General features: G+C 53.0%; 107 protein-coding genes and 1 other RNA gene (2 of these 108 running past the window's edge). 63 read left to right on the top strand and 45 right to left on the bottom strand.

Translation table 11 applies throughout. The annotated features are described in order from the left end of the window. On the bottom strand, positions 1–882 hold the 5' portion of the coding sequence (locus tag ACTUJZ_RS06170; protein ID WP_463635416.1) for a dipeptidyl-peptidase 3 family protein. The gene continues 819 nt to the left of window position 1, outside the view; only the first 882 of its 1,701 coding nucleotides appear in the window; the start codon lies at positions 880–882; the stop codon falls past the left edge of the window. Between the two features lie 253 nt (positions 883–1,135). Between ACTUJZ_RS06170 and ACTUJZ_RS06175 the strand changes: the two genes are divergently transcribed. Then, positions 1,136–1,972, top strand: a complete 837-nt coding sequence (locus tag ACTUJZ_RS06175) for an HDOD domain-containing protein (RefSeq protein WP_463635417.1) — start codon at positions 1,136–1,138, stop codon at positions 1,970–1,972. Between the two features lie 34 nt (positions 1,973–2,006). Here ACTUJZ_RS06175 and ACTUJZ_RS06180 read toward each other — a convergent pair whose 3' ends face one another. After that, a complete protein-coding gene (locus ACTUJZ_RS06180) occupies positions 2,007–3,170 on the bottom strand; it encodes a benzoate/H(+) symporter BenE family transporter (protein WP_463635418.1) in 1,164 nt (387 codons plus the stop codon). Between the two features lie 112 nt (positions 3,171–3,282). Between ACTUJZ_RS06180 and ACTUJZ_RS06185 the strand changes: the two genes are divergently transcribed. Beyond that, entirely contained in the window at positions 3,283–3,831 is a 549-nt protein-coding gene (locus ACTUJZ_RS06185) for a helix-turn-helix domain-containing protein (protein WP_463635419.1), read from the top strand. A gap of 31 nt (positions 3,832–3,862) precedes the next feature. On the opposite strand, the gene rdgC is transcribed toward ACTUJZ_RS06185, so the two are convergent. Next, a complete protein-coding gene (rdgC, locus tag ACTUJZ_RS06190; protein ID WP_463635420.1) occupies positions 3,863–4,768 on the bottom strand; it encodes a recombination-associated protein RdgC in 906 nt (301 codons plus the stop codon). A 75-nt stretch (positions 4,769–4,843) separates the two neighbouring features. Next, a complete protein-coding gene (locus ACTUJZ_RS06195) occupies positions 4,844–6,580 on the bottom strand; it encodes a sensor histidine kinase (RefSeq protein WP_463635421.1) in 1,737 nt (578 codons plus the stop codon). 198 nt (positions 6,581–6,778) lie between these two features. On the opposite strand from ACTUJZ_RS06195, the gene phoB reads away from it, so the two are divergent. The 11 genes from phoB to ACTUJZ_RS06250 all read left to right on the top strand — a co-directional run bounded on the left by phoB (position 6,779) and on the right by ACTUJZ_RS06250 (position 19,489). After that, complete coding sequence (gene phoB, locus ACTUJZ_RS06200; protein WP_463635422.1) at positions 6,779–7,465, top strand: phosphate regulon transcriptional regulator PhoB; 687 nt, start codon at positions 6,779–6,781, stop codon at positions 7,463–7,465. Positions 7,466–7,544: 79 nt separating this feature from the next. Beyond that, positions 7,545–8,840, top strand: a complete 1,296-nt coding sequence (gene phoR, locus ACTUJZ_RS06205; protein WP_463635423.1) for a phosphate regulon sensor histidine kinase PhoR — start codon at positions 7,545–7,547, stop codon at positions 8,838–8,840. After that, a complete protein-coding gene (locus ACTUJZ_RS06210) occupies positions 8,837–9,814 on the top strand; it encodes a PstS family phosphate ABC transporter substrate-binding protein (protein ID WP_463635424.1) in 978 nt (325 codons plus the stop codon). Before phoR ends, ACTUJZ_RS06210 begins: the two co-directional genes overlap by 4 nt. A gap of 164 nt (positions 9,815–9,978) precedes the next feature. Then, the gene (locus ACTUJZ_RS06215; protein WP_463635425.1) at positions 9,979–11,430 is read left to right on the top strand and encodes a hypothetical protein; all 1,452 of its coding nucleotides are present in this window, start codon (positions 9,979–9,981) and stop codon (positions 11,428–11,430) included. A gap of 100 nt (positions 11,431–11,530) precedes the next feature. After that, on the top strand, positions 11,531–14,284 hold the full coding sequence (locus ACTUJZ_RS06220) for a TonB-dependent receptor domain-containing protein (RefSeq protein ID WP_463635426.1): 2,754 nt from the start codon (positions 11,531–11,533) through the stop codon (positions 14,282–14,284). A 189-nt stretch (positions 14,285–14,473) separates the two neighbouring features. Further along, positions 14,474–15,232: a DUF3450 domain-containing protein gene (locus tag ACTUJZ_RS06225; protein WP_463635427.1), complete on the top strand. Its 759-nt coding sequence runs from the start codon at positions 14,474–14,476 to the stop codon at positions 15,230–15,232. A gap of 13 nt (positions 15,233–15,245) precedes the next feature. Next, positions 15,246–16,610 carry a MotA/TolQ/ExbB proton channel family protein gene (locus ACTUJZ_RS06230; protein WP_463635428.1) on the top strand — a complete coding sequence of 455 codons (1,365 nt, stop codon included), beginning with the start codon at positions 15,246–15,248 and terminating at the stop codon, positions 16,608–16,610. Positions 16,611–16,613: 3 nt separating this feature from the next. Beyond that, entirely contained in the window at positions 16,614–17,141 is a 528-nt protein-coding gene (locus ACTUJZ_RS06235; RefSeq protein ID WP_463635429.1) for a MotA/TolQ/ExbB proton channel family protein, read from the top strand. Positions 17,142–17,164: 23 nt separating this feature from the next. After that, a complete protein-coding gene (locus tag ACTUJZ_RS06240) occupies positions 17,165–17,572 on the top strand; it encodes an ExbD/TolR family protein (RefSeq protein ID WP_463635430.1) in 408 nt (135 codons plus the stop codon). Positions 17,573–17,575: 3 nt separating this feature from the next. Continuing rightward, a complete protein-coding gene (locus ACTUJZ_RS06245) occupies positions 17,576–18,184 on the top strand; it encodes an energy transducer TonB (protein ID WP_463635431.1) in 609 nt (202 codons plus the stop codon). A gap of 6 nt (positions 18,185–18,190) precedes the next feature. Next, positions 18,191–19,489, top strand: a complete 1,299-nt coding sequence (locus ACTUJZ_RS06250) for a tetratricopeptide repeat protein (protein ID WP_463635432.1) — start codon at positions 18,191–18,193, stop codon at positions 19,487–19,489. Positions 19,490–19,831: 342 nt separating this feature from the next. Here ACTUJZ_RS06250 and ACTUJZ_RS06255 read toward each other — a convergent pair whose 3' ends face one another. After that, positions 19,832–20,293 carry a hypothetical protein gene (locus ACTUJZ_RS06255; protein WP_463635433.1) on the bottom strand — a complete coding sequence of 154 codons (462 nt, stop codon included), beginning with the start codon at positions 20,291–20,293 and terminating at the stop codon, positions 19,832–19,834. A 189-nt stretch (positions 20,294–20,482) separates the two neighbouring features. On the opposite strand from ACTUJZ_RS06255, the gene ACTUJZ_RS06260 reads away from it, so the two are divergent. The 4 genes from ACTUJZ_RS06260 to lysC all read left to right on the top strand — a co-directional run bounded on the left by ACTUJZ_RS06260 (position 20,483) and on the right by lysC (position 26,343). Further along, on the top strand, positions 20,483–21,553 hold the full coding sequence (locus tag ACTUJZ_RS06260; protein WP_463635434.1) for a PQQ-dependent sugar dehydrogenase: 1,071 nt from the start codon (positions 20,483–20,485) through the stop codon (positions 21,551–21,553). Positions 21,554–21,734: 181 nt separating this feature from the next. Next, complete coding sequence (acnB, locus tag ACTUJZ_RS06265) at positions 21,735–24,347, top strand: bifunctional aconitate hydratase 2/2-methylisocitrate dehydratase (protein WP_463635435.1); 2,613 nt, start codon at positions 21,735–21,737, stop codon at positions 24,345–24,347. Between the two features lie 156 nt (positions 24,348–24,503). Next, positions 24,504–24,956 (top strand): DUF192 domain-containing protein, encoded by a 453-nt coding sequence (locus tag ACTUJZ_RS06270; RefSeq protein WP_463635436.1) that lies wholly within the window; start codon positions 24,504–24,506, stop codon positions 24,954–24,956. Positions 24,957–24,993: 37 nt separating this feature from the next. Further along, positions 24,994–26,343: a lysine-sensitive aspartokinase 3 gene (gene lysC, locus ACTUJZ_RS06275; RefSeq protein WP_463635437.1), complete on the top strand. Its 1,350-nt coding sequence runs from the start codon at positions 24,994–24,996 to the stop codon at positions 26,341–26,343. A 33-nt stretch (positions 26,344–26,376) separates the two neighbouring features. Here the strand turns inward: lysC and ACTUJZ_RS06280 are convergent, their stop codons facing one another. The 11 genes from ACTUJZ_RS06280 to ACTUJZ_RS06330 all read right to left on the bottom strand — a co-directional run bounded on the left by ACTUJZ_RS06280 (position 26,377) and on the right by ACTUJZ_RS06330 (position 38,583). Then, positions 26,377–26,595 (bottom strand): hypervirulence associated TUDOR domain-containing protein, encoded by a 219-nt coding sequence (locus tag ACTUJZ_RS06280; RefSeq protein WP_463635438.1) that lies wholly within the window; start codon positions 26,593–26,595, stop codon positions 26,377–26,379. Between the two features lie 415 nt (positions 26,596–27,010). After that, entirely contained in the window at positions 27,011–27,223 is a 213-nt protein-coding gene (cspE, locus tag ACTUJZ_RS06285) for a transcription antiterminator/RNA stability regulator CspE (protein WP_463635439.1), read from the bottom strand. 231 nt (positions 27,224–27,454) lie between these two features. Then, positions 27,455–28,402 (bottom strand): transposase, encoded by a 948-nt coding sequence (locus tag ACTUJZ_RS06290; protein WP_463635440.1) that lies wholly within the window; start codon positions 28,400–28,402, stop codon positions 27,455–27,457. A gap of 196 nt (positions 28,403–28,598) precedes the next feature. Next, positions 28,599–30,623 (bottom strand): HAMP domain-containing methyl-accepting chemotaxis protein, encoded by a 2,025-nt coding sequence (locus ACTUJZ_RS06295; RefSeq protein WP_463635441.1) that lies wholly within the window; start codon positions 30,621–30,623, stop codon positions 28,599–28,601. A 578-nt stretch (positions 30,624–31,201) separates the two neighbouring features. Beyond that, the gene (locus ACTUJZ_RS06300) at positions 31,202–32,029 is read right to left on the bottom strand and encodes a symmetrical bis(5'-nucleosyl)-tetraphosphatase (RefSeq protein WP_463635442.1); all 828 of its coding nucleotides are present in this window, start codon (positions 32,027–32,029) and stop codon (positions 31,202–31,204) included. After that, positions 32,029–32,406: a Co2+/Mg2+ efflux protein ApaG gene (gene apaG / locus ACTUJZ_RS06305; protein WP_463635443.1), complete on the bottom strand. Its 378-nt coding sequence runs from the start codon at positions 32,404–32,406 to the stop codon at positions 32,029–32,031. The genes ACTUJZ_RS06300 and apaG overlap by 1 nt, the downstream gene beginning before the upstream one ends. Next, entirely contained in the window at positions 32,403–33,227 is an 825-nt protein-coding gene (gene rsmA, locus ACTUJZ_RS06310; RefSeq protein ID WP_463635444.1) for a 16S rRNA (adenine(1518)-N(6)/adenine(1519)-N(6))-dimethyltransferase RsmA, read from the bottom strand. The genes apaG and rsmA overlap by 4 nt, the downstream gene beginning before the upstream one ends. Further along, the gene (pdxA, locus tag ACTUJZ_RS06315; protein ID WP_463635445.1) at positions 33,224–34,207 is read right to left on the bottom strand and encodes a 4-hydroxythreonine-4-phosphate dehydrogenase PdxA; all 984 of its coding nucleotides are present in this window, start codon (positions 34,205–34,207) and stop codon (positions 33,224–33,226) included. Before pdxA ends, rsmA begins: the two co-directional genes overlap by 4 nt. A 17-nt stretch (positions 34,208–34,224) precedes the next feature. Next, the gene (surA, locus tag ACTUJZ_RS06320; protein ID WP_463635446.1) at positions 34,225–35,502 is read right to left on the bottom strand and encodes a peptidylprolyl isomerase SurA; all 1,278 of its coding nucleotides are present in this window, start codon (positions 35,500–35,502) and stop codon (positions 34,225–34,227) included. Positions 35,503–35,558: 56 nt separating this feature from the next. Next, the gene (locus ACTUJZ_RS06325; protein WP_463635447.1) at positions 35,559–37,799 is read right to left on the bottom strand and encodes an LPS-assembly protein LptD; all 2,241 of its coding nucleotides are present in this window, start codon (positions 37,797–37,799) and stop codon (positions 35,559–35,561) included. Positions 37,800–38,223: 424 nt separating this feature from the next. After that, entirely contained in the window at positions 38,224–38,583 is a 360-nt protein-coding gene (locus ACTUJZ_RS06330) for a hypothetical protein (RefSeq protein ID WP_463635448.1), read from the bottom strand. 20 nt (positions 38,584–38,603) lie between these two features. On the opposite strand from ACTUJZ_RS06330, the gene djlA reads away from it, so the two are divergent. From djlA to mazG, 11 genes are all read left to right on the top strand, one after another. Continuing rightward, the gene (djlA, locus tag ACTUJZ_RS06335) at positions 38,604–39,437 is read left to right on the top strand and encodes a co-chaperone DjlA (RefSeq protein ID WP_463635449.1); all 834 of its coding nucleotides are present in this window, start codon (positions 38,604–38,606) and stop codon (positions 39,435–39,437) included. Further along, positions 39,434–40,345, top strand: coding sequence for a site-specific tyrosine recombinase XerD (gene xerD / locus ACTUJZ_RS06340; RefSeq protein WP_463635450.1), 912 nt, complete (start codon positions 39,434–39,436; stop codon positions 40,343–40,345). Before djlA ends, xerD begins: the two co-directional genes overlap by 4 nt. Positions 40,346–40,441: 96 nt before the next feature. Next, positions 40,442–41,152, top strand: coding sequence for a bifunctional protein-disulfide isomerase/oxidoreductase DsbC (gene dsbC, locus ACTUJZ_RS06345; protein WP_463635451.1), 711 nt, complete (start codon positions 40,442–40,444; stop codon positions 41,150–41,152). A gap of 122 nt (positions 41,153–41,274) precedes the next feature. Next, complete coding sequence (gene recJ, locus ACTUJZ_RS06350) at positions 41,275–43,002, top strand: single-stranded-DNA-specific exonuclease RecJ (RefSeq protein ID WP_463635452.1); 1,728 nt, start codon at positions 41,275–41,277, stop codon at positions 43,000–43,002. Beyond that, a complete protein-coding gene (locus tag ACTUJZ_RS06355; protein WP_463635453.1) occupies positions 42,992–43,267 on the top strand; it encodes a hypothetical protein in 276 nt (91 codons plus the stop codon). Before recJ ends, ACTUJZ_RS06355 begins: the two co-directional genes overlap by 11 nt. A 4-nt stretch (positions 43,268–43,271) precedes the next feature. Further along, positions 43,272–43,979 (top strand): DNA repair protein RecO, encoded by a 708-nt coding sequence (gene recO, locus ACTUJZ_RS06360; RefSeq protein WP_463635454.1) that lies wholly within the window; start codon positions 43,272–43,274, stop codon positions 43,977–43,979. A 58-nt stretch (positions 43,980–44,037) separates the two neighbouring features. Continuing rightward, a complete protein-coding gene (pdxJ, locus tag ACTUJZ_RS06365; protein ID WP_463635455.1) occupies positions 44,038–44,787 on the top strand; it encodes a pyridoxine 5'-phosphate synthase in 750 nt (249 codons plus the stop codon). After that, positions 44,787–45,164 (top strand): holo-ACP synthase, encoded by a 378-nt coding sequence (gene acpS / locus ACTUJZ_RS06370; RefSeq protein WP_463635456.1) that lies wholly within the window; start codon positions 44,787–44,789, stop codon positions 45,162–45,164. Before pdxJ ends, acpS begins: the two co-directional genes overlap by 1 nt. 50 nt (positions 45,165–45,214) lie before the next feature. Next, the gene (rlmD, locus tag ACTUJZ_RS06375; RefSeq protein ID WP_463635457.1) at positions 45,215–46,546 is read left to right on the top strand and encodes a 23S rRNA (uracil(1939)-C(5))-methyltransferase RlmD; all 1,332 of its coding nucleotides are present in this window, start codon (positions 45,215–45,217) and stop codon (positions 46,544–46,546) included. A gap of 23 nt (positions 46,547–46,569) precedes the next feature. Beyond that, positions 46,570–48,744, top strand: a complete 2,175-nt coding sequence (gene relA / locus ACTUJZ_RS06380; RefSeq protein ID WP_463635458.1) for a GTP diphosphokinase — start codon at positions 46,570–46,572, stop codon at positions 48,742–48,744. Beyond that, positions 48,722–49,534 carry a nucleoside triphosphate pyrophosphohydrolase gene (gene mazG / locus ACTUJZ_RS06385; protein ID WP_463635459.1) on the top strand — a complete coding sequence of 271 codons (813 nt, stop codon included), beginning with the start codon at positions 48,722–48,724 and terminating at the stop codon, positions 49,532–49,534. Before relA ends, mazG begins: the two co-directional genes overlap by 23 nt. Here mazG and ACTUJZ_RS06390 read toward each other — a convergent pair. Further along, positions 49,506–50,369, bottom strand: a complete 864-nt coding sequence (locus tag ACTUJZ_RS06390) for a hypothetical protein (RefSeq protein ID WP_463635460.1) — start codon at positions 50,367–50,369, stop codon at positions 49,506–49,508. The two genes, mazG and ACTUJZ_RS06390, sit on opposite strands and share 29 nt — an antisense overlap. 315 nt (positions 50,370–50,684) lie before the next feature. Between ACTUJZ_RS06390 and rplM the strand changes: the two genes are divergently transcribed. The 7 genes from rplM (at position 50,685) to ACTUJZ_RS06425 (ending at position 55,698) form a co-directional block, all read left to right on the top strand. Further along, the gene (rplM, locus tag ACTUJZ_RS06395) at positions 50,685–51,113 is read left to right on the top strand and encodes a 50S ribosomal protein L13 (RefSeq protein ID WP_463635461.1); all 429 of its coding nucleotides are present in this window, start codon (positions 50,685–50,687) and stop codon (positions 51,111–51,113) included. A 12-nt stretch (positions 51,114–51,125) separates the two neighbouring features. Then, a complete protein-coding gene (gene rpsI, locus ACTUJZ_RS06400; protein WP_463635462.1) occupies positions 51,126–51,518 on the top strand; it encodes a 30S ribosomal protein S9 in 393 nt (130 codons plus the stop codon). A 338-nt stretch (positions 51,519–51,856) separates the two neighbouring features. Beyond that, positions 51,857–52,486: a ubiquinol-cytochrome c reductase iron-sulfur subunit gene (gene petA / locus ACTUJZ_RS06405; RefSeq protein ID WP_463635463.1), complete on the top strand. Its 630-nt coding sequence runs from the start codon at positions 51,857–51,859 to the stop codon at positions 52,484–52,486. After that, positions 52,486–53,751 carry a cytochrome b gene (locus ACTUJZ_RS06410; RefSeq protein WP_463635464.1) on the top strand — a complete coding sequence of 422 codons (1,266 nt, stop codon included), beginning with the start codon at positions 52,486–52,488 and terminating at the stop codon, positions 53,749–53,751. The genes petA and ACTUJZ_RS06410 overlap by 1 nt, the downstream gene beginning before the upstream one ends. Further along, entirely contained in the window at positions 53,748–54,485 is a 738-nt protein-coding gene (locus tag ACTUJZ_RS06415) for a cytochrome c1 (RefSeq protein WP_463635465.1), read from the top strand. The genes ACTUJZ_RS06410 and ACTUJZ_RS06415 overlap by 4 nt, the downstream gene beginning before the upstream one ends. Before the next feature lie 110 nt (positions 54,486–54,595). After that, positions 54,596–55,228, top strand: coding sequence for a stringent starvation protein SspA (gene sspA / locus ACTUJZ_RS06420; RefSeq protein ID WP_463635466.1), 633 nt, complete (start codon positions 54,596–54,598; stop codon positions 55,226–55,228). Beyond that, positions 55,225–55,698 (top strand): ClpXP protease specificity-enhancing factor, encoded by a 474-nt coding sequence (locus ACTUJZ_RS06425; protein WP_463635467.1) that lies wholly within the window; start codon positions 55,225–55,227, stop codon positions 55,696–55,698. Before sspA ends, ACTUJZ_RS06425 begins: the two co-directional genes overlap by 4 nt. A gap of 66 nt (positions 55,699–55,764) precedes the next feature. Here ACTUJZ_RS06425 and mgtE read toward each other — a convergent pair whose 3' ends face one another. From mgtE to ACTUJZ_RS06485, 12 genes are all read right to left on the bottom strand, one after another. Then, a complete protein-coding gene (gene mgtE / locus ACTUJZ_RS06430; protein WP_463635468.1) occupies positions 55,765–57,126 on the bottom strand; it encodes a magnesium transporter in 1,362 nt (453 codons plus the stop codon). Between the two features lie 77 nt (positions 57,127–57,203). After that, positions 57,204–57,476: an HPr family phosphocarrier protein gene (locus tag ACTUJZ_RS06435; protein ID WP_463635469.1), complete on the bottom strand. Its 273-nt coding sequence runs from the start codon at positions 57,474–57,476 to the stop codon at positions 57,204–57,206. Beyond that, complete coding sequence (gene rapZ / locus ACTUJZ_RS06440; RefSeq protein ID WP_463635470.1) at positions 57,473–58,321, bottom strand: RNase adapter RapZ; 849 nt, start codon at positions 58,319–58,321, stop codon at positions 57,473–57,475. The genes ACTUJZ_RS06435 and rapZ overlap by 4 nt, the downstream gene beginning before the upstream one ends. Before the next feature lie 39 nt (positions 58,322–58,360). Then, positions 58,361–58,804 carry a PTS IIA-like nitrogen regulatory protein PtsN gene (gene ptsN / locus ACTUJZ_RS06445; protein ID WP_463635471.1) on the bottom strand — a complete coding sequence of 148 codons (444 nt, stop codon included), beginning with the start codon at positions 58,802–58,804 and terminating at the stop codon, positions 58,361–58,363. 8 nt (positions 58,805–58,812) lie between these two features. Beyond that, a complete protein-coding gene (gene hpf, locus ACTUJZ_RS06450; RefSeq protein ID WP_463635472.1) occupies positions 58,813–59,100 on the bottom strand; it encodes a ribosome hibernation promoting factor in 288 nt (95 codons plus the stop codon). 36 nt (positions 59,101–59,136) lie between these two features. Further along, a complete protein-coding gene (locus ACTUJZ_RS06455; protein ID WP_463635473.1) occupies positions 59,137–60,615 on the bottom strand; it encodes an RNA polymerase factor sigma-54 in 1,479 nt (492 codons plus the stop codon). 76 nt (positions 60,616–60,691) lie between these two features. Continuing rightward, positions 60,692–61,417, bottom strand: coding sequence for an LPS export ABC transporter ATP-binding protein (gene lptB, locus ACTUJZ_RS06460; RefSeq protein ID WP_463635474.1), 726 nt, complete (start codon positions 61,415–61,417; stop codon positions 60,692–60,694). Between the two features lie 5 nt (positions 61,418–61,422). Beyond that, entirely contained in the window at positions 61,423–62,004 is a 582-nt protein-coding gene (gene lptA, locus ACTUJZ_RS06465; protein WP_463635475.1) for a lipopolysaccharide transport periplasmic protein LptA, read from the bottom strand. Beyond that, positions 61,973–62,536, bottom strand: a complete 564-nt coding sequence (gene lptC, locus ACTUJZ_RS06470) for an LPS export ABC transporter periplasmic protein LptC (RefSeq protein WP_463635476.1) — start codon at positions 62,534–62,536, stop codon at positions 61,973–61,975. Before lptC ends, lptA begins: the two co-directional genes overlap by 32 nt. Next, the gene (gene kdsC, locus ACTUJZ_RS06475) at positions 62,533–63,087 is read right to left on the bottom strand and encodes a 3-deoxy-manno-octulosonate-8-phosphatase KdsC (protein WP_463635477.1); all 555 of its coding nucleotides are present in this window, start codon (positions 63,085–63,087) and stop codon (positions 62,533–62,535) included. The genes lptC and kdsC overlap by 4 nt, the downstream gene beginning before the upstream one ends. Next, positions 63,087–64,055, bottom strand: coding sequence for a KpsF/GutQ family sugar-phosphate isomerase (locus tag ACTUJZ_RS06480; RefSeq protein WP_463635478.1), 969 nt, complete (start codon positions 64,053–64,055; stop codon positions 63,087–63,089). Before ACTUJZ_RS06480 ends, kdsC begins: the two co-directional genes overlap by 1 nt. Positions 64,056–64,061: 6 nt before the next feature. After that, a complete protein-coding gene (locus ACTUJZ_RS06485) occupies positions 64,062–65,018 on the bottom strand; it encodes a calcium/sodium antiporter (protein WP_463635479.1) in 957 nt (318 codons plus the stop codon). 644 nt (positions 65,019–65,662) lie between these two features. Here ACTUJZ_RS06485 and ACTUJZ_RS06490 point away from each other — a divergent pair. From ACTUJZ_RS06490 to ACTUJZ_RS06525, 8 genes are all read left to right on the top strand, one after another. After that, a complete protein-coding gene (locus tag ACTUJZ_RS06490; RefSeq protein ID WP_463635480.1) occupies positions 65,663–66,463 on the top strand; it encodes an ATP-binding cassette domain-containing protein in 801 nt (266 codons plus the stop codon). Next, positions 66,460–67,236, top strand: coding sequence for a lipid asymmetry maintenance ABC transporter permease subunit MlaE (gene mlaE / locus ACTUJZ_RS06495; protein WP_463635481.1), 777 nt, complete (start codon positions 66,460–66,462; stop codon positions 67,234–67,236). Before ACTUJZ_RS06490 ends, mlaE begins: the two co-directional genes overlap by 4 nt. A gap of 9 nt (positions 67,237–67,245) precedes the next feature. Then, on the top strand, positions 67,246–67,719 hold the full coding sequence (mlaD, locus tag ACTUJZ_RS06500; RefSeq protein WP_463635482.1) for an outer membrane lipid asymmetry maintenance protein MlaD: 474 nt from the start codon (positions 67,246–67,248) through the stop codon (positions 67,717–67,719). Between the two features lie 20 nt (positions 67,720–67,739). Continuing rightward, on the top strand, positions 67,740–68,396 hold the full coding sequence (locus ACTUJZ_RS06505) for an MlaC/ttg2D family ABC transporter substrate-binding protein (RefSeq protein WP_463635483.1): 657 nt from the start codon (positions 67,740–67,742) through the stop codon (positions 68,394–68,396). Then, positions 68,393–68,701, top strand: a complete 309-nt coding sequence (locus ACTUJZ_RS06510; protein WP_463635484.1) for an STAS domain-containing protein — start codon at positions 68,393–68,395, stop codon at positions 68,699–68,701. Before ACTUJZ_RS06505 ends, ACTUJZ_RS06510 begins: the two co-directional genes overlap by 4 nt. Before the next feature lie 33 nt (positions 68,702–68,734). Next, positions 68,735–68,992, top strand: a complete 258-nt coding sequence (locus ACTUJZ_RS06515; protein ID WP_463635485.1) for a BolA family protein — start codon at positions 68,735–68,737, stop codon at positions 68,990–68,992. A 14-nt stretch (positions 68,993–69,006) separates the two neighbouring features. Beyond that, the gene (gene murA, locus ACTUJZ_RS06520; protein ID WP_463635486.1) at positions 69,007–70,272 is read left to right on the top strand and encodes a UDP-N-acetylglucosamine 1-carboxyvinyltransferase; all 1,266 of its coding nucleotides are present in this window, start codon (positions 69,007–69,009) and stop codon (positions 70,270–70,272) included. Between the two features lie 353 nt (positions 70,273–70,625). Then, complete coding sequence (locus ACTUJZ_RS06525; protein WP_463635487.1) at positions 70,626–70,862, top strand: hypothetical protein; 237 nt, start codon at positions 70,626–70,628, stop codon at positions 70,860–70,862. A 25-nt stretch (positions 70,863–70,887) separates the two neighbouring features. Here the strand turns inward: ACTUJZ_RS06525 and ACTUJZ_RS06530 are convergent, their stop codons facing one another. The 3 genes from ACTUJZ_RS06530 to ACTUJZ_RS06540 form a co-directional block, all read right to left on the bottom strand. Continuing rightward, positions 70,888–71,949 (bottom strand): trypsin-like peptidase domain-containing protein, encoded by a 1,062-nt coding sequence (locus ACTUJZ_RS06530; RefSeq protein WP_463635488.1) that lies wholly within the window; start codon positions 71,947–71,949, stop codon positions 70,888–70,890. A 191-nt stretch (positions 71,950–72,140) separates the two neighbouring features. Then, the gene (locus ACTUJZ_RS06535) at positions 72,141–73,508 is read right to left on the bottom strand and encodes a DegQ family serine endoprotease (RefSeq protein WP_463635489.1); all 1,368 of its coding nucleotides are present in this window, start codon (positions 73,506–73,508) and stop codon (positions 72,141–72,143) included. A 75-nt stretch (positions 73,509–73,583) separates the two neighbouring features. After that, positions 73,584–74,030 carry a ZapG family protein gene (locus ACTUJZ_RS06540; protein ID WP_463635490.1) on the bottom strand — a complete coding sequence of 149 codons (447 nt, stop codon included), beginning with the start codon at positions 74,028–74,030 and terminating at the stop codon, positions 73,584–73,586. A 335-nt stretch (positions 74,031–74,365) separates the two neighbouring features. On the opposite strand from ACTUJZ_RS06540, the gene zapE reads away from it, so the two are divergent. Both zapE and ACTUJZ_RS06550 read left to right on the top strand, forming a co-directional pair. Further along, positions 74,366–75,466 carry a cell division protein ZapE gene (gene zapE / locus ACTUJZ_RS06545; protein ID WP_463635491.1) on the top strand — a complete coding sequence of 367 codons (1,101 nt, stop codon included), beginning with the start codon at positions 74,366–74,368 and terminating at the stop codon, positions 75,464–75,466. A 96-nt stretch (positions 75,467–75,562) separates the two neighbouring features. Further along, positions 75,563–76,285: a YebC/PmpR family DNA-binding transcriptional regulator gene (locus ACTUJZ_RS06550; protein ID WP_463635492.1), complete on the top strand. Its 723-nt coding sequence runs from the start codon at positions 75,563–75,565 to the stop codon at positions 76,283–76,285. Positions 76,286–76,341: 56 nt separating this feature from the next. On the opposite strand, the gene ACTUJZ_RS06555 is transcribed toward ACTUJZ_RS06550, so the two are convergent. Next, entirely contained in the window at positions 76,342–76,917 is a 576-nt protein-coding gene (locus ACTUJZ_RS06555) for a hypothetical protein (protein WP_463635493.1), read from the bottom strand. A gap of 487 nt (positions 76,918–77,404) precedes the next feature. Here ACTUJZ_RS06555 and rnpB point away from each other — a divergent pair. Continuing rightward, positions 77,405–77,762, top strand: an RNA gene (gene rnpB, locus ACTUJZ_RS06560) — RNase P RNA component class A. Between the two features lie 42 nt (positions 77,763–77,804). Here rnpB and ACTUJZ_RS06565 read toward each other — a convergent pair. The 5 genes from ACTUJZ_RS06565 to ACTUJZ_RS06585 form a co-directional block, all read right to left on the bottom strand. Next, complete coding sequence (locus tag ACTUJZ_RS06565) at positions 77,805–78,530, bottom strand: SapC family protein (RefSeq protein WP_463635494.1); 726 nt, start codon at positions 78,528–78,530, stop codon at positions 77,805–77,807. Positions 78,531–78,709: 179 nt separating this feature from the next. After that, the gene (locus tag ACTUJZ_RS06570) at positions 78,710–80,068 is read right to left on the bottom strand and encodes an O-antigen ligase family protein (RefSeq protein WP_463635495.1); all 1,359 of its coding nucleotides are present in this window, start codon (positions 80,066–80,068) and stop codon (positions 78,710–78,712) included. After that, positions 80,052–80,792, bottom strand: coding sequence for a hypothetical protein (locus ACTUJZ_RS06575; protein ID WP_463635496.1), 741 nt, complete (start codon positions 80,790–80,792; stop codon positions 80,052–80,054). The genes ACTUJZ_RS06570 and ACTUJZ_RS06575 overlap by 17 nt, the downstream gene beginning before the upstream one ends. Before the next feature lie 141 nt (positions 80,793–80,933). Beyond that, positions 80,934–83,801 carry an ATP-binding protein gene (locus ACTUJZ_RS06580; protein WP_463635497.1) on the bottom strand — a complete coding sequence of 956 codons (2,868 nt, stop codon included), beginning with the start codon at positions 83,799–83,801 and terminating at the stop codon, positions 80,934–80,936. Between the two features lie 3 nt (positions 83,802–83,804). After that, on the bottom strand, positions 83,805–85,001 hold the full coding sequence (locus ACTUJZ_RS06585) for an ABC transporter substrate-binding protein (RefSeq protein WP_463635498.1): 1,197 nt from the start codon (positions 84,999–85,001) through the stop codon (positions 83,805–83,807). 191 nt (positions 85,002–85,192) lie between these two features. Between ACTUJZ_RS06585 and ACTUJZ_RS06590 the strand changes: the two genes are divergently transcribed. After that, positions 85,193–85,687, top strand: a complete 495-nt coding sequence (locus ACTUJZ_RS06590; RefSeq protein WP_463635499.1) for a 3'-5' exonuclease — start codon at positions 85,193–85,195, stop codon at positions 85,685–85,687. A gap of 20 nt (positions 85,688–85,707) precedes the next feature. On the opposite strand, the gene ACTUJZ_RS06595 is transcribed toward ACTUJZ_RS06590, so the two are convergent. Further along, a complete protein-coding gene (locus tag ACTUJZ_RS06595) occupies positions 85,708–86,208 on the bottom strand; it encodes a hypothetical protein (RefSeq protein ID WP_463635500.1) in 501 nt (166 codons plus the stop codon). Positions 86,209–86,466: 258 nt separating this feature from the next. Between ACTUJZ_RS06595 and ACTUJZ_RS06600 the strand changes: the two genes are divergently transcribed. Further along, the gene (locus ACTUJZ_RS06600) at positions 86,467–86,985 is read left to right on the top strand and encodes a CYTH domain-containing protein (RefSeq protein WP_463635501.1); all 519 of its coding nucleotides are present in this window, start codon (positions 86,467–86,469) and stop codon (positions 86,983–86,985) included. On the opposite strand, the gene metK is transcribed toward ACTUJZ_RS06600, so the two are convergent. Next, positions 86,986–88,131 carry a methionine adenosyltransferase gene (gene metK, locus ACTUJZ_RS06605; RefSeq protein WP_463635502.1) on the bottom strand — a complete coding sequence of 382 codons (1,146 nt, stop codon included), beginning with the start codon at positions 88,129–88,131 and terminating at the stop codon, positions 86,986–86,988. A 308-nt stretch (positions 88,132–88,439) separates the two neighbouring features. On the opposite strand from metK, the gene tkt reads away from it, so the two are divergent. The 5 genes from tkt (at position 88,440) to ACTUJZ_RS06630 (ending at position 95,241) form a co-directional block, all read left to right on the top strand. Continuing rightward, the gene (tkt, locus tag ACTUJZ_RS06610; protein ID WP_463635503.1) at positions 88,440–90,434 is read left to right on the top strand and encodes a transketolase; all 1,995 of its coding nucleotides are present in this window, start codon (positions 88,440–88,442) and stop codon (positions 90,432–90,434) included. A gap of 4 nt (positions 90,435–90,438) precedes the next feature. Next, complete coding sequence (gene epd, locus ACTUJZ_RS06615) at positions 90,439–91,458, top strand: erythrose-4-phosphate dehydrogenase (RefSeq protein WP_463635504.1); 1,020 nt, start codon at positions 90,439–90,441, stop codon at positions 91,456–91,458. 53 nt (positions 91,459–91,511) lie between these two features. Beyond that, positions 91,512–92,687, top strand: coding sequence for a phosphoglycerate kinase (locus ACTUJZ_RS06620; RefSeq protein WP_463635505.1), 1,176 nt, complete (start codon positions 91,512–91,514; stop codon positions 92,685–92,687). A 110-nt stretch (positions 92,688–92,797) separates the two neighbouring features. Next, positions 92,798–93,697 carry a fructose bisphosphate aldolase gene (locus ACTUJZ_RS06625; RefSeq protein ID WP_463635506.1) on the top strand — a complete coding sequence of 300 codons (900 nt, stop codon included), beginning with the start codon at positions 92,798–92,800 and terminating at the stop codon, positions 93,695–93,697. Between the two features lie 341 nt (positions 93,698–94,038). Next, entirely contained in the window at positions 94,039–95,241 is a 1,203-nt protein-coding gene (locus ACTUJZ_RS06630; protein ID WP_463635507.1) for a GGDEF domain-containing protein, read from the top strand. Here ACTUJZ_RS06630 and ppx read toward each other — a convergent pair. The 3 genes from ppx to ACTUJZ_RS06645 form a co-directional block, all read right to left on the bottom strand. Next, the gene (gene ppx, locus ACTUJZ_RS06635) at positions 95,202–96,731 is read right to left on the bottom strand and encodes an exopolyphosphatase (RefSeq protein ID WP_463635508.1); all 1,530 of its coding nucleotides are present in this window, start codon (positions 96,729–96,731) and stop codon (positions 95,202–95,204) included. The genes ACTUJZ_RS06630 and ppx overlap by 40 nt on opposite strands. A gap of 8 nt (positions 96,732–96,739) precedes the next feature. Next, on the bottom strand, positions 96,740–98,809 hold the full coding sequence (ppk1, locus tag ACTUJZ_RS06640; protein WP_463635509.1) for a polyphosphate kinase 1: 2,070 nt from the start codon (positions 98,807–98,809) through the stop codon (positions 96,740–96,742). Between the two features lie 115 nt (positions 98,810–98,924). Continuing rightward, positions 98,925–99,431: a glycine cleavage system transcriptional repressor gene (locus ACTUJZ_RS06645; RefSeq protein WP_463635510.1), complete on the bottom strand. Its 507-nt coding sequence runs from the start codon at positions 99,429–99,431 to the stop codon at positions 98,925–98,927. 199 nt (positions 99,432–99,630) lie between these two features. Here ACTUJZ_RS06645 and ACTUJZ_RS06650 point away from each other — a divergent pair, with 199 nt between their 5' ends. From ACTUJZ_RS06650 to ACTUJZ_RS06670, 5 genes are all read left to right on the top strand, one after another. Continuing rightward, positions 99,631–101,742, top strand: coding sequence for an ABC transporter permease subunit (locus tag ACTUJZ_RS06650; RefSeq protein WP_463635511.1), 2,112 nt, complete (start codon positions 99,631–99,633; stop codon positions 101,740–101,742). Continuing rightward, positions 101,735–103,309: a phosphate ABC transporter permease PstA gene (gene pstA, locus ACTUJZ_RS06655; protein WP_463635512.1), complete on the top strand. Its 1,575-nt coding sequence runs from the start codon at positions 101,735–101,737 to the stop codon at positions 103,307–103,309. Before ACTUJZ_RS06650 ends, pstA begins: the two co-directional genes overlap by 8 nt. A gap of 3 nt (positions 103,310–103,312) precedes the next feature. After that, positions 103,313–104,119: a phosphate ABC transporter ATP-binding protein PstB gene (gene pstB / locus ACTUJZ_RS06660; RefSeq protein ID WP_463635513.1), complete on the top strand. Its 807-nt coding sequence runs from the start codon at positions 103,313–103,315 to the stop codon at positions 104,117–104,119. Positions 104,120–104,128: 9 nt separating this feature from the next. Then, positions 104,129–104,842: a phosphate signaling complex protein PhoU gene (gene phoU / locus ACTUJZ_RS06665; RefSeq protein ID WP_463635514.1), complete on the top strand. Its 714-nt coding sequence runs from the start codon at positions 104,129–104,131 to the stop codon at positions 104,840–104,842. A 290-nt stretch (positions 104,843–105,132) separates the two neighbouring features. Beyond that, entirely contained in the window at positions 105,133–106,404 is a 1,272-nt protein-coding gene (locus ACTUJZ_RS06670) for an inorganic phosphate transporter (RefSeq protein ID WP_463635515.1), read from the top strand. Between the two features lie 111 nt (positions 106,405–106,515). On the opposite strand, the gene ACTUJZ_RS06675 is transcribed toward ACTUJZ_RS06670, so the two are convergent. Further along, positions 106,516–107,517 carry a universal stress protein gene (locus ACTUJZ_RS06675; RefSeq protein ID WP_463635516.1) on the bottom strand — a complete coding sequence of 334 codons (1,002 nt, stop codon included), beginning with the start codon at positions 107,515–107,517 and terminating at the stop codon, positions 106,516–106,518. Positions 107,518–107,688: 171 nt separating this feature from the next. Between ACTUJZ_RS06675 and ACTUJZ_RS06680 the strand changes: the two genes are divergently transcribed. Next, positions 107,689–108,597, top strand: coding sequence for a LysR substrate-binding domain-containing protein (locus ACTUJZ_RS06680; RefSeq protein WP_463635517.1), 909 nt, complete (start codon positions 107,689–107,691; stop codon positions 108,595–108,597). Positions 108,598–108,787: 190 nt separating this feature from the next. Here ACTUJZ_RS06680 and ACTUJZ_RS06685 read toward each other — a convergent pair whose 3' ends face one another. Further along, positions 108,788–110,245 (bottom strand): undecaprenyl-phosphate glucose phosphotransferase, encoded by a 1,458-nt coding sequence (locus ACTUJZ_RS06685; protein ID WP_463635518.1) that lies wholly within the window; start codon positions 110,243–110,245, stop codon positions 108,788–108,790. 564 nt (positions 110,246–110,809) lie between these two features. On the opposite strand from ACTUJZ_RS06685, the gene ACTUJZ_RS06690 reads away from it, so the two are divergent. The 4 genes in view from ACTUJZ_RS06690 to ACTUJZ_RS06705 are tightly spaced (at most 42 nt apart) and all read left to right on the top strand, a layout consistent with a single transcriptional unit that may run on beyond the window. Further along, positions 110,810–112,033: an outer membrane beta-barrel protein gene (locus ACTUJZ_RS06690; RefSeq protein ID WP_463635519.1), complete on the top strand. Its 1,224-nt coding sequence runs from the start codon at positions 110,810–110,812 to the stop codon at positions 112,031–112,033. Continuing rightward, on the top strand, positions 112,033–112,578 hold the full coding sequence (locus tag ACTUJZ_RS06695; RefSeq protein ID WP_463635520.1) for a polysaccharide biosynthesis/export family protein: 546 nt from the start codon (positions 112,033–112,035) through the stop codon (positions 112,576–112,578). Before ACTUJZ_RS06690 ends, ACTUJZ_RS06695 begins: the two co-directional genes overlap by 1 nt. A 42-nt stretch (positions 112,579–112,620) precedes the next feature. After that, on the top strand, positions 112,621–114,837 hold the full coding sequence (locus ACTUJZ_RS06700; protein ID WP_463635521.1) for a GumC family protein: 2,217 nt from the start codon (positions 112,621–112,623) through the stop codon (positions 114,835–114,837). A gap of 21 nt (positions 114,838–114,858) precedes the next feature. Next, positions 114,859–115,343, top strand: partial view of a tyrosine-protein phosphatase gene (locus ACTUJZ_RS06705; RefSeq protein ID WP_463635522.1) — the 5' portion only. It continues 244 nt past the right edge of the window; the window shows 485 of its 729 coding nt (coding positions 1–485); its start codon is at positions 114,859–114,861; its stop codon lies beyond the right edge, outside the window.

A 115,343-nucleotide genomic window follows, 5' to 3' on the forward strand; every position in this document is an offset into this window, starting at 1 on the left:
CAGGCCGCGTTGCAGCGCAGGTAAAAACTCGGCGTATTTGGCCAGCTTATCGCTCCACTGTTTGTCTTTTAACAACACATAAGCTTCAAACGCCGCACGATAGCCAAACAGCTGATCTTCATAGGTTTCGATCGGCCCGATGACCAGTTCCACCGCATTGTTTTTCATGTCCATCCAGGCCATGTCGGAGGCCAGGTAGTCATTGCTAACCAGCGCTTCGGCGCGCAGCATCAGATAGTCTTTAAACCCAGGATCAGCGGCCAGGCTGGCCGCCTGTTTAAGTAAATCAGCGGCTTCATTGAGCTGCGCCTTATAGGCTTCATTGTACGGTACTGTGTACAGCTGGCCTTGTTCATTGCGCTTAACCAGAGAGTACAGGCCTTTTTTATCATCAAACTCGGCTTGTTCAAACTCTTCTTTAGTCATGTCGACCGGGTAAAATTGCGCGCCGGGCGGTTTGCTGTCATAGCCGCCTAAAAAAGCCGCGTCGCCATTTAAGCGATCCCAGGGGCCGTAATTAATGCGGGCAAAATGGGCCACCGCTTCATCATCTAATGGCTCCAGCAGCGCATTGGGCTGCGGCCCAAAGGCCTGCTGCCAGAACAATTTGTCCATGATATCAGCAGCATCAATCAGCAAACCGACCATCTTTTGCTGATCGTCGCTTAACTGGCTCAGGTCACTGGTCAGTTTGACCGGCTGGTAGATCGACAACCGGCTACGTTCCACCAACAGCTCCGGGCTGGCTGTCTGGCTGCTGGCCTGACTGTCGGTGGCTGTCTGTTCGTTGGTCGAGGTGGATGGCGCGTCACTGCAGCCAGTGAATAATAGGGTTGCAGAAGCTACCGCTACTGCTAGAGAGGTTAAACCAAACTTTCGCATAATTGCTTTCTTATCTGTTATCGGTGAATCTGTCTGACAGGCGTAACCCAGCCTGCCGCCATGGCGCTAGCATAGCCCGACAGGCAGGCAAACGCTATAGCATCTGATACCCGAGCGTGCACAATGACACGTGTCAGCTGCACGCCGGGCTGGTATAGTGAAAGCTAACTTGCACCAGGCCAGCGCGCCGGCATCAACACACTTTGATTTTTATTATTACAGGGACACCGCCGCACGGCGCGAGAAGGTTTTTATGTCAACGGAAAATGCACTGTTATCCATCCTTAAAGAAAAAGTCGATAATGACACCCTGGTCCTACCCACACTGCCAGCAGTGGCCTTGCAGGTGCGCCGCGCGGCTGACAACCCGGACATCAATCTGGCCGGCATGGCAGAAGTCATCAGTAAAGATCCGTCACTGACCGCACGTATCATCAAAGTTGCCAACAGTGCGTATCTGGGCCGTACAGTAAAAGTGACCTCAGTCAATCAGGCAGTCACACGCATTGGGCTGGATCAGATTAAAAATATCGCCACAGCGCTGGCCATGGAACAATTGTTTGTGTCACAAAACAGCCTGATTGCCGATTATGTCAAGGCTGCCTGGGCCAATACGGTGGAGGTGGTGGCCAATGCCATGGCGGCGCTGCAAACCTATGCCCACGAAAATACCCGCCAGGAAATCAGCATCGAAACCATGTCGCTGGTGGCGCTGGTGCACAACATTGGCGTGCTGCCTATCTTTACTGAGGCCGAGCGTAACGCCCAGGTGTTTGCCAGCGCCACGGTGATTGATGAAGCCGTAGACAAAGTGGCCGGTCCTATTGGGGCCAGTATCATGCGTGAATGGGGCTTTGGTCCGGCGTTTGTCAATGCTGCTGCGCACTGGCGCAATCTGAGTAAAGTACCCAAGGCCTTAGGCTATCTGGATTTTGTCCGGGTCGGGGCTGCGCTGGCCGGACGCATGGAGCCGCATACCGATACGGTATTGGAACGTGCTGTCCAGCGCGGTGCGTTAAGTTCGGTGGACGTAGTGACCAGTGAGGCGTTCCTCGAGCGTCGCGATAGCGCCCGCGAGATATTTGCATAAAAGGCCGGCGCGATAGCGCACGCGAGATTTTCGCTTAAGCCGGTCGGCGCAAATGCTCAGCGCCGACCATTAGCAATCCCAGCATCAACCCCCACACCGGCGCGCCCAAGGCAAACAAACTCATACCCGAGGCGCTGCACACCAGGGTCAGCAACGCAGGTCCGCGATAGCGTTCCTGACGCATGCTGTTAAGCAGCGCGCTTTGCAAGGTCCCTAATAAAGCCAGCCCGGCCAGTAGCTGCACGACCACTGCCGGCATCAGCAAAAACACACTGACCACCAGCCCGGCAAAAATACCCAGAATAATGTAGGCCACCCCGGCAACCACCGAGGCCAGATAGCGCTGTTTGCGGTCGCTGCCGGCATCCTCGCCCATGCACAGGGCGGCGGTGATGGCCGCATAGTTAAAGGCAAAACCGCCCAACGGCCCCAGCCCGGCCTGCAAACCGCCTAAGCCAGTCAGCACCACCTTGTGATTGGGCGCAAACTGATAGGCTTGTAAGATGGCCATGCCAGGCACATTTTGCGACAACATGGTGATCACAAACAGCGGTACCGCCAGGCCGATGGCGGCGCTTAATGAAAAGGTCGGGGTGACCCACACTGGGGTGGCCAGTGCTTGGTCAACACTGATGGCCAGTGCCGGGTTCAGCCACCAGGAACAGGCCGCTGCCAGCAGCAATAACACCAACATCATATAGCGCGGGAAAAACCGCCAGCCCAGAATATAGGTAACTAAAAACACCGCACAGGTCAGTGGAAACGCACTGGCATTGGAAAAAATGGCCAGGCAGATGGGCAGCACGATGCCGGCTAGTAGCGCGGCGGCTATGCTATCGGGAATGCGGGTAATCAGCCCGGTCAGCCGGCGGCTTTGGGCACATACAATCGACAGCCCGCCGGCCAGTACAAAGGCACCGATCACATCGGTCAAGGCATAATCGCCGGCAGCGCCCAACAAAAACGCTGCTCCTGGAGTGGACCAGGCGGTAACCACCGGTAAACGATAAAACAGGGAAAAGCCGATACAGCTCACCCCCATGCCGATGCCCAGGGCAAATAACCAGCTCACTACCATGGGCGGGCTGGCGCCGGCTGCTTTGGCCGCTTCTATCACCAGTACTACCGCACTGCTGTAACCCACCACCACCGCGGTCAAGCCGGCTGATACATGCGAAAGACGAAGCGGGCCGAACATAATAATCTCCTTTGACCGGGGCAGGGGGCATGCTAGGTTGTGCGTTAAAGCGCACGTGCTGGCCAGCCTATCACTGTGCGCTATAGCGTACAACCGGTTTTAAGGAGTGCCTATGGCGTCTGTTCAACAACTTAATCAGCATGTGGCCTACCAGCTACGCAAACGGCGCCAGGCCTTGGGCTGGTCGCTAAGCCGGACTGCCGAGGCTACCGGAGTGTCTAAGGCCATGTTGGGCCAGATTGAACGTCAGGAGTCCAGCCCTACCATTGCCACACTGTGGAAACTGGCCACCGGGCTGGCCTGCTCGTTTTCATCCTTGTTGCAGCCGGCCCGCCAGGCTGAGGCTACCGAGACACTGGCCCCATTGATGGCACAGGATCCCCATATGCAGGTCACCACCTTGTTTGCCTTTAATCCGGCCACCGGTATGGAAGCTTTTGAAATTGTGCTGAGTAACCAGCACACCCAGCAATCAGCAGCGCATGCGCAGGGGGTGTTGGAGCATATTCATGTGCTGTCCGGCGAATTGGGGGTATATGAACAAGGTCAGTGGCGGCAGTTGGCCGCTGGGGAACAAACAGTGCTGGCAGCGGATGCTGAACATGGTTACCGGGATAACACCGGCCACACCCGCTTTATTGATATCATTTGCTACCCCTGACCGGTCAGCCAGGGGCGGCGCCGCCGACTTACTACGAGTCGGCCAGTTCCAGGGTGGAACGGATATAGTCTAAAAACTCACACAACTCTGCCGACATCAGGGCAAACTCGGCATCCAACCGGGCCTGGGCCTGATCTTTGGGAATATCGTCAGTTTCTTCTTTTAATCGATCGGTGAATTTAACCCGCTTGAACGAGCCGTCTTCGGCAATCACCGCGGTCAGACTTTCCCGCCAGGCAAAGCCCAGCTTTTGCACCAGCTTGCCCGAGTCCAGGTGCAGCTGAATTTCTTCTGAATCCAGCGGCTGGTTTTTACACCGGATCACACTTTCCAAATCATCGGTGGATTTGAGCTCGGCTTCTTCGAGCAGCTCAATATCATCCGGTGCACCCTGAGTCAGCCAGTGAGTCAGCTCAGGTTGCAGGCTGCGGCGTGACAATGGCACCACTGGCAGTGACGAAATGGCTTTGCGCACCATGGCTAAAAAGCCTTCAGCTTTGCCATCAGAAGAGCTGTCGATGACCACCAGGTTGTCAGGTAGTGAGATAAAGCCATGGGTAAAGGTGTTTTTAACAAACGCGCGCGGCATCAGGTTAGTAATAATTTCCTGCTTTAAGTCGGCCTGGGCTTTTTTACCCACCGGCGAGCCGGTTTCGGCTTCGATTTTTTCGACCTTTTCAGCCAGCTCGGCGTTAACTACCGTGGCCGGCAAAATGCGCTCTTGTTTTTTGATGGTGATCCAGTAACGTTCCTGCACCTTGTGAAACAGCATTGTGTGCTGGCCGGCTGCTGCCAGCGGGGCAACAAATCCGCTGGTGGCCAGATCCTGGCTGCCACAGGGGCGAAAGGTAAATTCCTGCAGTGCGGCTTGCAAGTCATCATCGTCAAGGGATAAGGGTTGGGTGATCTGATACGCTTTTAAATTTTTAAACCACATGAGCAAAGGCTGTTGTTATCAATTTGGGGCGGCAAGCGTATCAACCCGGGGCATCTGGCGCAATCGCCAATCAGCCTAATGTGTGCCAGGCTGGCACGGGAATGTAATGTGATAGCGCAAGCCCTGGCCAGGCGCGCTGTGCGGCTCGATGCGGCCGTTGAGCGCCTGGGTGACCAGGTTATACACAATGTGAGTGCCCAGCCCGCTACCGCCTTCCCCGCGACGGGTGGTGTAAAAGGCATCAAACAATGACGTTAGCTGTTCTTCGGATAAGCCGCGGCCATCATCTTTAAATTCCATTACAATCTGTTCATCCTGCTGGCGTACGGTCAAAGAGATATGCCCGGCCTGGTCAGGCTCAAACGCGTGGACCAGTGCATTCATTACCAGGTTGGTCACAATCTGGGCAATGACTCCAGGAGCACAACGCACTAGTAGGCCGGCCGGGCATTCGATGGTGACCTGGTGGGCGGTGGGCTTGATGCTCGGCTGCAGTGATTGCAGTACTTCCTGCAGATAGTCTTTGAGCTCAAACTCGCGTACCGCTTCGCTGGTCTGGTCTACCGAAATTTGTTTAAACGAGGCAATCAGGTCGGAGGCGCGCTGTAAATTGGTCATCAGCAGGGTTGAGGTTTGGCGCGCTTCATCAATAAAGCTTTGCATCTGGCTGTTGGTCAGAGATTTATCTTCAAAGCCCTGTTGCAGGCTATCCAGGCGGTCTTCCAAAAAGCTGGCGGCGGTGACACTCACGCCGATGGGGGTATTTACATCATGGGTGATGCCGGCCACCAGACCGCCCAGGGTTGCCATGCGCTCGGATTCTACCAGCTGGTCGCGGGCTTGTTGCAAGGTGGCCATGGAACTGGCCAACTCATCATTACGCTGGCGCAACTCATCCTCAGCATGACGGCGGTGTTCTATCTCCAGGCGCAGTTCACGCTGGTTGGCAATCAGCTCATCTTTTTGCTGCTCCAAATCCAGCATGATTTGCGACAGCGAGGCGGTTTTTTTGGCCACTTCCTGTTCTAACAACAAATTTTGTTCATCGATTTGCTGGTAGCTACGTTCCAACGCACGCTGGGTGCCACGCAGTTTGTTTTGCGAGGCAATCAGATCGTCAATCACCTGGTTATAGGAATACTGCAGCTGACGCAATTCGTTGTCATCTTCCACAAACACTGAGATTTTGGACTCTTTGGGATGATCCGGGTCAAATGCACCCATTTGCTCGGTGATATGGGCCAACGGCTCTGACAGCAAGCGTCGGAATGCGGTCATAAATAAAAAGACCAAAAAGGCGGTTTTGACGATGGCATTGCCAATCAAAAAAAACACTCCCACTTCAATTCGGCTGAAAATAATGTCAAAACTGGAATACAGAGTCACATCGCCGACATGGGAAGTACGCCCGGAAAATTCAAAGATCAGCGGAAAACTGTAGCCAAATACGCCGCCGGGATGGTCCTGCATCAGGCCTGTTTCCACTGGTTTGCGTGGCTGTTCAATGGTTTTGCCCAGGTTGGCAATAAATTCGCCGTTTTCATCGCGGATTTGCACGCCTTCCACACTGGGCAGTTCCATCAGGCCCCGGGCGATCGACATGGCCTGCGGGGTATTTAACTCCCAGATGGCACGGGTGAGGCTGGTGGAGAAGGTGTTCTTGAGAATTTTAAGTTCACTTTCAATATTTTGCTTAGTGCTTAAATATTCAGTGAAGATCTGGCCGAGGGTCACAATCAGGGTCAGCACAAAATACACCGACAACACGCGCGTCAGCAGCTTTTTTGATAAGCCGGTTTTCACGAGGCCCATGTGACGTACGTATCCTTAACAGCATTCCCTAATAGGCCAAGAATATGCACAAATCGATGTTTAAACAAGCGCTATTGCGCTAAGCTTCGTTTTAAGCGTGTTTGTCACATCCCTGACATCTTAATGTCACAGCTTTAATAAAACTGTCACAGATTCACCTAATAATGGCGGCGTTTAATTATGACCAGGAAACCTTTTATGTCCCGTACTGTGTTGTTGGTGGAAGACGAAGCGCCGATCCGCGAAATGCTCAAGTTTGTGCTGGAGCAATCCGGATTCACCACGGTCGAAGCCGAAGATTATGATGTGGCCCAGGAAAAAATCTGTGAACCCTATCCCGATCTCATCCTACTGGACTGGATGCTGCCTGGCGGCAGTGGGGTACAGCTGGCCAAATCGTTAAAACAACACGAATTTACCCGGGATATTCCGGTGATCATGCTGACCGCCCGGGGCGAAGAAGATGACAAGATCCGCGGGTTGGACGCCGGCGCCGATGATTACATCACCAAGCCGTTTTCACCCAAAGAGTTGGTTGCCCGCATCAAAGCGGTTATGCGCCGGGTGACCCCCACCGCCAAAGAAGAGCCGATTGAGTTTAATGGCCTAAAGCTGGAGCCCGTGTCGCATCGGGTTAGCGCCAATGATGAGCCGATCGACATGGGACCGACCGAATACAAATTACTGCATTTTTTGATGACCCACCCGGAGCGGGTGTATTCCCGCGAGCTGCTGCTGGACAATGTGTGGGGCACCAATGTATATGTGGAAGATCGCACGGTGGATGTGCATATCCGCCGCTTGCGCAAGGCCATCTCCGAACATGGTCACGATGCCATGATTCAAACTGTGCGCGGCGCCGGCTACCGCTTTTCAACAAAATAAGATGCATACGCGGGCCCGCCCCCTTACACTGGGCCCGCAAAATGATTTGTGACCCACAGTAAGGCGTGTCTGTTTTATTATGTACTATCCCTTTTCCTGGCTAAAAAGCGTGCTGCGGCTCACCGGCCTGGTCGCCTTATCGGCGCTGATTGGCTGGTGGCTGGATAATGTGTTGCTGTGTATGTTGCTGGGTCTGGGTGCCTTGCTAGGCATCAATTACTGGCAGCTGTACAAGCTTAATCGCTGGTTGTGGCACAGTCGTAAGATGTCGCCACCCACGGTCAAAGGATTGTGGGAGCATATCTATGAAGGGATTTATTATCTGCAGCGGCGCAACCGCAGCAAACGTAAAGAGCTCAGCGAGCTGGTCAAACGCTTTCGCGAAGGCTCTGAAGCATTGCCGGATGCGGCTGTGGTGCTGGACGCCAAAGCCTGTATTATCTGGTGTAACCGGCTGGCGCGGCTGGATTTAGGCTTAAAATGGCCGGCCGATGCCGGCCGTCGGATCGATAATCTGATCCGCCATCCGGCCTTTATTGAATATTTTCATGCCGGCGATTTTGACCATCCCATTGAAGTGCCGGCCCCCACCAATCCCAATAAGGCGTTTGAATACCGCATCATGCCCTATGGCAATGCGCATTTATTGCTGGTGGCGCGGGATGTCACCCGGGTGTCGCAATTAGAAGAAATGCGGAAAGATTTTGTCGCCAATGTGTCTCATGAGCTGCGCACGCCGCTGACCGTGATGCACGGCTATCTGGAATTGCTGTCGGTGGATGAGCAGCGTGACCCGTTTCAGGCTAAGGCGGTGCGCGAGATGACCGCCCAGGCCCAGCGCATGCAAAATCTGATTGAAGATTTGCTGGTGTTGTCGCGCATTGAGGCCAGCGCCGAACGCATCTATGAACATGTGGTGGATACCCGGGCTATGTTTCGTCAGATGGAAAACGAAGCCCACGCGCTCAACAAACAAAAACAGCATACTATCCGCTTTCATATTGACCCGGATCTGCGCGTATACGGGGTGGAAACCGAGTTGCGCAGTGCCTGTTCTAATCTGGTGTTTAATGCAGTGCACTATACACCGGCGCCGGGCAACATTGATGTGTACTGGCAACGCACCGAACACGGCGCGCGCTTTGCGGTGGTGGATAATGGCGACGGCATAGCGCAGTCGCATCTGGCCCGGCTGACCGAGCGCTTTTACCGGGTGGACAAAGCCCGTTCGCGTAAAACCGGCGGCTCCGGCTTAGGCTTATCGATTGTTAAACATGTGCTTAGCCACCACAACTCAAAGCTGGAAATCGACAGCACTGTGGGCCAGGGCAGTACCTTTTGGTTTGTATTGGACGAAGAGTTGATTGCCGAATGATCCAGTGGCGTCGATGTCTCAAATGTCTCCTTTTAGTGCTATCCAGTGGCCTGGCATGGGGGGCACAGGCTGCCACGGATGAGATCCCAGCCTATGAGCGCCAGCCAGGCGTGGCCGGTAAAATCACTTCGGTGGGCTCAGACACTCTGGCCAATCTGATGACCTTCTGGTCCCAGGAGTTCAAAGCACTTTACCCGCAGGTTAAATTTCAGATTCAGGCCACCGGCTCTTCTACTGCGCCGCCGGCGCTGACCGAAGGCACTGCCACCATCGGCCCCATGAGCCGCGAGCTTAAACCCAGTGAAATTCGCGAATTTGTGCGTGAGCACGGCTATCCGCCCACCGTGCTGCGGGTGGCCATGGATGCTATTGCCATTTTTGTGGAACGGCGCAACCCATTGCCGGGGCTGACCCTGGAGCAGGTGGATGCGATCTTCTCGGCGACCCGTTTTTGTGGCGGTGCACAAACCTTGTCGCGCTGGCAGCAACTGGGTGCCCAGGGCGAGCTGGCCAATGCGCCATTACGCCTGTACGGGCGTAATTCGGTCTCCGGTACCTACGGGCTGTTTAAAATGATGGCGTTGTGTGACGGCGATTTTCGTAACACTGTCAATGAGCAGCCCGGCTCGGCCTCGGTGGTATTGTCGGTGGCCACCAGTAAAAATGGCTTAGGCTATGCCGCCTACGGCTACAAAACCGCTGGCGTACGCGCGCTGCCTATCGGCGAAACCGCTCAGACCCTGGTGCCGCTGACCATGGCCAATGTGCGCGATGAAAGTTACCCGTTTGCCCGCTTTTTGTATCTGGTAATCAACAAAGCACCCGGCCAGCCATTGCCAACGCTGGAACGAGAGTTTTTACGTTTTGTGCTTTCTAAAGAAGGCCAACAGCAGGTCCAGCGCGATGGCTATTTCCCGGTGCGTGAAGATGTAATACTACGACAGCGCCGCCTGCTCGACAGTACCCCTCGCTAGGCTACACCCCGCATATCCTCTGCGTTTGAAATTTAATCATCTAAAATGGGTTAAACCCAATATAAAACTTTTGTGACAGAAGTGGGATGTAACAAAAGTGTCATCAAGCTTCGGTAGGCTTCTGGGCGTCTTATTTCATAACAATAGTTCTTTTGGAGATACAAATGGCTATCAAGCAATTTTTCACAGTATCTGCGGTTGCCAGCGCCTTGGTTCTGGCAGGGTGTGGCGGTGATATCAACATCAACGAAGGCGATATTACTAATGAGGGCGGTACTGTAACCACCCCGGATCCTGCTCCTGGTGACGGCAATGACAATGCTGTGGTTGCTGCCGGCCTGGCCACCGATGTTTCGGCCAGCTTTCCTGAGATCACTGATAAGCCAGTGTACCAATTGAACGCCAACATCGAATTTAACGACGATGTTACCTTAAGCTCTGATGCACACTGGGTGCTAAATGGCCGTACCGCAGTGGGCGGAGACAACCAAAACTCTGCCGTGATGACCATCGAAGCCGGTACCACCATCATTGGTCAGGCCGGTGAAGATTTTCTGGTGGTGCGTCGCGGCTCACAAATTATGGCCAACGGTACCGCCGAAGCACCGATTACTATGACCTCTGTACAAGATGCCACCGGCCAGGAAACCGCTATCGGCCAATGGGGCGGACTGGTGATTCTGGGTCGCGCACCAGCTAACTCGTGCGGTGACCAGGTGGGTGAAACTACCGAAGACGAACTGAACAACTGTGGTATCTCGGCTGAAGGTGATGCCGGCCAGTTTGGTGGTAATCAACCAGAGGACAACTCTGGTGTGCTCAACTATGTGGTGGTCAAAAATGCCGGCCGTACGTTGGGTAACGGCGATGAGCTGAATGGTATCAGCTTTGCCGGCGTGGGTTCTGGCACCCAGGTAGATTACATCCAGGTCCACCAAAACTTAGATGACGGTATCGAATTTTTTGGTGGCACCGTCAATGTGAAGCATGTGGTGCTGACCGCCAATGGCGATGACTCGTTTGACTGGTCATTTGGCTGGACAGGTAAAGCGCAGTATGTGCTTATCAAACAGGATGCGGCTGACGGCGACAATGCGTTTGAATCCGACAACAGTGAATTTGACGCCGCCGCGACCCCGCTGACCAACCCAACCGTAGCCAATGTCACCATCATCGGTGCTGACGATGCCAATGGCGTACGTCTGCGTGCCGGTACAGCCGGTACCCTGGCTAACTTTGTTATCACCGGCCCGGACACCTACAATAATTGTTTGCGGGTAAACGGTGCGGAATCTCAGGCCAATGCCGATGCCAGCGACCTCTCGATGGTCAACTCAGTTCTTGCCTGTGCCGACGGCAATAACTTCAGCGATGACGAGGGCACGCCGGGTTTCACCCAAAGCTGGTTTGAAGGCCAGACTGGCAACCAGATAGTGGCACAGGATGGCTTAGGCCTGGCCGCCAATGGCTATCAGCCTGCGGAAGGCTCGGTGTTGCTGGAAGGCGGCGCAGATTTATCTGCTCAGGATAGCTATTTTGAAGCGACCACCTTTATTGGTGCCATGGACGCATCCAATGACTGGACCGCTGGCTGGGTGACTGTGGGCCTTAACTAAGGCTGCGACCTGCTAATAACCATTGATACTTAGGCGCCTTCTGGCGCCTAAGCTGTTACAAGCACAGTATTTCAGTTACAGCTCTCATGGAGTGTTTTACATGACTCATTCAAATCGTTCGTTGCCAGCCAAATCAACACTCTGCTCGGCGATCTCGCTCGCCCTGTTGGCTGGCACCGTGACGTCGTTACCAGTGGTGGCCCAGGACAGCACGCAGGCTGACGACCAGCAGGTAATTGAAGAAGTGGTGGCCACCGGCACCCGCTTAAAAGGCACCGCCGAAGCGGTGATGCAAGAACGTCAGAACCAGGCCTTTGTGGCCGATATTTTAGGTGCCGATCAAATTTCACGGACCGGCGATGGCGATGCCGCCAGCGCCCTGCGCCGGGTGACCGGCCTGACCCTGGTGGACGGCAAGTTTATTTATGTGCGCGGCTTAGGGGAGCGATACTCCAGCACCCAGCTCAACGGCATGGGTGTGCCCAGCCCGGATCCCACCCGCTCGGTGGTGCCGCTGGATTTATTTCCGTCCGACATCATCGAATCACTCAATGTGCAAAAATCCTTTTCACCCAGTATGCCGGCGCACTTTGGTGGCGGCAGTGTGAACATTCGCACCAAATCGATTCCATCTGATTTTGTGTTTAAAGTGTCTGGTGGGGTGGATTACAACACTACCAACTCTACCCAGGGCTTTTTCTACAGTGGCGGTGGCGATGACTGGACCGGTCGCGACGATGGCACCCGGGCCTTATCATCTGTGATCCAGAATAATCTAGATCAGGCGCAGGCCGATGATGGTATCGAAGGCTCCGGCACGTACCCGCTGACGCTGGAGCAGCGCAAAGAAATGCTCGGCTCCATGTTTTGGGACATTGGCCCGGATGCTAAAGATATCGACCCGGCATTTGATTTAGGCGCCACCCTGGGTAACCGTTTTGTCACCGATTACGGCGAGATTGGCTTTTTGTCCAGCATCTCGTATGAAAATGAATGGAATGTGGGGCGCGAGCAATCCGGCACCAACTTAGGTACCGTAGGCTGTTCAGACCTGCCGGACAGCAAAACCAATGGCGGCAAATGTTTTGCGCAATCTTTTGATGGCGTGGAAACCGAACAAAGTGTCAGCTGGAGCGGCATGTTCAATGTTGGCTATGAATACAACAGCAACCACCGCCTGGAACTGACCAATGTGATTTTGCATGACATGAATGATCGCGTGCGCGTACGCGACTTTGTGGATGTGAATGAAACCATCTTTGGTACCCGCGAACTGGCCCGGGTCGACATGCTGTTTGAAGAACGTCGCATGACCTCCAGCCAGATCAAGGGTACGCACAACTTTCCGGAACTCAACTTTTTGTACTTTGACTGGTACGCCGGTACCAGTCGGGCCAATCGGCAGGCACCCGGTGGGCTCTCAGCCACCTACCAGATCAATCTGCAGGACGGTGAGTTTTTATCCCAGCAATTGCAGGATGTATCGGCCACCAATGTGGATCGCCAATATCAAAGTCTGCGCGATGTGTCAGACACCTGGGGCTGGAATGCCGGCTATCCCATTACATTGGATGGCATTGATTTAGAAATTAAAGCCGGCGCGGACTTTTTTGAAAAAGCGCGGAAAGCTGAAAACATCACCATCCAGGTACCACATCGTGCCATTGCCGATGATGCCCTGTTTGGCGATCAGATTGATGAAATTTTCAATCCTGACGCACTGGCCAGTGATGACTTTTATGCCAGCAGCACCGGTGCCGGGATTTTGCAGTCGAACATGGCTAACGGTGACGAATACGCTGCGGGCACCAAGATCGATGCTTATTATCTGATGGCCGATGCCTTTATCGACAACACCTGGCGGGTGTCGGGCGGGGTACGCTATGAGGATTTTCGTCAGATTTCGGTGCCGTTTGAAGCCCATGCCAATAGCTTTTCGGCAGAGTCCGCAGAGCTGGCCGACCTGGCCTTCCAGGAAGATGACTTTTTCCCTTCACTGGCACTGACTTACATCATGGATGACGAGATGCAGTTTCGATTGAACGTGAGTGAGTCGGCGATCCGCCCGGATTTGCGGGATGTCAGCACCACCTTCTTTATCGATCCGCTGACCGAGTTTTTGGTGCGCGGCTCACCGCTGCTGAAAAGCTCCAAGCTGACCAACGTGGATTTTCGTTGGGAATGGTACCGTGAAGGCGGCAACAATTTGTCTGCGGCGCTGTTCTACAAAGACATGGAAAACCCCATCGAGCTGGTGGAGTTGGGCACCGTTGGGGGCGCCGCGCCTAACCTGCTGACCGCCAATGCCCAGTCTGGTGAGCTGTACGGGGTGGAAGTGGAGTTTTTGCAGGATTTAAGCATTGTGGATGAGCGCCTGGTAGACTTTTTTGTTACCGGTAACGTCACGGTGTCAGATTCCAATGTGGTGATTGGCGCTGCCGATGATGGTGTGACCAGCCTGTTTGAAGAGCAATTGCTGGATGCACTGAACGCCACCAGTGCCTCGAACATTGTGACCAACAATGAGCGCCGCCTGGTGGGCCATTCTGAGTGGGTGTTAAACCTGCAGGCCGGTTATGACTCTCCCAATGGCGAACACTCGGCCACGGTCGTGTATAACGCGTTTGGGCCGCGGATCATTGTGCCGGGCACCCGGGGCAACCAGGATGCCGAGGAGCAGACTTTCCACTCGATTGATATCAACTATTCGTACTACCCGGATTTCAACACGCAGATTAAATTCAGCATTAAGAATCTGCTGAACGAAGAAAAGCAAATTACCCAGGAAGGGCTGGATTTGTTACGTGAACAACGGGGTGTCGAATTTGGTTTAAGCTATAGCTACAACTTCTAATCTTTTGATTAGCCAACACATCCTAAGAGCCGCGCCATGCGGCTCTTTTTATTTGTACGAGCGGGCGCCAGAGCCGGCAGGAATGCGTCCAATATGTAATAAAACTGTCACAGAAAACTCCTATCCTACGCGCAGTTTTTATCAGGGTCGGTGTCTGCCGATTTCTTTTCACCAAAAAGGTTTGAATGTATGAAGCTTTTCAACTCCTTGCTACTGGCGAGTGCCATGCTGGCATCATCCGCCATGGCCCAAGACGATGAAGTCTTAAAACCCGTAGTAGACGAAGCTGCCAAGATCAATGAGTCGGCCGCGCAGTCACAGGAAAAAATCAACCAGATTACCAATCAAATCGATAGCAAACTTCAGCAGTTCAAAACACTGAACAAAGAAATCGAAGGGCTGGAAGTGTATAACAGCCAGCTGCGTAAGCAGATCGAAAACCAGCAGCAGGAAATGCAGGATCTGAATGCGTCTATCGACGAGGTGTCTGTTATTGAGCGCCAAATCACGCCCCTGATGATCCGCATGATTGACGGCCTGGAACAATTTATTGCGCTGGACGTACCGTTTCTGGCTGAAGAGCGCGCCAACCGTGTAGCAGACTTAAAAGCGCTGATGGAGCGTGCTGATGTAGCTGCCTCTGAAAAATTCCGCCGCGTGATGGAAGCCTATCAGGTAGAGATGGAATACGGCCGCACCATGGAAGCTTACAATGGCATTCATGAAATTGAAGGCCAGGAGCGTGATGTAGAATTTTTACGCTTAGGCCGCACTGCGCTGATTTATCAAACCCGTGATGCCAGCCGTCAGGGTGTGTGGAACAAACAAACCCGCCAATGGGAAGAGCTGGATAGCAGCTATCGCACCCAAATCACCAAAGGCTTACGCATGGCCAAGAAACAGCTTGCGCCAGATATGTTAATGCTGCCAGTGGCAATCACGGACTAAGAGGTAGATGACCATGTTTAAACAAATGAAAAAATGGGCTGTTGGTCTGGCTGCCGTCAGCTTAAGTGTTTCTGCCCTGGCGCAGGACGATCGTGCACTGGATCTGGATGCACTGCTCAAGCAGTTGGAAGAAGGCCAGTTTGCCCAAAGCCAACAAAATAAACAGCGTGAGCAAGAGTTCATGCAAAAACGTGCGCAGCAGGATGACATCCTGGAACAAGCACGTGAGCGCCGTAATGCGCTGTTGCAACAATCTGAAACCTTAGAAACCCAGTTTGAAGAAAATGAATTTAAACTGGCGGATCTCAATGGTGCGTTGGATAACCGTATGGGCTCACTCAAAGAGCTGTTCGGTGTGCTGCAACAAGTTGCCGGTGACACTAAGAGTAAATTCCAAAACTCAGTGATTTCAGCGCAAATCCCTGGCCGTTCTGAATTTTTAGACAATATGGCGCAGGAGATGGGCAAAAGCTCTAAGCTGGCCTCGATTGAAGAAATTGAGCGTGTCTGGTTTGAGATGCAGCGCGAGATGACTGAGTCTGGCGATGTTGAAAAATTCGAAACCAGCGTAGTGGAAGCCGGCGGCGAAAAGGTCAATAAAGAAGTGGTGCGGATTGGCCCGTTTGCTCTGGTCTCTGACGGTAAGTACTTAGACTACAACGGCACCACCGGCACTGTGGCTGAGCTGGTTCGTCAGCCAGCTGACCGCTATCAGGATTCTGCGGCTGAACTGCAAGCTTCCAGTGGTGAACTGGTGGAATTCGGCTTGGATCCTACCGGTGGCTCTATTCTGGGCTTGTTGGTACAAGCGCCTACGTTGAAAGAGCGTGTTGAGCAAGGCGGTGAAGTAGGTTACATCATCCTGATTGTGGGTGCCATCGGCTTGCTGTTAGCCCTGGAGCGCCTGATTTCACTGACCATCATTCACTCAAAAGTGAAAAAGCAGCTGAAATCGTCAAAAATCAAAACCACCAACCCGCTGGGCCGCATTTTGAAAGTGCGTGACAAGTACCCGGATGCGGATACCGAAGCGCTGGAGCTGCACTTAACCGAAGCCATCCTGGGTGAGGTGCCAAAACTGAGCCGTAACCTGACCATCATCAAGATCATCTCCGTGGTGGCCCCGCTAATGGGTCTGCTGGGAACGGTAACCGGTATGATTAATACCTTCCAGGCAATTACCCTGTTTGGTACCGGTGACCCTAAGCTGATGGCCGGTGGTATATCAACCGCGCTGGTGACCACAGTATTAGGTCTGGTTGTTGCCATCCCTATGACCCTGCTGTACGCCTTGCTCAACACACGTAGCAAAAACATCGTGTACATCCTGCAAGAGCAAGCGTCAGGTGTTATCGCAGAGCGCGCTGAGCGGAGCTAGATCATGACCGAGTTTCTCGAAGCAATTCGCGATTTCACAGAAACAGGTGGCCAGGTTCTCCTGGTCATCGGCCTGCTGATATTCGTTATGTGGCTTTTGATCCTCGAGCGTGCGATGTACATCCTGGTTTGGCATAAGAGCAAGAAAAAACAAGCGATCAAAGAATGGCAAAACCGTGCTGATCGCTCGTCCTGGTACGCTGAACAAATCAGACAAAAAAAGATTTCCAAGCTGTCGATTGAGTTAAACGGCAGCATTCCCATCATCCAGTCGCTGGTGGCCTTGTGCCCGCTGTTAGGGCTACTGGGGACGGTGACCGGAATGATTGAAGTCTTTGATGTAATGGCGATTTCTGGCTCAGGTAATGCGCGTTCGATGGCCTCCGGGGTATCGAAAGCAACGATTCCAACCATGGCCGGCATGGTCGGCGCCTTATCCGGCGTGTTTGCCTCGACCTGGTTGAACCGTAAAGCCAAATCTGAACGCACGCATCTTGAGGATGCAATTATTATCGAACGTAATGCCAGTTAGGGCGTTAAGTTAAGGGTTAAATTATGAAACAGCATTTTCAAAACCTGGTGGACGAAGAAGAAGCCCAAATTGATATGACGCCCATGCTGGACGTGGTCTTTATCATGCTCATCTTTTTCATTGTGACCGCGTCGTTCGTGAAAGAAGCCGGGATTGATGTGAATCGTCCAGAAGCCTCGACGGCAGTGAAAAAAGACCGGGCCAGTGTGCTTATCGCCATCTCCGATAAAGGTGAGATTTGGATCAACAAACGCCGGGTGGATGAGCGCGCGGTGCAGGCCAATATTGAGCGTCTGCATGCTGAAAACCCGCAGGGGACGGTAGTGATCCAGGCTGATAAAAAGGCTACCACCGAGACCCTGATTAAAGTAATGGATGCCTCCCGCGCGGCAGGTGTCTACGATGTATCGATCGCAGCACAAGAGCAATAAGCCATGCCACGATTTATTATCGCATTTTTTGTTTCGCTGGCGATAACGTTAGGCCTGTTCTTTTTGATGCAGTCACTGATCAAAATGGGTGGCAGCGCGCTGACTGAGCCGCCCAAGGGCAGTGTACTGGACTTTGTGCGGGTGAAGCAGGAAGAAACGGTTGAGCAAAAAGAGCGTAAGCCGCGTAAGCCGCCCAAGCCGGAACAGCCACCGCCGCAAATGCAGCCACAGCAGATGGACTCGCCGAGTCCGGATGCCGAAGCCTCCTCCATGGACTTTAGTGCCGAGGTCGGTGACGATGGTGGCCTGGAAGGTGGCCTGGCACTGGACTCCGGCGACGGTGAATATCTGCCGATTGTGAAGGTCTCGCCAGTGTATCCACGCCGTGCGCTACAACGGGGGATTGAAGGATTTGTAATTGTTGAATTTACTGTAAGCAAACAAGGCGCAGTCAAGGATCCGGTGGTGGTGGAAGCCAACCCTGAAGGGATTTTTGAACAGGCAGCCATTGATGCGGCAATGAAGTTCAAATACAAGCCCCGCGTGGTGAATGGCGAAGCAACTGAAGTATCTGGTGTGCAAAACCGGATTACATTCCAGATTGACGGGTAACACGATATGCAAAAATCATTATCCAAGCACCTGATAGCCGCGTTGGCTGTGGTGGGCCTGCTGGGCGGTACAAGTGTGCTGACCAGCCCGGTGGCGCTGGCCCAGCAAAAGGCCAGTGACAAAGAAACCCGCCAGGTGCCCACGCTGCGTTCCAAAGTGTATGAGCAATTGTCTCGGGCCCAGACCGCGGCCGATGAGGGCGACCTGCCTGAAGCGATTGCCATTTTGGATGAAGTGCAGGGCAAAGACTATTCGATGAATAGTTACGAACAAGCCATGATGTACAATTTCTACGGCTTTATCTATTACAACGATGAGCAGTACGAAAAAGCGCTGGAGTCGTTTGCCCAGGTTGTAGAGCAACAGCCCATCCCGGTTAAATTTGAGATGTCGACGCTGTTCTCGCTGGCCCAGTTGCACCTGATGCAGGGCAACTACGATAAGGTGGTGAGCTATCTTGAGCGTTGGGAAAGCCTGAGTGAAGGGGATGCGCCGGCTAAGCACAAGGTGCTCAAAGCCCAGGCCCTGTATCAGGATAAGCAGTACCAACCGGCGGTGGAGTACATCAACCAGGCCATTGCTGAGCATGAAGCCAAAGGCATGATCCCGGATGAAGGCTGGCTGATTTTACAGCGTGCCATTTATTATGAGTTGAAAGAGCCGCAAAAGGTTAAGGATATTCTGATCAAGATGGTGAAGCTGTACAACGAGCCTAAGTACTGGATCCAACTGGCCGGCATGTATGGTGAGCTGGGCGAAGAGCGCAAGCAACTGGCCATCATGGAAACTGCCTATCAGGAAGGCTATGTGCAAAGCGCTGCGGATATCTTCAACTTAGCCCAACTGTATTACTATCATCGCGTGCCTTACAAAGGCGCCAAGCTGATGGAGCAGGCGCTGGAAGAGGGTGTGCTGGAAAAAAATCTGCGTAACTGGAAATTCTTAGGCCAAAGCTGGCAGCTGGCCAAAGAAAATGGCAAAGCGATCCCGGCCCTGACTGAAGCCGCGGCATTGTCAGAAGATGGCGAGCTGGACGCTCAGCTGGCGCAGATTTATTTGAACGATGAACAGTGGAGCGAAGCCATTGCCGCCGCCGATACCGCATTGGAAAAAGGCCAGTTGCGTAACCCAGGCATGCCGCACCTGGTCAAGGGCATGGCGCTGTACAATACCAAGCAATATGCTGCCGCACTGAATCAGCTGGCTGAAGCCGAGAAACATGCGCAAAGCCGTGCCATGGCGCAGCAATGGACCAAGTTTGTGCAAGCGGAAAAAACCAGCCAGGAACAACTGGACGCCTCTTAACCTAGGCTGTCTACCCCAACCCAAAAACGCCGCTCTCGCGGCGTTTTTTATGCCCGCCGCCCGGCGTTGGCACTGGACACCCACCTTTTCTAGTGGACACCCACTGTTGCTACTGGACACCCACATGAAAATAATCAGGCTCGTTCTTGCGAGCTGAAGACATCAGATAACAGCAAGGGGGTTACAAAGAAAACAAACGCAGTATTGGTAAAGACGCAGGCAGATGAAAAGCGCGCGATCAGCTAGATAAGGTCATCCGCTATGAGTGAGAGCACATCCTTGGCGCTGTGCTAAATCCCTAACCCACTTTTAAGACGTGATGGCAGGTGACGACGTCGAGATTCAGGCCGCCGGCGTGCTGGCGTTCCGGGCTGAATAAACCCAGCCAAACACAATCCCACCGATAATGCCGGCACCCACCTGCATGACCACCCCCACCGGTTCACGGGCTCCGGCAATCAGGGTCACCTCCATGATGGGCTGCATGGCCAGTAAGATCAGCAGCATGGTGGCGCCCCCGGCCAGCCCGGCCAGCAAAATAATGTGCGAAAAGCGCCGCGCCAGAATAGTGGTGAAAATGAGACTGATAAACAGCCCCAGTGCAATCGCACTGCCATAGGCTGGCAATAATCCCCAGATATCCTGCAAGGTGGTGGCGATGCGATCCGAGATACTGATCGCAATTTCAATTTCTGTTAGTTCGTGCAGTACCCGCTGAGTATGAAATACGCAGGCCAGGACATAGGTACATAGCCAGGCACCTAAAAACGCCAGGCCAAATTGTTGCAGATAACCGCGCGCCATAACGCCCCAAAACTCGATGAATTTTGGTTAGTCTAAGCGTGGTAGGCCACAGATACCATTGAATTATGTTTAAAGCTTGTTCACACCCGCCAGCAACCCTGCCTCACTGGCCGGATAGCACTGTAATAAAACAGTTGTCGCCACCCCAGCTGCACAGTATGTTGGGAAACCACCAACCATGAGGTGCTTATGCGCATTGTTCTGATCCTATTCATCCTGTTCGCCGGCGGAGCCATAGCAGCCCCTTACCATACCATCCCGGCCTTTTCAGAATCGCTCAACCGGCCATGGGCCCTGACCGCGCTGCCCTCCGGTGGCTGGTTGGTGACCGAACGTGCCGGCACCCTGGTGCATATTACTCAAGCCGGCACCGTCAATCGCTACCCGCTTGATTTGTCTGACCTGTATGATGCCGGGCAGGGCGGTCTGCTAGATGTGGCAGTTGCTGACTCGTTTGGTGCCACCGGGACAATTGTGCTGACCTACGCCGCCGGAACGGCGCAAGCCAATCAGTTGACCGTTGCCACCGCCAGGCTGTCAGAACAGGGGGTGAGCCAGTTGACCCCGATCTTGCAGGTGCAGCCAGCCAAGGCGACCCCGGTGCATTTTGGCGGCCGACTGGTCCAGCTACCTGATAAAACCTGGCTGGTAACCACTGGTGATGGCTTTGATTATCGCGAGCAGGCTCAGGTGCTTACCAGCCGGATGGGCAAAATCCTGCGCTTTCAGCTCAATGGCGAGCCAGTGGCCAACCCACCTTTTGCGCAGGCGCCATTTGTGCACTCACTGGGTCACCGCAATCCACAGGGTCTGGTGGTGGTGGACAATACAGTTTATGCCCATGAGCATGGCCCGGACGGCGGCGATGAAATCAATATCATCCAGCCAGGGCAAAATTATGGCTGGCCGGTGGTGACTAATGGCGACGATTATTCTGGCGCCCGAATCAGCCCATTCCGGGACTACCCGGGTATGCAGGCGCCGTTATATGACTGGACACCCTCGGTGGCACCTTCTGCGATGGTGTATTATCAACACAGTCGCTGGCCGCACCTGCAAAATAAATTGATGATCACCACCCTCAAGCAGCAGGCGATTTTGGCGGTGGATATTGCAGCCAACCCTGTGCAGGCAAAGGAGCTTAAAATCGCCCAACCGCAGCGCTGGCGAGACATTGCGGTAAATGCCGTCGGCCAGCTTTTTTTGCTGCCTGATGGTGAACACGTGCAAATTTTGCAGCTGCAACCACCGGCACAATAGATGTGTAAAATAATGCCAGCGCCAGCTATACACAGGCTGAATGGCCGCCATAAAAGAACGAAAGCGCACAGTCATTCAAATAGCCGCGATAACCCGCTATAATCCCGGGGTTTTATAAGTCACGTCCTGCCGCCAAGACCGAAAACATTGCCCAGGCAGGAATAACCATGAGGAAGAAATCGTGTTAGAAGAGTATCGTAAACACGTAGATGAACGTGCTGCACAAGGTATCCCTCCGAAGGCGCTTACCGCCGAACAGGTCGCCAGCTTAGTTGAACTGCTGAAAAATCCGCCCGCCGGAGAAGAAGAATTTTTGTTGGAGCTGATTTCTGAGCGCGTTCCTCCTGGGGTCGACGAAGCCGCTTATGTAAAAGCCGGCTTTTTGAGTGCCGTGGTCTCCGGTGAAGTGGCCTGCCCACTGATCGATCGTGAAAAAGCGGTAGAGCTGCTGGGCAACATGCACGGCGGTTACAATATCGTTACGCTGATCGACCTGCTGGACGATGAGTCACTGGCACCACTGGCAGCCAAAGAACTGAAACACACGCTGCTGATGTTTGATGCATTCCATGATGTGGAAGAAAAGCACAAAGCCGGTAACAAGTTTGCCACCGAAGTGATTGAGTCCTGGGCCGAAGGTGAGTGGTTCACGTCGCGCAATAAGATGGACGACAAGATGACCTACTCTGTGTTTAAGGTCACTGGCGAAACCAATACCGATGATTTGTCACCTGCGCCTGATGCCTGGTCTCGTCCAGACATTCCGCTGCACGCGCTGGCAGCCTACAAAATGACCCGTGATGGTTTAGAGCCAGAAGAGCACGGCGTTAAAGGCCCAATGAAGCAAATTGAAGCCATCAAAAACCAGGGCCACCCGGTAGCCTTTGTTGGCGATGTAGTAGGGACGGGTTCTTCACGCAAATCGGCCACTAACTCTGTCTTGTGGTTCTTCGGTGAAGACATGCCTGGCGTACCGAACAAGCGTGGCGGCGGTGTCTGTATCGGCAGCAAGGTTGCCCCTATCTTCTTCAATACCATGGAAGATGCCGGTGCACTGGTTTTTGAAGCCGATGTAGAAAAAATGAACATGGGCGATGTGATCGACATCTACCCGTACGAAGGCAAAATCACTAACCATGAAACCGGTGAAGTGCTGGCCGAGTACAGCTACAAATCAAAAGTGATTTTGGATGAAGTGCGTGCCGGTGGCCGTATCAATCTGATCATTGGCCGTGGCCTGACCGATAAAGCCCGTGAAGCATTAGGCTTAGGTCCAACTGACCTGTTCAGAAAGCCAGAGCAGCCGCAGGATACTGGCAAAGGCTATACCCTGGCGCAAAAAATGGTCGGTAAAGCTTGTGGTGTTGAGGGGATCCGCCCTGGCACGTACTGTGAACCTAAGATGACCACCGTGGGCTCGCAGGATACCACCGGCCCGATGACCCGTGACGAGCTTAAAGATTTGGCATGTCTGGGCTTCACTGCCGATCTGACTATGCAGTCTTTCTGTCACACTGCGGCTTATCCAAAGCCTGTGGATATTGAAACCCAGCATACGCTGCCGGACTTCATCATGAACCGTGGCGGTGTGTCACTGCGTCCAGGCGACGGTATCATCCACAGCTGGCTGAACCGTATGTTGTTGCCAGACACCGTGGGTACCGGTGGTGACTCGCACACGCGCTTCCCGCTGGGCATTTCCTTCCCGGCAGGCTCTGGTTTGGTTGCCTTTGCTGCCGCCACCGGTGTAATGCCTCTGGATATGCCAGAATCAATTCTGGTGCGCTTTAAAGGTAAGCGTCAGCCTGGCATCACCCTGCGTGACCTGGTCCACGCCATCCCACTGTACGGTATCAAGCAAGGCCTGCTGACAGTTGAGAAAAAAGGTAAGATTAACCAGTTCTCCGGCCGTATTCTTGAAATCGAAGGCTTAGAAGATCTGACTGTAGAACAGGCGTTTGAATTATCAGATGCTTCGGCAGAACGTTCTGCGGCCGGTTGTACCATCAACCTGTCAGAAGAGTCGATTGCTGAATATCTGCGCTCGAACATCACTATGCTGCGTTGGATGATCAACGAAGGCTACGGTGATCCGCGTACGCTGGAGCGTCGTGCCCAGAAGATGGAAGAGTGGCTGGCCAACCCAGAGCTGATGCGCGCCGATAAAGATGCCGAGTACAAAGAAATCATCGAAATCGATCTGGATGACATCAAAGAGCCTATCGTATGCTGCCCGAATGATCCGGATGATGCCAAAACCTTGTCTGATGTGGCCGGCGACAAAGTGGACGAAGTGTTCATTGGCTCGTGCATGACCAATATTGGTCACTTCCGTGCGGCCGGTAAATTGCTGGACAACTACGGTAAGACACTGCCGACACGTCTGTGGATTTCACCACCGACCAAGATGGACAAAGCGCAGTTGATGGAAGAAGGCTATTACAACATTTACGGCCGGGTAGGTGTACGCACCGAAATGCCAGGCTGTTCACTGTGTATGGGTAACCAGGCACGGGTTGACGCCGGTGCGACAGTATTGTCGACCTCTACCCGTAACTTCCCCAACCGTTTGGGTGATGGCGCCAATGTGTACCTGACGTCTGCTGAATTGGCGGCTGTTGGTGCTATCGTCGGTCGCATTCCGACCGCTGAAGAATACATGGAATACGCCGGTAAGATTGACTCTATGGCAGCCGATGTGTATCGCTACCTGAACTTCGATCGCATGGAAAGCTTCAAAAAAGCCGAGGAAGATGCCAAGGCCAATATCATTCCTACCTTAAGCCTTGCCTAAGCACGGCTAACGGACTGATTACACACTGATAAGGCCGGGCTGTTTTACAGCCCGGCTTTTTTTATGCGTGGCAATTAACATCTCTAGATAAAAAGGCAGGGCAACGGTAGACTGCCTGAACACCCGCCACATGGCTTAAGTGCAACGAGGATAATAATGAAGGCGCAACAACACCGGATATTGCTACTGACATTGAGCTGGCTGCTCGGCCTGCTGGGTCTGGCGGCTACCGCCGCTACGCCCATCGAGTTTGAACAGGCCACGGTGACCGTTAACGACACAGCCTATCAGGTAGAGTATGCGCAAACCTTCGAACAACGAGCCCGCGGACTAATGTTTCGCAAGCAGTTATGTGAGGATTGCGGCATGCTGTTTCGCTTCAGTCCACCTAAACAAGCCAGCATGTGGATGAAAAACACCTTTGTGCCGCTGGATGTGGCCTTTATTACCAAAGACGGCGTGATCACTGATATTAAGCCGCTGGAGCCCCATGACTTAACGTCTGTGGGCGCTTCGCGCCGGGTCACCTATGCGCTGGAGATGAACCAGGGGTGGTTTGCCCAGCATGATATTCAGGTGGGCGACACCGTACACATAGTCCTGCAATAAGTTGCAGGCAAAGTTTTAACTGAAGATGGAGAAGATTGTGACTGATGCATTAACCATCGCCAAGTTTGGCGGAACCAGTGTAGCCAATTATGATGCGATGCAGAATTGCGCGCGGATCGTCGCGGGCAACCCGGCCACCAAAATCGTGGTAGTCAGTGCGTCGGCCGGGGTAACCAATCATTTAGTCAGCCTGGCATTTACCCCTATGACTCAAGAGCAAATTGACGCAGTTTGCGATGCGGTTATTAAGATTGAGATGGCGATTGTTGAGCGCCTGCAACAGGCTGACGTGGTTAAATCCAAGCTGCAGGAGTTGCTGGATGAAATGCGTGAGCTGGCATTTCACACCGAAATCTTGCATCGCGATGACTTAAAAGATCAGTTGCTGTCGATGGGTGAGCGCATGTCTTCGCTGTTATTTAGTGCAGTGCTTGATGAAACCGAGGCAACGGCCCTGAACTTTGATGTGCGCAAGGTGCTGCGCACAGACAGCGAGTTTGGTCAGGCTGCGCCGCAATTACAGACTATTAAAGAACTCAGCGAATTGTTGCTACGCCCGGAGATCGACAATGCGGTGGTGGTAACGCAAGGCTTTGTTGGCGCCGATGAACAAGGGCGTACCACCACCTTAGGGCGTGGTGGCTCAGATTTCACGGCGGCGCTGTTAGCTGAAGCCCTGGATGCCGAAGTCTGCGAAATCTGGACCGATGTGACCGGAGTCTATACCACGGACCCGCGCATTGCGCCTAATGCTCATCCGCTGCCAGAGCTGAGCTTTGAAGAAGCAGCAGAAATGGCCACCTTTGGTGCCAAAGTACTGCATCCGGCGACTATGGAGCCAGCGCTGCGCCAGGACATTAAAGTGTTTGTCGGCTCCAGCAAAGAGCCGGAAAAAGGCGGTACCTGGATCATGCGTGATTGTGAGCATGAGCCTCCTTACCGGGCCATCACGCGGCGTAAAGAGCAGGTGATGGTGACGGTTAAAACCCCGAAAATGATGTACGCCCAGGGCTTTTTGCAACAGGTATTTGCCATCATTGCCAAACATCGCTTGAGTGTGGATCTGGTGACCACCTCAGAGATCTCGGTATCCTTTACTCTGGATAATCCGGCTAATTCGGTAGCCTCGCGTTTAAATCGGGAAACCATTGCCGAGCTGGAAACCATCTGTGATGTCAAAGTGGAAAAAGGCTTTGATTTGGTCACTGTGGTGGGCAATCACATGCAAAGCGCTAAAGGAGTCTCCAGTAAGATCTTTGCCGCAGTGAGCGATTACAACTTGCGGATGATCTGCTTTGGCGCCAACCCGCATAATATGTCGTTTTTGGTAAACGAAACCGACAGTACCGAAGTGGTGCGCGGCCTGCATCAGTCTTTGTTTGAGTAAGACAATGCGGGCAAGCGTAAGCTTGCCCGTCTATCAGGCTTTATTCAGTTCATCATGTAATTTCAGAACTTTGTCGCCATCCTCTTGTTCAATCAAATAAGCCGGCTTGTTATCGTCCGCCTTACGGGTGACCTCTTCGCCTTGCAGGGTTCGGGTGACTTCTTCCCAAAACACCTCTCGCACATATCCCTGACCTTTTCCGTTGCCCCATTCCCACTCTACTTTACTGTTGGTTTGATATGCTTTGCTCATCTTGGCCTCCTTGTTGGCTATTCAAGCTGATTACGGGGTAACCGGTGGGATAGCCCAAAAGCGGCCGCTGCTCAAATTGCCGCCGTGCATTGAAGCTAACCGGCCCAGGTGAGGACAGCCACACATTTCCTGGACAGCCACTCGCAGGCGCAACAAGACAGCCATCGTTAACGTTGGACAGCCACCTATGGACTGCTTGTGCTTATAACCCTTACGAGTGTTACTTGGGGCAATTACTGCGGGTCAACCAAGAGTTGAGGGAGAGGGGCAATACTGCATTTTACCAACTGTGGGTGTCCCGGCTTTGGGAATAAAAGCCAGCTTTGCAGAGAAGCGAATTGAGAGAAGAGGATAGGAAGACACATACAAAAACGCCAGGCAGTGCCTGGCGTAATAAGACCAACAATAAGGTTGGTTAGCTTACAACTACGTTGCTCGCTTGAGGGCCTTTTTGGCCTTGTTCAATAGTGAAAGTCACTGATTGACCTTCTGACAGGGTTTTGAAGCCGTCAGATACGATTGAACGGAAATGAACAAATACGTCTTTGCCACCGTTTTCTTGAGTGATGAAGCCAAAACCTTTGTCTTCGTTAAACCATTTTACGGTGCCGTTTACTGTATCAGACATGTTAGTCGCCTTTTTAAATAAGTGAAAAAATAATTGAGCAATAGATAGAACTTAGCTAATAACGCAGCTATGAATCTAAAACCAACTTAAAAAGGAGAATAAAGAAAACAGTGCAGTAATAGTAAAGTGCTTTAATATCTAAAGCGTGTGTATAGTATAGTTTGTGCGCAGCCGTGTCTAGTAGTATTTTGCATTTATTGTAAATGTAATCTTTTATACAGCGAACCAATGTCAACCGGTCAGAGAAGATGCAGTGTGCGCCCGGCGATGAAGCCGCTTTCGCAACAAGGTGGTACTGACTGAGTTGCCGAATTGTTTTTCAATGGTGCTTGCCTGGTTATTCCATATCGGGTCTAAAGGCGAACTGCAGGGGGGAGCCTGACAAAGAGATGGACTGCGTTTGTGGGTGCCAGCTTGATTCACTGCGACCGTAGTGTCTAGCAACGTAGCGTAGGCCTGCCAGGAAAAGGGCAGTACGGGGCGCTTACCTGTCGATGCGGTACAACTAAATTGGCTCAATACACGCGCGGTATTTGTGCGTCGCAACCGCTGGTAAATGCTGGTGTGTCGGGACGCTTGCAATGTTTTGGCGATACCAGCACGAATAGGGTTTGAGTCAACATACGCCATGCAGGCTGCCAGTGCAGTATGATCAAGCAATGCTTGCGACTTATACCGGCCTTCCCAAAAACGGCCGGTGCACTCATCTTCTTTATTAGCCTGCCGGGCAATGTATTCATTCAGTTCGCGCATAAACCAGCTGATATCTGCCAATCGACGCCGGTAGACGGCAACTGCATGGCGTACGCTTTCTTTGTCTGCCGGGCTCAACCGGTCATGCAACGAAGGGTTGCTGTAGTCGCGTTCACAAGCCGTTCCTTTATGGAGCCGGTGCCAACGTGTGAGCACCTCTTCGTTACTTAAATGCTGCGCCTGGCCGGCATCAATTTGCAGGACCAGGTGGGTGTGATTATGCATCACAGCATACGCACAAATATGGATTGAAAACACTTCACCCAACAGCAGCAGCCGTTCTTCTACCCATTGCCGCCTATGCTCGTAAGAGCGTCCTGTCACAACATCCTTACCGCACAAAAATGCCCGGCGCACACAGCGCGAAACACAGTGATAATAAGGAGTGCGAGATACATCAATCAGGCTGCGTCGTGGTAGGGGCATGTGAGAAACTCCAATTTGCGTAAAACACAAACTATGAGCTATGCGGGCCCGAATAGCTGCTGTACCTAAGGCGAGTTTTTGCGCTACCCGTGGGTGCCTAGTAGACAGATAATGTGTGGCTGTCCACTACCAGCAGTGGCAGGTGAAAAACACAAAAAAGCGGCCCGGAGGCCGCCGTGTACTTATGTGTTGCTGATTAGACTTTAAACTGACGAATAGACTGTTGCAGCTCTTCGGCCAAACGTGCCACTTCGTGGCTAGACTCAGAGGTTTGCTGAGCGCCCACCGTGGTTTCTTCTGCAATACCCACAATGGTTTCCAGTTTTTCGCTGATCTCCAGTGAAACCGTATTTTGCTCGCGGGCCGATTGCTCGATTTGAGAGCTGACATCATGCGCCTGGCGCACGGCTTCTGAGATAATATCCAGCGCCCGGGTGGCTGATTCGGTCTGCTCTACGCACACTGCGGTTTGATCTTTACCCTGATTCATCACATCCACCGCGCGCTCCGCGCCAGCTTGCAGCACTTCGATCATGGCATTAATTTCTTGGGTCGACTCCTGCGTGCGGCTGGCCAGCGTACGAACCTCATCGGCTACCACCGCAAAGCCGCGACCTTGCTCGCCGGCTCGGGCGGCTTCGATCGCCGCGTTTAAAGCCAACAGGTTGGTCTGGTCGGCCACTCCGCGAATCACATCCAAAATGCCGCCGATGCTGGCGCTGTCCTGATGTAATTTATTAATTACTTCTGCCGCTTCTTGTACATCACGAGCAAGCACTTCAATGGTGCGTTTATTTTCCAAAGAGATTTGACGCACTTTTTCGGCTTCACTGTCCGCATGACGAATCTGGCTTAAAGTATCTTCAGCATTTTGCATCACCAATTGTGAGGTGGAATGCATCTCGGTTGTGGCGGTAGCAACCTGAGATATCTGGGATTTTTGATCCTGGATGGAGTGGGTGGTTTGTGCGGTGACAGTAGAGGTCTGTTCAGATGCTGCCGCCAGCTGTTCAGCCCGGTTATTGATACCATTGATCAATGATTTCAGACTGGCGATCAGTTGATTACAATTGCGCGCCAGTTGGCCAAATTCATCCTGGGCAGAGTCATCTAAGCGGTGGGTCAAATCACCTGACGATACTACCTGCAGCAGTTCGTTCACGCGGTTAAGCGGGCGGGTGATTGCGCGTACTGTGAAGTAGCCGATAATTATTGCAATCAGCAGTGAAACCAGCACCACGACAATGACCACCAGGTTGCCGCTGCTGACCTTTTCACTTACCTGGGCATCAATTTGGGCCGAGCGCTCGTTGGTCAACGCCAGCAAACGTTCTAACTCGACCATCGCTTCAGAGATATTGTTATCAGACTGGTTAAGCGCTTGTTCAGCGGCATTACGGTAGGCCAGACGGTCGGTATGCAGTTGCACCACGCCGTCCTGAGCGGTAATCGCATTTAACGCATTGCTCACCATCTCGCTGATTTCTTCTAAACTGCCTGAGGAATCCTGCCCATTGGCCGCATCCATCATGGCTGATAGCTTGGTCGATACATCGTCAACCACCAGGCTTACCTCGTTGCCCAAGGTTTCCGCCCGCACCAGTGTCTGGGTTTTGACATATTCATTAGACACGGTCAGCATCGACAGGAGTGCAGACTCCAATTCACTGCCGATTTTAGCAGCTTCGCTTAATGCCGGATTGGTTTCAACCGCTGGTAAATAGGAAAAATCGAGCAAGTAGGTAGAAGCATCGTCAGCATTGTCTTCAGCATCCATTAAGCGCTCGTCAATGGTATTGCGCATGCTCATATACTGACGATGGCTGGCATACATTTTTTCAACATTGCGGATGTAGGTGGCGTAACTGCTTTTTACCTTATCCAATGATGCTTTAAGCGCCGGGTCGTTCTCGACAATGGGCACCAGGCGTTTGTAAGTTTGCTCAAACAACTGGCGGCTGTCATTGAAACTGGCCTGTTTTTCATTAAGACCCTCCAGGCTTTCTTCAATGTATGACTCAAAGGTCAGCCGGCTCATGTTTAAAAAGGTGGCTTTTAATGTGTTGCTTCCCGACAGGGTCGGAATGGCTACATCGTTGACCTCGTCGGTGGCTGCGCCAATTGAGTTGAGGTTGTATAAAGAAGAAATACTGATCAATACCAGTAATAAACTGATGGTAACAAACCCACCGATTATTCGCATGGCCACCGTGATTTTCATCGAGACTCCTGATGCATACAAGGTTTTGTTAGAATTTTTAGGCTAGTGCTGAATTCTTGTAAATTACACCCACTATTTAACCACAATCTTTGCTGTTTGCGTGTAGAAAGAGTAGTTTTCGCCATTCCCTTGAGGTTATCGACATGGGCAGGGCTAACTTTAAAGAAATCCCTTTGGTGATTAAGATTTAATATCCATCATTAAGTATATTTTCTACACTTGAAGTTTTTGTCGAATGCCTACAAAGCACTACAAATACCCACTTGCATACCACTTCTTTATGAACGTCTTATATTCTTTTATTTGCTAGCTCACACATATTGCCAGTCAGTTGCAGATGCGACAGCAAGCCTCGCAGTCTACTTGGCTGGACAGCCACCGGTTATCCCTTTACTGGACACCCACATTGTTTCATCAGGCAGAGCGTTCGACGTCAGGAGAAAGTGGTAAAGATGAGCCGAAAGATGATGTCTACCAAGAGCTAAATAAGTGGGTGCCCAGTGCGGAGCATAATAGCTGGTCAATACGGGGCTAGGTGGGTGTCCAGTGCGGCCGACCTCTTGCGCAATTGCTAAGAGCTAGGAAGGAAAACTGATGCGTTCGCCGGTATGCAGACGCAGGGCGGTCAGCTTGTTGCCCCACACATAGCCGGTGTCCAGGCCGATAAACTGTGGGTGTCCAGTGCGGCCTTCCAGGGCAGCCCAGTGCCCGAATACCACATGTTGGTCCTTGGGCAGTTGGGGGTTGGATAGTAGATACCAGGGCTTGAGCCTATTGCTGGCACTGGCCGGTGTGCCTTTTTCCTTGAGATTCAGTTTGTAATCGTCAGTAACAAAGCGCATCCGGGTACAGGCATTGATGATAAAGCGCATTCTGGCATCGCCGCTAAGATCGTCGTGCCAGTGTAAAGGCCCGTTGCCATACATGTGGCTTAACACATCCTGATACGCTGGCCCCTGTAACTGGGCGCTGACCTCAGCAGAAAGCTGCAGTAGCTGCTCCGCTCCCCAGCCCGGATACAAGCCAGCATGGACCATCACATGCCGGTCGTCGATACGCATGGCCAGCGGAAACTGCCGCAACCAGCGGGCGATGGCCGGAGCAGCCGGGCTGGCCAGCAGGTTGGCCAGGTTGTCTTTTTTGTTGACGGGTTTAATGCCTTCGATCACTGCCAGTAAATGCAGATCATGGTTACCCAGCACAGCGCTAAAGCGCTCGCCCAGCGACATCAGATAATCCACGGTGGCCAAAGAATCTTCGCCGCGAGCGACAATATCGCCCACACACAGCAACTGGTCCTGCGTTGCATCAAATTCACATTTGTCCAACAGCCCGCGTAGCCCGCTATAACAGCCTTGGATATCGCCCACGATGAGGGTTTGCCGGGCCTGCATGTTTGTCATCATCAATTAATGACGTTGGGCACAGCCAAACGAAATACCTCAATTGGCACTCGGAACATATCACCGGTTTCTGCCTGCATCTGGTAATAGCCTTCCATGGTGCCCACCGGGGTGTCGATGACCGCGCCGCTGGTATATTCGAAATGTTGACCGGGTGCGATGGTGGGCTGTTTACCAACCACACCTTCGCCCTGAACTTCAGACTTTTTGCCACTGCCGTCGGTAATCAGCCAGTAACGGCTGATCAACTGGACCGGCACATCGCTGCCATTTTCGATGGTGATTTGATAGGCAAATGCGTATTTATCATCGTGATTTGCCGGATGCTCTGGCAAATGCCGGGTGGCCACTTTCACTTTAATCAATGTTGAATCGTTCACTCCTGCACAACCTCTTGCTGAGTGATGTAATTGGCAATGGTCGCAAAATCCTGCAGTGACAGAGTTTCCGCCCGCGCTGCCGGGTTCAGGCCCAGCGACTGTAGCGCCGCCTCGCCTATACAGTCCTTTAGACTGTTTCGAATGGTTTTGCGGCGCTGGTTAAATGCCTGCGCGCAGACCCGCTCCAGGGTGTTGACCGAGGTCACCTCCACCGGCGGCTGCGCATGAGGCACCAGACGCACTACGGCAGAGTCTACTTTGGGTGCCGGTTTGAATGCATCAGGCGGCACGGTTAGGACCGGTGTCACCGCGCAATAATACTGCGCCATCACCGACAGCCGGCCATAATTTTTTGAGCCAGGGCCAGCCGCCAGACGATTCACCACTTCTTTTTGCAACATAAAATGCATATCCGCAATGCTTTGTGCATAGTCGAATAAGTGGAACATTAGCGGCGTGGAAATATTATAAGGCAGGTTACCAAACACCCGCAGCGGCTGGTCGGCGTTAGGCAGGCTGGCTTTGACTGTGTCAAAATCCAGGGTCAATGCGTCCTGCTCGATAATATTAAGTTTGCTGCCGTGAAATGGATGATGCCGTAAGCGCTTGGCCAGATCGCGGTCCAATTCCACTACGGTCAGAGCCTCTACCCGTTCGCAGACCGGGTCAGTCAGTGCCCCTAAACCGGGGCCGATTTCAACCAGATTTTCGCCATTTTGGGGATGAATGGCATTCACAATTTGCTCAATGACATAGTCATCATGCAAAAAGTTTTGGCCAAACCGCTTACGTGCAGTATGGCCTAAATGGGTTTTACTCATAGATGATTGTTCGCAAGTTCGATGGCTTTTTCGAGCGCTTTTTTGAAGCTGCCGGCATCTGCCTGACCGGTGCCAGCCAAATCGGTGGCAGTGCCGTGGTCAACAGAGGTACGGATAAATGGCAGCCCAAGCGTGATGTTAACAGCAGCCCCGAAGCCTTTAAATTTTAATACCGGTAAGCCTTGATCATGGTACATGGCCAGTACCACATCTGCGTGCTCCAGATATTTTGGTTGGAAAATTGTATCAGCTGGCAGCGGACCGGTCAGCTTAATTCCTTCGGCGCGCAGTCCTTCAAGCGCTGGAATGATGGTATGCAGCTCTTCTTTTCCAATATGGCCATTCTCGCCGGCATGCGGATTGAGCCCGCACACAAAGATATGCGGCTCGGCAATGCCGAACTTTTGCTGCAAGTCGGCGTGGATGATCCGAATCACCCGGTGCAGGCGCTCTTCGGTGATTGCGCGCGACACATATTCTAATGGAATATGGGTGGTGGCCAGAGCTACATTGAGCCCTTCAGTGGCCAGTAGCATCACCACATCCATGGTATTGGACTGATAAGCAAAATACTCGGTGTGACCGGAAAATGAGACACCGGCTTCATTGATGATGCCTTTATGTACCGGGCCGGTCACCACCGCATCAAACTGCTCGTGCATATTAGCATCACAGGCCTGACGCAGGGTTTCGACCACATACTGGCCATTGCCGCTATCCAGTTGTCCAGCGATGACCGGCACATCGGTATCAATCTGGCGGATGAACAGTTCACCGGGCTGCTGCAGCTCGCCCTGAGCTGACTCAAACGGGCGTAAAGTGAGAGGCAGCCCTAACAGCTTGGCCCGTTCGGTTAGCATAGTGCCATCGGCAAAGACCACCAGTTGCGCGTCCCATTGCTGCTGCGCCAACTGAATAATCAAATCCGGGCCAATGCCCGACGGTTCGCCGGGCGTGATGGCTATTTTCAACATGGTCATAGTCTGGGTGGCCGAAACTACAGCACTTCGATGTATGCGGCATCGCGCATTTCACGAAGCCAGGTTTCTGACTCTTCCTTGAATTTACGGCTGTAGATAAGCTGTTGGGCTTTATCTTCTTTACGTTTTTCGGTGGCATCGTCAAACCGGCGATCCAGTAAATGAATCAGATGCCAGCCATGGGTCGACCGGATTGGCTGGCTGTATTCGCCAGGCTCTAAATTGGCCAGCGCTTTTTGAAATGCCGGCACATACATGGTCGGGTCAGCCCAGCCCAGCTCGCCGCCTCTTAACGCAGAGCCCGGATCTTCCGAATGCTCTTTGGCCAATTCAGCAAAATCGGCTTCGCCGTCAATCACTTGCTGGCGGAATTTCTCCAGGCGTTGTTTGGCTTTTTCTTCGCTCAAAATAATCGATGGCTTGATCAGAATATGGCGAGAATTGACCTCTTCTACCGTGACTTTTTCAATGCCGCGGGTATCTTTGATTTTTAAGATATGAAAGCCGGCGCCACTGCGGATTGGCCCAATCAGGTCGCCTTTTTCATGCTCCTGGACTGCTTCAGCAAATAGGGTAGGCATGGAGTTGATGTTCAGCCAGCCCATGTCACCGCCTTCCAGCGCATTAGAGCCAGAAGATGAGGTGATAGCGATGCGGGCAAAATCCGAACCTTCACGCAGCAAAGACAATACTTTACCAGCGCGCTGGCGGGCTTCTTCCACTGCTTCTTCATCCGGTTCTGAAGGCAGGCCGATCAAGATGTGGCCTAGCTGATATTCTGCCTGTTCAGCGCCTTGCTCGTTCATGACTTTCACCAGCGAGTCCACTTCCTGCTCAGTGATGTAGATCCGACGACGGACATTGGCCCGACGCACTTCACCCACAATCAGCTCCTCGCGGACGCTTTCGCGGTAGTCATCATAACTGATCCCCTGATTGCGCAGTTCCTCACGCAGCTGGTCCACCGAGACGCCCTGATTCTGCGCAATATTGGCCACGGTTTGCTCTAACTGTGGATCGCTGACCTGGATCCCCATCCGCTCAGCGCGCTGCATTTGCAGATTTATAAGGATCAGGCGTTCAATAGCCTGGGTGCGCAACACCCGGTCGGCCGGAAGACTCTGGTCCTCGTCCTGCGCATTGCGCTTCACTTCTTCAATTAGCGCCTGGACTTCGCTTTCCAGGATCACGCCCTGATCAACAATTACCGCCACGCGGTCCAGTGAAACTTGCTGCGCCCAGCTTGTACAGGTAAGCAGGGCAGTAATACACATAGCCCGAATAATGAACTTCATAATTACTCTTTATTGTCGTTAAGAAAGCCGGCATTGCATCATGCCAGCCGGTAAAATTAATTCAAATTGTATGGCTGACGATAACCAAACATACCATCTTCCAGCATTCGGCGGCTGGATTTTGCCGAGCCTAAGCCTTTGAAGATAAATTGCAATCCTACACCAGAATCGTACTCATCGGTTGATTGTAAGCCATCCAGTCCAAACCGGTTGCTTAGCTGGCGTTGGGCTACCAATTGCACCGCCCAGCAGCATGACTGATATTCCAGCCCAAAGTAGGTTTCCACACTGCGGTGGCGCTCCAGGTCGCGATACGACCGGCCTACCCAATGCCACTGTTGGTTGATTGGCCAGCTGGCTGATATGCCAATCTGGTCAATGGTTTCGCCACTCAGCTCGCGCACATAGCGGTGGGTCAGCTGGACCAGGCTATCGTTATCGCGGCGATACTCCAGCGACAAACTGCTACGTTCAACCTCGTCGGTCTGGGTGGTGATTTGAATATCAGAATGTACATACCAGCGTGCGTCGATGCGCCAATCCAGCTCTGCCGCCAGGGCTGAGCGGTCGCGATCATCATTGGGCGACACGATGCGATTATCATCAAGATAGAATATCTGACCCAGGCTAACCGCAAAATGTTCCCGGTTGTCTTCATCCATGATGCGAGTGGTGGCGCCTAGCGTGATCTGATTGTTGTCATTGATGCGATCTAAGCCGATAAATTCGCGGCCACGAAACAGCCCTTCCACGTCGGTGAGCAACGTGGCGGTGTCGTACAGGCCGATATTGCTCTGATCTTCATAACTGGTGTACAGGTACTGAAATTTTGGCTCCAGTGTCATCAGGTCGTTGTCATTAAACCAGCTACCCTGACGTTCAAAATACAAGGTCCCGAAGACCCGGCCCTGGCCAAGCAGCCGGTTAACATTTTCCTCCAGCGGCGTGCCTTCGACATTGTCTTGCCGGTAGGTGGTATTCATGACTTTTGCCTCGGCCGACAACTCGCCCCAGTGGCGCTCAAACGGTAGCAACAACGATGGTGCCACATGAAAACGCATCGCAGTAGGGGCATCGCTGTTGATGGTATCAAAATATGCCAGCTCAGAGTCAAGCTTGAAGGTTAACAGCGACCCCACGGGCTGGTCGATTTTGAGCCGGGCTTCAGGCAGTGCGCGGTAGGCGTCGGGCCGCTCGCCGATAATCTCAAAATCGCGAATGTGCAGATCCAGCGTCAGGTGGTCAGAATAAAAATTCATGCCCACGGTGCGAAATAAGTGGGTGTCAGCGCGGTTATAGTAATCGGTGCCCAGATCCACAATGTAGTTATCATCACTGATGCCATTAACATCAACGCCCACCGTCCAGTGCTTACCTAATACGCCATCGTGCTTGATACGATAAAAATAACGATCCTCTTCATCCTGAGTATCTTTATCAGAGGGCAGGTATTCGATATCCAGCACGCTGTAGCCTTGCTCACTTAAATAGCGAAATTCGGTTTTCAGCTGCACCCCGCGATTCGACATCCACCGCGGCGAAAGAGTCATGTCATAGTTAGGGGCCATGTTCCAGTAAAACGGCTGCTCGTAGTCGAGACCAACATTGGAGGAACTGCCAAATTCGGGAAACAACAAGCCGGTCTGGCGCTGATCACTGACCGGAAATGCAAAATAAGGCAAATAAAACACCGGGACATCACCCACATAAAAGCGGGTGTTTTTGGCCTCGCCCCACAGGGAGTCACGGGAAATCTCAATCTCAGAGGCTTGGATTGACCAGTCCTCGGCGCCGGCCGGGCAGGTAGTAAAACGCACATCGGTCAGGGTCAGCCCCTGCGCGGCAGATAAATCAATGGTATTGGCTGTGCCACGCCCATTGGAGCCATTTAAAAAATACTCGGTATTTTGCATGGCCAGGGTCTCGTTGACCGAGTCGACACTCACCGCATCGCTGCGCACCTGCAGCTGGTCATCCTGGTACACCACATCACCACGTGCATCCAGCTGGCGGCCGTTGTTACGGATCTGCGCTTCGTCAGCGCTGATAATGGCCGAATCAGAGGTGATATCCACCTGACCGGTAAAGTTGGCCTCGCGCTGCGACAAAAATTCGGTTTGTTGCGCTTCGACTTTTACCTCGCCTGTCGCCATCAGCTGCTCGGAGGAAAACTGCACGGGGGACGCAGGGCAAAGCAAGTCTGCAGCCTCAGCTGCAGAATCAGAAGAGGCGGTTGATTGCGCGGCAGCCTGCCAGCTTAGTGAAATCAACATCAATGATGCGCAGGATGTTTTCATGCGGTGACGGATGGCCTGTGTCTAAATGTGTTTGTTTTTGCTCCCCGACGCAAAGCCAGGCAGTAAAAACGCGGTTCAGAAATGCGATGCATTTGAGCCTTCTACGGCAAAACGCAAAGTTAACGGCCAATTCTAAGCACTTATTTTGCAATAACCAACCGCTGAGCATAAAAAACTGCGCAAATTGCCGCGTTAACTATCCACTTGCCCCTGCCGCTATTGCCTGATTAGCAACTGGACACCCACCTCATACACTGGCAGCCACAGGCCGAATGAGCGCGAACAAAAACTGGATACCCACCTTGGATACCCGCCATCAACCTACAGGCACGGTGGGGAGTAAATTTGCTCGGTGGCACACCAGCAAGCAGGCTTTTTTGCGTACTGATGCGTGGAACACAGCGTGACTATCCGTGTAGGTGTCCTATGTAGGGGGTGGGTGTCCAGTGAATGAGGTGGGTGTCCAGTGGATGGAGGTGGGTGTCCAGTGGATGGAGGTGGGTGTCCAGTGAATGAGGTGGGTGTCCAGTGGATGGAGGTGGGTGTCCAGTGGATGGAGGTGGGTGTCCAGTGAATGGTGGTGGGTGTCCAGTGAATGGTGGTGGGTGTCCAGTGAATGGTGGTGGGTGTCCAGTGAATGGAGGTGGGTGTCCAGTGAACGGGATGGGTGTCCAGAGAATGAGATGGGAAGATTTTTGTTGCGTGATGCGGCGGGGGCCTTTATAACCGGCGATAAGATCTCAATATCTACCGTCTTACGGTATAGTGGGTGCGGTGTACGCACGATAACAACGGGAGCAGGGGATGCCGTTTTGGGGCAAATTGCTGGGGCTGATTTTTGGGTTTATGTTTCTCAAGATCCCCGGCGCCATTTTAGGGCTGATTGTTGGGCATTTGTTTGACCGCGCCTACAGCCAGGATTTCAACAAGCTGGGCGGCTTTGGGCGGTTTTTTACCGACCAGTCAGGGCTGCGGCAGCAGGCGATCTTCTTTCACAGTCTGTTTGCTGCGTTAGGGCACCTGGCCAAATCTGATGGCAAGGTGACCGAGCACGAAATCACGCTGGCCAGTGCGCTGATGGACGAAATGCAGCTGCACGGCGAGGCCCGCCGCGAAGCACAAGAGGCATTTCGCGAAGGCAAAGCAGCGGATTACCCGGTGGTGGACACACTGAAAAACTTGTACGAGCACTGCCATGGTCGACGCGATATTCTGCAGGTGTTTTTAGAAATTCTCATTCAGGCTGCGTTTGCCGACGGCAACGTGAGCCAGGCTGAGTACCGGGTGCTGGAAAAAGTGGCGCGGGCGTTGGGCTTTCGGCGCACCGATCTGGACTATTTGTTGTCGGCCTACGATGCCGAACGCCGCTTTCGGGGCCGTGCCGGCGCTGCCGGTGGCCAGCAGCGCAGCGGCTATTCTGACAGCCAATCCCTGGAAGATGCCTATAAAATTTTAGGGGTGAGCGCCCAGGATGATGAAAAAACCATCAAGCGCGCCTATCGCAAGCGCATGGGCGAGCATCATCCGGATAAGCTGGCCGCCAAAGGGCTGCCTAAGCAGGCTTTGGAAATGGCCAAAAATAAAACCCAGGACATCCAGGCGGCTTATGAGCTGATCAAAGAGCGACGCAAATTTTGACCACGCAGCGCCTAAGCGAGGCCAGCCAGCAGCATATTGATGCATTTATCCAGATGCTATGGCTGGAAAAAGGGCTGAGCGAGCATACCCAGCAAAGTTATCGCACCGACCTGACCAAGCTGGCCGGGTTTGCCCAGTCTCAGCAGCTTGCCGATATCAGTGTTCTGGGCACTGAACATATTCAGGATTATCTGTGGCACCGCCACGAAGCCGGATTGTCGACCCGCAGTACCCAGCGGTGCATGAGCGCCATGCGCGCCTTTTACAATTTTTTGATTGCCAGCCATCAACGCCCGGACAACCCGGTGTCCGGCCTGAGTAATCCTAAAGCCGCACAGCATCTGCCTGCTTCATTGAGTGAAGACCAGGTAGACGCCCTGTTACAGGCCCCGGATCCTGACGATCCTATCGAACATCGCGACCGCTGTATGCTTGAAGTGCTGTATGCTACCGGCTTGCGAGTGACCGAACTGATTAGCCTGCAGATGAATCAGGTTAGCCTGGTGCAAGGCGTGGTTCGGGTCACCGGCAAGGGCAACAAAGAGCGTCTGGTGCCGCTGGGCGAAGACGCCATGGACTGGCTTGACAGCTACCTGCGCCGCGCCCGCCCGGCCTTGAGCCAGGCGACCAGCGATGTGGTGTTTTTAAGTAAGCGCGGCCGCCAGATGACCCGCCAGACTTTTTGGCACCGTATCAAGCACTATGCAGTGCGCGCCGGTATTGAGCAGCATTTGTCGCCGCACACATTGCGCCATGCTTTTGCCACCCATTTACTTAATAACGGCGCGGATTTGCGCGTGGTGCAGATGCTGCTGGGGCATAGCGATTTGTCTACCACGCAAATTTACACCCATGTGGCCACCGAGCGCTTGCAAACCCTCATCCATACCCATCATCCGCGTGGCTAGTGCCTGCCTAAGTGCTGCAGCTGTGGTAGGATAATGCGGTGAAAGATGCAGCCAGCCGGTCCGGTCTGTACAGTACACCCCTTAAAAGGAGACATTGTGGTCAAGCCAATTTTACAACTGATAGTTGCCGCCAGCCTGTTGTTCAGCACTCTTGTGAGTGCCGACACCGATGCGCTTAAACAAAAAATAGAAAGCACACTGGGTATGCAGGTCACAGCGATAAAAGCTGCCCCGGTGGCCGGTTTATTACAGGTCACCACCGACAAAGGCCTGTTTTATGTCAGCGAAGATGGCCGCTATTTCATGCAGGCACGCATTTTTGACCTGCAACAGGGCATGAAAAATATCACTGAAACAGCCATGGCCGAGATGCGGTTGGACGGTTTGTCTGATTTTGCCGATGATGCGATTGTGTTTAAAGCCAACAATGAAAAGCACACAATCTCGGTGTTTACCGATATCACCTGTAGTTATTGCCGTAAAATGCACAAAGAAATCGACCAGCTCAATGCTTTAGGCATCACGGTGCGCTATTTTGCCTTCCCGCGTAACGGCTTGTCATCACCCACCTACCAGGACATGGTATCGGTATGGTGTGCCAGTAACCCACAACAGGCACTGACCAGCGCCAAGCAGGGCGATGATGTGGCGCAAAAACAATGCAACAACACAGTGGCCCAGCAGTTTGAGTTTGGCCAGTCAATCGGCGTCAATGGCACGCCCAATATTATTTTAGAAGATGGCACCTTGATTCCCGGCTATCAGCCTGCCGGCGTGCTGGCGCAGATCCTGGACCAGCAAGGCTAAGCGTTTCCAACAAGATTTAGCGTAAATAGCGAAAACCGCCAGTCGGGACAGGTTACCGAATGGACGGTTTTCGCGCTATCATACCCCTCTACTTTTTAAGATTGTCGTAAGGTCATAACACTATGGGATTGCCTATTGCCCGGCGTGAGCTGACGCCCACTCCTTTATGCCACTCATTGCATCCATTATTGGATCGCATTTACCGGGGCCGTCAGGTTACCTCGCTGAACGAGTTGGAAACAGCCGCCGGCGAGCTGGCCCATGTGAGTCAGCTCAAGGGCACTGACACAGCGGCAGCGCTGTTGTGTGAAGCCATCGTGGCCGGTAAGCGGGTGGTGATTGTGGGTGACTTTGATGCCGATGGTGCCACCAGCACCGCGGTCTGCATGCTGGCGCTCAAACAAATGGGGCTGACTAAGGTGAGCTACCTGGTGCCCAACCGGTTTGATTTTGGCTATGGCTTAAGCCCGGAAATTGTAGATGTGGCCTGCGATGAAGGCGCCGAGGTGATTGTCACCGTAGATAATGGCATCGCCTGCTTAGAGGGGGTGGCTCGGGCCAAGGCGCGTGGCCTGACCGTGATTGTTACCGACCACCATTTGCCCGGCCCGACCTTACCCGAGGCCGATGCCATCGTGAACCCTAACCAGCCCGGCTGTGAGTTTATCTCCAAAAATCTGGCCGGAGTGGGTGTGGCATTTTATCTTATGCTAGCCATTCGCGCCCGGTTGCAACAGCAAAACTGGTTTAGCGACCAGGGGCTGAGTACGCCCAACCTGGCCAATCTGCTGGACATAGTCGCGGTAGGCACGGTGGCCGACGTGGTGCCGCTGGATAAAAATAACCGGATCTTGGTGCACCAGGGCTTACAACGGATCCGGGCCGGGCGCTGCCGCCCGGGTATCAAAGCTATTTTAGAGGTGGCCAACCGGCAGCCGGCTGCCATCACCGCCACTGATTTAGGCTTTGTGGTGGGGCCAAGGCTCAATGCTGCCGGCCGTTTAGATGATATGGCGCTGGGGATCGAATGCTTATTGTGTGACGACCCCATGCAGGCTCGGTATATGGCCAGTGAGCTGGATCGTCTGAATCAGCAGCGCCGGGCTATTGAAACCGATATGAAAGCTGAAGCTGAAGCCGCTCTGGCCGCCGTCTCGGTGGACGATAACAGCTTGCCGGCCGGGCTGGTGTTATATAAAGCTGACTTTCACCAGGGCGTGATTGGCATTGTGGCCGGACGCTTAAAAGACAAATACAAACGGCCTACCATCGCCTTTGCCCATCAGGATGAGGACACCATCAAAGGCTCGGCCCGTTCAATCCAGGGCATTCATATTCGCGATGTGCTGGAACATGTTCATACCCAGCATCCTGGTATGATCAGCAAATTTGGCGGGCATGCCATGGCCGCCGGGCTATCGCTGCCGCTGGTTAATCTGGCTGATTTTAAGGCTGCCTTTGATCAGGCGGTAGCCGAGCAGCTGGCGGCAATTGGCCCGCAGCAGCACATTCTTACCGACGGCGAATTGAGTAAAGACGAGTTATCGTTATTGGTGGCTCGCTTACTCAAGCAAGCTGTGCCGTTTGGTCAGGGCTTTGAAGTACCAGTGTTTGACGGGGTGTTTGAGATTGTTAATCAGCGCCTGCTCAAACAGCAGCATCTTAAACTGACCTTACGCTTGAACTCGGGCGAAGAAGTGGATGCCATTGCCTTTAATGTCGACCCGAATGCCTGGCCCAATCACAATACCCGCCAGGTTCAGCTGGTATATCAGCTGGATGTTAACCAGTTTCGCGGAGTTGAGTCGGTGCAGTTACTGGTGCAGGAAATAGCCGCCTATGACCAGTGATGCAGACAAACTGACCGCCCGCCACCCGGCACTGGTGCACAGTGAGGGCCTCAAAGTGGTCTCACATGTACAGCGCGAAGAAGGGGAGTGGGTGCGCCACACCCTGATGCTACAAGATTATGATGTACCGTTTATCTTTCGTCGTCGCGGCCGCTATAAACCGCTGGTGGGGGCGCGGGTCAATCTGACCTATTATCCCCAGCAAGAGGAAATAGCCGGCGTGGTGTTTGAACAGATGAAAGTGGTACGGATCAAGCGAGCCTGACATTATGCGCGCTTCTGTATGGGTGGATGCCTATGTGCTGCACCGCCGGGCCTACCGCGAAACCAGCTATCTGGTGGATTTTTTTACCCTGCAAACCGGCCGGATTTCGGCGGTGGCGCGCGGCAGTCGCCAGGCTAAGTCTGACCGCAAAAGCTTGCTGCAACCCTTCGGCCCGGTACGCCTGCAACTTACCGGTAAATCTGAGCTAAAAACCTTAACCCAGCTGGAAAGTGGCGGCAAACCCTGGCCCCTGGCGGGCAATGCGCTGTTTTGCGGCTTGTATGTCAATGAAATTGTTAATCGCACATTACCGCCGGGACTGGCCAGCGAGGCTTTGTTTGACCGTTACCAGCAGGCGCTGGCGATGCTGGCTACCTCAGAGCCGGCCGATATTGCCTTACGCAGCTTTGAGTTTGCGTTACTTGATGAGATGGGCCAGCTACCCGACTGGTTAACCGATGCCCACACCGGCGCGCCGATTGAGGCGGAGCGCTGGTATGTGTTTGTGCCCGAGCAGGGCGTAGTAAGCGCCGCAGATCCCAGCCAGCCAGGCCGATTGTCAGGCCAGGCGCTGCAGCAAATGTGCGCACAGGACTGGACCCCGGCAGCTCGTCAGACCGCCAAATGGCTGGCACGCCAGGCTCTGGCCCCTCTGTTGGGAAACAAGCCATTAAAAAGTCGTGAATTATTCGCCCGAGGTCTGTGGCAGTAGCATTAATTTGCTACACTAGCGCCATTTATCGTACACCCTGATATTGCTGGATACGCCTATGAATGAGATTCTGCTTGGGGTCAATATTGACCATATTGCCACGCTGCGCAATGCGCGCGGTACCCGCTACCCGGATCCGGTGCATGCTGCGGATATTGCCGAGCGGGCCGGGGCCGACGGCATCACTGTGCATTTACGTGAAGACCGCCGCCATATTATTGATCGTGATGTGTTTTTACTGGCACAAACCATCAATACCCGGCTTAACCTGGAAATGGCGGTGACCGACGAAATGCTGGCTATCGCTGAAAAAGTGCAGCCCGCCTTTTGTTGTCTGGTGCCCGAAAAACGCCAGGAGCTGACCACCGAAGGTGGTCTGGATGTAGCAGGAAATCTTAGCCAGATCAAACAAGCCTGCCAGCGGCTGGCCGATGCCGGCATTCTGGTCAGTTTGTTTATTGATGCCGAACAAGCACAAATCGATGCGGCGCTTGCCTGCGGTGCGCCCTATATCGAAATTCATACCGGTAAGTATGCCGAAGCCAACACCGAGCAGGCCGCGGCCGAAGAACTGGCGCGGCTTAAAAGCGGCATTGAGTATGCGCATCAGGCAGGCCTGAAGGTCAATGCGGGGCATGGCTTGCATTATCATAATGTTAAGCCGGTGGCGGCCTTGTCACAAATCGTGGAGCTTAATATTGGCCACGCCATTATTGCTCGCGCCGCCTTTGATGGCTTGCACACCGCCGTGGCCGACATGCGCCGCCTGATGCAGGAAGCCCGCCTGGGTAGCCAGGTTGCCCGCTAATGGCCATCGTAGGGATGGGCACCGATATTGTGGAAATTGCCCGTATCGAGCAGGCGGTGGCGCGTACAGCGGCGTTTGCCCGGCGCATCTTAAGCCCGCCTGAGCTGATAGTGTATGAAACCCATGCCCAACCGGTGCGTTATCTGGCCAAGCGCTTTGCCGCCAAAGAAGCCGCGGTCAAAGCATTAGGCAGTGGTATCGGCCGGGGCGTGTCCTGGCAGCACATCAGTGTGTTAAATACCCCGCAGGGTGCGCCGGTGCTGACATTTTATGACGGCGCACTGGCACTGTGTGAAGAGCGCGGCGTCACCGGTTGCCATGTGTCATTATCGGACGAAGAACATTACGCGGTAGCCACCGTTATTTTAGAGCAATAACCCCTTGCCGGGGTGTTGTGCCTTACCACCCAGAGTCACCGAGATTACCCATGGTCAGCTTTTACAAACCCGCTAAAAAAACCCGTAAACCCGCGTCCTCAAAACCTGTTTCTGACATTGTTATCGATGAGCTGGATCTACAGGGCCACGGGGTCAGCCGGCAGGCGCGGCCAATCATGTTTGTCGAGGGCGCGTTGCCCGGCGAAACCGTTTCAGCAGTACTGATCTCGCAGCAAAAGCAGGTACACAAAGCGCGTCTGAGCAAGGTGCAGACTGCCAGCAAGTTGCGCCAGGCGCCATTTTGCCCATTGTACGAAAAGTGCGGCGGCTGTCAGCTGCAACATATTGATGCCGATCAGGCCTTAACGCTTCGCCAGCAGGCCATGGACAATTACTGGCAGCATCAATGGGGAGTGACTGAGCTACCCTGGCAAGCACCACTAACCGGGCCCCGTCCTGGATACCGGCGCTCGGCGCGTTTGGCCATTGATGCCAGAGACCCCAAGGCGATACGCATTGGCTTTCGTCAGCAGGGCGCCAAAACCATCGTTGATGTGCCGGCCTGCCCGGTGTTAGTGCCGGCCCTACAAGCCTTGCTGGCCCCGCTGCGCGAGCTTTTACAGGCGCAGTCTGCCAGCCGTCATCTGGGTCATGTTCATTTGCTGGCCGGTGATGAAGTGTGTCAGCTCTCGCTGCATGCCACCCGCGATGTGCCCGACAGTTTTATTCAGGCGCTGCATACGTTTGGCCAGACAGAACAGGTTAATGTGCGGCTGAGCGGCAAGCAGGCCCAGACGGTGTATGAGCAGGGCCCGGTGCTCTGTCAGACCGAGCCAGGCTTAGCGCTACAACCCGACAGTGACGATTTTATTCAGGTTAACGGGCCGGTCAATATTGCCATGATTGCTCAGGCTATCGACTGGCTGGCACCCCAGGCCGATGAGCAAATTGCTGACTGGTTTGCCGGGCTGGGCAATTTTAGTCTTTCGCTGGCGCAGCGCTGTGCGCAGGTTCATGCTGTAGAAGGCGTGGCGGCGATGGTGGCCAAGGGGCAGCGCCATGCCACCGCTCAGGGGATCACCAATATTCACTGGCAGCATCTGGACTTAAGCGATAGCCAGGCAGTGGCGCAGGCCCTGGCCAGCGGGCCGGATAAAATGCTGCTGGACCCGTCCCGCGAAGGCGCTGCCGAGGTGTGCGCACAACTGGCTAAGGTGCCGGTGGCTCAGGTGTTATATGTGTCCTGCAACCCCCATACTTTTACCCGTGATGCCCGCGAGCTATTAAAAGCCGGTTATCAATTGAAAAAAATCGGCCTGATTGAGATGTTCCCCTATACGCGTCACCTCGAGGTTATGGCATTATTCACCCATGCGCCGTAAGCAACTAGCAAAAGTGTAAGAGTATGGTATCCACACGGAAAGTTCACGAACCGGACCGCCCGCCCTTCGAAGCCTGGCTTGACAGCCTGGCCTTATCCACCGACACCTGCCAAAAATTGCGGGCCATTTCCAGTGCCCCGGAGCGCTTGCTGGTAGGCCAGGAGATGGTGGAGATCCTGGCGCAGCTCAATATGGATGATGTGACGTTGCAAACCGCGCTGATCTTACCCTACTGTGAGCAGCACCAGCTGGATGAAGAACACATCAGTCAGCAGTTTTCACCGGATATTGCGCATCTGGTGACGGGCGTACGGCGCATGGATGCCATCAAGGCGCTGCACGCCCGCCGCTCCGGCCTCAAGCAGGTGCCCGACGAGCAGCATATCGACAGTATCCGGCGCATGCTGCTGGCCATGGTGGAAGATGTGCGGGCGGTGGTGATCAAGATGGCCGAGCGCATCTGTGCGCTGCAGCAGGTCAAAAAAGCCGATGAGGAAACCCGCGTCATGGTGGCCCGCGAGTGTGCCACCATCTATGCGCCGCTGGCCAATCGGCTGGGCATCGGCCAGCTTAAATGGGAGCTGGAGGATTTGGCCTTTCGTTATCTGCATCCGGTGACCTACAAGCAGATTGCCCGTCAGCTGGATGGCAAGCGCAAAGAGCGCGCCCAGTATATCGATGATATTGTGCAGGAATTGCAGGGGCTGGTGGACGCGCAGCAAATCAAAGCCGAGGTCTACGGGCGGCCCAAGCACATCTATTCCATCTGGAAAAAGATGCACAAAAAGCATCTGACCTTTGAACAGTTATTCGATATTCGGGCGGTGCGCATCATCGCCGAGCGGTTGCAGGATTGTTATGCCGCACTGGGCGTGGTGCATGCCCAGTTCAAACATATTCCCAATGAATTCGACGATTATATTGCCACGCCCAAAGCCAATGGCTACCAGTCTATCCATACGGTGATTGTCGGTCCCGGCGGCAAGGCGGTGGAGATCCAAATCCGCACCCAGCAAATGCATCAGGATGCCGAGCTGGGGGTAGCCGCCCACTGGAAATACAAAGAAGGGGGCAGCGGTAAAGGCTCTGGATCGGAAGATCGCATCAACTGGCTGCGCAAAATTCTGCAATGGCAGGAAGAGGTGGCCGAGTCTGGCGACCTGGTGGAAGAGTTACGCAGCCAGGTGTTTGATGACCGGGTCTATGTGTTTACTCCCAAAGGGGATGTGATTGATTTGCCGCAGGGCGCCACCCCGCTGGATTTTGCCTACTATATTCACTCCAATGTGGGGCACCGCTGTATCGGGGCCAAAGTCAACGGGCGCATTGTGCCGTTCACCTATCAACTGCAAAGTGGTGATCAGGTGGAAGTGCATACCGGCAAAGCGCTTAACCCCAGCCGCGACTGGATGCATCCAGGCTTAGGTTATGTGCATTCATCGCGGGCGCGGGCCACCATCCATTCGTTTTTCAAAAAACAGGATAAAGAAAAAAATCAGCAAGCCGGCAAAGAGCTGCTGGAACGTGAACTACAACGCGCGGGCATTCCGCTTAAAATGGTACAACAGGCACCGGACAAGTTTAATCTGCACCAGGTGGATGATCTGTATGCTGCCATCGGGGCCGGTGATGTGCGGGTGATGTCAGTGGTGCATTATCTGCAACAGCAACTGGCACCGCCGACCCCCGAGCCCGAGATCAGTCCTAAACTCAAAACCCGCAAAGCGCCGGGTGCCAAGGGTAAGAGCGATACGGTGGTGGTCGAAGGAGTGGGCCATCTGATGAGCCAGCTGGCCAATTGCTGTAAACCAGTACCCGGAGATGCCATCATTGGGTATATCACGCAGGGCCGTGGTGTGAGCGTGCACAAAACCAGCTGTGAACAGTGTCAGCACCTAAGCGAAACCCATCCGGAGCGGCTCATTGAAGTTAACTGGGCGGATGCCTTGTCGGTGGGCTTTGAAGCCGAGTTATTGGTGTATTGCAGTGACCGCGATGGCCTGGTGCGCGATGTGACCACCGTGCTGGCCAACGAAAATGTGGCGCTGCTAGGGCTGAACAGCAGCACCGATAAGCCGCGGCGTACAGCCAGTATCGAGATTGCGGTGGAGGTCAGTGAACTGACCATCCTCAACCGGCTGATCACGCGACTTCAGCAGTTAAACGGAGTGGTGGATGTCAAACGCAAAGCCCACTGACCACACAGACAATCTGACCCGCCTGTTACAGATCATGGCCAGATTGCGCGACCCGCTACATGGCTGCGCGTGGGATAAACGCCAGACCATGCAATCGCTAACCCGCTATACCATCGAAGAAGCCTATGAGGTGGCCACCGCCATCGCAGAACAAGAGCCTGCGGCGGTGCGTGATGAGCTGGGCGATTTATTGTTTCAGGTGGTGTTTTATTGCCAGATTGCCCAGGAACGCGGCGAGTTTGATTTTTATGCGGTGGCCGGCACCATTGCCGATAAACTGGAACGGCGTCATCCGCATCTGTTTGCCGATCCGCCGCTGGCTGCTGAAGATCCGCGCGCGCAATGGCAATTTATTAAAGCCCAAGAGCAAGCAGAGCAGCGTGCCGGCAATAGCGTTTTTGATGGGGTCAGCGATGGCCTGCCAGCCCTGCTGTACGCCCAGCATCTGCAGCAGCGCTGCGCCGAGGTAGGCTTTGACTGGCCCGAGGTGGCGCCGGTGCTGGATAAAGTACGCGAAGAAGTGGACGAGATCAGTGCCGAGCTTGACCACATCCGCCCGGATCCAGCGCGGATCAGTGAAGAAATTGGCGATGCGCTGTTTGCGCTGGTCAATCTGGCCCGGCACTGTCAGGTGGATGCCGACACAGCATTGCGCCAGGCCAGTGTTAAATTTCGTCAACGGTTTCAAGGTATCGAGGAATTAGCCGGGCAGCACTTAGGCGAGCTTGAGTTGGATGAGCTGGAAGCTTTATGGCAACAGGTCAAAGCGACGGAAAAGGCAGCGCCTTAAGCGACTGACGAAACTGCTCTGGTTGCTGACTCCAGCGCGGCTCGGCAACGCGGTAGCTCAATCCTGGGTTGGTTAGCAGATGCACCACCCGCGGCTGATTGATCAGTATCATAGCTTGCTGGTGCTCCGGGTAGGCAGCAAACAGGTGCCCCAACTGGCCACTTTCCAATAATCGGTGCAGGCCCAGCTCAAGCCGTTGCTGTAGCTTGGGACGCAGGGGGGAGACAAAAAAGTATTCATAACTGGGGTAGCTAAGCCGGTGATGTTGTTCAATCACCAGGTGGCGGTTGGGCTGCTGCGCCAGATCACGGTGCACCTCAATCACATTGCGCGGGAAATAATCCACCAGCTGGCGGGAGAGCGAGCGATACATGGTGGTGTACCAATCACTCCAGTCTGCACCGGTCACGGTAAAACCATTTTGTCGCATGATGGCGAGATCCGGCCAATCACTGCCCTGAACCGCCGTAAGTTGTTTTAACTGCGCCAGCGTCAAATCAGCTGGAAAAGCTTGCTGGCGGGGCGCCACAATGGCAAATACGCGCTCGCCGCTCAATCCTTGCAATAGGGGAAAGCGCACGGGTAACAAGGTTTGTTCTAGCGTATCGCTGGTCACGGTCCACATCACATCGGCATCGCCGCTGGCGACCACCTGAATCTGGCGGCTTTGAGTCATGGGCACCGGGTGAGGCTGCAGGCGGGCCGGGCCATATTCGGCTTCGGTAATGGCCAGCGCCGAGGCAAGCACGGTTTGTTGATAGCGGCCATAAAACTGGCCGGAAAATGACTGGGTGTATGAGACGGGCTGCGCCTGGCAAAAAACAGCCACAACCATAAGCCAGCCACCTGCCAGCAGTGAGCACCAGAATCGCTGCCTGGCCTGCCAAAATCCGTTGTTGCGCATACTGTCACGCTTGCTAAGTCCGATAAGGCTAAAGGTAGCGCAGATTTTTTGCTTTACAAGCGTAAATTTTTGATTCTTGGGGGTTCGCTTTTTGCCCAAAATCTGTATAATTCGCGCCCTGCCCAGTTACACCCACCTTTGGGAAGGTGGAAGAATCGATTGGCTCGAAGGGGCCGGGAATTGATTTAATGGTGATGCCAACAGTCGTTGGGATCAGTAACGACGATTTTTTTCGGGTGAATTTAAATGAAAACTTTTGTTGCTAAACCAGAAACGGTACAACGTGACTGGTTCGTGGTTGACGCCACAGACAAAACATTAGGCCGTCTGGCTTCTGAAATTGCGCGCCGTCTGCGCGGTAAGCATAAGCCAGAGTACACGCCTCACGTTGACACTGGTGATTACATCATTGTTATCAATGCTGAAAAAGTTGCTGTTACCGGCAACAAAGCAAAAGGCAAGATGTATTATTCTCACACTGGTTACCCAGGTGGTCTGAAAGAAACAAACTTTGAAAAGCTGATTGCTCACAAGCCAGAGATGGTGCTTGAGAAAGCAGTTAAAGGAATGCTGCCAAAAGGTCCTCTGGGCCGCGCAATGTTCCGTAAAATGAAAGTTTATGCTGGTGGCGAACACGCTCACGCAGCTCAGCAACCACAAGTTTTGGACATCTAAGGAGCATTTGATATGGCAGATACTCAATACTACGGCACTGGCCGCCGCAAAAGTTCTACTGCTCGAGTGTTCCTGCGTCCAGGTACAGGTAACATCACGGTAAACAAACGTGCTCTGGATGAGTACTTTGGTCGTGAAACCGAGTGCATGGTTGTTCGTCAGCCGCTTGAACTGGTAGAAATGACTGAAAAGTTTGACGTTTACATCACTGTAGCCGGTGGTGGTTCAAACGGTCAGGCAGGCGCAATCCGCCACGGTCTGACTCGTGCTCTGATGGAGTACGATGAAGCGTTGCGTTCTCCGCTGCGTAAAGCTGGCTTTGTTACTCGTGACGACCGTCGCGTTGAACGTAAGAAAGTTGGTCTGCATAAAGCACGTAAACGTCCTCAGTTCTCAAAGCGTTAATTTTCGCTTTTTTACTGTGGCAAAAAACCCGGCTCCTGCCGGGTTTTTTTATGCCTGACAGTCAGTCGCCAGCCTGGCTCTATCCTACCTGTACCCCTCGCCGCCACCATCTCGCTTTTACTGTTGGTTAAATTTTTACCAGATTGACGCAGGAAGTCCTTGTAAACAGAAAGGCTTTTCCCGTATGATTTTGTACGAAAAATAACATATTATAAAAATATTCTTACAAGTCGGTAACGTTCTGCAGTTGCGTTAAAGACTGGCTGTTGTGGCCTGTATGAGGCGTCAGGAGCATCTGACATCGTAGCCACAACATTCCTAACCTGGAGACAATGTGGATGAGCGATGTACCTGTAGATGCGCAAGAGTCTGGGCCTGAGAAAGGATCGGGCGACTCAACCCGACGTCGTTTTCTGACTGTGGCCACCTCCGTAATTGGTGGGGTTGGGGTCATTGGGGCGGCAGTGCCCTTTATAGCGTCCTGGAATCCTAGTGCCAAAGCCAAAGCAGCCGGGGCCGATGTAGAAGTGGATATCAGTGCCATTGAGCCGGGTCAGCTTATCCGGGTAATGTGGCGCAGCAAACCGGTGTGGATTGTACGCCGGCCACCCGAAGTCATCGAAGCCTTATCGGCGCATGAAAGCCAGCTTAAAGATCCCAACTCAGAAGCCGAGCAGCAGCCGGCCTTTGCGCAAAATTTTTATCGCTCATTAAAAGAAGAATACCTCATCCTGGTGGGGATCTGTACTCACCTGGGTTGCTCACCGCAGTACCTGAAAAATGGCGCCTTTGACAAAATTGTTCAGGGCGTGCCCAATGGCTTTTTCTGCCCCTGCCATGGTTCAAAATTCGATATGGCCGGGCGGGTATTCCAAAGTGTGCCGGCACCTCTGAACCTGGTGGTGCCTCCTTACCAATACATCAATGACACCACCGTGCTCATTGGGTCCACCGAGCAGGAGGCATAATGGGTAAGTTCATGTCCTGGATAGAGGCGCGCATTCCGTTGATGCGGGTGGCCAACATGCACGCCATCCAATATCCCGCACCCAAAAATATGAATTTTTGGTATGTTTTTGGTTTTTTGGCCACTATCGTACTGGTCAATCAAATCATCACCGGCATATGGCTGACCATGAATTATGTGCCCACCGCAGAAGGCGCGTTTGCCTCGGTGGAATACATCATGCGCGAAGTCGACTACGGCTGGGTCATTCGCTATATGCACAGTACCGGCGCTTCTGCGTTCTTCATTGTGGTGTATTTGCATATGTTCCGGGCCATGATCTATGGCTCATACCAAAAACCCCGCGAACTGTTGTGGGTCTTTGGAATGTTTATCTATCTGTCACTGATGGCCGAAGCCTTTATGGGCTATGTGCTGCCATGGGGTCAGATGTCCTACTGGGGCGCTCAGGTAATTGTGTCACTGTTTAGCGCTATTCCGGTTATTGGCCCGGATCTGGTGATTTGGCTTCAGGGGGATTATGTGATCTCCGGGGCGACCCTGAACCGCTTTTTTGCATTACATGTGATAGCACTGCCACTGGTGATTGTCATCTTAGTGTTTTTGCACATTGTGGCGTTGCATGAAGTGGGCTCGAACAACCCTGATGGTGTGGCCATCAAGCACAAAAAAGGCTCATTGAGTGAGAGTGAAAAGACGCCGTATAAAATCCATGAGTATTACACCAGTAAATACGATATTGCCGATGATGTAGTGCCGTTTTTCCCCCACATTGTGCTTAAGGATCTGGTGGCATTTTGTGTATTCCTGGCGTTGTTCTGCTACATCATGTTTTTTACCCCCGAAGTAGGCGGTAAATTTTTGGAGCATCCAAACTTTGAAATCGCTAACCCGTTAAAGACGCCTGAACATATCTTCCCGGTGTGGTATTTCACGCCCTTCTACGCCATCTTAAAAGCGGTGCCGGATAAACTGTTTGGGGTACTGGCGATGTTTGGAGCTATTGGCGCGCTGTTTGCCATGCCCTGGATTGACCGCGGCAATGTGAAATCCTGGCGTTATCGCTGCGGCCTGCACAAAGTCAATTTGCTGGTGTTTGCAGCGGTCTTTATTTTCTTGGGGTACCTGGGCGGTACGCCGCAGGAGCCGTGGAAAATCATTGCCTCGCAAATCGCCACTGTGATGTATTTTGGCTTTTTTGTCGCGCTGTTTTTGTACAGCAAAAATGAAAACACCAAGCCTGTGCCTGCGAGGATCCCTAAATGAAGCAATTGATTGCCCTGGTAAGTTTGCTGTGTATGCCGTTGGCCGCGCTGGCGGCCAGCAGCCAGGTGCCGCTGGATGAGGCACCCATTGACCTGACCGACAAAGCCTCATTGCAGCGCGGTGCCAAGATCTTTATGAACTATTGTTCTGGCTGCCACTCCATGCAATATCAGCGCTACGCGCGCACCTTTAACGACTTGCGTATTCCAGAAGAGCTGGGCGAAGAGTATCTGCAATTCACTGGTGATAAGGTCACCGATTACATGCAACGGGCTATGCCTGAAGAAGCCGCCGGCACCTGGTTTGGTGCGCCCCCTCCGGATTTGACTTTGGTGGCACGGGTGCGTGGTACCGACTGGTTGTACACCTACTTGCGGACATTTTATGTCGATGAAAGCCGGCCGTTTGGCGTCAACAATAAGGTATTCCCGGAAGTGGGGATGCCGCATGCCTTGCAGGCCTTGCAAGGCACTCCGCGGGAAACCTATGAAGAGGTGATGGTGGACGGCGAGATGGTAGAACGGTATGTGGGGATCCGCTCGGACGGCGACGGTGAATTATCTGCCGATGAGTACGACCAGGCGGTGGGGGATCTGGTCAACTTTTTGGAATACACCGGTGAGCCCTTCCGGTTACAGTCTGAACAAATTGGCAAATGGGTGCTGGTATTTATTCTGGTGCTGTTTGTATTTGTTTTTCTTCTGAAAAAAGATTACTGGCGAGAAGTACACTAATCGCACGAAATTCTGTATAATGCGTTAGGGGGCTATGGGCCCCCTTTTTCAGCTTAAGGCGCACTGCTTTTTTCCCGGCGGTGTGACAGTCTCTCGACGGAGGAAATTTAATGGCCGTAGCCGCGAATAAACGCTCTATTATGACGTTGTTCTCAGACAGTATTGATATTTATAGTCACCAGGTACGTATTGTGCTGGCCGAAAAAGGCGTGGGTGTAGAAATCAGTTATACCGACCCAAGCAACCTGCCAGAAGACCTGTTAGATCTGAACCCGTACGGCACGGTTCCTACCCTTGTTGACCGCGAACTGGTCCTATACAAGTCGCATATCATCATGGAGTACCTGGACGAGCGCTTCCCGCATCCTCCATTGATGCCGGTTTATCCGGTATCGCGCGGGCAATCTCGTTTGATGATGCACCGTATCGAGCATGACTGGTATTCATTGGCTGCCAAGATTTTCCGTGGCGAAGGTGATGTGGAAGCTGCGCGAAACGAACTGCGCGAAGCCCTGCTGTCGCTGGCCCCGGTGTTCTCAGAAATGCCGTATTTTATGAATGAAGAATTCAGCCTGGTGGATTGCTATCTGGCTCCACTGCTGTGGCGTTTGCCGGCGTTGGGTATTGAATTAAAAGGCGCTGGTGCCAAGGAAATTAACGCGTATATGACCCGCATTTTCTCGCGCGGCTCATTTAAAGCGTCGCTGACGGATCAGGAACGCGAAATTCACAACCCATTATGAGTACTATGACATCTAACCAACCCTATCTGCTGCGTGCCTTTTTTGACTGGATAGTGGATAACCAGATGACGCCATATATTGTGGTGGATGCCACTAATGCTCTGGTGGAGGTGCCGCAAGAATTTGTCAAAGATGGCCAGATAGTGCTGAATGTATCGCCATCAGCCTGTGCCAACTTTACGTTGGACCTGGAGTTTTTAGCCTTTCAGGCCCGTTTTGGCGGCCAGCCCCGGCAGATCCGTATGCCGTGCCAGGCAATCATGGCCATTTATGCCCGTGAAAATGGTGCAGGTACGGTGTTCGCGGTAGACGAAGAGCTTACCGCAGCTAGCAGCGAAGAGCCGGCTACCAGCACGCCTGAGGCGTCTGAGCCAGCTACCCGACCTTCTGGTGACACCAGTGAGGGTGATGCCGACAACGCGCCGGTCCCGCCGAAAAAAGGCAAGCCAAATCTTAAAGTGATCAAGTAGACTAAAAAAGCTTCCCCCCTGGGAAGCTTTTTTTTTGGCTCGCGCCTGGGAAAGGGGAATGCCAGGCTAGGGCATCAGGAACAAGGTGGCGGTGCCTAGAAAGGCAAAGATCCCCACCACATCAGTGATGGTAGTTAAGATCACGCTGCCCGCCAGCGCCGGGTCTATCCGCAGCTTTTTCATAATGATGGGAAGGGTGGCCCCGGCCAGCGCCGCAGCCAGTAAGTTCACCATCATGGCAAAGGCAATAATGGCCCCTAACATCAGGTTTTGCTTCCACAGAGCAATCACAGAAGCAATCAGCACTGCCCAGATCACACCGTTTAAAAAGCCGATAGCCAGCTCCTTACTGATCAGCCAGCGCGAGTTGCTTGGATTCACATGGCCCAGCGCCATCCCGCGGATCACCAGGGTCAGGGTCTGATTACCGGCCACGCCACCCATGCTGGGCACGATGGTGTTCAATATGGCCAGCACGGCCAGTTGACTCAGGGTAGCTTCAAATAAATCACTGACCGCGGCGGCCATCAGTGCAGTGACCAGGTTGACCCCCAGCCACACCGAGCGGCGCTGGGTACTCTGCCACACCGGGGCAAAGGTATCTTCTTCGTCATCCAGACCGGCCATGCTCATCATAGAGTGTTCGGCGTCTTCGCGAATAATATCCACCACATCGTCGATGGTGATCCGGCCCACTAAGCGGTACTTGTCATCCACCACCGGCGCAGAAAGCCAGTTATAGCGCTCAAACAGGCTGGCGACTTCATCATCAGGCATATTCACCGGGATGGCTTCGGCATCATCATCCATCACCTCCGATACGGTGTCTTCCGGGTCGGCGGTGAGCAGACGGGCCACCGGCACCAGTCCGACCAGGTTGTCGGTGCGGTTGACCACATAAAAGGTATCGGTGTTTTCCGGCAGTTCCCCTTTGAGCCTGATATAGCGTAGCACCACATCCACGGTCACATCCGGACGCAGCGTGATGGTGTCGGTGTTCATGATGAAACCGGCGGTTTCCTCACCGTAGGACAATGCCTGCTCGGCGCGCAGCCGATCCTGGGTGTCCATGGATTGCAGAATATCCTGCAACACTTCATCCGGCAGACTGCTTAAAGTCTCGGCCAGATCATCGGTGTCCATTTCTTCCAGCGCGTCCACCACGCTGACCGGCGCCATCTTGGTGATGATGCCGTTACGTACATCTTCGGAGAGTTCTTCTAGGATATCGCCGTGCAAATCGCCGTCAATCAGCTCCCATAGCTCATCACGGGTTTTGGTGGGGCTGGACTCCAGTACCAGAGCCACATCCGATGGTGGCAGCTCGTGCAGCATTTTGCGTACCGCCACAAAGCGCCCGGCCGAAAGCGCTGCGTTTAAGGTACGCAGCTGACTTTGTGCAAATTTTGATTCCAGTGCTTCTGCCACAGTGTGTCGGGTCCGAAATAAAAAGGGTCGCTGAAAGATGCTGTGCGCCAGCTTATGGCCGGCGGCGTGTGCCGAACTTATTCGTCTTCGTTAAACCGTCCGGCAATCAATGATTCAATGGCCTGCATGGCTGCTTCGGCATCCGGGCCATCACTGATCACGGTAACCTGCTCGCCCTGGTGACTTTCCAGCATCATCAGCCCCAGCACACTGTTGGCATCGGCGGTTTTATCGCTTTTGACCAGGGTGATGTGAGCATCAAACTGATTGGCCAAAGACACCAGCTGCGTGGCGGCGCGGGCATGGAGGCCCAGTTTATTAACAATGGTCAGTTGCTTTTCTATTTTCATTGTTTTGCCAGCTCCCGATGCCGGATCTGTACATCCGGATGAATATCACGAAAGGTTTTGGCCAGGGTCTGAGCCACAAACACTGAACGGTGCTGACCACCGGTGCAGCCAATGGCAATGGTGACATAACTGCGATTATTACGTTCTAGGTGAGGCAGCCAGGTGGTGATCAGATTTTGGATTTGCCAGATAAACTTGGTTACCATGGGTTGCGAGCCTAAAAAGACTTCCACCGGGCCGTCCAGGCCAGTCAGATGTTTCAGATCCGGTTCCCAGTGGGGATTAGGTAAAAACCGCGCGTCAAAGACATAGTCGGCATCTTTAGGGATACCATGCTTAAAGCCGAACGATTCAAACACCATTACCAGCCGCGAGCTTTTTTTGCCCAGGATCCGCTCCCGAATCAGTTCGGCCAGTTGGTGGATAGACAGCGAGTCGGTATCAATGTACAAATCAGCGCGTTCGGCAATCGGCGCCAGCAGCTCGCGTTCGGTGTGAATAGCATCGGCCAGCGATTTATTCATCTTAGCCAGCGGGTGCAAGCGGCGGGTTTCACTAAACCGTTTTACCAGGATATCGTCGCTGGCATCGATATACACCACGGTCATGCCCCAGGATTCGGGCAAATAATCGAGGATTTCCACCAGTTCATTGGGATCTTTGGGCAGGTTACGCACATCAATGCTGACCGCGACCTGATCATATTCTTCAGACACCGAATGGGTCAGCGCAGGCAATAAATTGACCGGGATATTATCGACACAGTAATAGCCTAAATCTTCCAGCGCCCGCAGCGCCACCGATTTACCTGAACCAGAACGGCCACTGATGATGATAAGTTTCAACGCGTGTCTCCCTGCCGTATGCAACTAGGATGCTGTGATTTATTGTAGTGCTGTGACTATATCATCACTGGTGGCAGCGCGGCGAATGGCTTTTACGGTTTCTTTATCATTTAGTTTACCGGCCACCATGGCCAGCGTTTGCAGATGTCCTTCGGTTTGTTCTTCAGGAACCAGCAGGGTAAAAAAGATATCCACCGGCTTATTGTCGATGGCATCAAAGTCGATGGCTGGCTCACTGGTTACCACAATGGCGATAACGCGGTCTAAGCCTGGCAGGCGGCCGTGGGGCAGGGCAATACCATTACCGATGCCGGTGCTACCCATGCGCTCACGGTTGAGCAAACTGGAGAGCACAGTACCTTGCTCGATCTCAGGATTGTTCTGGGCAGCGATGTCGCTGATGATCTCCAGAATCCGTTTCTTACTATTGCACTGGACCGCACATTTTGTGCGGTCCAGGCTGACAAGGGTTTGAATATCCATACCAGACATTAGTGTTTTTTCAGTTTTTCCTTATGCTTGATAACCTGGCGGTCGAGCTTATCAATCATACTGTCAATGGCGGCATACATATCCGTATTCTCGGACGATGCAAATACCTCTGCACCGCTTAAATGAACCGTAGCTTCAGCTTTTTGTGTCAATTTTTCAACATTCAAAATGACATGCACATTAGAAATGTGGTCAAAATGGCGTTCCAGCTTACTAAATTTTGAATCGACATAGTTACGCAAAGAATCAGTGATCTCAACATGATGACCAGTAAGGTTTATTTGCATATTTCGTCTTCCTTATTGTGAAGCTCGCCTTTACTGCTAGATAAGGCTCTTGCGTTGGTTAGACGGGGGAATCGATAACGACTCCCGGTATTTTGCAATTGTCCGCCGGGCAACTTTAATGCCTTGCTCGGCCAACAATGTCGCAATTTTGCTGTCGCTTAACGGTTTGCTGGGGGTCTCAGCGGCCACCAGTTTTTTGATTAAAGCACGAATCGCAGTGGAAGAACATTCCCCGCCGGATTCTGTAGCTACATGGCTGGAGAAAAAGTACTTCAGCTCAAAAATACCGCGCGGCGTGTGCATGTATTTTTGCGTGGTAACACGTGAAATGGTGGACTCGTGCATATCGACCATCTCGGCCACATCATTAAGCACCATTGGCTTCATCATTTCCGGGCCGTGCTCAAAAAACGCCATCTGCTGCTGCACAATACAATTGGCCACTTTCAAAAGGGTTTCATTGCGCGATTCTAAGCTTTTGATAAACCACTTGGCTTCCTGCATATGCGAACGAATAAACTGCGAGTCGCTGCTATTACGCGCGCGCCGGCTCATTGCGGCATATTGCTGATTTACACTTAATTTGGGCAGGCTGTCCGGGTTTAGTTCCACATTCCAGCGCCCATTTTTTTTGCTTACTGACACATCGGGAATGACATATTCAGGCTCTTTGGTCACCAGCGCGCTACCCGGGCGTGGATTTAGGGTTTGCAGCAACCGCATGGCTTCACGCAACTGGTCTTCTTTCAAACGGGTCTTGCGCATCAGGGTACGGTAATCTTTGCTGCCTAATAAATCCGAATATTCCTGCAGTAGCATGGTGGCTTCGGCTACCCATGGGGTGTCTGGAGCAAACTGCTTTAATTGCACCAGCAGACATTCCTGCGGCGTACGTGAGCCAGAGCCAATGGGGTCAAACATCTGAATGCGTTTAAGCACACATTCCACCTCATCGGCTTCCACCAGCTCTTCCATGTCTTCATCGTTGACGCTTTGTAGAATGTCGTCAACAGTCACGGTCAGGTAACCCGACTCGTCAATGGAGTCGATGATAGCGGTGGCAATCGCCCGGTCGGTGTCTGAAAAATGGGTCAGACGCATCTGCCACAGCAGGTGGTCCTGAATATTTTCGGTGGTTTCGCCCTGAAACACTTGGTCTTCATCATTACTGGGGCCGGGCGCAGGCGCCGACGAGGCCGAATAGTATTCGTCCCAGGTGCTGTCGATGGGCAACTCATCAGGTAAATCGTTTTTTTCCAGCGCTTCGCCAGAGTCTAAATTGTCTGACGTACTGGCGGTGGCATCGGCCCCGTCACTGTCGCTATCGAGGTTATTCTTTTCGCTGACCTCGTTATCGCCAGACTCATCCACTTCCAGTAACGGATTGGAATCAAGCGCTTCCTGAATTTCCTGTTGCAGATCCAACGTCGACAGTTGCAACAACTTGATAGCCTGCTGCAATTGCGGCGTCATGGTTAACTGTTGACTAAATTTTAGCTGTAAAGATGGTTTCATCTACGTCTTATTTAAAATTCTGGTACGCGTTTACAAAAAAGGTGACAGATGCGGCTAACAACAGTGTTTGCTTAAACTATAGCCTGAATTGTTCACCCAGGTATACATCCCGTACTTTCTGGTTGCTTAATACTTGTTCAGCACTGCCCTGGGCAATTAGCTCACCATGACTAACGATATACGCTTCTTCACAGACATCGAGGGTTTCGCGCACATTATGATCAGTGATCAAAATACCGATACCGCGGTCACGCAAATGCTGAATAATTTTTTTAATGTCGTTTACTGATATAGGGTCAACACCGGCAAAGGGTTCATCCAGTAAGATAAACTGTGGGTCGGCGGCCAGCGCGCGGGCAATCTCTACCCGGCGTCGCTCCCCGCCTGACAAACTCATCCCTGTACTATTACGTATATGGTTGATATTGAATTCATCAAGTAGCGCATCGGCTTCTTCTTCACGTTTGTCGGCCGACAAATCTTTACGGGTTTCCAAAATGGCCATGATATTTTCAAGCACGGTCAGTTTGCGAAAAATCGACGCTTCCTGCGGCAGATACCCAATACCCTTGCGAGCGCGTTCGTGCATCGGCTGGTGAGTCAGCTCATGCTCATCAATGGCAATTTTGCCTTTATCCAGCGGCACCAGACCCACAATCATGTAAAAGGTTGTGGTTTTACCGGCCCCGTTCGGGCCCAGCAGACCAACGATTTGACCGGTCGAGACCGCTAGGCTGACATCGGTCACCACCTGGCGGGATTTATATGCCTTGGCCAGATTGGAGGCTGTCAATGTTGCCATAGTTGTTAGTTACCTTTACTGCGCGATTGTGAGTTGTCTTGTTTGTCCTCAGCAGCCTTTTTTTGCCCATCGCTAAGCTGTTTTACGGCATTGGGACGAAAGATTGTCTTGACCCGGCTTTCTTTATCATCAGAGCTGCTGGTTGCCAGCAATTGCTCTTTAACCATGTCATAGGTGATGGTGTCGCCCTGCACCATACTGGTGTTCTGGCGGATCTGAGCATTGCCTGACATAGAGATAGTGCGCTTATCGACTTCATAACGCAGTTCATTGGCCTGGGCCTGCACCTTGCTGCCATCATCCATGGTTTGCGAATAGGTGGCCGGATTACCGCGGGCAATCATAATTTCACGGCCTTGTCCCTGCTGTGCATTCACCTCGACCTCATCGGCCTGGATGGTCAGCGACCCCTGGGTAATGACCACATTGCCTTTAAACCGCGTGATCTTGTTTTTGCCGTCCATCGACTGCGTGCGGGCGTCCACCGCAATGGGTTTTTGAAAATCGGCGGAGCCGGCATAGGCAGCAGGGCTGCTCAACGCCAGGGCCACTGCACTAGCGGCCAGTAGAGTAAACAGTTTGTACATGGTCAATTAACTCATATTCCTGGGTGCGAAGATCGCCTGTGATGCCATTGCTTTTTACCGTGAATTCAACACCGTGAATTGCCACCGGCTGATTGCTCGACAAGGTTTTATCTTCTAAATTAATCCTAATAAAATCAGTAGTTATACGGCTGACATACTCATTTGGCTGTAAACTTTTTACGATGACATCGGCTTCCAGCTCAATCAAATTATTGTTGTATAGCGTGCCTTCTTTGGCGGTCACCTGCCATGGGCTTTCGCCGCTGTCCATGTAGACGGTGTACTGGGGTTTGCCAAATAGTACAAAGCCCAGCTGGTCATAATGTTCCATGCTGGTGGCAAAAACCCTGTGATTAAGTTTGCCCTGCGCATCATACAAGGTGGTGGTCAGATTTTTGGCTGTGTACGCCGGCTTTAGCGCGTCACTGGTGGCCCCGTCCGGTAACCCTGGCGGTTCGGCCAACCACACCGGCAAATACACCAGCAGCACCAGCGTAAACAGCGCCGCAATGGTTAAGCCTAAACGGCTCATACACTGGCACCGCGGGTATGATGGTCTTCACCTTTTGCCTGTAAGATCACATCACACAATTCGCGTACTGCGCCAAAGCCACCCGGCTTGGTCAGTACCCAGTTGGCTGCAGCGGCCACCCGGGGGTGTGCATCTTTGACCGCCACCTTAGTGTCGGCAAACGAATACATGCCTAAATCCGGCACATCATCACCAATGGCGGCGACCTCTGACGGACTTAAATCCAACTCATCCAGCAGCGCCGACAGGGCACTGGCCTTATCTTCGGCGCCCTGCACTATGTGCTGAACGCCCAGAGCCTGCATGCGCTGACTCACGATATTAGAAGAGCGCCCGGTGATAACAGCAACCTTTGTGCCACTATTTATCAGCGCTTTGACCCCAAAGCCATCGCGGGTATGAAAAGCCTTAAGTTCTTCGCCATCATTGCCCAGATAAATGCGGCCATCAGAAAACACCCCATCCACATCACACACCAGCAATTGCAGGCGGCGCAAGCGATCAAAGGTTTGCTCATCAATCATGCCGTAATGAGTGACTACACGTGACATTATAAAACTCCGGCTTTTAAAAGCATGTGCATGTTAAAGGCGCCCACCGGACGACGCTTGGCATCGACCACCATCAGGGCTGTAATTTTATGTGTTTCCATCAGATTCAGGGCTTCCACCGCTAGTATTGCCGCATCGACAGTTTTGCCGCCCCGGGTCATCACCTGGCTGATTGGCGTTTGATGAATATCGACCCGGGCATCCAGCACCCGGCGTAAATCGCCATCGGTAAAGACTCCGGCCAGGATGCCACTGTCATCAATGATCCCGGTCATGCCCAGGCCTTTGGTGGAAATCTCCAGCAAGGCGGCACTGACCGTGGCGTTTGCGTCAACCAGTGGCAAGGCCTGCCCCTGCAGCATCAAATCTTCGACTTTCAATAATAGCTTACGGCCAAGGCTGCCGCCTGGATGGGATAGGGCAAAATCGTTAGACGTAAAGCCACGGGCATCCAGCAGTGCGATGGCCAGGGCATCGCCGAGCACCAGCGTGGCGGTGGTGCTGGCGGTGGGAGCCAGATTCAGCGGGCAGGCTTCCTGGGCCACCTGAATATTTAATACCACATCGGCATGCTGGCCTAAACTGCTGGCCTGGCTGTTAGTCATGGCGATGACCGGCACCCCCAGGCGCTTAACCACTGGTAGCAGGTTTAATAGTTCACTGGTTTCACCGGAATTTGAAATGGCCAGCAGAACATCGTCTTTACCCAGCATGCCGAGGTCGCCATGGTTAGCCTCTCCCGGGTGCATAAAAAACGCCGGTGTGCCAGTGCTGGCCAGGGTCGCAGCGATTTTGTGGCCAATATGGCCCGACTTGCCCATGCCGCTGACCACCACCTTGCCCTGACAGCCCATTAACAGGCGACAGGCACTGACGAAGTGACTGTCTAAGCGTTCGTGCAATGCCGTGATGGCATCGGTTTCTATGTCAATCACGCGCCGGGCTGACGCTAAAAATGAATCGTGCATACCCTGTTACCCAAATAGCCAATACTGGTAGCCCAAAAAGGCCGCGAGCAGTAAGCTGCCTTCGAGCCGGCCGATTTGTTTTTTGCCGATAATGCTAAAACTAAAGAAAAACAGCATGCCGGTGAGTCCGGCCATCACAAACATATCGCGGTTATACACATCCGGGTCAACCGGACCGGGCGCGATCAGGCCAGGCATACTTAATACCGCTAGCAGGTTGAAAATGTTTGAGCCAATGATATTGCCCAGGGCCAGATCATCTTCACCTTTCATCACCCCGGCAATACTGGCAGCTAACTCTGGCAGGCTGGTTCCCAGCGCAATGATGGTCAGGCCGATGACCAGGTCACTGATGCCAAAGTAGCGAGCGATAAAAACCGCCGAATCGACAATATAATTAGCACTTAAAGGTAACAACACCAGGCCGATGCCGATCCACATCACCGCAGTGCCAGTGTTGACCCCAGAGGGGATCTCATCAGCGGTTTCGGCCATCAGTGGGTCTTCTTTATCCACCTGCAGCGATAACCAGGCCATGCCGGCCAGGACAAAGATAAACAGCCCAAACAAAATCAGGCCTTCAATGTGAGCCAGCTTGCCATTGTACAAAAAGCCCATGGCCAGAAGGGTGATGAGCAGCAAAGCCGGCATTTCGCGTTTTAAGGTGGTGGAAGAGACCACTAACGGTTTGACTAACACAGTGATGGCCAGCACCAGACCAATGTTGGTGATATTTGAACCCAGCGCATTACCCACAGCGGTATCTGGAGAGCCGTTCACTGAGGCAATCAGTGATACCACAATTTCTGGCGCCGATGAGCCCATGGCCACAATGGTCAGGCCGATCATCATCGGCGAGATGCCAATGTTTTTCGCCAGGGCTGAAGCACCGTACACAAAACGATCCGCCGCCCAGCTAAGAATCACCAGTCCGATAATGAATATGAAAACCTGTAACAGCACGCTGAATTCTATGATGATGAGTTTGCAGCGATTGTCGCAGAATCAACAGCTTTTGCCTATGGCTATCGCAACAAATCCCGCTGCCTGGGCTTATCGCCCGGCGCATTTATTTGAGATGGGTGTCCAGTGAGGAAGGTGGGTGTCCAGTGAAGGGGGTGGGTGTCCAGTGAAGGGGGGGGGTGTCCAGTGAAGGAGGTGGGTGTCCAGCGAAGGAGGTGGGTGTCCAGTGAGGAAGGTGGGTGTCCAGTGAGGAAGGTGGGTGTCCAGTGACAGGGCCACAATGTGTGTGGCTCAGGCAACACCGGGGGACAGATATAGTGGCGGTTGGTCGTGCAAATTGATCAATTGGTCGGCAAGGTGAATAGCTGACGGTGGAAGAACGGTCTTAAATCTTCATATGCAGGCACCTGGCCCGACACTTGCTTTGAGCCAGGTAAACCACCGGATGGTTGGTTTGAACAAGAATGCCATTCGGCTTTTTAGAACATAACTTGTAACTAAATCCTTTTGGTCGCGCTGTTGAAATCATCGTACAATGAACCTAATTACACTGGTCAGTAAACTTTGTGGCGACTGGGCAGACAAAGTCGCACCACGCAATCGGGTGGTCGCACCTATACAGTAAGGATTTTTAAAGCGTTGGTATGGATAATTTAGTCGACATAGACAACTTGACCTTTCGCCGTGGCGAGCGGGTTATTTACGACGATATTTCGTTGCATGTGCCCCGGGGTAAAATTACCGCGGTGATGGGGCCCAGCGGGATTGGTAAAACCACTCTGCTGAAATTGATTGGCGGGCAGCTGCAACCAGATGCCGGCGATATCCGTTTTGACGGCGACTCGATTGTGGCCATGAGCCGCAGTGAGTTGTATCAGACCCGGCGGCGCATGAGCATGCTGTTTCAAAGCGGCGCGTTGTTCACGGATATGACAGTGCACGACAATGTGGCGTTTCCGCTCAAGGAACATACCCGGCTGGACAAGGACATCATTGATACCATCGTCAAGCTTAAGTTGCAGGCTGTGGGCCTGCGCGGTGCCAGCCGTATGATGCCCAGCGAGCTCTCTGGCGGCATGGCGCGGCGGGCGGCGCTGGCCCGGGCCATCGCGCTGGACCCGGATTTAATCATGTACGATGAGCCGTTTGCCGGCCAGGACCCCATCTCTATGGGCGTGTTGGTCAAGCTGATCCGAGAGCTGAACGATGCGTTGAATGTGACCAGTATTGTGGTGACCCACGATGTAACCGAGGTCATGACCATCGCCGACCACATTTATATTCTGGCTGATCGAAAGATCATCGGTGAAGGCAGTGCCGAAGAGATCCGCAACAGTGACTCGCCGCTGGTACAGCAGTTTTTAAAAGGTGAGGCAGACGGGCCGGTACCGTTTCATTATCCATCGGATAATCTAGAGTCGGCTTTATTTGGAGACCGCGCATGAATCCGATCCAGGCCTTAGGCGCAAACACCATCGCTCGGATCAGTGCGGCGGGGCGGGCTGCCCTGATGTTGTTTGGTGCATTGTTCGCCATGCCCAAACTGAAAAATATCCCGCTGACCATTAAACAAATTTATGTTGTAGGTGTGCAATCTTTGCTCATCATCATCGTATCTGGGTTATTCATCGGAATGGTAATGGCACTGCAAGGCTATACCATTTTGGTCGACTATGGCGCCGAGGGCAGCCTGGGGCCGATGGTGGCATTGTCACTGCTACGCGAATTGGGGCCGGTGGTCACCGCCTTGCTGTTTGCCGGCCGTGCTGGCTCGGCGCTTACCGCAGAAATTGGTCTGATGAAAGCCACCGAGCAATTGAGCAGCCTGGAAATGATGGCGGTAGATCCGTTGCGCCGGGTGGTGTCACCGCGGTTTTGGGCGGGGGTGATCTCGATGCCTATGCTGGCGGTCATCTTCAGTGCGGTGGGGATCCTGGGCGGCCACCTGGTGGGCGTTGACTGGTTAGGCGTTGATGGCGGTAGTTACTGGTCGTTGATGCAATCGTCGGTGGAATGGGGCTCAGATGTGGGCAATGGGGTGATAAAAAGCCTGGTTTTTGCCCTGGTTGTGACCTGGATTGCCATATTTAAAGGCTATGATTCTATTCCGACCTCGGAAGGGATCAGCAAGGCCACCACGGAAACCGTGGTATTTTCATCTTTAGCAGTACTGGGGCTGGACTTTGTGCTTACCGCCCTGATGTTTGGAATTGAGTAAGGGAACAACATGACAAAACATAAAGCAGAGCTACTGGTTGGCGTATTTGTGGTCCTGACCATTGGCGCGGTCTTGCTGCTGGCATTAAAGGTGGCTAACCAGTCGATGGCGACCAGTGAGGATTCATACACCCTGTATGCCAAGTTTGACAATATCGGTGGCCTCAAAGAGCGCTCGGCAGTCAAAGTGGGCGGGGTCACCGTAGGTCGGGTAGCGTCCATCAGTCTGGATAAAAAAGACTACACACCGGTGGTCGAGCTGAGCATTATGAAAAAATACAGCGAGTTTCCTGAAACCAGTTCGGTTTCAATTTTAACGTCAGGCCTGCTGGGTGAACAGTATGTGGGTTTTCAGCCTGGCTTTTCTTTTGACGGTATCGCCAATTTAGAAGATGGCGATTATTTGCAGGACACCAAGTCGGCGCTGGTTTTGGAAGACCTGATTGGCCAGTTTTTGTTTAATCGTGGTGACAGTGAAGAATAATGTATAGCAGGAGAATTCCCGTGAAAAAATTTATGACCGCCGTAGGCATGACCATGCTGTTGGCAACCAGCGCTGTGCAGGCGCAAGAAGCGAATGACGATAATCCATATGTGATGATCAAAGATGTGGCCATGCAAACCTTTGATCGCATCAAAGATAGCCAGGACGGCATTAAAGACGATCCTGAGAAGATGCGCGTCATCATGGAAGAAGAATTGCTGCCTCACGTGGATTACAAATTTGCCGCTTATAAAGTGTTGGGCAAGCATGCCGCCTCGGTACCGCGCGATAAGCTGGCTGAGTTTGTGAAAGTCTTTCGCGAATACTTGATCACCACCTATGCAGTAGCGATGAGCTACTATGATAACCAGGAAGTAGTATTCGAACCGGCCCAGGAAGTGGGCGACTCCAGCTATGTGGTGGTACGGGCGATTGTTAAGGATCCCAGCCGGCCGGAAATCAAGGTTGCATTTAAAGTGCGTAAAGACTCCAGAACCAATGAGTGGCGCGCCTTTGACATGGTGGCCGAAGGGATCAGCATGCTAGACAGCAAACGCAGCGAGTTTGAAACCATCATTCGTCAGGAAGGCATTGATAAAGTCATTGCGCTGATGCAGGAAAAAATTGCCAATCCGGTGCAGCTCAAAGAAGAGCTCGACCCAGAGAAAACCGCGTGAGTTTGTTTCAGGTCGACGATAACGGGGTGGTCAATATTCATGGCCACCTGGACCGCGATACCCTATCCAAAAACTGGTGGCCCAGCCTGGCCAGCGCAAAGCAACAGCAACTACGCCAGCGTGGTAACTGTGTAATGGATTTAAGTGAAGTTGAGCGGGTCGACAGTGCCGGGTTAGCCTGGTTGATTAACGCCGTACGCGATGGTCGTCAGCAACAGGTGGCGATCACCTTTAAGGCCGTGCCTGAAAAGCTGACCAAGCTGGCTAAAATCAGCGACGCCGCCGGCCTTTTACCTGTACAATAGTGTTTAAGTAATACCAATAGAGCAACAAGATTTATGCAACTAGCTGAAATTGAAGCAATGTTGAAAGAAGCATTGAACCTGGCCGAAGTCCACGTAAAAAGTGATGGCTCACATTTTACCATTATTGCGGTCAGTGATGAGCTGGCCCAGATGAGCCGGGTCAAACGTCAACAGGCCATTTATGGGCCACTGACTGACAAAATCGCCGATGGCAGCATGCATGCTATTTCCATAAAAACCTTCAGCGAAGCAGACTGGCAGCGTGAGCGTCAGTTTCATGTAGCGCAATAATCTGAGCCTGTCTTGTGGATAAACTTGTCATAAAAAAATCACCGGCGCTGCATGGTGATGTGCGCATCTCTGGGGCCAAAAATGCGGCGCTGCCGTTATTGATGACCAGCCTGCTGACCGATCAGCAATGCCGTTACACTAATGTGCCGGCTTTGCGGGATATCAACACTACCACCGCGCTGCTTAAAGAGCTGGGCGTGGCGGTGGTGTGTGAAGGCGATGAAGTACGTCTGACTGCTGCAGACCTGCACAGTGTTACAGCGTCTTATGACCTGGTGAAAACCATGCGGGCTTCGATTCTGGTACTCGGCCCGTTACTGGCCAGGCACGGCAGAGCCAATGTGTCTTTGCCGGGCGGGTGTGCCATTGGAGCGCGGCCGGTCAATTTACATCTGGCGGGCCTGGAGCAAATGGGCGCGCACATTGAAGTGGAAGAAGGCTACATTCGTGCCCATGTAGATGGTCGCTTAAAAGGCGCACGTATCTTTATGGACATGGTCAGTGTCGGCGCCACCGAAAATCTGATGATGGCAGCGGCGCTGGCAGACGGTGAGACGGTGCTGGAAAACGCGGCCCGCGAGCCCGAAATTGTGGATTTGGCTAACTGTCTGAACCAAATGGGCGCGCAGGTTCGCGGCGCCGGCAATGACACCATCCACATCACAGGTGTCCCTGCGCTTAACGGCTGCGACTACCGGGTATTACCGGATCGTATCGAAACCGGCACTTTTTTGGTGGCCGCAGCAGTGACCGGCGGTAAAGTTCGCTGCACTCACGCTGCACCAGAAACCCTGGATGCAGTACTAAATAAACTGCAGCAGGCAGGCGCTAAGATCACCTGTGGTGACGACTGGATTGAACTGGATATGGAAGGGCGCAAACCCAAAGCGGTCCAGGTGAAAACCGCGCCGCACCCGGCATTTCCTACCGATATGCAGGCGCAGTTTGTCACCCTCAACTGCGTAGCCGAAGGTACTGGGGTAGTCACCGAAACCATCTTTGAAAACCGCTTTATGCATGTGCCTGAATTACAGCGTATGGGGGCAGAGATAGCCCTGGAAGCCAACAGTGCAGTGTCGAAAGGCTCATCCAAGTTGCGCGGCGCGCCAGTCATGGCTACCGATTTACGCGCCTCAGCCAGCCTGGTCATTGCCGGCCTGATTGCCGACGGTGAGACCCATGTGACGCGCATTTATCATCTGGACCGTGGCTATGAAGCCATTGAGCAAAAGCTTAGCGGGTTGGGTGGTATTATCAGCCGGGTCAAAGATACTCACTAATGCCCGACTAAATGGTTTTCTTACGTAATTATACAAACGCTGCCTTGGAGCAGCGTTTTTTATGTGTGCTTACATCATGTTAACACGCATGCATAAAATCTAATCAGTTACGCATAGGCTGGCATACGGTGGGTGATGACAAAATACCCGGATCATGGCCGAATCTGACAAAATAATGTCCTTGGGTGATGCATCTTAAATTAAATACAGTATACTCTCGATAATCTTCGCTTTGAGTTGCGGTTTGGTTGTACGCCATGTAGCGGTGTCATGTTTGTGGTTGGCAGGATGCCAACAAAACAGTCTCCCAAAAGCGCAGAGATGATAAGAATAAAAGAGGTGTTAACGTACGTATGCAGGGAAAAGTTGGTTTGAAATACGTTATCTTTCGGCTTCGTCCATACCTAGAGCTCCGCCATTCCATCCCCACCGTGCTGTTCGCGCTGATGGTGATGACAATGTTGTTTATCGGGGAGCCGCCATACGCACTGGCAGACGAAAATCATGACGATGGGCTTAAAACAGCGCATCAGGAGAACAAGCCGTCTCCTCAGCAAAAAAAATCACCCGGCAAAGTCAATAACGGCTGAGCCGGACTTGCGGTGGCAGAGCCGGTTATCCGCCCAGCTCTGCCACCGTCACTTCCATCGACATTACTTTTCCATTACGACTGACCCGCAGCTCCAGCGTTGTGCCTGGTTGAGTTTCTGCGATCATATCCAGCGTTTTGGCTGCACTTTCCAGCTTTACGCCGTTGATGGCTAAAATCACATCATCAGGTTGTAAGCCAGCCTGTGCCGCCGGACTTTGCTTAGCCACTGCGGTCACCGCCACGCCCGGGCCATTGAGAATTTCTTTTCCGATAAAGCCCAGTTGACCCCGCGTCACGCGGCCCTCAGTGATAATTTCATCCATCACTCGTTTGGCCAGTTCATAAGGTACCGCAAAGTTGATACCGTCCACATTGCGCACGCCATTGCGGCCATCTCTGACCTGAAAGTTGGCATTGGTGATCCCCACCAGCAAGCCATTACTGTCGACCAGCGCGCCGCCAGAGTTGCCCTGATTAAGCACCGCATCGGTCTGGATAAAATCCACAAAGTTCGACAACCCGGTACGGCCGGCGCGGCTGACAATGCCATGAGTGACGGTCTGGCCTAAATCAAACGGGTTACCAATCGCCATCACCATATCGCCGACACTGACCGCCGGGTCATCGGTTTGCGGGATCACGTTAAGATTTTCGGCTTTGACTTTGAGTACCGCCAGGTCGGTGTACTGATCGGTACCAACAATTTGGGCTTCGATAACCTGGCCATCCTGCACAGCCACTACAATACTGTCAGCATTTTGCACAACATGGTTACAAGTAAGAATGTAGCCGGACTCAGTCATGATCACCCCAGAGCCCAAACTGGTGCGTTCCCGCGGGCGGCTTCGAAACAAGCCCACATCATTTTCGATGCTGACACTGTAGATGTTGACCACTGCCGGGCCAGCGCGGCTGATGGCTTCTTTATAGCTATTGCGGCCGGCATGGCCGCTGGGCGCAGACAACCAGTCGGGCAGGGTGTAACCGCCACGCAAAGAGGGCACCAACAACAGCATGATAGCCGCAACTACCACACCCAGGATGACAGAGTTAACTAAAAAACGAATCACTGGCCTGCTCGACACCGTGGTTATATGAGTGGCTGCCGATGCGCCAACAGCCGGGCGGCGGCAGGGTATATAGTGCAAGCAAGAATAACATCGTTAAAAAAGATGTCCAAAACAATCTGTCCGCAGCAGTTTGGCTAAGTTCTTGAGCATCAATAAAAAAGGCTGCCGGTGAGGGCAGCCTTATAAATACTTATGGAATGCCAGCGTTACTGGCGGATCACCAGATAGCGGGTCGAGGCACCACGCTTGATGTTAAGTGCAATCACGCCCTGGGCCTGCTCCAACGCATCGCGCAGCTCAGACACCGCCGTGACCCGGGTGCGATTCACACTGACAATCACATCCTCTGGCTGCAGGCCGATGCGCGCGGCCGGGCTGCCACGAGCCAGCTCTACCACTTCAACCCCGGCATTGCCGGCTGCATCTTCTCCGTTGGCCAATTCGGCACCCTCTAGTGCCGGGTGAAGCTGTGCCGCGGTAACTTGGGTGTCACTGGCATCGTCCAGGGTCACCTCGACCTTTTCGGTCTTGCCCTTACGCAAAATAGTCAGTTCAACTTCGGCACCGGCGCCCATACTGGAAATACGCGCTGCCAGTTCCCGGAAGCTGCTTAACTTGCGACCGTTCACCGCAGTGATGATGTCGCCGGCTTGCAAGCCAGCAGCTTCGGCTGCCGACTCTGGCTGCACCTCGCTGACAAACGCACCACGGTTAACCTGCACATTCATGGCGTCAGCCAAAGCAGCATCTACATCCTGACCCAGGATCCCCAGCAGACCGCGGCGGACTTCGCCAAACTCGGCAATCTGATCGACCAGGTTTTTCATCATATTGCTGGGAATGGCAAACCCAATGCCCACATTGCCGCCGTTGGGGCCAAAAATGGCAGTGTTGATGCCCACCAATTCACCGTTTAAGTTAACCAGCGCACCGCCAGAGTTACCGCGGTTAATGGCCGCGTCGGTTTGAATAAAATCTTCGTAGCCGCCAATGTTCAGGCCGGAGCGCCCTAACGCACTAACAATGCCGGAAGTCACTGTTTGTGACAAGCCAAAGGGGTTACCAATGGCCACTACAAAATCACCCACCAAAATGGCATCGGAGTCTGCAATGGGCAGCGCAGTCAGATTTTCCGGGTCGATTTTCAGCAGGGCAATATCGCTTTGCTCATCAGCACCCAGTTTTTTGGCTTTTAACTCACGGCCATCTTTAAGCTTGACGGTAATTTCATCGGCATTGTCCACCACATGGTTGTTGGTGACCACATAGCCTTTGTCGGCATCAATAATCACGCCGGAGCCTAAGCCTCGAAATGGTCGCTCCTGCAGCTGTTCCTGCGGGCCGCCAAAAAAGTAACGGAACATCTCAGGTACTTGCTGCCGGGCGGTCTGAGTGCCTTCAACCGAAATGCTGACTACCGCCGGTGTGGCCTCCTGCAGCATCGGCGCCAGCGATGGCACTTCCTGTTTGCCGTCGCTAAAAAACGGCAACCCGGCCTGCGCCGGCAGGCTCATGGCCGCCGTGCTGGCCAGTAGCCCGGAAATCACAGCAATCTGACGAAAAGATTTATTCATGTTCGCTTACACTCCTCACGATTATTGCGAAACGTCTGTGTTTTCAGACAGACACAAAAAAAGTATGAAAAGTTCCTATTTTTGCTTCTTGTTTGCGGCCGACGGCGCCTCGGTGTCGACAAACAACCCCGAACCTGAGTTGGCAAAGTCCCGGGGCTGGGTGCTGGCCACACTGGTTACCGCGGCTTTTTCGCGGCCTTTCAAATTGTTGCGCAGGTAGGTCGACGCCTGCTCGCCGTAGAATGGCACAGCGCTATTGTCATCCTCGTTGCCATTTTTTAGCAGGGATTCATATTCTTCCAGCTGCATACGCAGTGACTGACACTGGTTCTCCAGGGTATCTACAATCTGGCGGGTCTGGTGGAAATGATGATCGGCTTGCTGCGCCATGATCTCTTTCACATTTTTTTCCGCCTGTTTGGCTGCCTTGCCATTGCTGTCATTGGCATACCGATAGCGGGCTACAAAAAAGCCGATGATCAAACCGACCACTAATAACGCAACAGGAATTAACACTTCCATTTAGTTCTCCGATAAATTCAGCGCCGGTATTCAGCTGCTTACTTTACTTACTACTGTGATTGCACACACCAGGTTCAGGCTGACAGCCCGCGCGCAGGCGACTGATGTGACGGTTAAAATTGACGTTGTGGTGAGCTTTTTCACCACACCATGAATAAGGTATGATTGCAACACTGTCAGCCGCTAAAGCTGGTACGGGTACTCCCACAGGCGAGTAATGCAATCGTACGCAATTCTACCTGTTTTTGGGAACAAAATAAGCGCAAGGCCGGCCTTTTTCAAGCAGGTCGGTGCAGCTAATTATATATTTTAGTTTGGCCGGAGATGTAGTAGTCATGACACCGTGGGAACGTTATCAAGCGGATCTGGAGCAGCCCGATTTTCATCACGATCCGGCGCAGGAAAATGCTGTACGCCAGTTGCAGCGTTTATATGATGACCTGGTCAATCAGGTGCAGGAAAGCCGGTCGCTGGCCACCCGGGTAAAAAGCTGGTTTGGTCAGGCGCCAGCGCCTGAGCCGGTCAAAGGCTTATATTTTTATGGGGGGGTGGGCCGTGGCAAAACCTATCTGGTGGACACCTTTTACGAATGCCTACCGTTTGACAAAAAAATGCGGGTGCATTTTCATCGCTTTATGCATCGGGTGCATGATGAGCTTAAACAGCTGCCTCAGTCTCAGGACCCGCTTAAAATCATTGCCGCCAAACTGGCCAAAGAAACCCGTATCATTTGTTTTGATGAGTTTTTCGTCTCGGATATCACCGATGCCATGATTCTGGGCACGCTGATGCAGGAGCTGTTCGGCCATGGCATTTCACTGGTGGCCACTTCCAATATTGTGCCTGATGAATTGTATAAAAACGGCTTACAACGCGCGCGCTTTTTGCCAGCCATCGCACTTATTAACAAGCATACCGAGGTGGTGAGTGTCGACAGTGGCATTGATTATCGCCTGCGCACCCTTGAACAAGCCGAGATTTATCACTACCCGCTGGATGCTGCGGCCACGGCTAATTTAAATGAATACTTTGTGCAACTGGCACCTGAAAAGGGGACCGAGAATGCGGTGATTGAAATCAATAACCGGCATATTCAAACCTGCTGGAACGCCGATGGCGTGATGATGGTTGAATTTAAGGCTTTGTGTGAAGGGCCGCGCAGCCAAAGCGACTACATTGAAATCAGCCGGTGTTATCATTCGGTGTTGCTTGCCAATGTGCGCCAGATGGGGCAGCACAACGACGATACCGCACGCCGCTTTATTGCCATGGTTGACGAATTTTACGAGCGCCATGTTAAGCTGATTATTTCAGCCGAAGTGGCGCTGGATAAGCTATATACCGAAGGCAAACTAACTTTTGAATTTAGGCGCTGCCTGAGCCGCTTAAAAGAAATGCAGTCGCACGATTACCTGGCAGAACAGCACTTGCCTTAAAGCACTGTATTGCCGCGGTGTTTCTGGGTACACTTCACCGGACAAAATTTAAGACCGGCGCCAGTCAGCGGCGCCCGCATCAACAAGAGAACCACGATGGGAAGAGCATTTGAAGTAAGAAAGGCAGCCATGGCCAAGACCGCCGGCGCCAAAACCAAGGTTTATTCAAAATACGGTAAAGAGATCTATGTGTGCGCCAAAAATGGCGGCACCGATCCGGAGACCAACCTGTCGCTGCGCCGTTTGATGGACAAAGCCAAAAAAGACCAGGTGCCGGCGCATGTTATCGATAAAGCCATCGACAAAGCTGCCGGCGGTGCCGGTGAAAATTATGAACCCGCGCGCTACGAAGGCTTCGGCCCGGGCAATTGTATGGTGATTGTCGACTGTCTGACGGACAACGCCAACCGTACCATTACCGATGTACGCAACTGCTTTACCAAGACCAATGCAAAAATTGGCGGCCCGGGCGCGGTTAGTCATATGTTTGATCATCAGGCAGTATTCCAGTTTGCCGGCGATGACGAAGATGCAGTGCTAGAAGTATTGATGGAAGCGGATGTGGATGTCACTGAAGTGGAAGCCGATGATGGCATGATCACTGTGTATGCGCCGCATACCGAATTTAATAATGTCAAAACCGCACTGGCCGAAGCCTATCCAGAGTTAAGCCTGGAAACCGAAGAAATTACTTTCATCCCCCAGACCGAAACCGATATCAGCGAAGAAGATTTGCCGATGTTTGAAAAGTTCATGGATATGCTTAACGACTGCGACGATGTGCAGGATGTCTATCATAACGCTAATTTGCCGAAATAACGGCCACTGACACAACAATCAAAAAGCCCTCTTGTATGAGGGCTTTTTGATTTATATTACGCGTTTGGCTTCAATCGCCTGTTTATCAGAACGAGTAAGCCTAATGCAAACACTGCCAGTGAAGCAGGCTCAGACACATTTATCAGTCGGGCTTCAAAAGTGGCTTGTGTACTGCCGTCATTGAACACCAGAGTGCCGCCAGATGTTTCGACCGGTATCATATCCCATTGCACAAACAACAGAATGTCTTCAATCGGGCTTAACGTTGAGGCCAGATCATAGTCTGGGATGAAAAAAGTATTAAACAAGTCAGCGCCACTAGCACGAGAAAGCCCGAGTAAATTACCGTTATGAAACACTCGTGTGGGTGTAATAAAGTCAAACAGACCGAAACTGTCAATATGTACGGTGGAATTGTCAGAGGCCAGAGACAGGCAGTTTGCACCACACGATACAATGTTGTCTGTATTGGAGAACTCGGTAAATGTCACTTGCTTGTTTTCGAATGGAATACCATCAAATGTGCCGGACCCAACGCCGTTAAATTCAAACTCGATCAATCCTGCATTTGCCAGGCTGCTAAAAGTTAACGCCAACGCCGCAGCAAAACCCTGAATACCTCTGATTTTCATAAATCTTCCTGAATATTTTTTTCTTATTTAAAATTTTGTTAATAAGGTAAAACGCATGTCTGGAGCGACTTAGCAATAATGAGGCCAGTAATTAACTCCCTTATAATTCAAATCGTTACGATTAATCTAATAAAAAAGTATTAGAGAGTGTAAAATTTTCTGACACAAGAATTTGTGTTTGTTGAAGTTGGAATTTTCTACCTAGCGAGGTTACGACAACCCGCACGGCCTTAACTGAAAAAGTATTGTCACTGGACCAGGCTCATACGAGCCCCGGTGTCCCGTTGAAAGCGGGGATCTCCAAACAACCGTCATTCCGGCGAAAGCCGGAACCTCCCTGGATACCTGACTAAGTCACATACCGCGAGTATGCACGGAGATGGCAGCGTGCGCGGCCATGACAGAAACACCGTCACCTTCGTCGCTATCCCGTACTTTCATCAAACCGCTATCGTAATTGCTTGCCGACTCGGGTAGAATGAGCCGCGGAGTTGGCCAGGCAATCGCCGCTTGTTAGCGTGCTAACAAGGGGAGGAAAGTCCGGGCTCCATAGGGCAGGGTGCCAGATAACGTCTGGGCGGCGCGAGCCGACGACCAGTGCAGCAGAGAGTAAACCGCCTAAGTACAGCAATGTACCGGTAAGGGTGAAAGGGTGCGGTAAGAGCGCACCGCGCAGCTGGCAACAGTTTGTGGCACGGTAAACTCCACCCGGAGCAAGACCAAATAGGATCCCGTTAAGTGCGGCCCGCGCGGGGATCGGGTAGGTTGCTGGAGCCAGTGAGCGATTGCTGGCCTAGAGGAATGATTGCCTACGACAGAACCCGGCTTATCGGCCAACTCCCCCTCTTTTGATTACAGACCCCCTGGCGGGGCCTGGACATCTTCAATTAGTGCTTTTTCTCGCTCAAACGCGCATTTTTACGATTTATCAAATCATAAATGTGGGCGTGAGAAGCCAGCATGGTGTAAGCCGGCGCTAAAAAGCCGCGCTCGTGCAGCATGGCCACCGTTTCGCCATACAGGTTGGCCAGCCGATCTTCATCAATGGTGTAAATGCCTTCGACTTTTTTATGACTGTTGTCCACAAAGCCAATGTCCAGCGAGATAGGGGTAAGCAAATCCAGTTCTACCAACGCTTTGATAAAGGCCCGGGTTTGCTGCTTGCCTTCCAGCAGCAATGCTAACAGCTCCTGTTTATCCGCCATTAGTGTGGTGGGCTGGCCCTTGTCATCAAATAACGGTTCGCCATCTTCATCACTGACCGCGGTGCTGTCAGTGTCGATGCACACCATGTGGTGGTCGCCTTCTTCATCGTGCTGCTGGCCGATATAAAACGGCCGCCGCTGAATATGCGCCGGAATGTACAAGCCTTCCCAGCGCTCGTTGTGCCAGAATAAATTTTCACCTTCTTCAAACCCTAACAGGGCAGAACAAATAAACTGGCCGGTTTCGGCATCTTTGGTAAACACAATGGGGTACTGGATGATTAGGTCACTGAACTCACTGAGCACCACAGGCACAGTGTGTTCTTGGGCACCGGTTTGGGCTACTTTGTCAGGGCGAATCTTTAGCTGGTTATGCTGATGAGGATTAAGCGCAACAAAATGTGACATCACAATCTCCTAGGGTAACCTGACAAATAAAAAAATATTCCGAGTAATCGGCATACATACGCACGTCAGCAGACGATTTGTTCATGCAAAGGTAAAAAAAGTGTAAACGCCGCCGTCAGCGGCCCGCTACACTATCATTGTGATGGGGGTAAAAAAAGGCTAGTGGCAGTGCCGGTGGACTACTCAGTACGACGACGGCCGTGGGGGCTAAGCTGCCAGGCCATGGCCAGTAGCAGAATAAACAGCATGGGTAACACCAGCACACCGATGTTCACATCGAAGCTGGCCTGAATTAAATACGCCAGTGTGGCGGTCTGAATGCCCAGCAGCAGACCATTATGCTGCGGTAGTACCGACACCTTGAAACAGCGGTGTAGCAAAAGCACCAGGGGCACCGCCAACAGAAAAAAGCCGATCAGACCCTGACTGGCCAGGGTTTCCAGATAATCATTGTGGGCACGTTTAGACATTTGCGAATTACCCAGCTCCAGCGGTTTGTACTGATGTTGAACCAGCGGATAGGTGCCGGGCCCGGTGCCCAGCCAGGGCGACTGCATCCAGGCTTCGGTGGCGGTCTGCCGTAGCAGAGTACGACCGTTATCCGCCATTGCCTGGCTACTGAAGCGTTCATAAATGGAGGTCTGGGTAAAGCCGGCCCCGGCCAGAATCAGCAACACCGCCCCGCCGGCCAGCCACTTAGGCTGAACAATCACTGTCCACAGCGAACGCTGGCGAGCCAGCAATAACAAGATGCACAGTCCGGCAGCCAGCAGTAGTGCCAACAATGCCCCCCGAGAACTGGTATTGAGCAAGGTTAACAGCATGATGAGACTGGCTACACTGCCTGCCATCACAGCCCGATTGCGCTGTGGCCGGGCCAGAGCTGCGTCCGCTGTCAGGCCGAGTGCCAGGCACACGCAAATCACCATATACAGAGCATATTGGTTTTTATAGCTAAAGGTGCCGCGGATCCCCTCCTGCCAGCTAAAATCCCATGGCGGAATAGCGGCCACTACTTCATAGTCGCCACCGGTGGCGTAATTAAGCTGAGAATACAGCGCGGTCAGGGTGCCGCCGACCACAATAGCCCAGGCCAGCTGGACCACGCGCTGGCGTGTTTTGCATACCGCCCACACCAGCAATAAGCCAGTCACCAAACCGGCAAATTTAAGCAGCTCCAGCGCACTGGCTTGCCAGCCCACGGTGAGGTGAGCACTGCCGCCAGGCGCTAAGTTCTGCTGCCAAATGGCAGCAGCCGGGTTGAGCCAGGCTACCCAGCTCATGGGCACCGGCATCAAAAACAGAGCGCTATACAGCAGCCAGCCCACCAGCCATATCACCACCGCCCAGGCGCTGCGACTGAGCGATGACAGCGGACGATGAGCCAGCAATAGGCAGCTTAGTACCAGTAACATAGGGCTAACTATAAACAGCTGCTCAAACGGCAACTCGGCGCCATGTAGCCAGGGCACAATCAGCACCATACTGATCAGGGCAAAGCGGCCCAGCGCGCCAAAGGGATCACTGGTAAATATCATTGACCGCCTGCGCTTCTAATATACGTAATCTGGCAGAAGTTTCCCGGTTGGGGGAGCAACAGGTAAACGGCGACACGATTTTGTGGCGGGCCATGGCGGCCAGTAAAATCTCACGGGTAGACGGTTCGCGCAAAGCGCCAGTGATCATGGGGATCGCTTGCTGCTGAACGATTGGTGGCAAGCTATACCAATGCTGCACGACAACTGGGCCGACCCATTCCTGGACCTGCTTTTCGTACGGCGCCATCTGTAACACTGTGCTTAGCGCATCGATCATTTGCTGTTGCGGTCCGGTGTGGGCATAGACCAACACCTGTAAAGCCAGCGGGCCAAAATGACTGGGCCGAGCGCGCTGTGCTGCAAGCAGGGCCTGGTGGGCAGCGTCAAAATAATGCTGGCTGGTGGCATGCTGACCTTGAACAAAATACAGTTTGGCCAGTGTGGTGTGCACTGCTCCGTCATGCGGCAATACCTGTGCGGCGGCTTCAAGCTGCTGCATCGCCTGGGCGAGTTGAGCTGTATCCGGCAGGCGCTGGCCGCTGAACCAGTCATTGACCTGATTGGCCATCCGGTGGGCGGCAAAATAGGCGGTGCCAGCGCGCAGTCCCCACAACCCGCCACACACTGCGGCGATAAGCAGAACAATCCCCACTATCCGGCGGCTACGGCTGTGGATGCGTAGTGTATTTAAGCGGCTGGCAGTGGCAGCAGAAGGCGTTGGCATCAAACAAATCACATCATTTCGTCACAGGTTGTACGGTTGCAGACACTGACCAGACCATGTTGACCGGTGCATCGTAAGCCTGGCCATCTAGAGGAGGTGTTCCGACCATGAGTACTGTATCCTATCTTAGGCGGGGCTACCTTATTCGTTTTGTGCTGCCGCGGAGGCGCAGGGAGCCAGATTGTCCTGGATCACAGCCTCAAGCTGCGGGGCGGAGAAGGGTTTGGCAATATAGTCGGTCATGCCGGCTTCCAGACAGAATTCGCGATCGCCTTTCATGGCATTGGCAGTGAGCGCGATAATCGGAATATGCATATTTCGTTCACCCGCTTCACCAGCCCGGATCCGGCGGGTGGCTTCAAATCCGTCCATTTCCGGCATGTGGCAATCCATGAGGATTATATCAAACGGCGTTTTGATTTGTTGCAGTGCCGCAAGGGCCTGTTTGCCATTCCCGGCCGTCATCACTTTATGCTTGGGCATATTTTCCCGGGCGATAAGCTGATTGATTTCGTTATCCTCCACCAGCAGCACGCGGGCCACCCGCGAGCGCTCGGCATCGGCTTTTGTCACTGTGCTGCTGGGTAACTGATACAGCGCATGCGAGCATTTTTGCAGCTGTAGGGTAAAGATAAACTGGCTACCCACCCCTTTTTCACTTTGCACCGTGATGTCACCTTTGCACAACTGACAAAGTTGGCGGGTGATGGCCAGGCCCAGTCCGGTCCCACCAAACCGGCGCGTGGTGGTGCTGTCTTCCTGGGTAAACACATCAAAAATCGAGGCCAGTTTGTCGTCGGCGATACCTATCCCCGAGTCGCGTACGCTGCCGGTGAGTTTCCAATTGTTTTTATCGCTTTTAAGCGCAAGTGACAGGCGAACCTGCCCATTTTCAGTGAACTTCACCGCATTACTTAACAAGTTGCCCAGAATCTGTCGCAGCCGGACGGGATCGCCCTGGACCTGCTCGATTCCTTGAAAGGTGGTTTGCACCTGCAGGTCGATATGTTTTTGCGCACATAGTGGCTCATACTGCTGCACAATGGTGTCTATGAGCAAGGGCAGATTAAACGAGATGGCTTCGATCTTAAGCTGGCCAGCTTCGATTTTGGAAAAGTCGAGAATGTCATCCACGATATGCTGCAAATTGCGCAGACTTTGTAACGCCAGCGATAAATAATGCTGCTGGCTGTTATCCAGCGCTGTTTTGTCCAGCAGTTTCAGGGTGCCGTCAATGCCGTGTAAGGGGGTGCGTACCTCATGGCTCATACTGGCTAAAAAGCTGGATTTCATACGCGCAGAATCTTCGGCTTTTTGGCGCGCTTCTTCCAGATACTGGCGGGCTTTTTCCTGTTCTGTCACATCCTGGAAAAATGCCACATAGTGAGTCACTGTCTCACCATCGGTAACCGGGTTTAAGATCACCCGGGCATGAAACGTGCGCCCCGTGCGATGATGCAGGCACAGGGTTTGATCAATGGGCTTGCCCTCACTGACCCGTTTTTTAATCAGGCGTAGATTCTCAATCCCACTGGCAATGCCGGTAAGGAGGGTCATGGGTTTGCCCTTGGCATCGGCAAAACTAAAGCCCGAAAGCTTGGTGAAGAAGTCGTTCACATACACGATGGATAGCATACCATCGTGCAATTGACCGATGGCGATGGCCACCGTGGCAGATTCCATAGCATGGGTCATTAGACGGTTGCGGCTTTCCAGCGTGCGCCGGGCGGTTATGTCATTGCCGACTAAAATTTTGCCGATGACTTCGCGCTGCTCGTTAACAAAGGGCAGCTGCATCCATTTTATGGTGACCGGACCCTGTTCAGTATGTTGGTACTGCTGGTCCAGGGTGTCTGTCTGATTGTCTATCTTATCCAGAATCTGATTAAGGGTTTTTTGGGAAAAAGCACAATCACGCGCCAGAGCTTGGTACTGATGGTTGGATAACAATATTCGGTTATGGGTATCCAGCACCACCAACACTTCTTCCAGCGAGTCAATCACATTGGAAAACTGTCGGTTAGACAGTGTGATGGTCATTAAATTGGTCGTGAGCTGATTAAATGCATTGCGAATGTTGCTTAGCTCTTTGGCTTCATCGTGTGGCGCTGCGGCGACATGTGGGTTTTGAAATTGCAAACCACTGGCAATGGAAGTGTACAAATCGGAAAGGGTGGCCGCAGCCAATCGCGCCGAGCGTCGCATGGCATACAAGCTCACCACCAATGCGCCGCCGATGCAGCTCAATAATACCGGCAACAGCCAAAATACCGGTTGGTAAGCTGTGGTCAGCGGTGCCATAGAATGAATGTTTACATTTTGCCAGCTATCGGAGTGAATCACCCAACTGGCAAACCGGCCGGCTACAAAGGCCTGGCCAGGCTGTAGCACCGAGGGTGCTGATGAGTAGAGTACAGTGCCCATTTCATCGGTGACAAAGTGGGTGGCTTCGTCGGTGCGCTGGTAAATCAAATGATCAATGGAAGGACTGTGCACCACTAGAGCGCCCTCCACCGACGTGCCCAAATAAACCGGTACCGCCAGTAACGCACCATGTTCGCCCAGCAAACTGACCGAACGCCCCTGTTCCAGCACACTGCCTTGCCAATAGGTAACCAGTGCCGGGGGCAGGGTGCCCGGCCAGTTTTTATCGATGATGGGGGTGCCAGCAAAATCGTATAAAGCCAGCCCCATATTCTGAGCCCGGCTCAAACGCAGCGTGCGAAAAAATAGCGGCAGATAGGTGTCGCGTTGCTGCAGGTCGATAAAACTGTTGATAATGATATCGTTGGCCGCGATGCTTTCCAGTAGCAACAATGTGTCGTTTAGATTATTTTGCAGGTCATCGCGGACCTGTGCTACCTGAACACGTTGGGTATCAGCCACTTGTTGTTGGGCGAAGTACACCGCCATTGCGCCTAACACCAGGCAAATCGCAAACAAGGCTGCCAGTAACTTGGGCAATAACGTCCGTTGTAATAGTTGCGCCAGCGACAGCTTGTCGGCCATGGGTTACCTCTGAATAGGGATCAAATGCCCGTGTTTATCAAGTTTTGCCATAAAATAATCATCAGCCCACAGGGCATCGTGCCGTGCGTGCGAAAATGCCGGCGCATAGGTTTTAACCGCGCCCTGGTAGGGCGGCAATTGCTCCAGGGCTACCCGCAAGCTGGCTGCCTCAGTGGTGCCGGCCTGTTTAGCAGCTAACGCCAACAAGTGGACCAAATCATACGCATGAGCCAGGCCCACCACCGCCGGTACAGCATGTTTATGCGCAACCGGACCGTATGCCTGCGCGTACGCCTGATACAGGTGCTGGGCGCGGGCGTGGGTCTGATGTAAAAAACTAAATGTCTGGATCACCGAAATGTCCATGCTAGCAAGGATAGACGAGCCCACCAGATTTTTGAAATTTCCACTGCCAATTCCCCAATGCGAAATCACCGGCATGTTGTCACCCATGACTTGGTGCAAAGCGCGGGTGATAGTGGCGCCCTCAGGCGCATTGGCTACCAGAATCACTGCTGTGGCAGCGCTGTCGGCAATGGCCTGGGCATCCTGCAAAAAGGTCGACTGCTGCCAATTGATCCAGGTGATTTTTACAATCTCTATGCCCTGTTGCTGAGCGGCCTGGGTCAGTGAGGTTACGTTGGAGCGGCCCCAACCAGTGCGCTCCAGCGCCAGAGCGATGCGTTGATGGCCCATGGCTTTAGCATGGCGGATGAGTACCTCGGCAGCTTCGCTATCGCGAATCGACACGCGAAACACGTTGTTGGGTTCAAAACCATTATCTACTAATGGGGTGCCGGCCGCCCAGGGGCTCAAGTACAATAAATCGTGCTGGTGCACGGTCCCCAACTCGGCAATGGCCACCGGGGTATGGACTCCGCCCATCACCGCCAGCAGGTTATCCAGTTTGACCAAGGATTGTAGGTTAGCCAGCCCGCGCCCTGGATTGCCACGGTGATCCTTGTGGATCACCTGGAGCGGGCGGCCTAAAATTCCTCCGGCTTGATTAAGTTCGTTGACCGCCAGTTGCACCCCCTGGGCAATGGCGTTGCCACCTTCCACCGCCACCGTGCTGAAATCAGCGTTGATGGCAATGATAAGAGGCGCTTTAGTGGCGGTTTCATTCGCAGCGGCGGGCGATCCTACTGCGAAAAAAGGCAGTAACAAGCTCATTAAAAAGAAAAAAGTGCGAACAGCCATATCGACATCTTACGTTAAAAAAAATTCATCGTGATCACAGCATAGAAGGTCTTGCGTGACATGCAATTAGACAAAGGATGTGATCAAACTAAGCGGAACAGTAAGATATTGCGTAATTAGAGTGTCGGGTGGCAAACATCCAATGTGCAAATGTTGCTAAATCATCTTATTTTACCTTAAGGAGAGACCCTATGCCGGCAGCGCGGCCGCCTACCATTATTGATGTGGAAGCCTCGGGATTTGGTCCTGACAGCTACCCGATTGAAGTGGGGGTGATCCGTGATGATGGTGAGCGCTATTGTTGCCTGATCCGACCACAGCCCAACTGGCAGCATTGGGATGATAGCGCGCAGGCCTTGCATGGGATTAACCGACAGGAATTGTTCACCTACGGCCGGGATGTGACTACGGTGTGCCAGCAGCTAAATAGCTTTATCACCGCTCAAACCGTGTATTGCGATGGCTGGGTGGTGGATTATCCATGGCTTATCAAGCTGTTTGATGCCGCTGCCATGAGCATGAATTTTCGGGTGTCATCGCTGGATTTTTTGCTTAAAGAAGCTCAAATGGATGTGTGGCAGCGGGAAAAAGAGCGGCTGTTGAGCCAGTTTCATGAGCGACGCCACCGGGCCAGCTCGGATGCCGAACTGATCCAGTTAACCTACATGGCGTCGTTGCCCGGCTGATGGGCCGCTAAACATTGTTATCAGAAAAAATACTGCACCCCTATCACTACGCTGCTTAATTCCAGCTCACCCACTTCACGGTATTCATATTCGACCGCCAGGTTTAACGTCTCTGTCTGACCGAGCTCCCAGCCCAGGGCGGCAGCAATACCCGCATTGTCTGGCAAATAAACCCGATTGGGGGTGTGATAATGATGCGTGTTACTGGTTTGCAGCGCCGCAAAGATGCGCTGGGAGTGCGCAGCATCCAGTGCTCGATGGGCCTGTAGCCGAATGGAATCGATGGGGCGCAAATTATCTATTTCATCAATCCACACAGTGTCGCGGGGCAGTTCACGGCTGACATTCACCCGAAATGACCAGCGCGGCAAGCGTAGGCTGTTAAATGACATATCCGTCTGATATTGCGAATTAATGACTTGCGTAACCGACGCTGGCGCAGGAATGTCCAAGGGCGCAGCTGCCCACGCCCAGCTTCCTTGCATGATCCCGATGCTTAATAAAATTACCTTTAATTTCATTGTATTACGTCCATTTTTTTTGGCCCTGGTTTAGCGCCGCAGCGTTCTGCTTATGCCATTTTCTACGGTAATAATTTCAGTGTAGTTTAAAAAACAACCAGCGCGAATTTTGCTGGCAAAAATGCCCATTGCCGACTAGCTTTTTAGATAATGGGGCAATCCCAAATGTGCCTTTGATGCACAAGCTTGCCAGCCCAGATCAGGGTTTGACCGAGCATAACAACTTTCTTCTTTTCATCATCAGGCGGAGACACTCCTATGCCAACACACTGGGCGTTTGAGCGAATATTTTTGATCACTGATGCACCAGTGGACGGGCAGCCGGTGACCTTTATCAAACTGGGGCTGGTGGCTGTGGAGCCAGATAAAACGGTGACAGTGGTGGATGTGGGCGGGCGCTATAGCCTGGAAGTGAGTCAACAACCGCCTGGCTGCAGGCAAAAACATTTGCTGACACCCAGCCTCATCGTGCCATTGGCTGAGCCACAATTTGCGCAAATCTGGCCGCACACATTAGGCCGGCGTATGGCCTTTACCCGAACCACATTGGAGTGCCGCACCGGCCATGCGGTGGTTGAAGATTATGCCGGGAATTTAGCGCCGCTGCGCTTGTTGCGCATGGGCTTTGATACAGAACTGGCCAGCCACCGCTTTACACCGCCGTCGTTTGCCGGAGCAGAAGTGACTGCTAACAAAAGCTTTAGCATGCTGGCCCTAATAAAATATGGCCTGCCTGAACTGACCATGCCGGCCAGCCAGGCAGGATTTGCCGGCTAGTTACAGCGACTGACGCAGCGCGTCGGCTTTATCGGTTTGCTCCCATGGGAACGCATCGCGGCCAAAGTGGCCATAGGCCGCGGTGGGGCGATAAATCGGCCGCTCCAGGTCGAGCATCTTAATCAGACCATACGGGCGCAGATCAAACTGTTCACGCACCAGCGCCACCAAGGTCTTCTCGTCCACCTTTCCTGTACCAAAGGTTTCGATACTGATGGACGTCGGCTCGGCCACACCAATGGCGTAAGAGATCTGGATCTCGCAGCGCTCGGCCAGGCCGGCAGCCACAATATTCTTGGCCACATAGCGGCCGGCATACGCTGCTGAGCGGTCAACCTTAGACGGATCTTTACCCGAAAATGCGCCGCCACCATGACGGGCCATGCCGCCGTAGGTATCAACAATGATTTTGCGCCCGGTCAGGCCGCAATCACCCATCGGGCCGCCAATTACAAATCGGCCGGTGGGATTGATATGAAAGCGGGTAGAGCGAGTCAGCCACTGTTCCGGCAGTACTGGTTTGATGATCTCTTCCATCACGGCTTCACGCACCTGCTCGGTGGTCACGCTGTCGCAATGCTGGGTCGACAATACAACAGCGTCGACGCCGACCGGCTGGTCGTTTTCATAGACAAAGGTAACCTGGCTTTTGGCATCCGGGCGCAAAAAATCCAGCTTACCGGATTTACGTACTTCGGCTTGCTTTTGCACCAGGCGGTGCGCATAGGTAATCGGCGCTGGCATCAGTACATCGGTTTCATTGCTGGCATACCCAAACATCAGGCCCTGGTCCCCGGCACCCTGTTCTTCCGGTGCGGCGCGATCTACACCCTGGTTGATATCCGGTGACTGTTTGCCGATGGCATTTAAAATCGCGCAGGAGTCGGCATCAAAGCCCATGTCAGAATGGGTGTAGCCGATCTCTTTTACCGTTTGACGGGTCAGTTCTTCAATATCCACCCAGGCCGATGTGGTCACTTCGCCGCCTACCAGTACCATGCCGGTTTTGACGAATGTTTCGCATGCCACACGGGCTTTGGGGTCCTGTTCAAGAATGGCATCCAACACCGCATCAGAAATCTGATCAGCGATTTTGTCAGGATGCCCTTCGGAAACGGATTCGGATGTAAATAACTGCGTTGCCATGATGACTCCGTAAGGTTTGTTTGGCCTGATAATGGCGTTAATTGTACTAGAAGAAATATAGAATGCCAGTCTTTACTTCTGGACGTCTAAAAGTCTGTTTGTCAGCTTTGCTTGACAGCTATTGCCGCTTACCGCCACCCACGAATTGGACGCTTTAAGCTGGCTGGGGCCGAAAACCCATTGCAGTAGGCTATCGGTTAGGTAAGAATAGTTTCAATTTTTTCAAATCCCGGGCCATTTCATCGCAGTGAGCCAAACAGTCGTGCTTACGTATGTGCTGGTCCGTTGGAACAAAACCAGGAGACATCATGCCCACTCGTCGAGAACTCGCCAATGCTGTTCGTGCGTTAAGTATGGACGCAGTTCAAAAAGCAAAATCCGGCCATCCGGGCGCCCCTATGGGCATGGCCGATATTGCACAGGTGCTTTGGTGTGATTATTTGTCACACAACCCTACCAACCCAGACTGGGCAAACCGCGATCGCTTTATACTGTCCAATGGGCACGGTTCCATGTTGCTGTATTCGTTGCTGCACCTGACCGGCTACGAGCTACCGATTGAAGAGCTGAAAAATTTCCGTCAATTGCATTCTAAAACCCCGGGTCACCCCGAATATGGCTATGCGCCGGGTGTGGAAACCACCACTGGCCCATTAGGCCAGGGCTTGAGCAATGCCGTAGGCATGGCAATTGCCGAAAAAGTACTGGCAGCGCAGTTCAACCAGCCTGAGCACGACATTGTTGATCACTATACCTACACCTTTTTAGGTGACGGCTGTCTGATGGAAGGGATCTCGCACGAAAGCTGCTCGCTGGCCGGCACCTTAGGCTTAGGCAAGCTGATTGCCTTTTATGATGACAACGGCATCTCCATTGATGGCGAAGTGGAAGGCTGGTTTACCGACGATACTGCTGCGCGCTTTAAATCCTATAACTGGCAGGTCATTGAGCATGTGGACGGCCACGATGCTGACCAGGTGCGTCAGGCCATCGAAAGCGCTCGTGCCAATACCAGTCAGCCAACGTTGATTATCTGTAAGACCATCATCGGGTTTGGCTCGCCGAATAAGCAAGGCTCAGAAAGCTGTCACGGCGCCGCGCTGGGTGAAGATGAAATTGAACTGACCCGTAAAGAGCTGGGTTGGACTGCACCGGCTTTTGAAGTGCCATCAGACATCTACGCTGAGTGGGATGCCAAAGAGCGCGGCCAAAAAGCCGAGCAAGACTGGCACGATGCCTTTGCCCGCTACGAAGAAGCGTACCCGGAACTGGCCGCAGAATTTAAACGCCGCGTTGCCAATGAAGTACCGGCTGATTTTGTCGCCAAAGCTGACGAATACATCGCCAAGCTGCAAGCCAACCCGGAAACTGTGGCGACTCGTAAAGCTTCGCAAGCTGCACTGAATGCCTACGGCCCGTTGTTACCCGAATTGCTGGGCGGCTCGGCTGACCTGGCCGGCTCCAATCTGACTCTATGGGATGACTCCAAAGGGGTGACCAAAGACGATGCCAGCGGCAACTACTTGTTTTATGGCGTGCGTGAATTTGGCATGTCAGCCATGATGAATGGCATCACCTTGCACGGCGGCTTTAAAGCCTACGGTGCCACGTTCCTGATGTTTATGGAATATGCCCGTAATGCGGTACGCATGGCGGCGCTGATGAAAGCGCCGGCAATTTTTGTGTATACCCATGATTCTATTGGCTTAGGCGAAGATGGCCCGACTCACCAGCCGGTGGAACAAATGGTGGCGCTGCGCTCCACCCCGAACCTTGACAACTGGCGTCCGTGTGACCAGGTGGAGTCAGCAGTGGCCTGGAAACAGGCGATTTTGCGCACCGATGGCCCCACCACACTGGTGTTTACCCGTCAGGGTGTACCGCAACAAGAACGCACCGATAAGCAACTGGCACTGGTGGAAAAAGGTGGATATATCCTAAAAGACACCGACGGTACGCCGGATGTGATCCTGATTGCCACCGGCTCGGAAGTGCAGTTGGCCATGGAAGCAGCGCAGCAACTGGCCGACGCCGGCACCCTGGTGCGGGTGGTTTCTATGCCGTCTACCGATGTGTTTGATCGTCAGTCGCCGGACTACCGTGAACAGGTGCTGCCTGCTGCGGTAAGCAAGCGCGTAGCGGTGGAAGCACTGGCCAAAGACAGCTGGTACAAATATGTGGGCTACACCGGTGCGGTTGTAGGCATGGACACCTTTGGTGAGTCTGCGCCAGCGGGAGACTTGTTTAAACACTTCAACATTACCACTGACGCGGTTGTTGAGGCTGCCAGGTCGTTACTGTAAGCCGATGCTGCGAATTGCCATCAACGGCTTTGGCCGAATTGGTCGAAATGTGCTGCGCGCCCTGTATGAAACCGGGCGCAATCAGCACATTCGCGTCGTGGCTATCAATGAGGTGGCCAAACCTGAAGGCATTGCACATTTACTCAAATACGATACCGCCCACGGGCGGTTTCGTTTTGATGTTGCCTTAAAAAATCATCACCTGGAGGTGGCCGGCGATACCATTGCCTTGAGTGCCTGTGACGATATCGGCGGGTTGCCGTGGCAGGAGCTGGCGGTGGATGTGGTGCTTGATTGCACCGGTACCTATAGCGACCGGGCAGCCGGCGAGGCGCATTTAGCGGCCGGTGCTAAAAAGGTACTGTTTTCACAGCCTGGCAGTGGCGATCTGGATGCCACCATCATCTTTGGCAGCAATGAAGATACGCTGCGCCCGCAGCATAAGCTGGTGTCTAACGGCTCCTGCACCACCAACTGCATAGTGCCGGTAATCCAGGTACTGGACAGCCACTTTGGCGTGCAAAGCGGCACTATCACCACCATTCATTCATCCATGCACGATCAGATGGTGATCGATGCTTACCATGATGACTTACGCCGGACCCGTGCAGCCAGTCAGTCCATCATTCCGGTGGATACCCGCCTTGCCCGGGGAATTGAACGCATTTTGCCGCAATTTGCCGGCAAATTTGAAGCCATCGCGGTGCGCGTGCCCACCATCAATGTCACCGCCATGGATTTGAGTGTGACCCTGGCTGAACGGGTCAGCATCAGCGAAGTCAACCAGGCGCTCAAAGCTGCCCGTCAGGGCCGCTTGTCCGGCATTTTAGACTATACCGAAGAGCCACTGGTGTCGGTAGATTTTAATCACGACCCTCATTCATGCATTGTCGATGGCACCCAGACCCGGGTCAGCCATGGCCAGCTGGTCAAAACCCTGGTTTGGTGCGATAACGAATGGGGCTTTGCAAACCGTATGATAGACACCGCCCAGGCGATGTATCATGCCGGCAGTGTAGAGTAAATATATCGGCAGGCCGGCCTGACCGGCTGCCTTCAACTAACAAGGGAGACAATATGGCTATTCCACGTATGCAGGATTGCGATCTGCAAGGTCAACGGGTATTGATCCGTCAGGATCTGAATGTGCCGGTCAAAGACGGCAAAGTCAGCTCTGATGCACGCATTAAAGCGTCGTTACCCACCATTCAAAAAGCGCTGGATGCCGGCGCCGCAGTCATGGTGATGTCTCATCTGGGTCGGCCTACAGAAGGCCAGCCAGAAGCCGAATTTTCGTTACAGCCAGTGGTGGATTATCTTAATGATGCGCTGGATGTGCCGGTGCGTCTGGCCAAAGACTATCTGGACGGGGTGGACGCTAACCCCAATGAGTTGGTAGTGCTGGAAAATGTGCGCTTCAACACTGGCGAAAAAAGCGATGACGAAAGCCTGGCCAAGCGCTACGCCGCGTTGTGCGATGTATTTGTGATGGATGCCTTTGGCACGGCTCACCGCGCCCAGGCCTCCACCCATGGGGTGGCCAAATTTGCACCCAAAGCCTGTGCCGGCCCGCTGCTGGCGGCCGAGCTGGATGCGCTGGGCAAAGCGTTGGATAACCCAAAACGGCCCATGGTGGCCATTGTGGGTGGCTCAAAAGTATCCACCAAGCTTACCGTATTGAAAACCCTGGCCCCTAAAGTTGATCAGTTGATTGTGGGAGGCGGCATTGCCAATACCTTTATCGCGGCCAATGGCCACAATGTCGGTAAGTCGCTGGTGGAAATGGACCTGGTGGAGGAAGCTAAGCGTCTGATGCAGGAGGCCAAAGATAATGGCGGAGAAATTCCGGTCCCTACCGATGTGGTGGTGGGCAAGGCCTTTTCTGAGGACGAGCCGGCACACCTGAAAACAGTGGCAGAAGTGGCCGATGATGATATGATTTTTGATATCGGCCCGGAATCGGCAGATGCATTAAAAGCGGTATTAAAAAATGCCGGTACCATCGTCTGGAACGGGCCGGTGGGCGTATTTGAATTTGATCAGTTTGGCGCCGGCACCAAGGCGATTGCCGAAGCCATTGCAGCCAGTGACGCTTTCTCCATTGCGGGGGGCGGGGACACACTGGCCGCGGTCGATAAATATCAAATCGCTGATAAGATATCTTACATCTCTACCGGTGGCGGGGCTTTCCTGGAATTTCTGGAAGGCAAAACCCTACCGGCTGTGGCAGTACTGGAACAAAAAAATCAATAATATCCAGCTGCAGTAAGAGGTACTCCCGGCGAACAGTGATGCTCGCCGGGCATAATTATAAACCCTACGCCTGCTAGCAATAGCAGAAAAACCAACAAGGAGTGCTGCTCATGGCATCACAAGCCCAACACCAAATGCTGGAAAAAATCAAATCAGCCGACGGCTTTATCGCTGCTCTGGACCAAAGCGGGGGCAGTACGCCCAAAGCGCTGCGTCTGTACGGCATTGAAGAATCGCAATACAGCGGCGATGAAGAAATGTTTGCTCAGGTGCATCAGATGCGTACTCGCATCATTACCAGTGCCCCGTTCAATGGTGAGCGTGTCTTAGGCGCGATTTTATTTGAGAACACCCTGGACCGTGAAATCAAAGGCAAAGCCAGTGCCCGCTATCTGTGGGAAGAAAAACAGGTAGTGCCCTTTTTGAAGGTAGACAAAGGCCTGAACGACGAAAAAAATGGCGTGCAGACCATGAAGCCTATGCCTAACCTGATGGATTTGCTGGAAAAAGCTAACCAACAGGATGTATTTGGAACCAAGATGCGCTCGGTAGTCAAAATGGCTAACCAGGATGGCATCAATGAGGTGGTTTCGCAGCAATTTGAAATTGGCAAGCAAATCATTGCTGCCGGTCTGGTGCCCATCATTGAGCCGGAAGTGGATATCCATAGCCCGCAAAAAGCACAAGCCGAAGAAATGCTCAAAACAGCCATTATGGAGCATCTCGACAAGCTCAATGACGGCGAATATGTGATGCTGAAACTGACGCTGCCCGAACAAGCCAATTTTTATCAGGCGCTGATTGAGCATCCTAAAGTGCTTAAAGTGGTGGCTTTATCCGGTGGTTACAGCCGCGAAGACGCCAATGCCAAGCTGGCGCAAAATAATGGCATGATTGCCAGCTTCTCGCGCGCGCTGACCGAAGGGATCAATGCTCAGCAAAGTGATGAGGACTTCGAGCAGACTTTGGATACAGCCATCGAGTCCATCTATCAGGCCTCGCGCAAATAATGCGAGCCTGACCAAATATCAAAGCGGCCTGGTGGCCGCTTTTTTTTGCCTGACTGTTTTGCCGCCACACAAAAATACAACCACTGTGCTGCTTTTAATACCTAACCCGGGTGCCGCCAGTGCCTGTCAGGGCACAGTGTGACCCGGTCTGTATCATGCAGCCTCCCTGATTTTTAGCTAAATGGGCGGCCACCACACCTGCCACATTGCAACATCGTGCTTGGGTATCTCTGACGATACCATCGACTATTGGCTAACTAGTCGAATTTCCGAGGCTGACTTATGCTTATTAGCAGGGCGTAGGATAACCCTGCAGCACACTCGATAACGGCGGGCACAGAGTGGAAAACCTGACACCGATTATTTTACAAATCGCCATTCTTGGCCTGGTAACACTGGTTGGCAGTGTCTTTACCTACGCTTTGCCGGCCCCGTCGCAACGTCATAAAGCCAGCTCCGGCCTGTATGCCCGCTGGTTTTTGTTTTCCTTATGGCTGGGGTATTTGTTTTTATGTTTATGCTTTTTGGACATTCACTGGCTGCATGCGCTGGGCTATCAACTGAGTATGGTAGGCGCAGCCTATCTGGTGCTCGCTACGGTGCTCAAGCGCCATGGCTGTGCGGTAGGGACGCATCGCAAACGCCTCATCGGAGCGCATCTGGTAGTGGTGGAGATTCTGTCTGTGGCTGGCTGGGCGTTGAACTGGCCCGTACTGATTGCTGATGCCACCCTGGCCATCAGTGTGCTTATCCCGCTGGCGCTGGCAGCCCGGCTCAAATACAAATTAATGGATCGGCGCAACTTAGGTGATCGCTTGTTATTCCGGCTGCTGGTTGGAGTGAGCATCAGTCTGAGTATTGCTATGCCGGTGTATATGCTTGGCATGACGCCGCCAGCGGCCCAGCAGGCTCTATATGCGTTTGGCACCATCGTGGTGTTAGAGCTGCTGTTTATGCTGGGGTTTGTAGTGTCGGTGATCCATTCGCTGGTGATTCGGTTGCGCCGCCAGATCTACAAGGACCCTCTGACCGGCTGCAAAAACCGGCATTATCTGCATGACTATGCCCAGGACATTGTGCAGCGCACCCATCAGCTTAAACAGCCATTGTGTATGCTGGTCTGTGATATCGACCATTTCAAACAGGTCAATGATGCCTATGGTCATCAGATTGGTGACAAAGCGCTACATCATTTTTCCCAGCAACTTTACAGCGGCCTGCGTAAGGAGGATGTGCTGATCCGTATGGGCGGTGAGGAATTTTTGATGTTACTGCCCGGCAGCACACTGGCCCAGGCACACAGCCTAGCCGAGCGGCTGCGTCAGCAAATCGCCCAAAGCGCCTTATGCGCCGATGGCCAGACAGTGTTTTTAACCGCCTCGTTTGGCCTGGTACCGATGCTGCCGCAGGATGAACTAAGTACCTGCATGAAAGCTGCCGATGATGTGTTGTACCGGGCCAAACATCAGGGACGTAACCGGGTGGTCAGTGCTCATCAGGGCCTTCAGCCAATCGACAATTCCATATCGATGGCTTTCCAGTAATCCTGCTCCTGCGCCAGATCGGCCGATAACACAGGGCGCTGGTCAAGCCAGCCCTTGGGAAACGATAAGCGTAACTGGCGTTTGCCGGCGCGGGCGGCAAATTCGGGCAAAAACATTTCCTGCCGTTTGATATTCAGCAGCACACCCAGCCGCAGCAGGCCAATCAGGCAGCGCACACTCTGAGGGTCGTACTGGCTGAAAGCAGGGATCTCTGCATTTTTGATTTTTTTACGATAAAAGCGTACCAGGGTGGCTAGAAGTTGTTGTTGCTCCTCGGTAAAGCCGGGCATGTCGACATTGGACAAAATGTAGCCGGAATGGCGCTGAACCCCACGGGAATTGATTTGCAGACCCACTTCATGCAGGGTGGCTGCCCATCCCAGCATACTGCGAAAATCCTGTTGTTTGAGTTTCCAGGCTTTGGCACAGCGGTCAAATAAAAAGCGGGTGGTGTTTAACACCATATTGGCTTGGGCGATATCCACATCGTAGCGTGTGGCCAGGCTGGCCGCGGTGCGGCTGCGAATATCGGCATGGTGAAGCTCATCTTCCATCTGGTACAGCACCCCTTCACGCAAAGCGGCTAATGAGTATTCCAGTCCGCTGGGCTGTAAGCTTTTAAAGATGCCAATCAGGATGGCCAGTCCGCCGGCCACCACTGCGCGCCGATCTTCACTGATCTCAGCCATATTTAACTGATCCACATGTCCGGCTTCAATAAACTGCTTCATCAGTAATTTTAAGCATTTCAGAGTCACCGGCACGGCATGACCATTGGTGCGATCCCGCTGGGCCAGATTAAACAGGGTTTTCATGGTGCCGGAAGTACCGATACATTGCTGCCAGCCCAAATGCTGAAATTTGTCCTGAATGATTTCCAGCTCCTTCTCAACAGCTGATACCGCCGCTTTAAACGCTTCTTTAGTCAGGGTGCCATCGGCAAAAAAGCGTTCAGTATAGGACACACAGCCCATTTGCAGGCTGGAACAAATCAGTGGGTCAAAACCTTCACCAATCACAAACTCGGTGGAGCCGCCACCAATATCAATCACCAGGCGTCGGCCATCGGTATGGCTGGTGTGGGCCACGCCAGAATAAATCAGGCGGGCTTCTTCCTGGCCGGAGATAATTTCAATCGGGTAGGGCAGGATGGCCCGCGCCCGGCGAATAAAGTCTTTGGCGTTCTGGGCCCGGCGCAGGGTGTGGGTGGCCACAATCCTGACCGAATCCGGGGCAAACCCTCGCAGGCTCTGGGCGATAACCTCTAAAGTTTCCAGGCCGCGTAAAATGGCTTCTTCACTTAAGATGTTATCGGCGGATAACCCCGCGGCCAGGCGCACCTTTTGTTTGACCCGGTGCAGAATTTGCACCGAGCCGGCATTAATGCGTGCCACCACCAGATGAAAACTGTTCGAGCCGATATCCAGCGCGGCGACCTTGGTCACATCGCGGCTGGCGGCACTATCCAGTGCCGATTCTTGTTGTGTCATAGCGATGGTTACTCGTTTTCCAGCTTTTTCAGATAGCCGTAAATTTCAATTTGTGAACGCAGCTTTTTACGATTACCACGATCCACATAGCGGTTGACCTGATCTTTATCAATTTCCCGCGCTTTTAAGGTGTCACGAAACTGCAGCTCGATAATATCCACAATGCGTTGCTGCAGGCGCTTGTCATAAATCGGGCAGCCCACCTCAATACGATTATCCATATTGCGGGTCATCCAGTCGGCCGACGAAATAAACACCTTGCGGTCACCGCCGCCGCCAAAGATCATCACCCGAGGATGTTCCAAATACCGATCTACAATAGAGATAATTCTGATGTTATCGCTGATTCCAGGCAGGCCTGGCACCAGTGAGCACATGCCCCTGACCAGCCCGCGAATTTTCACCCCGGCCTGGCTGGCGCGGTACAGATCATCAATCAGTTCTTTGTCGACCAGATTGTTCAACTTAAAGGTGATTTCGGCCGGGTGGCCTTCTTTGAGATGCTGAATTTCCTGCCGGATCAGCGACTGGATCTTGGTACGGGCATTGAGCGGCGAAATTTGTAGATGCTGAAATTTGTAACGCCGGTATGGATACTGAATTAGATCAAACACATTGACCGCTTCTTCGGCCAGTTCTTGATTGCGGGTAAACAGGCTAAAGTCGGTATAGATTTTAGCGGTTTTTTCGTTGAAATTGCCGGTACCAAAATGGGCATAATGCACCAGGCTACCACGCTCTTCGCGGGAAACCAGGCACAGTTTGCTGTGAATTTTTAGCGTTGGCACGCCCAGCACCACCCGAATCCCGGCGTCGGTCATGCGTTTTGACCATTCAATGTTGGCTTCTTCATCAAAGCGTGCACGTATTTCCACCACCACCGTGACTTTTTTGCCGTTGTCTACCGCATCAATCAGTGAATTGATGATTCGGGAATTACTGGCCACCCGGTAAATATTGATGCGAATGGATTTGACGCTGGGGTCAAAGGCAGCCTGGCGCACAAATTCGGTAAAGTGCAAAAAGCGGTGGTACGGGTAGTACAACAAAATGTCATGGGCGGTGATGGCATCAAACACCGTGTTAAAGCGGGAAAAATCCTTCGCGTCCAGCGCCGGTAAGGGTTGATGCTCTAAATATTCACGGCCTACATTGGGAAAGCCGATAAAATCTTTAAAATTGCGGTAGTGACCAGCAGCGTGCATGGTATCCAACGAGGTGATCTTGAGCCGTTTGCGCAAGTCTTTAACCATGTCCTCGGGCATCTGGTTGTCATAAATCACCCGCACCGGCTCGGCAATCAGGCGCTGCTTCATGCTTTCCGACATTTTCTCCACATAGCTCTCATCAATCTCATCATTGATTGAGTATTCACTGTCGCGGGTCATCTTAAAGGAAAAAGCTTCCAGGCTGTCGTATTTGATAAAGCCACGAAAGATATCTTCCAGACACAACTGAATGATGTCGTCTAACAGCACAATATGTTTGCGCTTGCGGCTTTTTTGCGGCGGGATCTGCACAAAGCGGGACATCTCCTGGGTAGGCACTTGCAGCGCGGCATATCGCGTTGTGCGGTCTTTGCGCCGTATTGCCACATACAAATATACCGCAGTGCCATTAAGCCGGCTAAGCACATCAGTTTTTTTATCAATCAGGATGGGCGCAATGTGGCGCAGGATCTTATTGACAAAAAAGTTGCGCACCCAGGTGCGCTGGTAGTCATCAAGCTCCTGCTTACGCAGGATAAAAATGTTGTAGCGCGCTAGCTCTTTGACCACCTCTTTGTGGATTTGGTCAAACTTGTTGGACAATGCCACCACTTTTTTCTGGATTTGATCCATCAACGCAATCTGGCTGTCGGCTTCACCGTCATTGCCATCGTTTTGCGCAATAGTGATCTGGCGTTTCACATCGGCCGCACGCACCCGGTAAAATTCGTCCAGGTTATTAGAATAAATGCCTAAAAACCGGATGCGCTCCACTGCCGGGTTGTTTTTATCGGCGGCTTCCTGCAGCACCCGCTCGTTGAAGGCCAGCCAGCTTAGTTCTTTAGGATAGTACAGCGTTTGCGATTCCATAAGAGTCTTCTGTGAATTTGTCAGTAACAGCACAGCGTGTCAGCTTGGGATGACACGCCCATGACAGCCTGTACCGGCACTGCGGATGCTGAACGCATAGGCAGCGCGGCCGGTATTAAGCGTGGGTGGTGATATCCACTACCAGATCATTGGCCAGCGCTTCTAACGCTGACTGCAACGGCGCATGGTCAAACGCTTCAGGCACCCGCACCACTGCTTTGGCTTTGAACATCAGGCTGCCCCAGTTGGGAGCACTTTCACAGGAAGAAGAAAATGTCACGATGCTTAAGTTGAACTGGTTCAAGGTGCTAGTGAGTTCCTGCACAATGCCGGGCTTGTCGTTGCCCATGACTTCGACGGACAGAGTATCGGCAAAAGGAGAATCGTCCTTTTTCAACGAGACCGCCTGTACCGACAGATCCGGCAGGCCGTCTAAGGCCGCCACCAGCTCCTGATGCCGGTCTTCAGGCACCAGCACTTCCACAAAGCCGGTAAACATGCCGGCCATATGAGCAAAACTGCTCCCCTGCCAGTTTCCGCCATGCTGATACACACGCTTGGCAACAGCATCAACAATCCCGGTTTTGTCTTTTCCCATGATGGTGATCACAACTGGTTGCATAACTAGCCCGCCTTATTGGTTGTCTGTGGTTAGGGTTGCCTGCACCCGGGCCAGCCTGTGAAGGTTGCCGCGGGACAACTTTAGCTTGATAATAGCCCATAAAATACCACATCATACGCGCCTAACCACCGCAATTTGCACACAAAAAGCGCCGTTATTCAGCATGATTTTTAGCATCAGAACAAAAAACCGGCAACGCATGCGTAAAGATCTGCGAATGCGGGTGGTGGTGACCACCTTTGGCGCGCTGGTGCTGCTGACGCTGCTGATCCTGATTGGCCATTTGCTCAGCCAGGCCCTGCCGCTGGCCTTAAGCCCACAGTTTTCGTTGCAACAGCATGTGACCGCCCCGCCAGACAATATTTTTGTAGGTAGCGCGGATTTGGTCGAACGCCAGCCGGCCATGACGATGGGGCCATCCTGCACGCTGAATCTAAGCATCCTTAAAAACGATACGCTGAGCCCCAGCCGCACCTTACACCGGCCGTGCGAGCAAGCCGCGCATATGCTGACCCTGGCCGGCGAACATTATCTGGCTACCGTGTCCGCCTCCGGTCTGGTGCGGCTGGCCCGGGTGCAGAATTTACAGCCGACACCGACTGGCCAGCCGGTGCTGGGGCAAGGCACCGACAACCTGCCCACCGGGTTTTCCTTTGCTCTGCCGCCGGCTATCTGGGCCGCCCAGCAACAATGGCAAATCAGCTTGTCAGATGACTGGGTGGTGGCCATCGTCACTACCGCGGACAAACAATTTGTGCGCTGGGTGCACCGGCGCCAGCCCACCCGTATTCGCGACCAGGTGTTTGCCACCGACGCTAAACTGCTGCCGTTACCCAATACCCGACAACTGGCCGTGTATCAGCAACAGCGCCTGCGTTTTGTCAGTATGGACGGCGACATTTTGGCCCGGCACAGCATGCCGGCGTTACGCTGGTGGCAGACCCTGCCAAAAAATCGGACCTTGCTGTTGACCACCGAGACCGGCCGGCTGACTCGCTGGGTGCTGAAAAACCAACAGGGCCGTCTGGTCTATCTGCCGGCCAACACCCTGACCTTGCCCCGGGGCACTTTGCCCACCGCGCTGGCTGCCCACCCCAGTAACAATGCGCTTGCGATCACCACTGATAGTAACCACTTACTTTTATACAACCGGATCAGTGGCGAGCAGGTGACCGACAGCCGTGTGCCGGCTCAAGTCAACGGTATCAGCTGGTATGCCGATCGGCTGTATTTATTCGGCCCGCAGGATCTGTTGTATTACCGGGTGGCATATTTGTCTGGGGTGACTACCTGGGCGTCGCTGTTTGAGCCGCAGATCTATGAAGGCTACAGTCAACCCATGCATATTTGGCAGACCTCCAGTGCGTCGGATTATCAGGAGCAAAAATACAGTCTGGTGCCGTTATTGATGGGCAGTCTTAAAGCAGCGTTGCTGGCCCTGATGATAGCTATCCCACTGTCGGTGGGGGCTGCCATCTACACCGGTTTTTTTGCCCGCACACGATTGCGGCAAAGTGTTAAACCCGCCATTGAAATGCTCGAGGCGATTCCGTCGGTTCTGATTGGCTTTATTGCTGCAATCTGGCTCTCGCCGCTGGCTGCCAATATGCTGTTTGCCATCGCCTTTTTTCTGATGACTGTGCCGTTTTTACTATTGGCCGGGGCGATGCTGCAGCAGGCCTTGCTGACCCGCTTTGGACGCTGGCGGCCAGGACTGGAACTGCCCTTGATTATATTGGGGATCCTCGTTCTGGGGTATGTCAGCATGGCCTCTGCGTCTGACGGATTGCTAAGCCTGCTTGGTGTGGCCGATATGGACGAGCTGACCGGGCAGACCACCAGCCCCATCGGCAAAACCACCATCGTGGTCGCGCTGGCACTGGGGATCGCCATCTCGCCCAGTATTTATTCGCTGACCGAAGATGCTATTGCCGGGGTACCTGATGATCTCAAACATGCCTCCTTTGCTCTGGGCGCCACTCGCTTACAAACCCTGCAACGGGTGGTACTGCATGTGGCCCGGCCGGGCATTTTAGCCGCCATCATGTTTGGTTTTGGCCGCGCTTTTGGTGAAACCATGATTGTATTAATGGTCACCGGCAATACGCCCATTGCGTCCTGGAGTTTGCTGGAGGGCCTGCGTGCGCTCACTGCCAATCTGGCCATTGAGCTGCCCGAGGCCGATGTCGGCAGCACCCATTATCAGATTTTGTTTTTGACCGCGTGCATTCTGTTTGCGTTTACTTTTGCGGTAAACACGGTGGCTGAGTTGTTGCGACAGCGCTTACGCAGGCATTTACGCCATGATTAGTTTTTTTCGCGGCCACGGCTTGTCCCCCGACCAGCGCCAGGCGTTTTTTATCAGTATTGGGGCTTTTTTCACGGCTGTCTTGCTATTAGCCATGGTCAGCATTGTGCTATTGATAGTAGCACGGGGAGGTGGCTATTTTTGGCCGCAACCCATCTACCAGGTAGTGTTTGAACGCAGCGATGGCAGTGGGTCGGTGCAGGTGTTCGGGCAAAACCAGAGCCATTTTGAAGAAGACGGTGAGCCGGTGCGCTGGCTGCAGTACTCGGCCGCCGATGCGCCCTTTGGGCGCCAGGCATTGCTAAATGATAAGCAATTATTGCAAATTGAGCTGGCTGAACAGGCGGCTCGCATCAGTTTGCACGATGGCCGCCAGATGCTGGCCCGGCCGGTGGCGCTGGCCAGCCCCGGCCACCCGGAGTTGCCGGTATCCGCCTTTACGCGCCAGATGCAGCAGGTCAAAAAAATCGAAGCCACGATTGCCGAGCTACGCGATGCCCAGCTGGCCGATATTCATCGCCAACTGACCGAGTTGGATCGGCGCAATGTTAGTGCCAAAGCACCAGCCCGCCAGCGTCTGAATCGCGCCTTCAATCATTGGCATCAAAAGGTTGTTAAACTTGAGCAGCAGCGTAGTGAGTATGTACTTACTGTTGCCTTTGCGCAAGGCGAAAACTATACCTTGCCGCTCAACCAGATTTACCGGCTAAGCTACCCGGGGCAGCTGTCGCTGGTCGACAAGTTGGCGGTGGCTGGTAGCCGCATCTGGCGTTTTTTAAGCGAGTCGCCCAAGCAGGCCAATACGGCCGGCGGCGTGTTTCCAGCCTTGTTTGGTACTGTGCTGATGGTGTTTTTAATGACGATCATCGTCACCCCATTTGGCGTGCTGGCTGCGGTGTATTTGAACGAATATGCGCCGGATAATGGCCTCACCGCCATGTTGCGGGTGTGTGTGGCCAACATGGCCGGGGTGCCATCTATTGTGTATGGGGTATTCGGGTTGGGCTTTTTTATCTATGGGGTAGGCGGCAGTATCGATGCACTGTTTTTTGAAGATACCCTACCGGCCCCCACCATGGGCACACCTGGGGTGTTTTGGGCAGCGCTGACCATGGCGGTACTGACCCTGCCGGTGGTGATTGTGGCCACCGAAGAGGGCCTGCGCAATGTGCCAGAAAATTTGAAAGCCGGCAGCTATGCGCTGGGGGCCACCAAAGCCGAGACTGTGTGGCACACCATCTTGCCTATGGCCTCGCCAGGCATCATGACCGGCGTGATCTTGGCCATCGCCCGGGCCGCCGGTGAAGTGGCGCCGCTAATGCTGGTAGGGGCAGTCAAATTTGCACCCAATCTGCCGGTGGACAGCGAATTTCCGTTTTTGCATCTGGACCGCCAGTTTATGCATCTGGGTGTATTGATTTACGATGGCGCTTTTCACAGCCAGACCGATGCCAAAAGTGCATCGATGATGTTTGCCGCCTGTCTGCTGTTGCTGGTGGTAGTATTTGTGCTTAATATTCTGGCGGTGATCCTGCGTGCGCGCTTGCGCCGACGCTATCAACAAAGGTAACCCATGCTGACACTTTTTGACCATGAACAGCTCGAACTTGATACCTTAAGCGACGAGCAGACAGCTATCCGGGTAGAGGATTTAAGCCTGCAGTTTGGCCACAAGCAGGTGTTGGAGTCTATCTCTATGCGCATTCCTAAGCATCGGGTGACCGCGCTGATTGGCCAAAGCGGCTGCGGCAAATCGACCCTGGTGCGCTGCTTTAATCGCATGAACGATTTGCACCCGCAGTGCAAATATTCGGGTGAGATCATCATGGACGGGCGCAATATCAACAGCCGCAAAGAAAATGTGTCGGCTCTGCGCACCGAGGTGGGCATGGTGTTTCAACAACCCAACCCATTTCCCATGACCATTTTTGATAATGTGTGTTACGGCCTGCGCCTACAGGGCATCAAAGCACGTCGCCAACTGGATGATGCGGTTGAACGGGCGTTAAAAGAAGCTGCGTTGTGGAAAGAAGTCAAAGACCGCCTGTTTGAATCGGCTGCGGTGTTATCCGGCGGCCAGCAACAACGGTTAGTGATCGCCCGGGCGCTGGCATTGCGACCGCAGATTTTGCTGCTGGATGAACCCACTTCGGCGCTGGACCCGCTAACCACACTGTTTATTGAAGAGCTGATAGCAGAACTAAAAACCCGCTGTACTATTGTGATCGTGACCCACAATATGCAACAGGCTGCGCGGGTGTCTGATTACACGGCGTTTTTGCATCAGGGGCGGCTGATTGAATATTCTGACAGTGACACTCTGTTTACCACGCCAGCAAAAAAACGCACCGAAGATTATATAACCGGCCGCTATGGCTAAGGGCTGTCCATGCGACAAATAGCATTTAACACTCACATCTCCGGAAAGTTTAATACCGAACTGGAAAACCTGCGTAATTCGGTGCTGACCATGGGCGGCGAGGTTGAGCAACAGTTAATCGATACCCTAAAAGCCATCAAGCTCAATCATGCCGGTCTGGCCGAAAAAGTGGCGCTGAATGATCTCAAAATCAATTCCATGGAGATGCAGATCGACAAAGAATGCATGCGCATCATTGCTAAACGCCATCCCACTGCCACCGACTTACGCCTGGTGATGATCATCTCCAAAGCCATCACCGATATCGAGCGTATGGGTGATGAAGTTGAGCGCATCGCGCGGCTGGTGACTAAGCGCAAGCTGCCCAGCTCGGAAACCGTGAAAAGCAGTATGCTGTCTATCGGTGAAAAAGTGGCGGCGATGATGCGCGGCACGTTTGATGCTTTTGCTCGTCAGGATGACAATGCGGCGCTAGATGTGTATGACCAGGACAATGACATCGACAGCGAGTACAAGCGGCTACTGGCGTTTATCGTGACTGAGATGGAACGCTCAACCGATTCGATGCAGGACTGGCTGGAAATCTTGTGGGCGCTACGCTCGCTGGAGCGGGTAGGGGATCGCTGTAAAAACATCTGTGAATATGTGGTGACCCTGACCCGGGGTGAGGATGTGCGGCACACCCCGCTGGAAAATCTGGAACAAAAATTAGACAAACTGTAAGCCGTTTGGGCGGCGCTGTCATAAAACTGAAATATTTGATGTTAATTTCAACAAGTCTGAGATGATTTATTCGATTTGCCTGATTAACTGAATTTTGGACTATGGCAATTAAAGTGATTACGTTATCATGCGCGCAGCCAAACAGAGATCAGTTTAAAAATTGACCTATGCTTAACACCAAATACCGTTTGTTACGCTCCACCAGCGCCGTGATTCAGAGGCGCCAAATTCATTGTACGCGCCCGGCGCATTCTGGCGTCAGCCAAAAGTAGTTCAGGAGTATTTTACCTGTGGAACTTCTGCAAAACTATGGAACAACCTTAATCCTGCTGGCTGCGGTCGTAGGGTTTGTTATGGCGTGGGGAATTGGCGCCAACGATGTTGCAAATGCAATGGGTACGTCTGTCGGGTCAAAGGCATTGACCATCAAACAGGCGATCTTTATTGCAATGATTTTCGAATTTGCCGGCGCTTATCTGGCCGGGGGCGAGGTGACCTCGACCATTCGAAAAGGCATTATCGACTCCTCCTTTTTTACCGATAAACCTGATTATCTGGTGCTGGGCATGATTGCCTCGCTGTTTGCCGCTGGCATCTGGCTGGCGTTGGCATCGTGGCTGGGTTGGCCGGTCTCCACCACGCACTCCATCATTGGTGCCATCATTGGCTTTACCGCCACCGGTGTCAGTATGGATGCAGTCTCGTGGGGCAAAGTCGGGGGTATCGTGGGCAGCTGGGTGGTGACACCGGCGATCTCCGGAGTGATTGCTTATCTCATCTTTATGAGTGCACAGAAGCTGATTTTCGAAACCGATAAACCCTTTTTAAATGCCAAACGCTATGTACCGTTTTATATGGCGCTGGCGGGCTTTGTCATGTCGCTGGTCACCATTAAAAAAGGCCTTAAGCATGTGGGCATGGAATTATCGTCGCTAAATGGCTATTTGCTGGCCATTGCTATCGGTGTGGCGTTGGCGTTCCTGGGCCGGCATTGGATCAAAAAAGTGCATTACAGCGAGTCTCATGATGCGGATTTGCAGGCTGCCAACATTGAAAAAGTGTTTGCCATCCTGATGGTGGTCACTGCCTGTTGTATGGCGTTTGCCCACGGCTCTAATGATGTGGCCAACGCTATCGGTCCGCTGGCGGCGGTAGTGAGTGTGGTGAGTTCAGGCGGTATGATCAATGCCAACGCCGAGCTGGCCCCGTGGATCCTGCCGTTGGGCGGATTAGGTATTGTGGCCGGTCTGGCTCTGTTCGGCCACCGGGTGATTAAAACCATTGGTCAGGGGATCACCCACTTGACCCCCAGCCGAGGCTTTGCTGCTGAATTAGCCGCAGCCTGTACCGTGGTGATCGCCTCGGGCACGGGCCTGCCTATCTCGACCACCCAAACCCTGGTAGGGGCGGTACTTGGGGTTGGTATGGCACGAGGTGTATCAGCACTCAACCTGGGCATCGTACGCAATATTGTGGTGTCCTGGGTGATTACACTACCGGCCGGAGCCATCCTGTCGATTATCTTCTTCTACCTGCTCAAGGGCGTGTTTAACGTAGCTTAAATTTAGCGGCTGAAGGCTCAAGCATATTGCCTGAGCGCTAAGGTGAACAACCAGGTAGTCTGCCACAGCCGGCAAGGGAATCCTTGCCGGCTGTGTTGTTTATAACGCCTGCTAGTGGCTGTCGGAGGTGGTATTACCGGCGGGCGCCTCGCCACCAATAAACCCTTCTGGCTTGATGCCTAAAATGGCGCACTCCAGCTGGCTGATGGTTTCTTCGGCAGTGTCGCCCATCATGTAGCCAGGCACACCGAGGCGTGACACTGTGCCCATTACCACCGCTTTGGCACCCAGTGATTTGGCCGTGGCCGCAATTTCGCGCCGCGGGTAGCCGTGCACAATATGGCGTTGCGGCTGCAAATAATCCAGCGTACCTGGCTCTAGCTCGCTGTCCAGCTGGTCCAGCAGCCGATCCAGTTCGGCATCGCGCTCGGCATAGATGGTATGCAAATCATTTTGCAGGTTATCCTCATCCACAGAAATAAAGCCGCCGCGTAAAATATTTTCTGGTACCGCATCAAACACGTGCACGATGTGCAACTGGGCAAACTCCATCAGCGCCACCTGGGCTGCGTAGCGTAAAATATCCAGGTTGAGGCGCTTGCGCACCGAAATCTCATGGGCCGGATAGTGGTAATTAAGATCTACACAGGCCACGATGGTGTCGTACTGGCGGCTGTTGCCCTGATGGACCACCCAGACCGGGCAGGGGCACTTGCGCAGTAACTGCATGTCCTTGCTGCCCAACAGCCGGTCTAAAAAGTCGGCCTCTGACAGCTTGATGACCAGGTCAAACTGGTGTTGCACGATATATTGGATAAGCTTTTCATCACTATGGCCAATCTTGACCTCGGTGCGCAGCGGATATTGCTGGCGCCACTGGTTCGCTTGGTCTTCCAGCCAGCCCTGCGCGGCATTTTCCATCGACGTCTCTGTTTCCAGGTAAGCAAACGATTGCATCACCATATTTGCATTGGGCGGCAGCGATTCTAACGTCAGTACTACGGTCAGGTCGGCCTGATGGCGCTTGGCCACATGGATCGCCTGTGCCACCACTTCGTCTTGTTTGTGCGTGTCATTCAGCACGCAGATAATATTGGTAAAATGTCCTTTCATGACAGCCTCTGGCATCTTGATATTTCTGCTGGTGTGTCAGTCCACCTGTCTATAAGTATATAGGCTGAGAAAAGCGGTCTTGCTCACCTTATGTGAAGCTTTTGTGGGTATGGCTGCCGGGTAATTTGTATGCTAGATTAATATTAAAAATATCAATCGAAAATAGTATTTATGAAATGGCCTAATCTGAAACATCTGCATTATCTGGTCACTCTGCATCAGGAACAGCATTTTCACCGCGCCGCCGCTCGCTGCAATGTTAGCCAGTCAACCTTGAGTACCGCCATCCAGAATCTGGAAGAACATTTTGGCTCGCAGCTGCTGGAGCGTGAGCATAAGACCTTTGTGTTCACCTCGCTGGGCCTGGATGTGGTGGAGCGCAGTAAGCTGATTTTGCAGGAAGCCGGTGAGCTGGTGGAGTATGCACAAAACGCCGGTAACTGGCAGCGGGGTAAACTTCGCCTGGGCGTGATCCCCACTATTGCACCGTTTTTATTTGAAGGGCTGATCGGCGCATTTGATTCATTTTTGCCGGATATCAATCTGGAGTTGCAGGAAGACACCACCGGCAATCTGTTGCAACAACTCACTGACGGCGAGCTTGATCTGTTGGTGCTGGCCCTGCCCATGGAGACCCCGGGCTGCAAGCAGATGATATTGGGGCACGATCCGTTCCATCTGGTGGCACATCAGGAGCTGACGGATGACTTACCGACCCCGCTGGATATTGCCAGCCTGCCAAAAAAGAGCATCTTTTTATTGCAGCAGGAACATTGTATGACCGGCCATGCGGTCAGTGCCTGTAATCTGCAGCATCAGGAGCAGGTCAGTTCATTGGCGGCCAGCAGCCTGTACACCCTGGTTCAGCTGGCTAACAGCAAGTTGGGTTATACCTTTTTGCCGGAGCTGGCCATCAATCAGGATATCATCAAGAACACCGAACTGTGTGCAATGCCAGCCGAAGACAAAGCCTACCGGGAGATTGGTCTGGTCTGGCGGGGCGGTACCACGCGCATGCGTCTTTTTCGCCGCATCGGTGAGATTTTATCGCCCCTGTTACCGATCCCAACCTTGCGCTAGCCCTGCTACAAAAGTACCAGTGTCAGCTAACGGGTAGCGGATTAAAGAAGAAAGTTTACAACAAAATGGCCGACAAGCCAGCCATTTAAGTAGATTGGGTATCACTGAATCAGCCGGTAGGCCGGTACCAACCGCGGGCAAAAATTACAAAGTGTTAATACAGCGCAATCTACGCCCTGCCAGCCTGGCATCAGTACACATTATTGCCGGAAAATCCGCCCAGCACCGTCTTGGCAATGATTTTTAAATCAAACCAGACCGACCAGCGGTGCATGTAATCAAGATCGTATTCCACCCGTTTAGCCATCTTGTTAACTGTTTCAGTTTCGCCGCGCAGGCCGTTTACCTGAGCCCAGCCAGTGATGCCGGGTCGGATTTTGTGGCGCAGCATGTAGCCGGTAATAAGCTTGCGGTATTGCTCATTATGCGCCACTGCATGGGGCCTTGGGCCGACTATGGACATCCGTCCCTGCAGCACATTAATAAACTGCGGTAACTCGTCCAGCGAGGTTTTGCGTAAAAACGCGCCTAGCTTAGTGACCCGCGGATCATTTTTAGTCGCCTGCTTTACGTCGGTACCATTATCCTGAGTTGTCATGGAACGAAACTTATACACCGTGATTTCTTTGCCATCCAGGCCATAGCGCTTTTGTTTGAAAATGGCCGGGCCCGGTGAGGTCAGTTTAACCGCAGCTGCAATGGCCAGCATCGGCAGGGCCAAAAAAGCCAGGATGATGCTGCTAACTACCACATCTTCAATTCGTTTAAGCACATCGCTGGAGCCTTGAAACGGGGTGTCGTAAATACTCAGGGCCTGCACATTACCCACCGTTTGCCAGCGCGAGTTCAGCAATGAATACATAAAGAAATTCGGGATTAAATACACATTGGCGGTGGTGTCGCTGCATTTTTCCAGAATGGCTCGAATGCGGTTTTCAGCAGCAGTGGGCAGCGCGATATAGATATAGTCCACCTGATGACGTTTGGCCATGTCAATCGCATCGTCAATGGAGCCTTTGATATCATGAGGTTGTTCGCCCTCCAAACGATCGCTGGGGCGGTCGTCATACATACCCATAAAGTGGATCCCCAGATGTTCATTGCGGATCATCTGTTCGGCCATATCGTAACCGGTATGGGTGGCGCCAATGATAATGGCCGAACGGGTGTTCATGCCGCTGCGGCGGATCTTAAATAAAAACTGCCGCATCACAATCCGCCAGACCACTAACACACCAAAGGAAGCGGTAAACCAGAACAGCATCATGTCCGGCGACAGGGTCACACTGTGTGAAAATAAAAAGCCCAATAGCAAGGTGACACAGAAGCTGAGTAACCAGGTGCCAATAGTATTTTTAATCATGGAGCTGGTGGGGCTGCTGCGCCAGGAGCGGTACAAATCAAACGCCTCAGCGGCCATTTGAAACGATACCACATTGATAAATAACAAAATCATACCGGTGGTGGTGAGGGTTAGCTCATAATGAAACACCGCCGCATAAAAACAGACGGTAATCAGCGACAGGTCGATTAACCGGTACAAGGTGGAAAAGCTGCTTTGATAATGCCCGGTAATGCCACTTCGTCTGCCGTCGCGCGTGGCACTGTTGCTATTTAGCGCCTGACTTTGCAGTAGATTGAATTTCATAACCCATTCACTCCGATAAGTGGTGAGCCCAGAACAACAAAGGCCCGTCCGACGTCACACACCACTAAAATAAAAACCTGGTTGATGCTGGTACAGCACATACGTAACAGGTTGTCTGCACAAACTATTCCAGATTTGCACAAAATGTTCCGCTTTATGCCTGCAGTAAGTGGTTGATTACTAGTGGCCGGCATTCGCGGTAGGCCGGACAACCCTCTGGTGCGCTTGTGGATTTTTTACCACATTATAATCGCATCAAAGTTTTGCACTACAAAAAATAGAGTAGCAAAAAAGAATGAGGCTCACCCTGCGCCTGGCCTCATCCTGCCTTACTGTATACACCCTTGCTGTTTTTATTGTTCACCACTGGCATACATCTGGCATAGGCCTGTGCCGCGTTCGAATTCGAACATTATCAGGCGTTACTTTTCTGCCTGCGGTACTGCCTGCCAACGCTGCTCTGATGCGCTTTGGCAAGTTTGTAGGCGTGCCGGCGCCAAACAGGCCGGCGTAAAGGTAGCGAACTTTATCTGTTGTCAGTATGCATCAAATTTCGGAGAGAACATGATAAAACAAGCTTCCAGTGTGGTAGCAATGTCACTGTTGGGCACCGGGCTGGCTCATGCGCAGCAAGCCGGTAAATTACAATGGGACAAGGTCGATGTGATCCCGGTACTGAATACCGAGCTGCAGCATGTCGGTAATGTGACCTACAGCAGCGATGATCAGGCCCAAATCGATAGCTGGCTAAGCATTGTAGCGCCCCAGCTGACCGCGCAGACCGAAATCGGCGGGCATCAGCTTGAAGTCGGTTATCGTTTAGAGCGTGGCGATTATTTTTCCAGTGAAGCGGATAACTACACCGATCATTTTGCTCACGCCCGCGGTGACTTTACCCTGGACACACGCCACGCGGTGACTGTCAGCGCCGCCTTCGAAGATGGCCACGATGACCGCGGCCGGGTGTATTCCAACGGTTTTGGCAATGCGCTGGCTTCGCCAGACACCTTTAAAAATGGCCGCCTCGATGGCACCTATATTTACGGGGCGCCCAGCACCGCGGGCCGGGTTGAATTATCTGCCGGCTACGAAAAAATGGATTATGATACACGTCCGGCCATCGACGATGAGCGGGCTGCGGACTTTTTGATGTTTCGGGACCGCGACTATCTGCGTTATGGCGCAGCATTTTTTTATCAGGTAGCGCCAAACACCGACGTGGTGCTGGATGCCCAGCGTCAGCAAATCCGCTACGACCAAACCGCTCAGCCTGGGAATTCGCTGGACTCGGATGAAAATACCCTGCTGGCCGGGGTAACCTGGCATGCCAATAGCTATACCCGCAGTTTTGCCAAACTGGGGTATCAGCAAAAACGCTTTGTGGATGCCGGCCGCGAAGATTTTTCTGGCGTGGCCTGGGAAGTGGGCATGCGCTGGTCCCCGGTGTCGTACTCCACAGTGAGCCTGGCCACCAGTGCCAATACCCGGGAAACCAACAGTCAGGCGGACTATATTCGCAGCCGCGATGTCAGTCTGGACTGGCAGCATCACTGGCTGGAGCGGTTTTCGACCCGCGCTGAACTGGCCTATGCCACCGAAGAGTTTGTCGGGCAGGCCACTAATTTGCGCGACGACAATACCACCCGGCTCAAGCTGGGCGCTGATTACGCATTTCGGCGCTGGCTGACTCTGGGCGCGTTTTATCAAATTAATCAACGGGACAGCAACCGCGAGCTGGTCGAATTCGACCGTAACGTGGTGGGTCTGACAGCAAAGGTAACCTTGTAATGAGAGCAAGCGTGAGGATAGTACTGGCCATGCTGTTGCTAACACTGGCCGGGCAGGCAATGGCCCAACAGGGCAACATGAACATGAGCCAGTACCGGCTGGGGGTTGGCGACAAGATTCTGATCAATGTATTTGGCCAGAGCGAATTGTCGATGGAAACCCGCATCCCGGATGTCGGCAAAATCAACTACCCGTTTCTGGGCGAGCTGAAACTGGTCGGCCTCACGCTGACCGAAGTGGAAAATTTGATCTTTAAAGGGCTGCAGGGCGAATACCTGGTCAACCCGTCGGTGGCGGTGTCTATTGTGGAATACCGGCCGTTTTTTATCGACGGTGAAGTGAAAACCCCCGGCGGTTATCCGTATCAGCCAGGCTTAACAGTAAACAAAGCCGCTGCGCTGGCTGGCGGGTATACCGAACGGGCATCACGCTCTGATATTCAAATCATCCGCGACAAAAATGGCCAGCCACAGTCTCTGGAAGTGGAAGTGGGCCATATGATCCAGCCGGGTGACATTATAACCGTACCACAGCGCTTTTTCTGACCGCTTACGTATTTGTTTTTAGCCGTTTTTTAAGGATACGCTATGTCTAGTAAAATGAGGGACCAGCTGCAGGCCAATATACTCGATGACGAAACCATCGATTTTGCCCATTATTGGCAGGTCTTTAAGCGCTATGCTGGTCGCATTATCCTGTTAGCCATCTTATCGACCATTCTGGTGGGCTTAATTGTCATGAAAATGACCCCCATCTATTCGGCCACCGCCAGCTTGTTGATAGAATCGCAGCCGGCCAATCTGATGTCGATTGAAGAAGTGTATAAGTCTGACACCACGCGTAAAGACTACATGCAGACTCAGTATGAGATCATTCAGTCGCGCCAGGTGGCGTCACGAGCGGTGGATGAACTGGATTTGTCGAATGATCCGGTATTTATGCCGCAATCCTCTGGCGGCTTTACGCCATTAAAAGATGCCAAGGCCTGGCTTAAAGACCAGTTGCCATTCCTGCAGGAAAAGCAGACTAAATCGCTAACCGAAACGCAAAAGGCTGAAAAGCGCCGCCAGGCGGCCATCAACAAACTGATGGCCTCGATTTCGGTCAAGCTGGTGAACAACACTCAGGTGATAGAGATCACCGCCATCAGTGAATCGCCGGAACTGGCGGCACGCATCGCCAATACTATGGGCGATGTGTATGTGGAAAACTACCTGCAGGCCAAGGTGGACATGACCACCAAAGCCACCTCCTTTTTAACCGAAAGCATGGAAAGCTTAAAAGATAAGCTGGAAGACGCCGAGCGCGCGCTGACCGATTTTTACGAAGACAATCAGCTGGTCAATTTGTCCAACGGCGTGGTGGGGCTGGCTGCCGAAGAGCTTGAAGAGCTTAGCGATCAGCTGCTCAAAGCACAGTCGACCCTCAAGCAAAACCGCACTATCTATGAGCAAACCCAGCGCAATGGCGCGGATATCGGCGCGCTGGCTCGTTTACCAGAAGTGTTGAATCATCCCAGCATTCAAAGTGTGCGCCGCCAGGAAGCCGAAGCGCAAAGCCGGGTCAGTGAACTGAGCAAGGTGTACGGACCCAAACATCCTAAAATGGTGGCTGCGCAGGCTGAGCTCAGCTCGGTGCGAAATACGTTGCAGACTCAGATCCGCGACTTGATTTCCAGTATTACGACCCAGTATCGCGCCTCCCAGGAGCGGGTCAGCACCCTGCAACAGGAAGTGTCGGAGGCCAAGTCGGAGTATCGCAAGCTTTCCGGCTTGGAAAATCAGCGCCGCGCGTTGCAACGCGAGGTGGATATCAATCAGCAGTTATATAACTCCATGTTTACCCGGTTAAAAGAAACTAGCGAAATTGGCGGCTTCGAGTCGGCCAATGCGCGTATTCTGGATCCGGCGGTGCCGCCCAATAATCCGGCCAAGCCCAATCGCAGCCTGTTAATTGGTGCAGCCTTTGTAATCAGTTTTGGCTTTGGCGTGTTTTTGGCATTTGTGCTTGAAGCGCTTAACAGCGGCGTACGCTCGGTGGAAGATGTGGAGAAAAAACTGGGTCAGCGAATGCTGGGCCTGATCCCGTTGATCCCGCAAAAACGCAAAGAAAGCATGCCGCTGCGGGCATTTTTCGACAGTCAGTATCATCAGTTCAGCGAAGCTGTGCGAACCTTGCGCACCAGCTTATCGCTGACCAATCTGGAAAAAGAAAACCAGGCGATCCTGATCACCTCCAGTGTGCCTAAAGAAGGCAAATCCACGGTATCTACAAACCTGGCCTTTGCCTTAGGCCAGTTGGATAAAACCATTCTGGTGGATGCCGATTTGCGTCGCCCGTCCATTGGCAAGCGCTTCAATGTGCCCAATTATCAGCCGGGGTTGTCTAACCTGACCATGAAAACCCACTCACTGGATGAGTGTCTGGTGCATGATGAGCAATCCGGCATCGATCTGATTTGTGCCGGCAGTATTCCGTCCAACCCGCAGGAGCTGCTGGCCGGCGAAGGTTTTGAAGCGCTCATCACCTATCTGAAAAAACACTATAAATACGTGGTGGTGGATACCGCGCCCACTCAGGCGGTCAGTGATGCCATGGTGGTGTCTAAGTCCTGTGATTCGGTGATCTATGTGGTGCGCGCAGACAGCACCAGTGAGAAGATGATTCAAAATGGCCTGGGCCGCTTTTTACAGGTGGGTCACCGGGTCGATGGAGTAGTGCTGAATCAGGTGGATCTGCGTCGCTCAGATGTGTCGGAGCGCTACGGTGGTTTTTATGATCAGTACGGCTATAATGCCAGCTAGCGAGCCAGGCAGGAGGGCCCTATGATTGATGTACACAGCCATATTATCCCCGGCATTGATGACGGTGCCCGGGATATGGAGATGGCACTGGCCATGGCACAACAAACCGTGGATGCCGGCGTCACCCACTTGGTGTGCACCCCGCATATGCATTGGGGGACCTTTGACAACACCAAAGACACCATTCAGGCCGGCTATACCGCGCTGGTAGCAGCCATCGACCAGGCGGGCATTGACCTGACTCTATCCTGGGCCGGGGAAGTGCGGGTCAATGAAATGGTGCCGGTGTGGTTCAAACAGGACAAGCTGCCCTATCTGGGCATGAAAGACGGCAAGCGGGTACTGCTGCTGGAAATGCCTCACAGCAATATGCCGGCCGGGCTCGACCAGTTGTTTCGCTGGTTACTCAATGCCGGAGTACGGCCATTGATCCCGCATCCGGAGCGAAATCGCGACATCTGGAAACAACCGCAAAAAATTCAATGGCTGCGCAATCAGGGTTGTTT

This window comes from Alteromonas sp. WD8-37 (assembly GCF_055326825.1).

Coding starts and splice junctions, on each gene's coding strand:
- ACTUJZ_RS06175 (WP_463635417.1), top strand. CDS start 1,136: ATGTCAACGGAAAATGCACTGTTATCCATCCTTAAAGAAAAAGTCGAT.
- ACTUJZ_RS06180 (WP_463635418.1), bottom strand. CDS start 3,170: ATGTTCGGCCCGCTTCGTCTTTCGCATGTATCAGCCGGCTTGACCGCG.
- ACTUJZ_RS06185 (WP_463635419.1), top strand. CDS start 3,283: ATGGCGTCTGTTCAACAACTTAATCAGCATGTGGCCTACCAGCTACGC.
- rdgC (WP_463635420.1), bottom strand. CDS start 4,768: ATGTGGTTTAAAAATTTAAAAGCGTATCAGATCACCCAACCCTTATCC.
- ACTUJZ_RS06195 (WP_463635421.1), bottom strand. CDS start 6,580: ATGGGCCTCGTGAAAACCGGCTTATCAAAAAAGCTGCTGACGCGCGTG.
- phoB (WP_463635422.1), top strand. CDS start 6,779: ATGTCCCGTACTGTGTTGTTGGTGGAAGACGAAGCGCCGATCCGCGAA.
- phoR (WP_463635423.1), top strand. CDS start 7,545: ATGTACTATCCCTTTTCCTGGCTAAAAAGCGTGCTGCGGCTCACCGGC.
- ACTUJZ_RS06210 (WP_463635424.1), top strand. CDS start 8,837: ATGATCCAGTGGCGTCGATGTCTCAAATGTCTCCTTTTAGTGCTATCC.
- ACTUJZ_RS06215 (WP_463635425.1), top strand. CDS start 9,979: ATGGCTATCAAGCAATTTTTCACAGTATCTGCGGTTGCCAGCGCCTTG.
- ACTUJZ_RS06220 (WP_463635426.1), top strand. CDS start 11,531: ATGACTCATTCAAATCGTTCGTTGCCAGCCAAATCAACACTCTGCTCG.
- ACTUJZ_RS06225 (WP_463635427.1), top strand. CDS start 14,474: ATGAAGCTTTTCAACTCCTTGCTACTGGCGAGTGCCATGCTGGCATCA.
- ACTUJZ_RS06230 (WP_463635428.1), top strand. CDS start 15,246: ATGTTTAAACAAATGAAAAAATGGGCTGTTGGTCTGGCTGCCGTCAGC.
- ACTUJZ_RS06235 (WP_463635429.1), top strand. CDS start 16,614: ATGACCGAGTTTCTCGAAGCAATTCGCGATTTCACAGAAACAGGTGGC.
- ACTUJZ_RS06240 (WP_463635430.1), top strand. CDS start 17,165: ATGAAACAGCATTTTCAAAACCTGGTGGACGAAGAAGAAGCCCAAATT.
- ACTUJZ_RS06245 (WP_463635431.1), top strand. CDS start 17,576: ATGCCACGATTTATTATCGCATTTTTTGTTTCGCTGGCGATAACGTTA.
- ACTUJZ_RS06250 (WP_463635432.1), top strand. CDS start 18,191: ATGCAAAAATCATTATCCAAGCACCTGATAGCCGCGTTGGCTGTGGTG.
- ACTUJZ_RS06255 (WP_463635433.1), bottom strand. CDS start 20,293: ATGGCGCGCGGTTATCTGCAACAATTTGGCCTGGCGTTTTTAGGTGCC.
- ACTUJZ_RS06260 (WP_463635434.1), top strand. CDS start 20,483: ATGCGCATTGTTCTGATCCTATTCATCCTGTTCGCCGGCGGAGCCATA.
- ACTUJZ_RS06270 (WP_463635436.1), top strand. CDS start 24,504: ATGAAGGCGCAACAACACCGGATATTGCTACTGACATTGAGCTGGCTG.
- ACTUJZ_RS06280 (WP_463635438.1), bottom strand. CDS start 26,595: ATGAGCAAAGCATATCAAACCAACAGTAAAGTAGAGTGGGAATGGGGC.
- cspE (WP_463635439.1), bottom strand. CDS start 27,223: ATGTCTGATACAGTAAACGGCACCGTAAAATGGTTTAACGAAGACAAA.
- ACTUJZ_RS06290 (WP_463635440.1), bottom strand. CDS start 28,402: ATGCCCCTACCACGACGCAGCCTGATTGATGTATCTCGCACTCCTTAT.
- ACTUJZ_RS06295 (WP_463635441.1), bottom strand. CDS start 30,623: ATGAAAATCACGGTGGCCATGCGAATAATCGGTGGGTTTGTTACCATC.
- ACTUJZ_RS06300 (WP_463635442.1), bottom strand. CDS start 32,029: ATGATGACAAACATGCAGGCCCGGCAAACCCTCATCGTGGGCGATATC.
- rsmA (WP_463635444.1), bottom strand. CDS start 33,227: ATGAGTAAAACCCATTTAGGCCATACTGCACGTAAGCGGTTTGGCCAA.
- pdxA (WP_463635445.1), bottom strand. CDS start 34,207: ATGACCATGTTGAAAATAGCCATCACGCCCGGCGAACCGTCGGGCATT.
- surA (WP_463635446.1), bottom strand. CDS start 35,502: ATGAAGTTCATTATTCGGGCTATGTGTATTACTGCCCTGCTTACCTGT.
- ACTUJZ_RS06325 (WP_463635447.1), bottom strand. CDS start 37,799: ATGAAAACATCCTGCGCATCATTGATGTTGATTTCACTAAGCTGGCAG.
- djlA (WP_463635449.1), top strand. CDS start 38,604: ATGCCGTTTTGGGGCAAATTGCTGGGGCTGATTTTTGGGTTTATGTTT.
- recJ (WP_463635452.1), top strand. CDS start 41,275: ATGGGATTGCCTATTGCCCGGCGTGAGCTGACGCCCACTCCTTTATGC.
- ACTUJZ_RS06355 (WP_463635453.1), top strand. CDS start 42,992: ATGACCAGTGATGCAGACAAACTGACCGCCCGCCACCCGGCACTGGTG.
- recO (WP_463635454.1), top strand. CDS start 43,272: ATGCGCGCTTCTGTATGGGTGGATGCCTATGTGCTGCACCGCCGGGCC.
- pdxJ (WP_463635455.1), top strand. CDS start 44,038: ATGAATGAGATTCTGCTTGGGGTCAATATTGACCATATTGCCACGCTG.
- acpS (WP_463635456.1), top strand. CDS start 44,787: ATGGCCATCGTAGGGATGGGCACCGATATTGTGGAAATTGCCCGTATC.
- rlmD (WP_463635457.1), top strand. CDS start 45,215: ATGGTCAGCTTTTACAAACCCGCTAAAAAAACCCGTAAACCCGCGTCC.
- relA (WP_463635458.1), top strand. CDS start 46,570: ATGGTATCCACACGGAAAGTTCACGAACCGGACCGCCCGCCCTTCGAA.
- mazG (WP_463635459.1), top strand. CDS start 48,722: ATGTCAAACGCAAAGCCCACTGACCACACAGACAATCTGACCCGCCTG.
- ACTUJZ_RS06390 (WP_463635460.1), bottom strand. CDS start 50,369: ATGGTTGTGGCTGTTTTTTGCCAGGCGCAGCCCGTCTCATACACCCAG.
- rplM (WP_463635461.1), top strand. CDS start 50,685: ATGAAAACTTTTGTTGCTAAACCAGAAACGGTACAACGTGACTGGTTC.
- rpsI (WP_463635462.1), top strand. CDS start 51,126: ATGGCAGATACTCAATACTACGGCACTGGCCGCCGCAAAAGTTCTACT.
- petA (WP_463635463.1), top strand. CDS start 51,857: ATGAGCGATGTACCTGTAGATGCGCAAGAGTCTGGGCCTGAGAAAGGA.
- ACTUJZ_RS06410 (WP_463635464.1), top strand. CDS start 52,486: ATGGGTAAGTTCATGTCCTGGATAGAGGCGCGCATTCCGTTGATGCGG.
- ACTUJZ_RS06415 (WP_463635465.1), top strand. CDS start 53,748: ATGAAGCAATTGATTGCCCTGGTAAGTTTGCTGTGTATGCCGTTGGCC.
- sspA (WP_463635466.1), top strand. CDS start 54,596: ATGGCCGTAGCCGCGAATAAACGCTCTATTATGACGTTGTTCTCAGAC.
- ACTUJZ_RS06425 (WP_463635467.1), top strand. CDS start 55,225: ATGAGTACTATGACATCTAACCAACCCTATCTGCTGCGTGCCTTTTTT.
- ACTUJZ_RS06435 (WP_463635469.1), bottom strand. CDS start 57,476: ATGAAAATAGAAAAGCAACTGACCATTGTTAATAAACTGGGCCTCCAT.
- ptsN (WP_463635471.1), bottom strand. CDS start 58,804: ATGGATATTCAAACCCTTGTCAGCCTGGACCGCACAAAATGTGCGGTC.
- hpf (WP_463635472.1), bottom strand. CDS start 59,100: ATGCAAATAAACCTTACTGGTCATCATGTTGAGATCACTGATTCTTTG.
- ACTUJZ_RS06455 (WP_463635473.1), bottom strand. CDS start 60,615: ATGAAACCATCTTTACAGCTAAAATTTAGTCAACAGTTAACCATGACG.
- lptB (WP_463635474.1), bottom strand. CDS start 61,417: ATGGCAACATTGACAGCCTCCAATCTGGCCAAGGCATATAAATCCCGC.
- lptA (WP_463635475.1), bottom strand. CDS start 62,004: ATGTACAAACTGTTTACTCTACTGGCCGCTAGTGCAGTGGCCCTGGCG.
- lptC (WP_463635476.1), bottom strand. CDS start 62,536: ATGAGCCGTTTAGGCTTAACCATTGCGGCGCTGTTTACGCTGGTGCTG.
- kdsC (WP_463635477.1), bottom strand. CDS start 63,087: ATGTCACGTGTAGTCACTCATTACGGCATGATTGATGAGCAAACCTTT.
- ACTUJZ_RS06480 (WP_463635478.1), bottom strand. CDS start 64,055: ATGCACGATTCATTTTTAGCGTCAGCCCGGCGCGTGATTGACATAGAA.
- ACTUJZ_RS06490 (WP_463635480.1), top strand. CDS start 65,663: ATGGATAATTTAGTCGACATAGACAACTTGACCTTTCGCCGTGGCGAG.
- mlaE (WP_463635481.1), top strand. CDS start 66,460: ATGAATCCGATCCAGGCCTTAGGCGCAAACACCATCGCTCGGATCAGT.
- mlaD (WP_463635482.1), top strand. CDS start 67,246: ATGACAAAACATAAAGCAGAGCTACTGGTTGGCGTATTTGTGGTCCTG.
- ACTUJZ_RS06515 (WP_463635485.1), top strand. CDS start 68,735: ATGCAACTAGCTGAAATTGAAGCAATGTTGAAAGAAGCATTGAACCTG.
- ACTUJZ_RS06525 (WP_463635487.1), top strand. CDS start 70,626: ATGCAGGGAAAAGTTGGTTTGAAATACGTTATCTTTCGGCTTCGTCCA.
- ACTUJZ_RS06535 (WP_463635489.1), bottom strand. CDS start 73,508: ATGAATAAATCTTTTCGTCAGATTGCTGTGATTTCCGGGCTACTGGCC.
- ACTUJZ_RS06540 (WP_463635490.1), bottom strand. CDS start 74,030: ATGGAAGTGTTAATTCCTGTTGCGTTATTAGTGGTCGGTTTGATCATC.
- zapE (WP_463635491.1), top strand. CDS start 74,366: ATGACACCGTGGGAACGTTATCAAGCGGATCTGGAGCAGCCCGATTTT.
- ACTUJZ_RS06550 (WP_463635492.1), top strand. CDS start 75,563: ATGGGAAGAGCATTTGAAGTAAGAAAGGCAGCCATGGCCAAGACCGCC.
- ACTUJZ_RS06555 (WP_463635493.1), bottom strand. CDS start 76,917: ATGAAAATCAGAGGTATTCAGGGTTTTGCTGCGGCGTTGGCGTTAACT.
- ACTUJZ_RS06565 (WP_463635494.1), bottom strand. CDS start 78,530: ATGTCACATTTTGTTGCGCTTAATCCTCATCAGCATAACCAGCTAAAG.
- ACTUJZ_RS06570 (WP_463635495.1), bottom strand. CDS start 80,068: ATGATATTTACCAGTGATCCCTTTGGCGCGCTGGGCCGCTTTGCCCTG.
- ACTUJZ_RS06575 (WP_463635496.1), bottom strand. CDS start 80,792: ATGCCAACGCCTTCTGCTGCCACTGCCAGCCGCTTAAATACACTACGC.
- ACTUJZ_RS06580 (WP_463635497.1), bottom strand. CDS start 83,801: ATGGCCGACAAGCTGTCGCTGGCGCAACTATTACAACGGACGTTATTG.
- ACTUJZ_RS06585 (WP_463635498.1), bottom strand. CDS start 85,001: ATGGCTGTTCGCACTTTTTTCTTTTTAATGAGCTTGTTACTGCCTTTT.
- ACTUJZ_RS06590 (WP_463635499.1), top strand. CDS start 85,193: ATGCCGGCAGCGCGGCCGCCTACCATTATTGATGTGGAAGCCTCGGGA.
- ACTUJZ_RS06595 (WP_463635500.1), bottom strand. CDS start 86,208: ATGAAATTAAAGGTAATTTTATTAAGCATCGGGATCATGCAAGGAAGC.
- ACTUJZ_RS06600 (WP_463635501.1), top strand. CDS start 86,467: ATGCCAACACACTGGGCGTTTGAGCGAATATTTTTGATCACTGATGCA.
- metK (WP_463635502.1), bottom strand. CDS start 88,131: ATGGCAACGCAGTTATTTACATCCGAATCCGTTTCCGAAGGGCATCCT.
- tkt (WP_463635503.1), top strand. CDS start 88,440: ATGCCCACTCGTCGAGAACTCGCCAATGCTGTTCGTGCGTTAAGTATG.
- epd (WP_463635504.1), top strand. CDS start 90,439: ATGCTGCGAATTGCCATCAACGGCTTTGGCCGAATTGGTCGAAATGTG.
- ACTUJZ_RS06620 (WP_463635505.1), top strand. CDS start 91,512: ATGGCTATTCCACGTATGCAGGATTGCGATCTGCAAGGTCAACGGGTA.
- ACTUJZ_RS06625 (WP_463635506.1), top strand. CDS start 92,798: ATGGCATCACAAGCCCAACACCAAATGCTGGAAAAAATCAAATCAGCC.
- ppx (WP_463635508.1), bottom strand. CDS start 96,731: ATGACACAACAAGAATCGGCACTGGATAGTGCCGCCAGCCGCGATGTG.
- ppk1 (WP_463635509.1), bottom strand. CDS start 98,809: ATGGAATCGCAAACGCTGTACTATCCTAAAGAACTAAGCTGGCTGGCC.
- ACTUJZ_RS06645 (WP_463635510.1), bottom strand. CDS start 99,431: ATGCAACCAGTTGTGATCACCATCATGGGAAAAGACAAAACCGGGATT.
- ACTUJZ_RS06650 (WP_463635511.1), top strand. CDS start 99,631: ATGCGTAAAGATCTGCGAATGCGGGTGGTGGTGACCACCTTTGGCGCG.
- pstA (WP_463635512.1), top strand. CDS start 101,735: ATGATTAGTTTTTTTCGCGGCCACGGCTTGTCCCCCGACCAGCGCCAG.
- pstB (WP_463635513.1), top strand. CDS start 103,313: ATGCTGACACTTTTTGACCATGAACAGCTCGAACTTGATACCTTAAGC.
- phoU (WP_463635514.1), top strand. CDS start 104,129: ATGCGACAAATAGCATTTAACACTCACATCTCCGGAAAGTTTAATACC.
- ACTUJZ_RS06675 (WP_463635516.1), bottom strand. CDS start 107,517: ATGAAAGGACATTTTACCAATATTATCTGCGTGCTGAATGACACGCAC.
- ACTUJZ_RS06680 (WP_463635517.1), top strand. CDS start 107,689: ATGAAATGGCCTAATCTGAAACATCTGCATTATCTGGTCACTCTGCAT.
- ACTUJZ_RS06685 (WP_463635518.1), bottom strand. CDS start 110,245: ATGAAATTCAATCTACTGCAAAGTCAGGCGCTAAATAGCAACAGTGCC.
- ACTUJZ_RS06690 (WP_463635519.1), top strand. CDS start 110,810: ATGATAAAACAAGCTTCCAGTGTGGTAGCAATGTCACTGTTGGGCACC.
- ACTUJZ_RS06695 (WP_463635520.1), top strand. CDS start 112,033: ATGAGAGCAAGCGTGAGGATAGTACTGGCCATGCTGTTGCTAACACTG.
- ACTUJZ_RS06700 (WP_463635521.1), top strand. CDS start 112,621: ATGTCTAGTAAAATGAGGGACCAGCTGCAGGCCAATATACTCGATGAC.